Source organism: Nocardia sp. NPDC060249 (genome assembly GCF_042728755.1).
Lineage (GTDB): Bacteria > Actinomycetota > Actinomycetes > Mycobacteriales > Mycobacteriaceae > Nocardia.
In genome coordinates this window covers 59,516-173,327 of sequence record NZ_JBHXAQ010000005.1, presented here as the reverse complement: position 1 = coordinate 173,327, position 113,812 = coordinate 59,516, and the positions used below count along the sequence as shown (strand labels likewise).

Below are 113,812 nucleotides of genomic sequence, written 5' to 3'. Positions count from 1 at the left end.
AGGCGACCGGATCGTCGTCGACCACCTCACCAAATCTTTCCCCCAGCCCGGTCGTCGCAGCCCCGACCTCGCGGTGCTGGGCGGAGTGTCGTTCACGGTCCGATCGGGCGAGTTCGTCACGGTCATCGGGCCCAGCGGGTGCGGCAAGAGCACCGTGTTCAACATGCTGGCCGGACTCGAATCCCCCGACTCCGGCAGCGTCGGCTTCCGCGCGGCCGACGGCGAGGACACCGCGTCGCACTGCGCCTACATGCCGCAGAAGGACCTGCTGTTCCCGTGGCGAACCATCCTCGACAACACCATCCTCGGTTTGCGCGTCCAGGGTGTCCCCACAACAGAGGCCAGACGCCGCGCCCGCGAACTGTTCCCGGTATTCGGCCTGTCCGGTTTCGAGAACGCCCGCCCGTCGCAGTTGTCGGGCGGGATGCGACAGCGGGCGGCACTGCTGCGCACGGTCGTCCAGGAGCGCGAACTGCTGCTGCTCGACGAACCCTTCGGCGCGCTCGACTCGCTGACTCGCACCGAGATGCAGTCGTGGTTGCAAGAGGTCTGGCAGCGCTACCGGTGGATGGTCCTGATGATCACCCACGATGTCCGGGAGGCGGTGTACCTGTCGGACCGTGTGATCGTCCTGTCGGCGCGCCCGGCCACCGTGCGCCGCGAACTGCGCATCGATCTGCCGCGCCCGCGCGGTCTGTCCCTGATCACCGCCCCCGAATTCGTGGCGCTGGAAGAAGAACTGCTCGCGATCCTGCACGAGGAGTCGCGTCGCTCACGCGAGCAGTCGCTTGGTCGAGCGACGAAACGCCCAGACGACGACCACTAGCGCCAGCGCCAGCAGTGGGGTTCCCATGACGATCTTGGCGGTGGCCAGCCACCCGGCGGCGTCGATGTCGTAGAGCCAGTCCTGGACGAAGTAGCGTGCGGCGAACACCGCGGCAAGGGCGAGGGTGGCGATGTCGTGCCCGCGCAGTGACGGGCGGTCCTGCCGCCAGGCGAACTCGTTGCCGTGCAGCATGTTCCACAGCACCCCGGTCAGCGGTCGACGGGCCAGCAGCGAGATGAGCGCGACCAGGGCGCCGGCCAGACTTGCCCAGATGCCGACCAGGAAGAATCCGCCCGCCGAGCCGGTCCACGCGGCGACGCCACCGGCGACGACGACCCCGACGAGCCCGCCGCTCGCTTGGACGGCCGGCTCACCGCGAACGATCCGAAATCCCATGATCGCTACCGCCACGGCGACGGCGGACCCGATGGCAATCGGCAGTGCCACCAGCGCATTCGCCACGACGAAGGCGATGATCGGTATCGCCGTGTAGATCATTCCCGTGGTGCCGCCGAGTTGGTCGACCAGTCTCTGTGTGGGATCGGTCTTCGATGCCCGCGAGGCGGCGGACTCGTCGACATCGCGGTGGGATCCAGGCTGCATCATCGATCTCTCCAAGCTGTTGCGCGAAAAGGTGTCGTGCGAGGAACAGCTCTCACGTTCGTCGCCGCGAGCGCCGGAAACCAGTGCGCGCCAACACCTTTTCGAATGACAACCTCACGGATGAGACATGACATCTGTCACGACGGGGGTTTCATCAGACTCAGCAACCCGAGGTCCTCGGCCAGCGCACCGTCCTGGCCGAGCGCGGTGAAGTCGGCCTCGACCTCGGACAGGGCGAGCTTGCCCGCGCGGACGGCTCGATATCGCACATACGACCAGAGGAAGACGTCGATGTTGTCGAAGCGGGTGCCGCCCTCGAGGACCTCTTCCTCGTGAAACCAGACCGCGACCTGACCGGTGGTGAGCACCACGTAGAGGTTGCCACCGCCGTCGGCTCCGAGAGAGAATACGTCGTCGTCGGTCAGTTCGGTCGTGTAGTCGGCATCGAGAATCCCGCAGTCGTTGCCGGCGAAGTCGAAAGCGTAGGACCAGTCGAAGATGTCGAGGAACTGCGGCAGCCGACCGGAACGGACCCGGCGGTCGAAGGCCGCGAGTGCGGCGGCGCCGGCAGCGGGCAGTCGTGCGAGAAACGGTGCCACCGAACGAGTTTCGGCGCAAACTTCGACAGGTTCGCCGTCACCGAACCAGCGGGCGAGATCGGCATCGAGGCCACGGTCGGTGTAGCCGACGAGGTCGGCGAGGGTGAGCGTCACGCCGAAAGTGTAGAAACGACCTCCGACATGTGCGCGTGTTCCTCCGCGCCGTCGCATGTCGCGGTCCGGATGCCGGGTGACTCGGTGTATTTTCGGGACTCGAGCAAGGAGCCCATCGGCGAGCGCGACCCATTCAGCGAAAGTAAGGGTGAACCGATCATGTCCTCGTCAACCAACGTTTCGAGTCCGCGCCGACGCCGGTTGCTGAGCGTCGTAGCAGCGGCGGTTGTCGCGCTCGGCCCGTTCGTCCCCGTACTCGCGACTGCCGACGCGGGCGAACCCACGCTGGTGCTGGTGCACGGCGCCTTCGCCGACGCCACCAGCTGGGATGGCGTCGCCGCCGAGCTGCGCGGACGCGGCTATCGTGTTGTCGCGGTGGACAACCCGCTGCGCGGACCCCGCAACGACGCGCAGGCGCTGCAGGGCGTGCTCGATTCCATCGACGGTCCGGTTGTCCTCGTCGGGCACTCCTACGGCGGGTCGGTCATCACCAACACCCACGACCCCAAGGTCAAAGCCAACGTCTACATCGCGGCATTCGCCCCGGCGCAGGGCGAGTTCGTGCTGGGACTGCTCGATCCGATCCGGTTCCCCGGCAGCCAACTGCTCCCGCCCGCGCTGCAGGTGCGGGTCGTGGACGACGCCACCGGCATCGCCGGCAAGAATGTCGACGGCTACATCGCGGCACCGTACTTTCACAGTATCTTCGCCCAGGACGTCAGCACCGACACCGCCGCGAACATGTACGCCCACCAGCACTCGGCGGCGCTGAACGCCAATCTGGAACCCTCCGGCGCACCCTCGTGGGCGAGCACACCCAACTGGTACCTGGTCTCGGGTGAGGACCGCGTCATTCCCGCAACCGCGCAACGGTTCATGGCCGGACGCGCCGCGGCCACCACCCGCGAGATCAGCTCCTCGCATGCCTCGTTGGTCTCCCAGCCGATCGCCGTCGCCGACACCATCGCCGAGGCCGCGGACTCGGTTCGATAGCCGAGCCGGCCTCGGCGCCGTCGAGCGTTATTTGCGGGCGCGACGGGTGGTGAGAACTCCGGTGATCCAGCCGACGATGAACATCGCCAACAGGATCAGCCACATCGGGGAACTGACCGTGATCAACAGGATTTCGACAGAGACCTTTCCTCTGTTCTCCAGCACGAACACGACGGCCAAGATGCTCAACGCGATGGCGACCCATTGGGTCGGTGAGACGCGCCTCAGCAGCGACCGCTTACCGGCGGAATCGTTCATCAGAGTCCTCCTTTCGACGGGGTGGCGTTCACTCGGCGCCACGCAGGATCTCTCGTAAACGCTCGGTGTCGGCGACGGTCCAGTCGGCCGGTGACAGGATCGCGGCCCAGGCGTCGGCGATGTCGGCCTGGAAAGTGTGGCCGTGCCCGTCCGGCACATCGACCGCGACAGCCATGTCCGCCGAGACCTGCAGAAACGTCACCACCGGAATCCAGCGGGTGCTCGGCAAGACATCGCGACCGCGTTCCTCGGTGAGCCAGTCGGGTTTCTGGAACAGCAGTCGCGGTGTCCACCAGGTGATCGGGTCGGAGGCGTGCTGCAGATACACCACTTTGGGCGCCACCCACACGGCCTCGGGGCGGGCGAGATCCGGTGTGTCGGCGACGAAACGCACCGTGCGCCCGTCACGGTAGATCGGCAGCCACTGCGGCGAACCCGGGTCGCGTCGTGCGGTGGCATCGCGCCACACCGGATTGGTGGCGGTGGGGCCGACGAACAGGACGCCGTCGGTACGGGCCGCCATGTCCTGGATGCCGGAGAACGCCGCCTCACCACCGAAGGATCCGAGGCTCTCCCCGAACACCACCAGCTTCGGCCGACGATCGACCGGCAGGAGGTCCCACTCGGCATGCACCGCCTCGAACAATGCTTGACCGGCCTGTCGAGCGCGTTCCTGGTCGACGACAAAAGACAGCCAACTCGGCAGGTACGAGTACTGCATACTCACCAGCGCACTGTCACCGCCGGCCAGATACTCCAGCGCCGAGGCAGTCGACTCGTTGATCCACCCGGTTCCGGTGGTGGTCGCGATCCCGAGGACCGCTCGTTCGAATCCACCGGCCCGCCGCAATTCGGCCACCGCGAGATCGGCTTCGGCTCTGATGGACTCCGCGGAGTCGAGGCCGGTGTAGACGCGAATCGGCTCGCGTGCGGGCTCACCGCTGAATGCGGTCAATTCGCTCGCGGTGGGACCATTGGACACGAAGATTCGCCCCTGCCTGCCCAGGGAGTCCCAGCTCACCAGCGAGCCGGGACCACCGGAACGCTCGGCGAGAACGGGCTCCTCGGTATCAGGTGAGCTCTCGTCGTTCACGGCCTTGAATGTCTCGTTGAGCATCGACATCGCCACGTCCGCGACCACCCCGTTGACCGCGGCGACAGCCACGACGACCACCACCACACCGCCGAGCACCGCCGCGACGCGCGGCGGCATCACCCGCGCCAAGAGCCCACCGACCCCTCGCGCCAGCGCCCAGCACAACCGCGATACCGCGATCAACACCGCGAACACGACGGCGGCGATCGCCACGATGATCGGATAGGCGTGCCAGGGAAGTCCGCTCACCCCCATGAGCGAACGCAGATCGCTCTGCCAGTCGCCATACCAAGCCAGCACGGCGACCGATCCGAGGCAGGCCACGACCCCCAGCGCCCACCATGCCACCGCCGGCGCAGGCCCGCGCCTGCGGTGCAACATCCACCGCACCAGGGCGGCGACTGCGATGCCGAGGCCGTATCCGAAGGCAGCGGCGGCACCGGCGACGATTCCCTGGAACAGCGGTCCTCTGGGCAGCAGTGAGGGCGTCAGCGACAACCACACCAACACCAATGCCCCCACCGCGCCGCCGAAATGGAATCCCCGGCCGTCCGGCATCGCGGCATCGTTGTGCTGCTCACCGGCCGACTCGACGTCGGAAATGTCTACGCGTGGATTCATTTGTTCCCCTGTGATTCGGCCAACGATCCACCGGTGCGCGCAATACACTGCCGAACCCGGCGCAGCCCTGTCGTGTGCTCAGGCCGACACAAGGCCTGGTCCGGGATTCGTTCAGTGGTCTGAACTATACGACCCGGTGATACCACGAAACGGAATTCGGGCAATCGACACCGACATGTGAGCTGAACACGGGTCAACCGTGCTGGCCCCGTTCGGTACAACCACTGGACAGAGCACAATCACAAGAATGCGCGAGCATGTCAGGTCGCTACATGATCGTCATCCGTGCCACGGGATCGTCGCGGCGAGTCCCGACAAAGGCGCGTAACCAGCCCGGATAATCCACGACATCGACGTCGAACACCTGCACGGTGAGACCGACCGGTCGTGCCGCGTCGGACTCGCGGAGTCGGATCGGCGGCAGCTCCGAGGTAAAAGTCACTTCTCCGGCGTTCCATATCGAGCAGAATTCGGGGTAGACACCGAGCTCGTCGAGAAGCTGTTCGGGCCAGTCGGCGTGGCCGAAGGTGCCGATTCGGCCACGCAATCCGCTCACCGTCGCGCGTGCGATGTCATCCCAGTCGACGAAGACCTGCCGGGCAGTCTCGCTCCCGAACAGCCAATGCAGACCGTTTTCCCCGACGCTCAGGCCGGGCAACATCGATTGTGCGGCGTTGTTGAGCGCCAGGATATTGCCGCGGGCGTCGAAATAACCCGCCACACCTCCACGATGTGCATCGAGTATGCGCAGCGCGTCATCGCTGATACCGGCGCGCAATTGGTCAACCGTGGGGGTCGACGTGATCGGCAGTCCGGCCAGGTCGAACAGGTGCCGTCGCTCGGTCGTCGTCAACGCGCGGACTCGGTCCAGGCAGTCGACCAGGGATTCGACGACCGCACGCGCGGGATGATCCCGATCGCCCCACTCCAGGTGAGTGACATAGCTGGCGCTGACGCCTGCCGACACGGCCAATCGTTCGCGCGACATTCGGCGATCGTCACGCAACCACCGTAAGAAGCTGCCGAATGTCGGCAGCGTCAACAGCTCCGAATCGCGCGACCTGGTCAGTTGGTTCACGGCACTCACTCCCGTTCGAGCCTTGCCTACGCCCTGCACGATAGCGACCACAGCACGCTACCGGCCCGGAACACGCAGGTTCGGACCCCGGCAAAGGCGCCTTCCGGTGCGTCACCAGCGCACGATATGCGGATCGCGCAGCAGCAGCCGGATCCAGGCATCGACCAGCCAGTCGCGGAAACGCGCTGCCGTCCACGCTGCCTTCGCGGGTACTCGTCCAGGAGAGCCGACGATTCAGCACCTGGATGTCGTCCACGCGGCGGGCTCGCTTCTGTCCGCGAAGAACATGTGACCATCGCCGGTTTCGGCGGCCTTTCTGCTGCCTGTGCGCTGGCACTGGGCGCGCTCGACACCCATTCGGCTATTACGATCCGTGGACACCTCCGCACCCGAATGAAAAGGATTCCCATGGCGCGCAAAGTCATTGTCAGCCTTATCGACGACTTCGACGGCACTTCCGAAGCCGACGAGACCGTCACGTTCGCCATCGACGGAGTCGCCTACGAAATCGACCTGTCCGACACCAACGCCACCAAACTGCGTGACACGTTCGACCAGTGGCTGCCCTACGCCCGCCGAATCGGCCGCGCCAAGACTTCCACCGGTCGACTCGCCGCGAAAACTTCTGCGAGCGCACCGATTCGACGCAACGATCTCACGGCCATTCGGGCTTGGGCCGCCGCCGAGGGCCACCCGGTGTCGACCCGCGGACGGATCTCCGCGGAGATTATCGCCGCATATGACGCAGCCTCTGCATAAAGCAGGACCGATACCCCGCAGTGTTCGGAGCCCGATCTGATTCTCGGGGCCGAGGTGACCCGGGCACAGTCCAGCGTCCGGGTCACACACCATCCCCCGCTCAGATCGCGGCGAGGACCGCGGCATCCACATACCGTGGATCACGGGCGATCGCGGCGAATCTCGACCCACCGTCGGCGCCGACCGATTCCTGCACCTCGGCCAACCGGACGAGCAATTCGAAGTAACTCGCCTCGGCCGGGCGCAACTCCGCGATTGTCGCCGTGAGATCGACATCGGCGGCGAACCGCGCCCGGTCGACACCCACCTGCAGCGTCGCCAGCCATCCATCCGAATTCGGCGCGAACATCGACCCGCTGGTCTCGGCCCAGAACAACACCACGCTCGGCACCGCCTCGCAGCTCAACCGCCCCGCGGCGGCGAGCATCACCAGCGCGGTATAGATGTTCGACTCGCAGAACCCGAAGTGCATCAAATACGCCTCGAGCGCACCCTCCCGGTACCTCAGCACATAGGTCAGCCCACCGGTGTCCTCGCCGAAACAGTCGGCGAAATACTCCCGAGGCGTCACCCCATTCTCAGCTTGCCGCCAATCCGGCGCCTTGCCGTCCCAGAACCACCCGTCATACATCGCGCCGTGATTCTCGATGGTCTCCGGCCCTGGCGCCGGCGTCGCCAGCCACTGCTCGAATGCCTCTCGCCCCATGGGAATTCGAGCAGCAACGACAAACGTGTCCGACACAACCGGCTCCTCATCGATCTCGTCCGAGCCCACCATCGCGGGCCCACGCGCCATCCTAAGATCTCGCCGCCGCCAACTCGGTGGCCCGATCATCGAACGCCCCGCGCAGCCCGGTCCGCGCGACGGGACAGCGTCGCGAAGGCATCGCGCAGCGCTGGGGGGCCGATGACCTCGATATCGGTGTCGAAACGCGTCACTGCCGCGGCGAGCGCCACCCATGACCACGAACCGATCAACAGCCTGGTTCGCCCGTCGCCCAGCGCTTCCACGACCGCGTCACCGGTGAACGGCGCGACCTGGGCGGCGGGAACATCGAGGATTACCTCGCCGTTGCACGGCCAGACATCTGCACTCGCAGAGCCTTTGAAACGCGCGGAGAGAAAAGCGACGACGTCTCCACCCGGCACTTCCCGAGCTGCGAAGCGTGGGCCGTTGGGGACGCGCAGACTCATCCGATCGACGCGAAAGCTGCGCCAGTCCTCGCGGTCGGGGTCCCAGCCGATCAGGTACCACCGTCCGTTCCGGACCACGAGGTGATGGGGTTGGACGCGGCGCGGCGCGCGCGATTCGGGCCCGTGCGCCGACCCCTGATAGTCGAACCGCACCTCCTGCGCGGACCGAACAGCGGTGCTCAGTTCCACCAGAACTCGCGTGTCGACTTGGATGTCGGCACCGCTCGCGGCGAGCTCCAGCGCGTCGACTCGCGCCCGCAATCGCGACGGGAGCACCTGTCGCACGGTCGCGAGGGCTCGCGCGGCGCTTTCCTCGATGCCCGCTCCCGTCCCGACCGCGATTCGCAACGCCACGGCGAGCGCGACCGCCTGCTCGTCGTCGAACAACAGCGGCGGCAGTTCACTGCCTGCCTCCAGCCGGTAGCCGCCCTCGGGGCCCTTGATCGCCTGGATGGGATAGCCGAGCTCGCGCAGGCGATCGACGTCGCGGCGCACCGTGCGTCCGCTGACAGCAAGCCGCTCGGCCAGTAGACCTCCTGGCCAGTCCCTGCGGACCTGCAGCAGGGACAGCAGCGAGAGCAGGCGCCGGGAGGTCGCCGTCGAAGTCGATGTCGGCATGGTTCCAGACTGCCAGGAGTAGAGGACATTCTCTGTCCTCTACCGGTGAGAGTGTGGAATTCGTCGCCCGCCGGCGGCACACACCACTCGAAAGGACATCGATCAGACATGACGGTCAACACTGTTGCCCACCTGAATTTCCACGGCCAGGCCCGTGCGGCACTGGAGTTCTACCAGTCCGTGTTCGGAGGCCAACTGACCCTCGCCACCTACGCAGACTTCGGCATGCCGACCGAACTGCCCGGCGCCGCCAAGGTGGTCTTCGGGCAGGTCATCGCCGACAACGGGTTCCGCGTCATGGCCTACGACGTGCCGGGCCAGGACTCCCCTGCCGCGGTGGCCGCGCCCACGACCCACCGTGCCAACGGCACCACCATCACCGAGGAGCGGTTCTTCCTTTCGGTGCGCGGCGAGACCGTCGACGAGGTCGGCGCGCTGTGGGAACGCCTCGCCGAGGGCGCGACGGTGATCGAGGCATTCGGCCCGGCTCAGTGGGCGCCCGCTTTCGGGATGTTGAGTGATCGCTTCGGTATCACCTGGATTCTCGACGTGGCGGCCGAGTACGCCCCGGCCTGAGCCGTGGCCCGGGGTCCGGCCCGATCCGGTCGGGCCGGACCCCGCCAACTCCAGCTCGCAATCCTGTCGTCGCGACAAAGTTCTCCGGCGGAAATTCTCCGGAGGATGCAGTGACAGGGCCTGTTCGCCACATCGATACTTGCTTCCGACCCGGGTCGCGGGATGGCACCGGCGCCGCCCCTATCTGCCCGAGCCGTGGCGGTGGTGGTGATGACCGTCGCGATGAAGACGGCGCCGGAGTTCACGTGCGGTGCCCGCGATGAGATGAGGGACAGTGCGAGTACTCGCGCGGATGGCTGTTGGTCGACCCAAAACCGTGATCGCGGTGATCGCGCTGGTACTCCTTCTCGCGGGCGCGGGTGGCGCCTCGCTGCAACAGCGATTGTCCGGCGGCGGGTTCTGGAACGCGGACGCCGAATCCGCGCGCGCCGCCCGGGTCCTGGCGGAGAAGTACACCACCGGAACACCGAATGTCATTGTGCTGGTAGACGTTCCGTCAGATGTAGGCACCGTCGATTCGCCCGGGATCGCGACCACCGGACTACGGCTGACCACCGAACTGGCCGCGGTGGCCGGCGTGCGTTCGGTGAGCTCGTACTGGTCCACCGGATCACCGGAGTTCCTTCGCACCACCGATCGCGGCAAGGCGTTGATCGCCGTAGATGTTCCCGGTGACGAGATCGTGGTGGACACCGTGGTGTCCCGCTTGATCGACAGCTACCGGGATCGAGACTACGGCGAGCTCCGTCTGCGGCTGGGTGGCGCTGCGGTGAGCTATCACGATGTCACCGAACAACTGACACACGACATGAAAGTCAGTGAGGCGGTGACGATTCCGATCCTGTTGGTGCTGCTGGTGCTGATCTTCGGCAGTCTGGTCGCCGCGGGTCTGCCACTGGTACTCGGCGTGGTCTCGATCATCGGAACGTTCGGAATCCTGCGTCTGCTCACCGAGTTCACCCAGGTTTCCAGCTATGCGCTGAATCTGACCACGGTCCTCGGGCTCGGTCTCGGCATCGACTACAGCCTGTTTCTGGTCAGCCGATTCAGGGAAGAACGCCACGGCGGCCGCGACGTGGCGGCCGCGGTGCGGGTCACCGTGCTGACCGCCGGACGCACCGTGCTGTTCTCCGCCGCGACGATCGTCGTCGCGATGCTGGCGATGCTGCTGTTCCCGATGCCGTTCCTGCGTTCACTGGCCGCGGCCTGCCTGTCGGTGGCACTCTTGGCCGCGCTCGCCACGGTGACATTGCTGCCGGCGCTACTCATGCTGTTCGGGCATCGCATCGACACTCTCGACCTGCGTCGAGGCCTACGACGGCTGCGCGGGCGCCCTGACCCGGCACCCGCGCCGCCGGAAGACGGATTCTGGTATCGCATCGCACGGCGAGTCACCGCGCGCCCCTGGGTATTCGGTGGTGCCGCGTTGCTGGTGGTGATCCTGCTGGGCGTGCCGTTCGCCGGGTTGCGATTGGGACTGACCGACGATCGGGCATTGCCGGTGACAGTGGAAAGCCGTCAGGTCGGTGACGTTCTCCGCGCCGAATTCCCGGCGACCTCGGCAGGCCGGTTCGATGTGGTCGTCGACGGGCCGATCAGCACGACCGAGCTGACCGAGCTGACCCAGCGCATACAACACCTGACGCATGTGCGGCTGGTGAGCAGCCTGCCCGGTCCCGAGGGCGCGCATCTGACGGTGGTCCCCGATGTCGACCCGTATTCGCAGGCCGCCGAAACCTTGCTCGACGACATCCGCCGGACCGACACGCCCTCGCCGCTGCTGGTCGGCGGCGCCACGGCCGAGAACACCGATACCAAATCCGGATTGGCGGGACGCCTGCCCTTGGTCGTCGCACTCATCGCGGCCGCGATGCTCATGTTGCTGTTCGCGTTCACCGGCAGCGTGGTGATCCCGCTGAAGGCGGTGCTGCTCAACACGTTGAGCTTGTCGGCGACCTTCGGCGCGATGGTCTACATCTTCCAGGACGGGCATCTGAAATGGCTGGTCGGTGATTTCACCGAGATCGGCCATCTGGCTGCCCCGGTGCCGGTGCTCGTCTTCTGCTTGGCCTTCGGGTTGTCGATGGACTACGAGGTGTTCCTGCTGTCACGGATCGCCGAGGAGTACCGGACGCGCGGTGTGACGGCTGACGCGGTCGCCTACGGACTGGAGCGCACCGGCCGCATCGTCACCGCGGCGGCCGCGCTGATGGCGATTGTCTGTGTGGGGCTCGCGTTTTCACAGGTCGCGTTCACCAAGCTGATGGGTGTGGGCTTGACGCTGGCGGTGTTGATGGACGCGACCGTGGTCCGGGGTGTGTTGGTACCCGCCTTCATGCGCCTGCTGGGCGCCGCGAACTGGTGGGCACCGCCTTTTCTGCGAAGAGTCCACCGTCACATCGCGGTGCGTGAGCACTGACCGATAGCCTGCGCGACGGTTTGGCTCCCGGTGCAATTCTTCGTCTCCGCATTCGTCTCACAGGACCAAATATCCGGACAATTCGGCATTACGTCGGCCTATTTGCGATGTAAGTGACTTCTGTTACGGCACAACAACATTGGCTATCGCCCAGCCCGAATGACACAGTGAAACGAGCGCCGTTTGGGCGCACGGACCACTCGTGAAATCGCCCGATCAGCCGGGCGACGACCGCCACCGGACGGAATTCGGATCGCAGCAGCGCCGCGCGATCGAGCACATTTCAGCTCTTCACCTCAGGGGTATATCCATGTCCGTTTCCATGCGCCATCCACTGACTGCCTATCAGCGCGACATCTGGACGATCGTGGAACATTTTCCCGGTCTGCCCAGCTATCTCTCCACCGTGGTCGGCCGCTTCTCCCTCGCCGTCGATGTCGCCGCGATGGTCGCCGCGATCGAGCGGACCTGGGCACGCAACGACGGCCTGCGGCTGCGCTACCGCGTCCTCGACGGTGTTCCCTACCAGGAGCTCTCGTCGGACCCGATGCCGCCGGTGCAGGTGATCGATGTCGGCGCCGCCCCCGATCCGCAGGCCGAAGCGCAGCGCCGGATCGAAGTGCTGACCGGTTCGGCGATCGACCTCACCGGGGCGGTGCCCTTCCGGGCCCACATCATCCGCGCCGGCGCGCAGTCCTCCTACCTGGTCTTGACCACCCATCACGTCGCCGCCGACGCGACCGGGCTGTTCCACATCGGCGCCCAGGTCCTCACCGACTACGCCACGACGATGGCGGGAAATCCGATCGAGCTGCCGGGGTCGTCGTTTCTGGAGTGCCTGCCGTTCGAGCGTGACTATCGGGCCGGCGATCAGTACCTGCTCGACCGCGACGCTCTGGTCGCCGGGCTGACCACCAGCACTCCCGCACTGTTCGACAGGCCCCGCGCCACCGAGGGGCTGGCACCGGTCACGGCCTACGAGTTCACACTGGATCGCCTGCTGGTCAACCGGATTCGCGATGCGGGGCTGTCGCTGTACCCGTATTTCTGTGCGATGCTCGGCCTCTACCTGTCGCGCGTCCTGCGCACCGACGAGGTCGCCATCGGCATCCCTTTCGGCAATCGCGGCAACCCCACCGAGCAGGCCACCATCGGCCACTTCGCCAACACGCTGCCGCTGCCCATCCGGACAGCGGGCACTCGCACTGTGCGCGAATTGGTGTCCACGGTGAAAGCCGATGTGCGACGGATGAAGCAGCACGAGCGTTATCCGCTCGGCGACCTCATGGGTGAGTTGCGCCGCCTCGGCAACCCCGCGAGACAGCTGTTCGACGTGACGGTCGCCTATCCGCGCCTGCCCTCGGCCGCCGGCCTGATCGACGGGCTGGAGGAGGTGCAGCAACCCTCGCAGGGGTACAGCCCGCTGGCCATGGCCTGGACGATCTCGGAGATCGATGACAACGGTCCGCTGCTGATCCGCCTCGATCACGCCGCCGATATCTTCGATGCCGACTACCCGATCGAGTCCGTCGCCGATCACCTGATCGCGTTGCTGCATGCCGGAATCGACGCCATCGACACCGATCCGTCGCTGCTGCCGATGTTGTCCTCGACCGAGCACGACCTGCTCGTCGATCGCGCTCGCGCGACGGCGCGTCCCGCTGCGGACCAGACCACCGTCATCGCCCGCATCATGGCCCAGGCCGAGCGCACGCCGGAGGCGGTCGCCGTCCACACCGCGACCGGCGACTCGATCACCTACCGCGAGCTCACCGACCGCGCCGCCGCCCTGTCCGGTGTGCTCCGCGATTCCGGGGTCGAGGCGGGCGATCTGGTCGCGGTGCTGCTCGAGCGCGGCCCGGACATGCTCGTCGCGATCCTGGCCGCCCTGCACGCCGGAGCCGCCTATGTCCCGATCGACCCTGGCTACCCCGCCGACCGAATCGCCTACCTGCTGGCCGACAGCGCCGCCGAGGTGGTGCTGACCGACACCGAGATATCCGGCGCAGTCGTGCTCTCGCCCGAGAACTGGTCGACGAACGCACCGGCACGGGCTCCGCTCCCGACCGGCACCGACCCGGCCTACGTGATCTACACGTCCGGCTCCACCGGCCGCCCCAAAGGCGTTGTGGTCGAGCATCATTCGGTGCTCAACCGGATCGACTGGATGCAGCGGCGGTATCCGCTGGACCCCACCGATGTGATCCTGCAGAAGACGCCGTCCTCGTTCGACGTGTCGGTGTGGGAGCTGTTCTGGTGGGCGCTCGAGGGCGCCCAGGTGGCACTGCTGCGGCCGGGTGGGGAGAAGGATCCCCGCGAACTGCTCGCCGCCGTCGCCGATTTCGGCGTCACGGTCATGCATTTCGTGCCGTCGATGCTGACGCCCTTCCTGGATCTGCTCGAGTCCGACCCGACCGCCGTGAACAAGGCCGCCGGCCTGCGGACGGTGTTCTGCAGTGGAGAAGCGCTGCTGCCGCATCAGGTCAATCGGTGGAATCAGACCTTCGCCGGGCTCAGCGCCGCCGCGCCACGTCTGGTCAACCTGTACGGCCCGACCGAGGCCACCGTGGACGTGTCCTACTACGACTGCCCGGTCGACCCCGCCCAGACGGTGACCCGGGTGCCGATCGGCCGACCGATCGACAACACCCGCCTGTACGTGCTCGGCCCCGCCGACCAGCCCCAACCGATCGGCGTCGCGGGCGAATTGTGCATTGCCGGAGCCGGTCTGGCGCGCGGCTACCGCGACCGCCCGGAATTGACCGCGGAGAAATTCGTCGCCGACCCGTTCCATCCGGGCGAGCGGATGTATCGCACCGGTGATCTGGCTCGCCGCCTCGCCGACGGCGAACTGGAGTATCTGGGACGCATCGACCGGCAGGTGAAGATCCGGGGCAACCGGGTCGAACTGGGCGAGGTGGAGAACGCGCTGGCCGCACTGCCCGGCATCACCGCCGCCACGGTCATCGACCGGACCGCGCCCGACCGCGCCACCTATCTGGCCGCCTACTGCGTGGCGGCCTCCGCACCGGAGCCCGCCGCACTGCGTGCCGCGTTGTCGAAGACGTTGCCGGAGTTCATGATTCCGTCGCTGTTCGTTCGCGTCGACGCGATTCCGCTGACCCCGAGCGGAAAGGCCGACCGCGCCGCGCTCGCCGCGATCACCGCCGAGAATCCGACCGTCGGGCACACCGCACCCCGCACGCCGGTCGAGGCGCAGTTGGCGCTCATCTGGCGTGAGGTGCTCGACCGCGAGTCGGTGTCGGTCTTCGACAACTTCTACGACCTCGGTGGCGACTCGATTCTGCTGCTGCGGGTGCGAGCCAGGGCAGAGGCCAGGGGCCTGGTGATCAGTGCTCGTGACATCGCCGAATGCCCCACCATCGCCGAACTGGCCGAGCGGGCCGGTACCGGTGCTGTCGTCGCTGTCGCCCTCGCACCCTTCGAGCTGGTGGCCGGGATCGACCGGGCGCGCCTTCGCCATGTGGTGGACGCGTACCCCTTGACCAGGTTGCAGCTCGGCATGCTGTTCCACAGCCGCGAACGTGCCGAATCCTCGCTCTACCACGATGTTTTCCGGTACTCACTGCGGATGCCCTGGGATGAGGCCGCACTCCGCGCCGCGACGATGCGATCGATCGCCCGGCACCCGATGCTGCGTACCTCCTTCGAGCTCGCCGGCTATTCCGAGCCGCTGCAACTCGTGCACGCCCACCTCGATCCCCCACTGACGATCATCGACCTGCGTACCACTGGAGCCGACGAGGCCGGCGCCGTGATCGGCGACCATATCGAGCAACGACGCCTGCGCCGGTACGTCTTCGAGCAGCCGGGCCTTTTCGATCTCGCGGTGTTCCGGCTCGCCGACCGGATCGAGCTGGTGCTGTCGTTCCACCACGCCATCCTCGACGGCTGGAGCGTGGCGACACTGATCTCGGAACTGCTGGCGGACTACCGGGGCGCGGGCGAGTCCCCCACCGCGCTCCCCTCCTTCGCCGAATATGTTCGTGCCGAGCGTGATTCGCTCGATGACCCGGCCGATCGGGACTACTGGGTCAGGGAATTGGACGGTGCGGAGACGATCCGCATCCCCGGACTGCGCCCCCATGTTCCCGCCGATCCGACACCGATCGCCGGTCCACCGCAGGCGCGTGTCTCGGTCTCGGTACCGGTCGGCGCCGAGCTGCTGGCCCGCGCCGACGAAGTGGCCACCGCCACGCATATCCCGGTCAAAGCAGTCCTGCTGGCCGCACACCTGGGCACCATCGGCCTGCTGTCCGGGCGCACGGATGTGACCACCGGCGTCGTCACCCACGGGCGGCCCGAGCGCATCGACGCCGAGCGCATGGCCGGACTGTTCCTGAACACGATGCCACTGCGGCTGAACTTCAGCGGCCGCAGTGGGCGCGAGGTTCTCACAGGTGTCTTCGAGCGGGAGCGCAACAGCGCCCAGCACAAGCGGTTCCCGCTCACCGACATCCAGCGCGAAGTGGGCGTGGTTCTCGACACCGCGTTCAACTATGTGCACTTCCATGCCGCGGGAGCGGCCATGGAAGCACTGGACGTGACCCTGCTCGGCATCGACATTCGCGAGGACACCAACTTCGCGCTGCTGGTCAACGCGATCCGCAACCCGCTCGACGGAACGCTGGCACTGCGCGTCGACGGGGACCCCACGACGTACACCCGCGACCAGCTGGTCACCATCGGCGAAACCTACCTGCGGGTCCTCGACCTGCTCACCGGCGATCCCTCGGCCACGGTGGACTTCGGCTCGCTGGCCCCCGCCGCGCAACCACTGGTCGCCGCGCCGGCATCCGGCACGGTGATCGACCTCTTCGATGCCCGCGCGGCCCGCACACCTGATGCGGTGGCCATCGAATTCGGCAGCCGCGCAGTGACTTACGCGGAATTGCTCGCGCTGTCCAACCGCGTCGCGGCGGCACTGGTGACACGCGGGGCACGCCAGGGCGACCGCATCGCGGTGGCCCTGGACCGATCACCCGAACAGATCGCGACCGTCCTGGCAATCGCCAAGGCGGGCGCGGCCTGCGTGCCGCTCGATGTCACCTATCCGGCCTCGCGTCTGCACGCGATGCTCGAACAGGCACAGCCGTTCGCGGTGATCACCGGTGCCGGCCACGAGACTCTGGTGCCTCCCCGGTATTCGCGACTCACCCTCGATGAACTGATCACTTCGGAAACCACTGCCGTACTGCCTGCGGGCGATCTCGCGGCCACCGCGTACGTGTTGTTCACGTCGGGCTCCACCGGGACGCCGAAGGGTGTGGCCATGCCGCATCGTGCGCTGGCCAATCTGATCCGCTGGCAACTCTCGGCCACCGGCGGACTACTGCCCGGTGTCGAACGTGCCCCGGCGACAACACAATTCGCCCCGTTGTCGTTCGATGTGTCGTTCCAGGAAATCTATTCGACGCTGTGCGGCGGAGGTCGGCTCATCCTGCTGAGCGAGGAGCAGCGCCGCGATCTGCCCGCCCTGGCCCGCGTGCTCACGAGCACCGGCGCCGAACGGATCTTCCTGCCCTATGTGGCCTTGCAGCAACTGGCCGAGGCCGCGATCCGGCTCGGCACAGCACCGGCCGGGCTGCGGGTGATCATCTCCTCCGGCGAGCAACTCCGCGTCACCGACGAGATCCGGGCGCTGTGCGCGGCGGGCACCGAGGTGTTGCTGGAGAACCAGTACGGTCCCACCGAAACCCATGTCGCCACCCGATACACCATGACCGGCGACCCCGCGCTGTTCCCGGTGCTGCCACCGATCGGCACCGCCATCGACGGCGTGGAGATCCTCGTCCTCGACGACCGGCTGCGCCCGGTACCCGACCACGTGCCCGGCGAGATCTACCTCGGCGGCGCCGCCCTCGCCGACGGCTACGAGCACCGGCCCGAGCTCACCGAAGCGGCCTTCGTTCCGCACCCGTTCGCACCGCGGCGCCGGCTGTACCGAACCGGCGATATCGGACGCCGGCTCCCCGGTGGCGAGGTGGTCAGCGACGGACGACGCGGCGGACAGGTCAAGATCCGTGGCCACCGAGTGGAGCCGATGGAAGTCGAGCTGGCGCTGCACCGCGTCACCGCGGAGTTGCCCGGCGTCAGCGAAGTCGCCGTGGTGGCGCACACCAGGGCGGCGGGGGCTTCCAGCGCCCACACCGTACTGGTGGCGTTCCTGGTCGGCTCCCGGGCCGAGGTCGACGAGGCGCAGATCGCCGCCGCACTGCGGGAGTGGTTGCCGGACTACATGATTCCCAGTCGTCTGGTCTGGCTCGACGCGATGCCGTTGACCCCGAGCGGCAAGCGGGCCGACGCCGTCCTGGCCGGGATGGCACTGCCCGCCGCCACCTCGGCGGGCCGGGTTCGCCCGCGCACCCCCGTGGAATCAGGGCTGGCGGCGCTGATGGCCGAGGCACTCGGCTTGCCCGAGATCGGCGTGCACGACGACTTCTTCGCTCTCGGCGGTACTTCCCTCACCGCGATGCGGCTGATCGTGTCCATCGAACAGCGCTACGGGGTGTCGCTGCCGGTCTCCGCCCTGGCCACCGGCCCCACGGTCGCCGCCCTGGCCGCGCGGCTCGACGAACGTGCCGAGGCGGGTTTCGATCCGCTGGTGCTCCTGCGACCGGGTACCGGGACACCACTGTTCCTCGTGCACCCGATCGGCGGAAATGTGCTCTGCTACCTCGAATTGAGCCAGTACCTGCCCGATGGGCAGCCGCTGTACGGACTCCAAGCCGCGGGACTCGAGACAGGCACCACGCCGGCCGGGTCCATCCCGGAGATGGCGAGCAACTACATCACCGCGCTGCGCCGCGTCCAACCGTCGGGGCCCTATCATCTGGGCGGCTGGTCACTGGGCGGGATGGTCGCCTTCGAGATGGCGCGCCAACTGTCCGAAGCCGGTCACGAGGTGGGCACCCTGGCTCTGATCGACACAATGACGGTGCGCCACGGCGACGGCATGCCGGTGGCCGAACACGCCCTCTACGAGTTCTTCCTGTGGGAACTGCTGTGGCTGGCGCGTGGCGCCGACACCGCGGTGATCGAGATCCCGCAGGAGCTGGACACCGACGACGCCGTCTTCGACTTCATCCTCGCCACCGCGATCGAGGCGGGCGTGCTGCCGCCGACCGGTTCCCGTGCGCTGGTGCGGCGGTTGTTCGAGGTGTTCGTGGCAGGGTGGCGTGCGATCGATGCCTACCGGCCCCAGGCCTACGACGGCGACATCACCCTGTTGCGCGCGGCACTGCCGCTGCCGCAAGTGCTTCGTCCCGCCCATGACCGGGCCGGCACCCTGCACCGAGACCCGACCAACGGCTGGGACGCCTACGCGGCAGGACATCTCGAAGTCGTCGAGGTACCGGGCGACCACCTCACCTTGATCCAGGCCCCGCATGTCGGCGAAGTGGCCGCCCGACTCGCTCGATTGCTCGAACAAGCGGCCGCGACCGCATCATGACTCTGTCGAATCCCGCTACACAGCAAGGAAATTCAGTGAACTCTCCCGTCAAGTCGGCACTGGTGGTCGGCGCAGGTATCGGCGGTCTCACCGCTGCGGCGGCCCTGCGCCGGGCCGGAATCGATGTCGTGCTGTGCGAGCGCGGCCCCGAACTGCGCGCGGCCGGATTCGGTCTGTCGGTGCAGTCGAACGCGATGAACGCCCTGCGCACGCTCGATCTCGGCATCGACGAGGAGCTGCTCCGAGCGGGCGCCCGAGCTCGCTCGTTCACCTTCCGCCGGCCCGGCGGTTCGGACATGCGGCGGGTCGACGTGTCCGGGATCGACGCCGAATTGGGCGCTCCCGCGGTCGCACTCGCGCGCAAAGACCTCCACGACGTACTGCTGGCAGCCTGCGGCGACGATCTGCGGGTCGAACTCGGCGCCGAGGCGGTCGCGTTCGCCGAGACCGCCGACGCGGTGCGGGTCGAGTTCGCCGACGGCCGCACCCTGAGCGCCGATGTGCTGATCGGCGCGGACGGTATCAACTCCGCGATTCGCGCCCAGCTGCACGGCACCGAGGCGCCGCGACCGGGCAAGTTCGTGTGCTGGCTGGCGTTGGTGCCGTTCGCGCACCCGGCGATCGAGCCCGGCGCCTCGATCCACTACTGGGGCCGGGGCATGCGCTTCGGCATCCACGACATCGGGCACGGCAATGTCTACTGGTGGGCCACCCTGACCACCACCGCCGAACAGGCCGCGGACTGGCCACACGGCAAAGACGATCTGCTCAGCAGATTCGCGAGCTGGGCGCCCGAGATCACCGACATCATCACCGCCACCCCGGAATCGGATATTCTCGCGCTGCCCGCGCAGGACCGGCCGCCGCTGACCGAGTGGGGCAGCGGCCGGGTGACCCTGCTCGGCGACGCCGCCCACCCGATGCTGCCCAGCCTGGGCCAAGGCGCGAACTCGGCGATCGAGGACGCGGTGGTGCTCGCGCACGCGCTGGCCACCCACGACGACGCCGTGACCGCGCTGCGGGTCTACGAACAGCGCCGGATTCCGCGCACCACGATGCTCGTGGACGGATCCCGCAAGCTGGGCCGCCTCGAACAGACCCGCAATCGTGCGCTGATCGTCGTCCGCGACGGTTTCATCGCCAAGGGCAGCGAGGCGAAACTGCAGGCCAGTCTGGCCGAACCGATGACGTGGCCCGGGCTGGGAGATCTCGAGCCGCTCGCCGCGCTGCCGCGGCCGTTGTCCACGCTGGAACGCTGGCACTGGACCGTGGATCAGGTCGCGCCGCTGCACATCGTGTCGCGCGTGCGCGTCACCGGCGATCTCGGCGCCGATACGGTCCGTGCCGGTCTGGCCGCGCTGACTCGGCGGCATCCGATGCTGCATGCCGAGGTGCGCAGCGACAACGGCCGCGATCCACGCTTCGTTCCGGTCGCGATGGCGCCGATTCCGTTGCGCGAGGTGACATCCGAGGACTGGACCGCCGAGATCGACACCGAATTGCGGACACGATTCGATGCCGGGGCACCGCTGCTGCGCGCCACCTTGATCACCGCCGCACCGGGCGTCCACGACCTCGTGCTGACCTCCACCTACACCATCGCCGACGCGGTGACGGTGCTGTCGTTCGCCCGGCAGGTGCTCGAACTCGCCGCCGAGACCGGCGGCTGGGTGGCCGAGGTGCCCGCGCCACCCGCGCCGGAAGCGTTGTTCCCCCGGCCTTTCCAGGGCTGGCGGGGCAAGCGGAAGGCCATCGCCCGGCTGGCGGCCGATGGGGTGCGCGATCTGCGGGTCAAGCCGGTGCGAGTCAGTGCGGGCAGCGACGTCGCGCCCGCGCGGCGTTTCACCAAGCTGACGCGGCGGGTCGTGGACGGTACCGAGTATCGAGGGCTCCTCGCCGCCTGCGCCGAACACGGCGTACCGCTGTCGAGTGTGGTCGCCGCCGCCCTGGCCCGCGCGGCCGGAAACGATGCCGGCGCACCGGGGGCCCACTTCCCGGTCGGTGTCTCGGTACTGTTCCGCGAGCAGCTCGAGCGACCGCTCGACGCCACCCACACCGGCGCCTACCAGGCGATGATCGCCCTCCCGACACCGGCGGGACAGCCGCTGTGGCAGACGGCAACCGCGTTCGCCACCGACTTCGCGAGCCGAATCGAACAGCGCCAGCACCTGGCCAACCTGGGTGGAATCGGTTTCATGCTGCCCAAGACACCGGCACAACCGGACAAGGTGGTCGGCCTGCTGGACGCCCGAGGGCCGGGAAATCTGTGCATGACCGTCGTGGACACGCGCGACTTCCCCGCCCGTATCGGCGACTGGGAGGTCGCCGGCGCCGAAGTCGTCTCCGGCATGTCGATCAGCGGCCTGATGATGCTGACCGTCGGCCACGGTACCGACGCGTTGTCGTTGAACCTCGGCTACATCGACGGACTACTGTCGCCCGAACGCGCCGACACGTTGATCGACACCCTGGTCGACGCTCTGCTCAGCCTGGTTTCCGCGCCGGAAGTCGCTGCCGTGCACTGAGTTCAGTCCCGACAGCGCCGATCCGAATCGCGGCCCGGCCGACCACGACGGCACTTCGGTATCGATCTCGACACCGAAGTGCCGTGCTCGCCGGATCGACGCGAGGGCAGTTGGACCGTCTGCATGCCCTCTGGCGAGATCCACGTGATCAGTTCGTGCTTCGGCCCGTCGCGGTCGATCTCGACGAACAGTTCGTCCACCGCGGCGGCAACGCACAAGTCCGCGGCATCGACCAACCCAACCCGCCCGCCCCAGTCTGCGCGCCACCTGATGTCCGACCATTTCGCAGGGGTCAGCGAGGGTTATGGTCGGCGTTCGAGGGCGCTCAGAAAGCTGTCGGCGGCATCCTGAACCCGGTTACGGTCGCCGGTGGTGAGAAGGTCGAGCAGCAGTCCACGAATCGTCGCGATCACCAATGTGGCTGTCCGGGTAGCGTTCTCCGGGTCGGTGTCCGGCATCTGAGCGTCGCGCAACGAGGACATCCAATCGGTGACGACATGGTCGAGAAAGTCCGCGAACTGCTGGGGGGCTTGCAGGGCGCGTCCGTAGGCGGCGAAGAACAACCGGAACTCCGCCTGCATGCGCGGGTCGGAGGTTCGCGTCCAGACCGCGCGCGCTGCCGTCGCCAGGTCGGGATGCGGACCCGTCGCATCGCTGGTGGCGGCGAACATGCGCCGCCGTAACCGCTCGAGGACGACCTGAAGCATCTGCTCCTTGGTCCCGAAGTGGTGCACCAGCGTGGTCGGCGAGACGCCGAGGCCGGCGGCGACCGGCCGCCACGACAGCTCGGAGAGCCCGTGCTCGACCATGTAATCCACTACCGCGTCGAGCAATTCGTCTCTGCGCTGATAGTCGACCGGACGTCCTGCCATCACTTGCCTCCCGATACGCCCCGATTGACATTCCTAGAACGACTGTACTATCTATATTAATAGAACGACTGTACGAGAAATAGATGAGCGGTCAGGAGCCCCCCATGTCACGAGTCGTCGTCTTCGATGAGACCGGCGCCCCCGAAGTCCTGCATATCGTCGACGAACCGGTCGGCGCCCCCGGCCCCGGCGAGGTGCGGATCAAGGTCGAAGCCGTCGGTATCAATCGGCTCGATCAGATGATCCGCGTGGGCATGTCACCGCGACCGATCCGCCTGCCACACGCCCGCCTCGGCATCGAAGCCACCGGCACGATCGATGCCCTCGGCTCCGGAGTCGACGGATGGGCCACCGGTGACGCGATCATCGTCACGGCCGTGCCCGACATGGACACCAACGGCACCTACACGGAACACCTTGTCCTGCCCGCCGATCGGGTCGTCGCCAGGCCCGCCGGCCTGGACGCCACCAGCGCAGCGGCGTTGTGGGTGGCGTACTCCACCACCTACGGCGCGCTCGTCGAAAAGGCCGCGATGCTGCCCGGCGACCATGTCCTGATCACCGCCGCCTCCAGCGGTGTCGGCCTGGCCGCGATCCAGATCGCCAACCAGATCGGCGCCATCCCCCTCGCCGTCACCCGGAGCGCCACGAAGGAACACGCCCTGCTGGCAGCCGGTGCCGCCGCTGTCATCGTCACCGACCGCGACGATGTCGTCGAGGCCACGCACCGATACACCAACGGCACCGGCGCCGACATCGTCCTGGACTCGGTCATGGGTCCCGGTCTGGCCGAACTCGCCAACGCGGCCAAACGATTCAGCGGCAGGCTGATCACCGTCGGCTGGCTCGACCCCCGGCCCGCACCCTATCCGGCAAGCCCGATCACCATGATCCGGTACATGAGCTTCGAACACACCCTCGACCCGGCGGCCGTGCACCGCATCACCGCATTCCTGACCGCCGGCATCCACACCGGCGCACTGCGCCCCATCATCGACACCGTGTTCACCCTCGACGACATCGTCGCCGCCCACCACTACCTGGAACAGGGCCACCACACCGGCAAAATCGTCGCCACCGTGTGAGGCCGACGTGTGTCTGGCGACCGGCTACCCGGTCAAGCGGGGCGCGGCGCGTACATGATGATCGCGACACCGACCAGGCAGATCACCGCGCCGATCACGTCCCACCGGTCAGGGCGGAACCCGTCCAGCGCCATCCCCCACACCAGCGATCCGGCGACGAACACACCACCGTAGGCGGCGAGGATGCGCCCGAAGTTGGCGTCGGGCTGCAACGTCGCGACAAATCCATAGATCCCCAGCGCGATGACCCCGGCGCCGATCCAGGCCCAGCCGCGGTGCTCACGCACTCCCTGCCAAACCAGCCAGGCCCCACCGATCTCGGCGATCGCAGCGAGAACGAACAGCAGGATCGAGCGCACCACGGTCATGAGCAGAGCCTAAATCTCCAGTCCAAGCTGCCATGACCGCGGTGGCACCCGCACGCCGACCGCCGACCACACCGACTCCGATCGTGCGAAACCGCTCGGCTCGGGGCACGACAAGTCGGCCGGCATGGTTCCGCCACCGAGGATTCCGGCTGTGATCAGGATCGGTGCCAGACCGCCATCGACAGGGACTAGGTGTGTCGGTCACCGAACCACTCGGCGGTGAATCCAGCGTCCTGGCTGTCGCCCGTCGAGACCGAGGTCGGTGTGGTTCACGGTGCGATGTTCTCGGCCGCGCGGCACCCGTCAGTCTCGGCGGACTCAGCCGGTAGTGCCGCTGCCACGATGCTGTCCAGGACAGAGCGTGCGGCCAGCAGATCGGCTACCGCCTCGGCGATCCGTTTCTGCTGACGATGAAGGTCGGGAAGCATTTCCTGGCACCCGGGGGCCAGGCCTCGTTCGTCGTCGACCATGCAGGGCAGCATCTCGGCGATCGTGTGGGTGCTGAGGCCTGCCGCCAGCAGCGTACGGATGTTGCGTACCGTCCCGACGTCGTCTTCGCGGTACTCGCGATACCCGCTGGGCTCGCGCGCGGGCTGTAACAGGCCTTGCTCCTCGTAATAACGCAACAGGCGAATGCTGACGCCGGTTCGGCGAGAAAGCGCTCCGATGCGCATTTCCGGATCACCACCCAGTTCCGAGTTGACTCTCACATTGATGTGAGACTTTAACCTACCCGGCATGACACATTCCTCGAACACCGTGCAGGACAACCGCGTCAGCCTCGTCGGGCTGGGCCCCATGGGTCTGGCGCTGGGCGGAGCATTGTTGAAGCAGAGGCATTGCCTCACCGTCTGGAACCGCACACCCGACAAGGCCGACGAACTGGTCGCGCAGGGCGCGCAGCAGGCGCGAACCGTGGCCGAGGCGGCGACCGCGAGCACGATCACCATCGTGTGCCTCAACGACTACACGACCATGTATCGGTTCCTGGACCGCGCTGCCGCGGAGCTCGAAGGCAAGGTCCTGGTGAACCTCAGCTCCGGCACGCCGTCCGAAGCGCGTGCGGCCCTCGCCTGGTCGGCCGAGCGCGGCATCGACTATCTCGAGGGCGCCATCATGGTCCCGCCACCACTGGTGGGCGAACCCGGCGCGGTGATTCTGTACAGCGGCGACCAAGGCGTCTTCGATCGGCACCGAACGACGTTGGCAGGCATGGGCGACCCGCGCTATCTCGGTGCCGATATCGGGCTGGCGGTGCTCTACAACACCGCCCTGCTCGAAATGATGTACGCGACCATCAACGGCTGGCTCCATGCCACCGCTTTACTCGATTCCGCGAACGTCTCGGCGCAGAAGTTCGCCGAGCTCGCCCTCGGCTGGTTCATGCCGACCGTGGTCGATTACGCATCCCTGGCCGAGCAGGCGCCCGATCTGGACGCCGCCGACTACCCAGGTGACCTGGGTACCCTGGCGATGAATCTGAATGCGCTGGAACACATCACCCGCGCCAGCGAAGAACAGGGCGTCCACTCCGACCATCCGCGGCTGATGAAGGAACTCGCCGTCACCGAGGGGCATGGCAGCCACAACTACTTCGCCATCTACGAGCTGCTCAAGAAGGCAAGGCCCCGTTCGTGACCGTACACGGAACCTACGCGCTGGCCGCCAATCCCTTGGGCCGGGCCCTGCACTCGGAGCTTCGCTGTCGGGGCGCCGCGCGACGAGGCCGACCATCGTCGTGGCGAAGTCGTCGTTTCGCGAGGACACTGAGGACGTAGCACCCAACTCGTCCCCAGGAGCAGAGCGATGGCTACCAATGAACCTTTCGGCATCGATCCGCAAGATTTCGAACGCGCACTGCGCGAGGCAGGGACCGAACTTCGCGACCTGCTCGGAAAAGCCGGTGATTATCTGAACCGCGTAGATCGTGCCGATGTCGGTTCGCTGACGTCGCTGTTCGGTCAGTTCTTCCAGCCGGAGCGGCCCCGTCCACCGATGCCCGAGGGCGAGACCACCGGTGACACCGGCAGCGGGGTGTGGGCGATCTTCAGCATCGACGACACCGGCCAGGCCAGCGTCGACCAGGTTTTTCCCACCGAACTCGAGGCATTGCGCGCGCATCGCGACAACACCGACGATCGCCGACGGGTGCGGTTTCTGCCCTATGGGGTCCCGGCAAGTGTGTTGGATGCGCCCTGACGGAGCGGACAGCTCCACGGCGTCGAGTAACGCCGTGGATGCCGAATCGCGTGGCTTGCGCCGAGGTCACTGCCCCGATTCGCAGTCGATCCACTCCAGGTAGCCACTTCCCGTGACCGAGCGATGGCCCTGCCACGTTCCTCGATAGGTATAGGCGCCGACGTAGCCGCGGCCGTGTCCGTAGCGGAGCGGGCTGTCGACTTCGGCATCGAATGTCAGGATCTGCGCACCCGCCGCATCGCGCACCCGCCAGCGCAGTTGTTGCGGGACCCGCATCGGGCGGCCGCGAGGATCGACCAGCGGTTCCGGCTGATAGGACAGGACCGTCATGGAGACGTCGTCGTACACGCGCGTTGTCCCGTCGAGGCACCGCACATGTGCCAGTAGGCATGCGACCGCGCCGGCGGCGCGAACCTCGGTCAGCAGCACCTGCGTCGAGCTGTCGAGGTTGACGATCTGGTAGGTGAAGAAGTCGACGGGAAGCTTGCGCTGTGTCGGGAGCGCCTGTGCCGTCATCGCTTGCGGTGACATACAACGGGCGTATTCGAACGTGCACAGCGTCTGATCGATGGCAACAGTCCCGGTCTTGTCGGTCAGGGTTCCGGTGGCGGTCGCGAACAGGCTGAGGTGGTCGTAGAAGGGTGTGCGGACGAACCACGAAACCTGGTCCGTCGCTCGGATATCGAGGCTCACATCGAAATCGTCGTACTGACCGCGGACGTGGAAGTGTGGATAGGCCCCGGTGATGCTGAGGTCGCGGCCCCAGTCGAGGCGGGAGCCGTCGTCGGCGAAAGAGCAGTCGCGTCCGGTGTCGTAGGCGCGGTAGTGGTGATGCCCCTCGGCGGCAGTGGACGACAGTACGGTGGCCGTGTCGCGGGCGTCATCGGCGGCGAGATAGTCGTTGTCGAAAGCCAGTGCACCGGTCGCGCCGATGAAGGTCATCGTGTTCAGGTATCGGTGGGGGCCGGGTAGCGCAGGGAGGAACACCCCGTAGTGCGTCCATGCCCATCGCCGGGACTCGGCATGCGGTCGCATCATCTCCGGCGCCCTGAACGGCCTGGTCGAGTCGACGACGCGCGAGTCGATACGCGGCAGGACTGCTTCCACGATCGGGCGTGCGAGGCGATCGAGTATGCGCGATCGGCGGTCGGTTGCCTGAGGAAGTGCCGTGGGGTGTTCCATGAGCGCCATTGCTCCTTCGCTGGACGGCCGGACTCGCGCCTGCCGATGGAGGCCACTTGTGTGTAACCGTTAGTCACGGGTAGAAGTGACTGATTGGTAAATTACGCGCGGGACTACGGGCCGTCAAGAGCGTCCGAACGTTATCCCTCACCCTCCCCGACCCGGGCTACCGCGATGGGATGGCTCCACGGGCGCTCCAGTTTGCACGTGGACGGCGCCGACTGCGGACCACTCGAACCCGCGCCCGTCCCATCCCAGCGACAAGCGCAGAACCCGAACAAACAGCAGGTCAGCTAGGCGATTTGGTTTCCGACGGCGCGTCGGATAATCTTTTGGCACACCAGCAAGTCCGGGTGGCGGAATGGCAGACGCGCTAGCTTGAGGTGCTAGTGCCCGTATTAGGGCGTGGGGGTTCAAGTCCCCCTCCGGACACAGTAAAATAGCAGGTCAGGGGCGCAATCGAGAGATTGCGCCCCTTCTGCGTGCACATTGCGATCCACAAACTAAGGAATCTGAGGGGATTCGGCCTTAGTAGAAGGACCACGCCGATGGCACGCCTCGCAAGACCACTCCCCGCATTCGCGTTCGCGAGGACGGCTCGACCGTGAGCCAAGTGCGCTACCGGATCCCCGCCCAGGACTCCCCGAGCCGGTCGCAACCTCCCAGAGTTTCGACGACCATGCCGCCGCGATCCGCTGGGCCAAGCTGCTCGACCGCGTCGGCCCCGTCGAGGCCGAGCGCGTACTCGCCGCCCAGCTCGCCGCGGCGCCGGACGTGATCATGCTGACGCCGTGGCTTCGCCGTCACGTCGACTTGCTCGGCGAAAGCGTCGAGGAGGAGACCAAGCGCAAATACCGGCGCATGATCGACCACGATATAACCCCGTTCTTCAACGGCGAGCACCTGCCGGTCGACGCGGTCACGCCCGACATGGATGTCGCATGGGTCGAGTGGCTCGCGAACGAGCTCGGCAACGCCCCGAAGACGATCGCCAATATACACGGCTTGTTGTGCGAGGCGACAGGCTCCGCGGCCCGTCATCGTCCGGCGCCGTTGATCCCGTGGAACCCTTGCGCGGAAACCAAGTTGCCCAAGCGGATCGCACGCGAGGTTGATCACCTCAACAAGGACGAGTTCGAGCTCGTCGACGCACTGCTCACGGAGTTCTGGCGAACATGGTGGGAGTTCGGCGTGATGTCGATGGCCCGACTGGGCGAGCAAGGCGCGCGAGGTCGGCGACATCAATCGGCACACGGGCGCGGTGTCCATCACGAAGGCGTGGAAGTGGGCGAACGGCAAGCTCAAGCTCGGTGATCCGAAGTCGGCGCGCGGTATCCGCACGACGTTCATTCCGTTGGAAACGATCGCGCGTCTCGACCTCGATCGCGACGTCAGCGAGCAGCTGTTCGTGTCACACACCGGGCGGCCTGTGACCTCGATTCGGTTCTGGGATGAAGGGTGGGCGCCGATGATGGTGAGGTTGCGCGCTCGCCGCTGGCGATCCGACTCCGTTCACCGGCCGATCCAGCTGGGACGAGCTGTCTTTCGACATCCTGCGGGCCCGGTACGGGGACCTGGCGAAGCGCTTGGCGGGCAAGAAGCTGACGCCGTACACGAGCCGCCACACGGGGATTTCGTGGCGCCTACAGGACGGCGAGCCGATCTGGGTGGTGTCACGCGATGCGGGGCACTCGTCGATCGCGATCACCGACGCACGCTACGGGCACATCTCGGCAGCGGCGAGCGCGGCGAGCGCCGAGGCTATCGCGGGCAGGTTGCCGCGGTTGCGTGCCCACGTCCTCGACTTGGAACAGGCGCGGCGCCGACGGCTCGTTCGGCTCGGGAAACTCGGCGAGATCGAGCGCGTACCCGGCGGTTTCGAGGCGATCTGGATGGACGCGCGCGGGCTCGTGGACTCGCAGGTGTTCGACACCTACGACATCGCGGTCAACCACATCGCCCAGCACGAGGCCGGCGCGCTGCTCTCCGACGCTGCGTGACCGCGATTTCACTTCGTATCAGGTGCAATGAAATGGAGTTCACCGCAGGTCACTGCCGGTTTCCGATCGGCCCGGATTCAGTGTGCGGTACGGCGATTCCGCCGCGCACAGGACCAGGTCAGACACAACGCGCCGTCACTGCTAACAGTGGCGTCGCGACCGACCTGTTCGAGTTCCGCCGGAACGGGAATGTGTTCACACTGTTACGAAACGGGGTGTCTTTCCTGACCTGGACCGACACCTGCAATCTGGTCTCGACCGGCTCGACGAACCGTCGGTGGGGCTTCCTCGTCGAGGGCAACTACCCGATATTCAACGCCGAATTTCGGTCACCCGCCGTCAACTCGATCGAGGCATTCGATCTGTAGGCCGACCGAAACACGAACGCGCCCCGCCAATCCGGCGGGGCGCGTTTCGTCGTTTGGCCTACTTGTACTCGGGGCAGTACGCGGACTGTGCCGCGCCGACGATGTATCCAGAATCGGCGGCAGAGTACCCGCCCTTTTCCGCGATCGTCAGCGCGATTGCCGTTGCGCTCACGCCCTTCTCGCGGCCGTCACACACCGTGTGCCCGAGGTTGATCGCGGCCTCCTTCGACGAGTACCGAATGTTCTGCTTGTCAAGCGCCATCGTGAACGCGAGATCTGAGATCTCCTCGTCGGTGAAAACGTTCGGTGTCGTCGTGGCCGGGCGCACGGTCGTAGCGCGCGCGGTTACCGGCGGCGGCGCGGCGACCGCGGCCGTTGTCCTGGTCGTCGAGTCTCGATCGTCGGACGCGCCGAGCATCGTCACGGCGCAGCTTCCGCAGAGCAGCAGCACGAGCCCGAGCAGGATGAGAAGTATCCATGTGCCCGTGTTGCTTTTCTTAGGCGGCCGAGGGGGATACACCGGGTACGGCTGACCCGGTCCGGGCCGGTAAGGCGGCGGTGGCGGCTGGTTCAAGGTTTCCCCCTCGATCGGCGTGGGTACACCGTTCGATCGGTCGGTGATGCCCGGCCGTTAGCGTATGACGCGCGAGGACCTCACCGAATCCCCAACGGCGAGGCCCTCAATCGTCAGGACTTCATCACGAAAGACACGGCGAACTTCACTTCGCCGGGCCCCTCGGCCGTGCCGAACGCACACATTGCACGCCACGTGTACGGCGTATCGAGTGCGAGATCCTTCACCGTGCTGTGCCATTTGTAATCGGCTGGCACTGGCGAGTGATTGTCGTGATAGTTCGATACCCCGTCGACGCTTGCAGTGCAGGCCATCGTGTTTCCGGTGATGATCGCTTGCACTTCGGGAGCGAGGACGAGCGTCCAGAACATCCGGTTACTGAATCCGGTGTCGGACGCGTAAGCAACGTCCCCGGTCCAAGTGCCGTGCTTCTTGAAAGTGGCGGACTGATTGCTGTGGGTGAAGGTGACGATCTCCGGAACCTGCGCGCTTGACGTGCCAGTGAGGAGGAGTGTCGCGACTAGTGCTGTGAGAGCTGTGACGATGGGCGTACGTGTGCTGCTCGACATTCGAATTTGTCCTGTGGTGTCTCGTCGATCACGACGTCGACCCTCAGACCCTCGTGCACATCGCGGAAAGCGAGGCCGTCGAGATCGCTGACGTGAAACCACACGTACCGGCCGCTGTCGGTTTCGAGTACGCCGGTGCCGTTGGTCGGATTCCAGCGCCACACTGTCGCGGCTTCCATGGGTCTCCCTCGGCGGTTGGACTGGTGAGTGAGTCAATGATCGCGCGGGGCGGAGCTGATTGGCTACTGCCTGCGGTCGCCGGGCGATTCACCTCCTCGGCGAGCGGCCGGGTTGACGGTCGGGTGATCGAGCGCGCGACGTAGGTCGGCGAGCTCGACTTGCTGTCGCCCGTCGTCGCGAGCGATACGCTCGGCGATCTCGAGGGCGTGGCGGGCGGCGAGGCTGTACAGCGGCGGCGGTGGCACGGCGGACAGCGCGGCGTTCACTTCGGCCTCGAGTGCGTCGAGCTCGGCGCGATGGGCGCTCACAGTTTGCCCTCGATCCGAGGATCGGGCACGAGCTTCTTTGCGTCGGCGAGCACTCGCATTGCCACCCGTTTGCACGCGCATGCGTCGAGGTCGCACGACCTGTGTCGCTGCCAGGCGCGATGCGCGCCCGCGAGAGTGAATGGGGAGGCGGGCTCGGTGTGATCCTCGACCAGGACCTCGCGGTCGAGGAAGGCCTCGACGGCGACGAGGTGCTGCGCGAGTTCATGCGAGATCATGCCTATGCTCCGAGAGCTGATCGTCCGATGCTCGTTTGCGCCCACCCGCGGGCCTGCCCGGTCATTCCCCACAGGCGCGGCCGTGCAGTGGTCCCGGCGACCATTCCGTCGGCGGCGAGATGACGTAGATGCTCGCCGACCTGTGTGTGCGACACCCCGGTGCGCTCGGAGATCTGCGCGGCAGTGAGCGCGCCATCGGCGAGCGCGGAAAGCGTGCGGGCGTGAGCCTCAATCATGGATGCTCCCAGTAGGCGAAGTGATTCGCCCCGGCGCCAGCGAGTCGGTGCTCGGAACTGGCGCCGCGGCGTAGGTGAATCGTGCGCGTCGGCGAACGTCGCAGCGGGTGGCCGCGCCCCACCTTGCAGGTAGGGAGAATCTCCCCACCTCGACGATTGCCACATCCCCACGGGCACAACGCATCTATCCTGGGGGAACCTCTTCGCGGAGGACATCGCCCCCGGCCGACGGGCCGGGGGTATCCGCGAAGGAGTCGACCCCGCGAAGGCAGGCAGATATGCCGACCCCAGACGAGCTCGCTGTGAAGGCGATCGGCGAGCGCATCCAGAACATCCGCGAGCGCACGGGCAAGTCCCGCGAAGTCGTGGCCGGTCTCGTCGGCCGGTCTGCCGACTGGCTACGCGACGTAGAAAAGGGCAGGCTCAAGAACCCGCCGCCGCTCGACATGCTGCTACGCGTCGGGCAAGCTCTCGGCGTGCGCGACCTGACCGAGATCACCGGCGATCACGAGCTGCTCGTCGGCGTTGCTCGCCGTGCCGGGCACCCCGTTGTCCCGGCGATCCGCGAAGCGATCGAAACCGTCTACCTCACCCCGACGCAGTCGCCGGTCACCCCGGCCGAGCTGCGCGCGCGTGTCGAGCGCGCCTGGCGACTGTGGCACACCTCGACTACGCCGCGCGCTGATGCCGGCTCGATGCTGCCCGCGCTCATCCGCGACGGCCGCCGCGCGGTGCGCACCCTCGACGGGCAGGAGCGTCGCGCCGCCGCTGCCGCACTGTCGGGCGCCTACGCGCTGTCCGAGCAGGTGCTCGCGTGGGTCGCTGACGCGCCGCTGCTGTGGCTCGCCGCGGACCGATGCATGTCGGCGGCCGAGGACGCAGACGACCCCGTGACGCTCGCCGCGGCGAGCTGGGTGCTCGGCAACGTCTGGCGCGCGACCGACCGCGAGGACGACGCATACCGGCTCGCAACCGATGCCGTCGCGCTGCTCGAGCCACGCCTCGACGGCGACCAGGAGGCGCAAGCATTGTGGGGCGCGTGCCACCTGCACGGCGCGATCACCGCGGCGAAGCTCGGCCGAGAAGGTGACGCGCTGCGCGGGATCGACCAGGCGATGGGGATGGCGCGCGCGCTGCCCGCTGGGTCGGCGCACCCGTGGACGTTGTTCGGCATCGCGAACACGGAGATCTCTGCGGTGTCGGTGCAAGTCGAGTTGCGCAAGTCGGGCGGTGCACTCGACGCGGCGAGCATCGTTGACCCCGACGCGGTGCCGAGCGTCGACCGACGAGCACGGCTGTGGCTCGAGCTGTCCCGGGCATACGCGCAGCAGCGCGATTGGTTCGGCACGCTCGGCGCACTGCGCACTGGTGCCTCGGTGTCCGAGGAGTCGATGCGGTGCCATCCGCTCGCGCGGTCCATCGCGGGGGAGCTCGTCACGCACGGCGGGAAGATGGTCGAGCGGGACTCGCGGGCGCTGGCGAATCTGCTCGGCGTCACCGCGTAGAGCTGGATTCCGGCTGTGGACGCGGTCCACAAACGGGGCTATCCTCGGCCCTAACAATCCCAAGGAATCCCGAACTCCCCCAAGGAATCCCAAGGTGGCGGGCCGTGAGCAGGGCGAACGTAGCGGTTCAAGTCGCTCTCCGGACACGCAAAGAAGGCCCCGATCATCAGATCGGGGCCTTCTTCGTCTGCAAGATGTACCAGCGAGAGGCCACGCGGATCGGTTGTGCGAGACACCCAACCAGCTGCCCGTCGACAACCAACGGATCGCAGCCGGCGAGTCTCCCGCTTCTCGTCGCCGATGCACTGCCCGCAACCGCACAGATCTTCGTCGCCACCCCGCGCGAGGAATCGCCGACCTCACCCCGGCAGGTTCAGACCGATGGCGAACAGCAGCGTGCAGTACAGCACAGTGGTAGACAACAGCCCTGACCCTGACAGAAGTGTTGGCCTATCAGACTCACAGGATTTGAACCTGCGACAACCTGGCCCGGGTTCCAGTTGTCCAGACCATTCCCATAAGTGCTCAATAATGCTCAGCACCAAGGTCTTTCGAGAAACTACTCTTCTCAACGTTTCGCATGAATTCACGTCGATTCCCGTCAAAACTGCGGGGTTTCTGTGGGGTGATTTCTAGTGCCGCGTCAAGCAACGTTGGGTAATCAGTCCGGAGGCCGGATCTTCGGGCCGACCGCGAAGTCGCGGACAGGTCCGGCGTGCTGGTTACGCCAGCGGATGTAGTCACCGATCGCAGCGTCCTGCCCGGCGTGGCTGCGGTGGTCGGTCCCGTTCAGCGCGAAGTACCGCAGCGCGGGGAACTCGCACTCGATGCGGTTCAGCCACGACGAATACGTCGGCAGGAACACCAAATCGACGTCGTTGTCGCGCGCACCACGCCTGGACCTCGGCTCGCTTGCGGACCGAGTAGTTGTCGCAGATCAGATACACTTGCTCGCCCGGCCAGCGGGCCCGCAACGACTTCAGAAACGACAGGAACTCCATCCATCGTTTCCGGTCCCGGATCCGGTAGTACAACTGGCCACTACGCAGGTCCAGGGCACCGAACATGTGCCGGACACCCTGGGTGCGGTGGAAGGTCGCCCGCAAGCGTTTCGGCCGACCAGCGGCGAACCAGCCACGCCCGGCTCGGGGCAGCAGATTCAACGGCCCGAACTCGTCTACGCAGATCACCCGCCCGTCTTCGTACGGATTGTCGTAGAGGTCCAGCACCCGGCTCATCTTGGCGACGAATTCCGGGTCGTTGCTGGACTTCCACGTTTTCGTGGACTGCCACGACACCCCGCCAGCCTTCAGGATCACGCGCAGCGTCTCCCGGCTGATATCAGCGATCCCGTTGAGTCGCAACACTTCCACCAGCTTCGACAGGCTCCACGCACTGAACGGCCAGCCCAGGTCACAGAGGCAGCACCGGGCGATCTGAGTGATCCGATCACGTGTCGCTTCATCGGTCGTCGCCGGCCTGCCCCCGCCGCATTTTGGGTCGAGTGCCTCGAATCCATGGGCGTTGAAGTCGTGGATCACTTGCCGCACATACGATTCCGACACCTGCATCAGCTTCGCGTTCAACCCGACAAGCTCAGGACCAGCGAGGTTTCAAATCCACCGGGAGACTATGCCATCTGCCACATCGATTGATGCGGCTCGTGAGCGGGATACGAGTTATGAGGACACAGCTCCCGGACGGGCCGCGACCATCAGCGTGGTGTTCAAATGTTCGGTGAGAACTGCGTCCGCACCGAACTCCTGCTCCAGCGCGGCTCTAAGGTCGGCTTCGAACGCTGTATACCGGTCTGCACTGCCGAAAAGCGTGGGCGCGCTATAAGAGAACGACAGCTGCAGCCCAATAATCGAGTCGATGGTTCGCTGCACCGACCATCTCCAGGACTGGGTCTCGATAGCGGAGAACGCCGAGTCGGCCAAGACTTCGGTGTGGTCGCGTTCGGGGTGCCGATAGGTGCCGGAACCGGCGCGGCGGGCAGCACCGAGATACCTGGTGCGTACCTCGGTGACGACGTCGTCCCACGGCGGCGGTGGCGTCGTGCCGGGTCGTCCGCCGCCGGCGATCACCACCACACCGGTGCGCGGCAATATCTCGCCGAGAGTGCCCAGCAGTGCTTCACGGTCGGTCCAGTGAAAACTCGAGCCCATAGTGACCACATCCAGGAGCGGAAGGCCGAGGTCGTGCACGCGGGTGGAATCGCCATCTCGCCAGCTGATATTGGCGATTCCGGCCGCGCGTGTGGCACCTTCGACAAGCATGTCCGGGTCTGGGTCGACGGCATGAACATGGGCGACCCTCGGCGCCAAAGGAATCGCGATCTGGCCGGTGCCGCATCCGAGGTCGAGAACCTGCTGGGTGTTGTCGAGCCCGAGGCGCTGCTCCAGGGTGGAAAACATCTGGCGCGGGTAACCAGGCCGATATTCCGCGTAATAGGCTGCGGTGCCGGTGAAAAGGCCGCGAGGGTTGTAGGGCATGTCAGCGGACTCCTTGTCTGTCGTAGTGGTCGAGAAGTTTGCGCGCGGTGCGGCCCAGCGAAGCTGCAGCCACACCGGTGTGTTCAAGAAGCTCAGTAGGATTCATCGGGTACGGCGGATCCACCCAGCCGCGCACCGTTATCGTGCGGGACGCACCGCGCTCACCGAAAAGGGCGTGCACCGGCGCCGAGCGGCAGATAGCAGCCACCAGAATCGGAGTGTCGGTCGGGAACACCAGATCGAAGGTGTCGGCGTCGATGGCAGCGTCACGCTGTCCGGGCGCACCCAGGCAGCTCAAGTCGTGTACGTGCACATAGCGTACGCGCGCGCCGGGGCGTTCGACGAGCAGCTCGGCCGCAACCAGACACAGTTCGCGAGCCGCGAGGTCCCCGATGGAAACCAGCACGAGGTCTGGGTGCGGGTCGTCGGCAATGTGCGGCCAGATCGCGTATCCATCGGCCAGTTCAGCGTCGAGGGTTTCGCGCGGCTGCTCTGGCATAGGGTGTTTCGAGGCGATGATCAGGCTCGCGCGACCGAGTTTGCGGACCGCGAAGGTACACGCGGCCGCTGCGCGTGGTGCGTCGGCGGGCATGTACACATGGACGGTGGGGTCGGCGAGCCCGATCGCGACGTCGACCATGCTGGGGTTGGCGTGGCTGATTGTGTTGTGCCAGCCCAAGCTTGTCAGAAGGTAGGTAGGGCCAGGAGTCGGCTGGTGCCCTGCCGCAACGGCAAGCCGATGCGTGATCATTTGTTGGGCCAACAGCGAGGCGGTGATCGGGGCGAAAGCCTCATACCCGGCGACCAACGCGCGGTGGCCGACCATCTGATAGCCCTGTGCCCAGGCATGGCATAGCTCCTCGTTGAGCACCTCGACGATCCATTCGGCGTCGGAGGGCGAGGCCAAGTCGAGCCGGTTGGAAGTCAGCTCATCGGGAGAGAACACGCGCAACCCATACGCGGAGTTCAGATCCCGCAGGGTGCGGGTGATTCCGGCCCCGAAATCCTGTCCGGCAACCCGTTCGGCGGCCGTCCGAGAGGCGGCTAGACAGCGCCGTGGCGCGGTAACCGCCGTCGGCGCGGCGCGCCGGGCCGGGGTCAGAATCTTGGCGACGGCGTAGCTCGGCGCCGCGTCGGCGGTGAACAAATCGCCGGGCCGGTACCCGGCAAGCCACTGCTGCAACGCGGCGAACTCCGCGGCGTTGCCTGCCGGGTCGCGCAGCGGGACCTTGTGTACCCGCGGTGTCTTGGCGACTGGCGTCCCGCCGACGGTTTCGGGGACTCCGTGCCCCTTGTCGACGGTGACAACCAGCACTGTCGAAGGGCCGTGCTGCAGCGGGGCGAGACCAGCCAGAGCAGAGGCCATGGCCGTGATGATCTCACCGCTGTCCTGGCCCGCGGTGATCACCCGATAACCCAGCGCACCGAGATACTGTTCGAGTGCCTCGGCGCCGAGTCCCGCCAGTAGCGAGGTGCCTCCCATCCGCAGGCCGTTGGCCAGCACCACCGGAAGGACCCGACCATGCCCCCCGGTACCGATCAGCGCGTGAGCACCAAGCCAGGCAGCTGCGGTAGCACCGGTTTCGCATTCACCATCGCCGATCAGCGTCACTACTAGCCGGTCCGGGCTGTCGAGGGCCATCCCGTGCGAGATCGCCAAGGCGGGTCCGAGTTGTCCGCCGACGTGATCATGACCAGGGATCAGCGGGGTGATTTCCGACCCGAACCGGGTGCGCGGGAACTGCGCACACAGTCGGCGCAGCCCATCTGCGCTGTGGCCGAAACCATCCGGACCGGTGTCGAGTAAACCGGCAATCCACGCCTGCGCCAACGCGGATGGACCCGCGTGCCCGCCGCCGTGCACCACCCGCACGTCGGTGCCGGACAGCTGCCGGTAGGGACCCAGCGCGGCAAGGACGGCGTTTACCGGGGGGCACACACCCCAGTGCCCGGCCGGTGAGGCTTTGACGTGCTCGGGTGATAGCGCGTCGGAGAGAGTGATGTTGTCGGCAAGATATAGCTGCGCTAGGCATAGATAGTCCAGTGCGCGGCGCGCAACGTCGACCTCGTCGGTGGCCACCGCGGCTGCGATATCGGCGATGCGGTGTGCCCAGTCGCTCATCGGTGCGCTTCCGTGGGGTCGATGGCCGCGGCGATCGCAGCGACCACCGCTTCGACACGCGCTGATCGCACAGCAGGAACACGGGCTTCCACGATCATCTCCACCATCTGCTCGAGTTCTGGTCCGCTGAGGTGGTCAGTGCTCAGCTGGGCGATCTGCAGCGCAGCGGTCAGGTCTGCGGGCATCCGGTGTGTGCTCCGGGTGGGCAAAGCCCGCAACCGCAATCTCACTTCCCCTCGCTGCGGGGACCACGGCGGTGGCCGCAAGGCAGCGCGGCCACCGAGATTGAGCACCACACGGGTGCATCCGTTGGAGGCTCCGGATTCAGTATCGACAGGGTCGACGCGATACCGACTTCCACGACGAGGTCCCCGGGGAGCCGCATAGTCGAGTACCACCACGGTTCGGCCATGACTCTCACATACGACCCCGACTGTGGTGATCGAGCCGGTGGGCAGCTCAGGCAGCATCACAGACCACCTCGTTCGAGTCCACCTGTACCACACTGCCGCCCGGCCCGCCGACCGCGTGCCGGGCGGCCTTCGCGTCGAACAGAGCCCTATCGAGCCGGGCCAAAAGCAGTTTGCCCTGTCTGACCGGATCCCTGGTGGGCCACAGCAGATCCGGCTCCACCACGGCGGTCGCGAACGACACGGTGCACGGCAGTTCTGCGGTACAGCGGTCACGTAGGTCGTTGATCGCGTCGGTGAACCGTTGGTGGGTGAGGCCGGTGGCGACCACGATGACTTCGTCTCCGCCGAAGGTCGCCACACATCCGGACGGGACAGCTTCGGCAAACCAGGCACGAGCTACCTGCCCGAGCTGGGCCATGACCGTAGCGCCCGCCAGATGGCCGAAGCTGTCGGGGTCACTCGCGTTTACCCGTTCCATGTGCACGCTGAGGTCATCGACGTCACCGATGGCCACGCCCAGCGCCTTGCTCGTGGCGGCTGCGGTGTGGAGGGCCTCGGCCAGAGCGACCGGGTACAGGTCGGGGAACGCGACTAACCCGGTCGCCGGGTCGTACCGGGTTACGGTCAACCAATCGGCCCGGCACGGCACTTCGTCGAAAGGCATCACAGGCATGGCACTTCCTCGTTGGTGAGAAGGGGGATCAGGTCGATCAGCGCACCGATCCTGGGCACGCCGGAGTGGGCTGGGGCTGCGGGATCGCGCACGAGGTGAATCGCCGACCAACCCGCCGACAGTGCACCATCGATATCGAATCGGGCGCTGTCGCCGACCATGACCAGCTCCGACGGTGCGAGATCCATCGCCTTCTCTACCGCGAGGAATGCCGCGTGCGCGGGCTTGCACGCACCGATCTGCCAGCTCTGCAGGACCTGCTCGACGTGCTTGACGGCGCCCCAGGTCGGCGTCGGAGCATCCGGGTCGGGGCCGATCGCGTTGGACAGCAGGCAGATCCGATACCCGCGGTTCGCGACGGCGGTGAGGGTGGGCAACGCGTCCGGAAACAGTGGAGGGCTGGCCATGTCGGCCAGCCGCTGCCGCAGCACCGCTTGTACTGTTGCCGTGGCCTCGGGAGCCGAGCTGCCCTCTGTCAGGATCTGCGCGAGGCGGGGCACCGACGTGCGGCGCTTTTTACCGTGCTCGATCAGCAGATCGCGGATGCGCTCGAGGTCGCTGCCCAGCAGCGCAGCAAGCTCTGTGGCGAGTGCGCCGCGTGGCAGCCGCACGAGCACCCCCCCGATGTCGAAACATACGGCGCGGACCTGCTCATACATTGGCACCGACCTCGGTCGCAGTGAACCGGTACCCGCCGGTCAGGCCCGGTGCTGTGCGAGGTACCAGCGCACCGGACACCGGAATCAGCGGATCGAGATGAATTGCCTGACGAAGCGGCTCGAGCGTCAGGTGGTATTCGATCGCAGGGACTAGCTGCGCGGTGGTGGCCTCGGCGACGGCGAGCGCGACCGCCGTTCCGGCACCGTGAGGCAGGGTGCGGATACCTTGCAGCCCAGCTAATTCCACCATCGACAGCGTGTGTGCGAGGCCGCCACACCAAGTGGGGTCCGGTTGCCATATCTGCACCTCGCCCGATAGCGCACGCAGTTGATCGACTGGGTCGTAATCGTGCTCGCCGCCTGCCCGTGCCACACCGTGGGCCGCGAGCTCCGAGGTCGGGATGTCGCCGGGCTCCTCCACCCAGCTCACGCCGACCTCGGCCAACACCGGCAGCATCTGCCGTGCGTAGTCTCGCGGCCACCGTCCGCCGACATCCACACACAGCCGTGGACGTTCACCGACAGCCTCGCGCAACCGGCGCAATCGCTGAGCGTCCGCCTGCGGCGGCTCATCTCGATCCACGCCGGGCAGCGACCATTTCGATGCCCAGAATCCGGTGTCGGCGACCCAGCGGGCGATATCCGGTGCCAGCGGGTGATCGATGTCGATGCCCAGCGCCGATGCGTAGACCGGGACGAGAGCTCGGCGCTGTCCGCCGACGAGCGCCCCGACGGCGATACCGGTGCGGCGGCTGCGCAGGTCCCACGTCGCCAGCTCGACCGCCGACACCGCCAGTCGCACCAGCGCACCACTGACGTGCCGCCCGGACAGCACCGGCGATGCCAGCACCCGCCAAGCGTCGGCGTCACAGCCGTGGACGGCGGGGGCGACCTGATCACGCACCACGGTCGCGACGCTGGCGGACACGGGCCCGAACCACCCGGTCGCGCCACTGGTATCGACCACTTCGACCGCGTACCGCACCATGTGCTCCGGCCATGTTCGTCCGGCCGGTGATCGTCGTGCCGGTGTGGCCCAGTCGGGCAGCACATCGTATTCGGAAGCCTGCTCCGGTCCCGGTGGGAGCGACCGCGTGGTCACCGTGGCGATCGTCGGGCCGCCCATCAGATCCGCTCCCCGACCAACGGCTCGTCGGCGAAGCTGAGATACCACAGCGGCCGGTAGTTCTCCCACGGCAACGGTCGCAGTCCGGTCGGTCCGAACAGTTCCTCGATCGTGCGCCGCGCTGCCAGGTAGTACTCGATGTCGCGTGCGCCATCGGCAACGTAGACGTCCATCAGCGCCGTATGGGCCTGAAATACCTGGAAATTCGGGAACTCCGTGCACACGGGCACGAATTCGCGCAGCCAGCGTTCCATCACGTCCAGCGGATCCAGGCCCACGATGTAGGTGAAGTCGGTGCGCAGCCCCGCCGTCACTCCGTCACCGAGCGCGCGCACCATGTCTGCGGGCAACACCGAGGCTTTCGAATCCTTCAGGATCAGATTGCGCTTCGTGAACGCCTCAGCGGTGATCGTCAGCTGGAATGGGCCGAGTCGCGCGGCCTCGGCGATGCCCGCGCTGCTTGTCAGCACACTCGACAGAAAATGCAGATCACCGCCGCAGTTGTGCGCGCTCATCGCCTCGCGTACCTGCCTCAGATGCTTCAGTGCGATGTCCTCATACCGGAAGCAGCCGGTACACACGGTGATCTTCTCGACGCCGGCCAGGTCAGGCTCTCCACGCTCGGCGGCCAGCGTCGCGAAGTAGGTGGCCAGATCATCGAACCCCAGTGGCGGGTCGTTGGCTTCCTCGAGCGTGTTCGGGCAGAACACGCACCCAGTACAGGCGCTCCGCGCGTTCGAGTTCAGCGTGAGAACGCGACCGGCGTTGCGCCAGTATCCCAACACGGCGTCGTCGGCTTCGTCGGCGTCGATATCGGCTATGGGGTCGCCGTCTAGAAGTATCCGCTTGCCATCCAGGCGAAATGGCGATCGGCGACGCCCCAGCGAGAGAATCATGTACAGCTGTACGTCCGGCCGCGACCGCAGCCGCAGCCGGAACCTCAACCGCGACACGTCGATATCGGCATCGAGCCCGCACGCGTTCAACGCGATCAGCACGATGTCCTCGGCACCGATTCCCCACTCGCTGGCTAACCGATCCGCGTGGGCTGTACTCTTCAGCATAGCTACCCCTCCTTCATTTCCGTTGCATTGCTATGTATTTCGCAGCCGCTCCGAGAACTTCGGCGCCCACGATTCGACGGCTGTCTGTAATACGTGCACTCAGCAAGACAGTCGGTGCGGCCCGTGCGACTGTTCAACCCCAACACCTGACCGAAGCAGTCACGTTTCGAACGGTCGGTCGGCTACGTACAGAGCAGGCGATAACCGAGGTCGAGATCCCTGAGACCGAGTAGGTTCCGCTGGTCCTCGGTCCATCGTCCGCTGCGAAGATCGTCATCCAACTTTTCGACGCCTGCGGCGATAACACCGCCGTCCAGCGCGTGAAAGATCGATATCGATCTCCTGACACTGTCGTCCAGATACGCGCGGGGACGTCGCCAGTACGCACCGAGAAAACCGTCTGTGCAGTTCGAGGGAACCGGGACAACGGTGGATCGAACATCGGCCCCCATATTATTTAGCGCCGATTCTATGAACGATGACGCCGCCAGCCCGCTTTCGCGCACAGCGATATCAGGAAAATAGTCACGGACAAGCCAGAATCGGTTCATGACCGACTGATCCCAAGTCAGAACGACCTGACGGTTCGACACCCTGCGCAGCTCGGCGAGCCCTCGCTCCGCGTCGCCCCAGAGATGAACCGTCATCGTCGCCATCGCAACGTCGAATGCCTTGTCCGGTATCGGCAAGTCCTCTGCGCGAGCGCGTACCACCGATGCCGACAACGGAGACCGCTGCCGGATCATCGTCAACGAAGGCTCTACTGCCACCACCACGCGGTCGGACGGCTCATAGGATCCTGAGCCGGCACCGACGTTGACGACGGTGCGCGCATCGCCCAGCGCACGCCTCACCAGACGTTCGACCGTTGGATCGGGTGCGCGGTGCACGGTGTATCCCGATCCGCGCGTCGCGTACATGTCGCCACCCGGCGTTGGGCCTGTCCGATCCCCCGAATGTCGTCGCCACCCCTCAGGTGGCGCGGCTCCCCTCCCTTGCCTCATCACTGTTTCGCGCTCAGCTCCGTCAGAACCCTCCAGATGGAGGCCGGCGTTCTGAAGCTCAGCGGATCCAGCGAGGTGATAGGAAATCGCACCGCATACGCGGACTCCAGCGTAACTAGTAGGTTGACGATATCGAGCGAATTCAAGCCAAGAGCGAAGAGATCGGTCTCGGAGTCCAGGTTCTCACCCAGTCCGAACCGCTGAAGCGATTCCTGCAGAATTGTCTCGAAGTTCTGGTCGTGTGTCATCAATGACTCCTGAGATGGCGTTGAGGCCCAGCCGGTTTCACAACGCTCGGTCGACGTCGTTCACTATCCGAACCGTCTCGGTCAGGACTTCCGTCGCAGCAGCGTTCTCGAGTAGGTCTGCGCGCCAGCTGATGTCGAGCACGACCCGCTCACGCCAGTGCTTTACCTTCAGCATGAACGACCGCCCCTGAGAATGTCCGGGGCGATAATGCACACGATCCAGTGGAATTTCACCTGATCCGGACAGCTGCCCCGATGGAATTTCATCGGTCCCGAAGACAGTGGCGTTCTGGAAGTTGAACCAGGCCTCGGATAGAACGAGTGAGTGTTCATCGGAGAGCTCGATCTCTCGAACTCGTTCGAGGGCACCGCGTTCGAGATTCGAGTAGTTGCTTCCGCGGATCTGCTGCGCAAAGGCTGCGGCCGCGACATCCCGGAATCGGGAGAGGGGAGCATCTTTCACGACCACGGGAGCACGCATGAACATGTTGCTCGCAGAGGCTTGTTGAGGTCCACGAAGTCGATTGACAACATGAGCGTGCACTCCCACTGCTGCCGATGCCGTCACCCTGGACACGGCGATCGCGAATGCCGCGAGGAACACCGACGATACGGGCACCCGCAGTGCGGCGGCGACTCGCTCTGCGGTATCGGGCAGCCGAGCCGACGCGATAAACGCCGAAAGGAACGGACGCGAATCGAGCTGGCGCGATGATGGGGCGACGAGTTGTCGTGGCACACCGAGAGCATCGTTCAACTGCCGCAGCTGGCCAGTCCAGTACTGGAGCGCTTGCTCGAGGTGACGACCCCCGGCATCCGACTGTTGCCAGGCCACCTCGTCCAGGGGTTGACTTACTTGCGATGCCAACTTGTCTACGCTGCCGTACTGCGTGATCAGCTCGAGATCCTCACGGGCGACCTTGACACCCCAGTCGTCCAGAGCGGCGTGATCGGCCACCAGTCCGATTTCGCGAACACTACCGTTGGCTTCTGAGAAGATCGCCTTGAACGGCCAATGCCTGTCAAGATCGAAGACTGTGCGCTTCGCTTCCGCGAAATCTGCCGCAGCACGCGCGGGGGTAGTCACCTCGATCACTTTTTCCAGCTCAGCAGGCGTACTCGGTGCCGCATCTACATGCTGTTCTACAGTATCGGCTCCGGACAATGCGAAGCGGGTTCGCAATGCCTCGTGTCTGCTGACAAGCAGACGGAGGGACTCGACCGCGCCGTCGATAGTCAGGCCGTGAGTCGCCACGGTTGTGTTCACATTGATACCGGCGCCCGTTACTCCAGCTGGCTGACGAAGTCGCCATGTCGAGAAATAATCACTCTGCGGCCAACTCAACGGGCCGTATCGAGGACCATGTGTCATGGTGCAGTTATAGACACAGCTGGTCAGCGCATCGAATGGTTGAAATCATCGCGCGCGCAAACGTTGCAGCTTCAAGCAACCTCCTCTTAGGATCGCATCCGCCTGGAAGAGAATGTGAGAGCCGAATGGGGGACGACGTGCCTGCGGATATTCAGTACCTACTCAAGAAGATTCCGGATGCCCTGCGGCGGTTCACAGTGGATGCCGAAACGCTCTCCGCGCAGTCGAGAATTCCGCTCGACCTACTAGATGACCTCATCTCCGCAGGACTGCCTTCGGACTACCGAGAGGGAAATCGCTACTTCGATGAAATCGATATCGCAAATATCAGCCTGTATCAACGATTGCCGACACCCGTCACCCTCGGAATGCGCTGCCGTGCAATGGCTTTGATGGAGTCATCGTCAGCGGGCGAGTTCGAGGTCGAAATCGTACCGTCATGTCCCGACCTCGGCCATCCAGGACCGTGCCATTTCGACACATGGGGTGCGGCCGGGTGGACGCAAGCAGGAACAGGCTCAGATGCACGGTGGCTTCACTCGAGCATTCCGCCCGATACGGAGTTGCCGGAGAATATTATTCGGATCGTTTCGGGGGTAGCCAACGAATTAACATTCTTCCATCTTCCGGAGATACTGAGGGGGGATATATCCTTCGCCGTATCGTCCGGGGTTGCAGATTGCCGGGCCGCAGCCGCTGTTCTCGTAGGCCGCGCACAAGAGAGCGACATCCCGGCACGTCCGGCGTTCGGATTTCTTTTATCGCCACCATTTTCAAGTCCGCACCAATGGGTCGAGTTTCTTGTCGATGGTAGATGGATTGCCGTCGACCCGATACTGCTGCGGGCACTTGCGGAATGGAATATGCTGGATGGTGCCGAATGGCCACCGCATCGATCACCGTCACAAATCTTGAAACGCATAGGTTCGGATTACGCCCCATTGGCTCGGCATAACGGCGCCGTGACCACCGCATCCCTTCCGACACGATGGCGCGCCGATATCTCCGGCGAATCGCAGGCACGAGAGTCTCGATGACATCAAAAGAACGCTCCGATGCACACGAAGAGGTCGGGAGATTCATCCATGATGTCTATTCTTCGGCATTGCGCTCGAATGTCGACCCTGCTCTTGACCTACAGGAACTCGGTGGCGATTCCATCGCCGCGATGAATATTATGTTCCTGATTCAGGAACGATTCCCGGGGACACGCAATATTCCGGCGTTGCGAACAATCATGGGCGGGATGCCATCGGTCGAGGAGTTGACACGGGAGATCGAATCGATCCTGGCCGCGGACACAGTGACGCTGGAAGAAGAACTCACCGGAATCGACGTCGCCCCAAGGACACTGGCTGATCAGGAGTGGTTTCTCCAGGATGCCATACCTCAGCTAGCGCGGCCCCAAGCATGGGGGGTGATGACAAGGATCGTGGCCGTCCCCCATGATTGGACAACCGCTGCCACCGTTGCCGCCGCCCACGATCTCTACACGCGACATCCGGCACTGCGCGCACGCTTCGCAGTGCGCGGCACTCAGTGGCACCAATACCTGCTGGCGGCCGATGACATGGCGGTGACACTCGACCGATGCGTCGACGAATCCGACAGCCACACACTCCAACGCGTCGTAGGCGAAGCGGAGGAGACGCTGGACATTCACGACGGCCCATTGGCGAGCCTAGTGATCGTCACCGACAGGTCCGGGCACACACCACGGTACGTGGTGCTTACAACGCACCATCTGGTCTGTGATCTTCTGTCACTGCAAGTGATCTGGGCAGATCTCGTGCACTTTCAACAATTGCGCGCCCAAAGCGTCGGTGACGGCCCGAAGCCGGACACCACGCTCGCTGCCTACAGCACCGCGTTGCGCGCCTACGCGGCGTCGGAAGCGACGCGAGCACGTGTCGACGCATGGATGGGATGGGATTGGACATCCCTCGGCTTGCTACCCGAGCGGGCCGGCACACCGGACACCGAACGTGCGGTGCACCGACGCCGAATTCCTTTGTCGATCAAGGACGTGGCGCGAAAACAAGGGGTCGACGGTGGGGGCCACGCGCTCCTGCTGGCAGCTACGGGGTACTCCCTCACCGCCCTGACGGGCACACCCAACGTGGCAAAGGTCGTCCACCACGGACGGCTGGCGGTGCCCACCGGCGACCTCGATGCGACACGCACGGTGGGGCGTCTGGCCACGAGCGGAATTGCGCTGTTCCCGAAGAACTCCCGCACCCGAACCCCGCGCCGCTACCTGTCGGAATTCGGGGGTCACAATCCCCCGTCCGCACTGTCCGGTCCGGAATACAGCATTGCCCGATGGCTGGGACCGGATACGGAACGCCTCGCCGCTCTCGAGACACGATCGTGGCCCGACCAGGTACTCATCAACCATGTGAGCGATCATTCGGCACTCCCGGGAGTACTTTTGCCGGTCGATCACCCCAGCGAGCCGAACACGACTGCACCTCGATTCACCGCGCTCGATGTGACCATCGCTACCAGCCCAACGGAAGTACACCTGACGCTGTCGGCAGACCCCAGAAAGCTGGACCCGGACGCACTAGCCGACTTCGGCGCAACATTCGGTCGGTTCTTGGCAGGACTCGACAATGAGTAGACATGACAATGCCGCTGTTTTGTCGGTCATCATTCCGACGTACAACCGGGCAGCTCTACTGGCCCGGACGCTCGACTCGCTGAACTGCCAGCATTCGCCCGTCCCGTTCGAGGTGATCGTCAGCGACGACGGATCAACCGATGACACACGAGCAATCGTCAGCCGGTACGCCGAGCAACTCGCACTCACCTACCACTTCCAGCCTGATCTCGGGTTCCGGGCTAGCGCCGCGCGCAACGCGGGTGCCGCGCTAGCTTCGGCGCCTCTCCTCTGTTTTCTCGACGCAGGCACCTTCGCCGGGCCGTCCTTCGTCGCGTCACATCATGCCTCTCATCGAGTGGCAAATGATGTCGCGACCATCGGATACATCCACGGCTATCAGCCTTTCAAGGAACAACCGCACGTGAGTGAGCTCATCACCACTCTCGGGCCCAGCGCCGCCGGGAACCTCATGGCACGGCAGTCGTGGGCGACCGATATGCGCCATCCCACTTTCGCGGCGGCGGGGTGGGCGATCGACACGCTGATCGCCCCGTGGTCGCTGTTCTTCTCGGCCAACATCTCGCTGTCCGCCGAATCTTTCTGGCGCGTAGGCGGATTCGATGAAGATTTCACCAGCTGGGGGGCGGAGGACATCGAGCTCGGTTACCGGCTACATCGAGCAGGAACCACATTCACGGTATCCCGCGACAGCTGGTCGGTCGAACTGCCGCACCGACGCACCACCGACGCCAACGTTGCAAGCCACAACCGGAATATGGAGATCTTTCTGCGAAAGCACCCGCATCCACATGTCGAACTTTTCGCGGCGACGGGACCCAATCGCGTCAACGACGCATGCGCGCGGGTACTCGACTGGCAACACGCGGTCACCGGATTCGACGTTCGCCGAGAACTGGACGCCGTGGACGGCTTAGCCTCCGCCGAGTCTGTTGTCGTCATCGGCTCCGGAACCGACCTGCCGGGGTATCTCACGGCGGCGTCGGCTATCGACTTCGATGCTGCTGTCGTCGCAGCTCTGAGTCAGCGCAGATCGGTACCGACCCTGCATTCCCTCGGATTGCACACCGGTTTACCGGATCGCTGCGTCACAGATGTCGTTCTGACAACCCGTGTCCTGGGCCTATGGACAGAGTGGGAACGCGAGCTCGTGCGAGAGGCCCGCCGCATCGGCCGTCGCGTCCGGTACACCTTCGACACGATCAACAGGAGTGATCCGCTTGCCACTGCCTGACATCACCCTGTGTGTGATGACCAAGAACGAAGAATCGTTCCTCGAGGAATGCATCCAATCTGCCTTACCGTTCTGTGACGAGTTGATCGTGGTCGATACCGGATCGACCGACGCCACGATCGATATCGCTGCGCGGTATACCGACAAGATCTTCCACACGAGGATCGACGATGACTTCTCCGGGCCGCGCAACGTGGCGCTGGACCACGTACGCACCCCTTGGGTGCTCTACCTCGACGCCGACGAAAGATTGTCCCAGGCCACAGGCCCAGCGCTGACAGCTGTACTCGGCGCGGCCGGTGCACACGTGGAGGCATTGAGCACACTGCGATACAACTTCATCTCGAGCGGGAGTTTCTACGCGGACAACGTCGTTCGAATATTCAGGAACCGAGAACACATCCGCTACCGAAACCGCGTCGCCGAATCGGTAGTCCCCGCTGTCACAGAGGCCGGGAGCGAAATCACGCGTTCCGCCACTGTGATCAACCACATCGGGAACTGGCGTTCCCCGGCTGTTCGTCGCATGAAGTCCGATTGGTACGTCGAGTTGCTGACCGCTCGTCTGGCCGAAGATCCGGGCAGCTCGGAGTTACGTTGGCGTTTAGCTTTGACTCTGAAGAAGGTGGGGCGAATGGCCGAGGCAGACGAGCTGAGCTACGAGGCATTGGAATTGTCCCCCGACTCAGCTGATGCCCAGTCCGCGCGAGCGCACGTGCTGCGCATGCTCGACCAGCCCGGCGAGGCGCTCGAACTCTATCGCCGAGTCGTCGCGAGTAGCCCGGACAACGCCCAAGCATGGAATATGGTCGGTATCGCGGAGTTGTCGATCGGCAACCTTCCTTCCGCTCGGAAGGCTCTCGAACACGCTCGTCTTCTCGACGAACGCCTCACCCATACCCTGATCAACCAGGGCCTGGTAGCACAGGCCGCCGGCGAATATCACGCTGCGGTCGAGCTGTACGAATCCGCGGCAAGGGAGAATCCCGCGTTCCTGGACGAGCATTGGCTCGGTGTGCTGGAAGCCGACCCGTTCCAGCATTTGGCAAACGACAGTGTGATGCGGTTCGCGGGCCTGGCCTACCACCTCGCCTACTGCCGCTGGAAACTGGACCGTGCTGCCGATCCAGCTCGCCTGGGTGTCGGAGAATGAGGCGAGTCGAGTTGTCCCTCGTCGCTGAGGATCCGTCGCGATACGCGGCATGTGTGGAGGCGCTCGACAACGGCAAGATCATCATCGTTCCCACCGAACGGTGGTACATGCTGTGCGCAGACTCCACCGACGGCGCGGCCTGTAGCGCGCTGTTCGTCGGTAAAGGGCGAGACGCCGCAAAGCCGCTCGCCCTGGTGATGCCGACGAACCAATCCGTCGAAGCGCGTTTCTATCTGTCCGAACCGGCCCGTCGACTCAGCGAGAGGTTGTGGCCTGGCAACATGGCGCTCCTCCTCTCATGGCGGAACCACCGAGAAGCCAGCGGGCGATGGTGGCTGGGCTCCCATCACGCGATGGTCACCCGCGACCCTGGGATCCTGGGCAGGCTGGCTGCCGACACTCGAAATACGATTGCCACCACAGTGGTCAGCCGAAGCACCGCGCCGACCTCGACTGACCGGCAGCCGGCGCTGAGTGCCGACGATGTAGAACGTTTCATAGCCCTGACATCGCTGTCGGTGGAACTCTTTATCGACGGCGGTGATTGCCCTGTGAACCAGGGCCTGACAGTGGTGGACTGCACGTCGGTGCCGATGATCGTCAGGGAGGGCGCCGTCGCGTCCGAGACGATCAACGATCTCCTCGCACGTTCCGGCCGCACAGGTGCGGTGGAGGGGCGCACGCTTTCGACCTCCGGATCCGCCCTGGATTCGTCGGGCATCGCCGGTGTGGATATCGATGTCAGATCTTTGAACCCGCGAGACGAGAACCGGCAAGAAGCGTGAGACCCAACAACGTCGGTGCCTCGTTTCTGGACGGGTTGCGAGCGCGCCTGCAGTTACTGCGGTTGCTGCGTGTGGCGAGTCCATCATCGGTCAGCGTGCTGATCGTCGTCTGTCTCGTACAAGCAGCGCTACCCGCCGCGACCGGTATCGCTACCGGTTGGATGGTCTCCGGGTTGGCCTCCCGACCGGACAGCACAGCGGTTGCTGTGAGTGTGCTGCTGGTCGGGGTGCTGATGTGGGCATCCGAGGTAAGCGAGTCCATTGTGTCTGCCGAACGGCACTCCGTGTCTCGTCAGATCGACGCATGGCATCGCGATCATCTGGCCTGGCTGGTGTCTCGCCCGGTCGGCATCGATGTGCTCGAGCGGCCCGATGTCCAGGATGAGCTTGCCATCGGGCTGATGAAGGGACTACCCGGCTGGATCAGCTATACCCTGGGAAGTGGTGTTGTCGGCCAGCTCGTGATCGTCGGGCGCATAATCGGGGCGATCCTGGCAGCGATCGTACTGGCCTGTTTCTCCTGGCCTGTGGCGGTCGGCGCACTCGTCTGCGCACAAGTTCTGCGCATACTGACTCAGCGCGCCTGGCTGGTGCAGCACGCCATTGTGCGTGAGCTGGCGCCGGTTGCCCGCCACGCGGACTATTGGGCCGATATCGCCACCTCGCAGTGGGCGGCGAAGGAACTGCGGCTATTCGGTTTGATCGACTGGGTCGTGACGCGATATCGCGGCGTCGTGGGATCGCGAACCGATCGACTCGCTCAGGTGCGGTTGCTGATCTTACATCGCCTGGTGGCGATCTCTGTCGCGCTGATCGTCACGGCGGCAACGGGAATGTCGCTGCTGGCCCACGCGATCCTGACCGGTCGTGTTGATGCCGGCGTGCTGGCCATCTGCCTGGCAACCTTCTTGGTAGTGCTGGCTAGTAGTCGCCGGGACAACGAATCCTTCGACGTCGAATTCGCCGGGATTCCAGCCCTTGCCTCCATGGAAAGGCTGACCAGGCACACCTCGGTAGTGCCGACACACACACCGAAAGCAACGACGCTGCCGTCAGCTCCACCGCGTGTGCGCTTCGAATCGGTCGGTTTCACCTACCCGACTGCAACGCGTCCAGCGCTGCGCGATGTCGACCTAGAGATCGGTCCGGGCAAACTCGTCGCGCTGGTGGGGATCAACGGAGCCGGTAAGACCACACTCACGAAACTGCTCGGCAGCCTGTACGAGCCGACGCGGGGCCGAATCACCGTCGACGGTGTCGATCTTCGATCGCTGGATCCCGCCTACTGGCGTCACATGATCAGTGTGGTGTTCCAGGAATTCAACCGATACGAACTGCCACTGTGCGACAACATCGCACTGGGAGCAGGCCACGCGACGCCCGACCCGCACGAACTCGCCCAGGTAGCTGCGGAGGCCGGCATCGAAGACCTCGTAGCCAGGGGTTGGGACACAACTCTAGCCAGCACCTACCACGGCGGAGTGGAATTGTCGGGCGGCCAATGGCAGCGCATCGCCCTGGCCCGCGCGGCATACGCGGTGGCCGCCGGTGCTCGGCTGCTCGTATTGGACGAACCGACAGCCCATCTCGATGTCGCCGCCGAACGGGATGTCCTCGACCGCGTCCTGCGAACAGCGCGCGGTGCAGGCGTCCTGCTGATCTCGCACCGGCTCGCCACCGTCCGACACGCTGACCGGATCGTCGTATTGGACGACGGACGTATCACCGAAGCCGGTACGCATCAGCAGCTGATGGAAGCCGAGGGCACCTACGCGCACATGTACCGGCTGCAGGCCGATCGTTTCACCGACACCGAGGAGGTATTGTGAGTCGGCTGTCCACGCTGCGAACGTTCTACCGGATCGGCTACCGTAAACGGCCCATCGCCGCGTCGTCCTATGTGGGGTTGATCGCGTTGGATGTCGCGAGCATCGCAGCGTTCGGCCTGGCTCTACGCACATTCATCGACAGCGGATTACATCACCACACCGCAGCGGCAGCGGTAGCTGCCGTGACAGCGGGGGCTTGTTGGGCGGTCGCGTCCGCGAGTACGTTGCTACGCGCTAATCTCGGCTTTCTGCTCGCTGAGACTGTGAGCATCGATCTCAACAGCGAGATCCTGCACCTCGTCGGCGGAGTCGACGACCTCACGATTCTGGAAGACCCGGACTACGCCAACCGAGTCGATGTACTGCGGCGCGGCGGGGACGCGCTAGGACGTTCGGCGTGGCAGGTGCTCGAGAGTGTCGCGATCGCCTTACGGATGGTGGTGATCGTGACCGTACTCGCGCTGGTGGCCGTGTGGCTCGCAGCGCTGCTGGTGCCGTTGGCTGTCGCTATATGGTGCCAGCGCCGCGGCCAGACACATATCCGGAAGTCGACAATGGACACTGCCCAGGACACCCGGCTGGCAGAGCATCTGTTCACGATGCTCACCCAGCCGTCGTCGGGCATGGAAGTCCGGATCGCTGGTGCCGGTGACGCGCTCCGGGAGCGACAGCGGCAAACGTGGGCGCGCGCCACGCAGATCCAGACCCGGGCGCATCGACTCGCTGCGCGAATCACAACAGTCGGATGGACGGTGTTCGCAGTGGGCTACACCTTTGTCCTGCTTCGGGTGGTCACCACCACGGGAGTGGGCGATGCCATGTTGACAGTCACCCTGTTGACAATCTTGCGCAAGGACGCCGAGATCACAGTGTGGAGGATCCGCAGCATCGTCGAATCGAACCATCTGATCGATGTCTACCTGTGGCTGATCCGCCGCGAAACGGTCCAGCCAGACATCAACGGGCACTTGACGGACCGATTGCGGCGCGGAATCCTGCTGCAGGGGGTTGGATTTCGCTATCGAGGCGCCGAATCTGTGGTATTCTCGTCGATCGACCTAGCGATCCCAGCCGGAACGACACTGGCGATCGTCGGCGAACACGGCGTCGGGAAAACCACGTTGGTCAAGCTGCTCTGTGGCCTGTACGAGCCAATCCACGGCGTGATCACCGTCGACGACGTGGCACTGCACGAGAAATCCCGCCGAGCTTGGCGCGAGCGGGTCACCGGAGGGTTCCAGGACTTCGCGCGCTTTGCGTTCACGGTCAGAGAGTCCGTCGGGGTCGGCGATCTACCGAACCTGCACGACGACAAGCGCATTGAACTAGCACTGGAATATGGTGATGCCGCTGCCGTCGTCCGGACGCTACCTGAGAAACTGGACACCCAGCTAGGGACCGAGTTCGGCGGAGCCGACCTTTCGCGCGGCCAGTGGCAGCGCCTAGCGCTGAGTCGCGCGTACATGCGGACCGACCCGCTCCTGTGTGTTCTCGACGAACCGACCGCATCGCTCGACGCCCGCAGCGAACACCTCGTCTATGAACGCCAGCTCGGATTGGCCCGGGAACTATCTCACCGATCGGGGACGGTGACAGTCCTAGTGTCACACCGATTTTCCACCGTACGCGCAGCCGATCAGATCATTGTCTTGGCGGATGGCGGCATCACCGAGCGCGGAACCCACGACGAACTGCTTGCACGCGACGGACACTACGCGCGGATGTACCGGCTGCAGGCAGACAGCTATGCCGACCGTGTCTAAGGGAACTTCCGTAAGCCGTTGAGCGGCAACGGGTATCGTGTCGTCAGTGGTGATCTCGGCGGCTGACCCGGTGATGGCGGAGTTGTTCTCCGGGCTGCGGCCACCCACGTTCGCCCGTCTGATCACACAGTTGCGGCGCGCGGGCGCTGATCGGCCGCTACGCAGCCGACCCTGGGGATTGCGTTTCGAAGACCGGGTGTTGCTGGTGGCCACCTACTGACGGGCCAACCACACGATGGGTCAACTCGCGGCTGTGTTCGGGGTGCCGAAGTCGGCCGCGGCCCGGGTGATCGAGGACCTGGGACCGGTGTTGGCGCTACGCCCTCGGGCGCGGTTCCCTCGGGGTGCGGTGTTGATCGTGGACCGAACCCTGGTCCCGACTCACGATCACACGCTCGCCGTTCCGAGTAACAACTACCGGTACTCCACCAACCACCAGGTCGTCATCGACGCCGACACCGACACCGACACCGAACTCATCGTCGCGCTCGGAAAACCGTTGCCGGGCAACCGTAACGACTGCCGAGCATGGGCTGAGTCCGGTGCCGCCGATTCCTGCCGCAACGCGGTGGTGATCGCTGATGGCGGCTACCAGGGCACCGGTCTGATCAGCCCGCACCGTCGGTCACCTGGCGTCGAGCTGCCGGAATGGAAACAGGCCCACAACAAGTTTCACCGCAAGGTCGGTGCCCGTGTCGAACACGCTTTCGCCCGGATGAAGACCCGGAAGATCCTGCGCGAGGGCCGTCTACGCGGTGATGGGGTGAGTGTCGCGATGGCTGGGGTGGCGACTCTGGCCAACCTTGCCCACGTCTACTGATTCCTGGCTGGCGGACCGCTCGCCGTCACCGCCCCAGACTTTCGGGACATCCCTTACGCCACCGCGGTGCGCAGGCCGTCCTTGGACTTGAGAAGTGGTGCTGAACCAGCCCGACAGTCACCCCCCGCTGCAGGGCTCAGCGTCACGCAGGAACTCATTGCGTTCGCACGAAACTATGTGGCGCCGAACATGTCCGAATGAACCTGCACCGGGAACAATGAAGTATGCGGTCACCACTGATGGTATGGAGACCGCACGCGCTCACTCCGCCTAACGAAGGTTTGTGAATCCACCGATGTCGACACCGATGCATGACGAGATCCTGCCCCACGGCGAACGAGACGGATTCAGGCTACGGGTCGGTGCGATCATCGACCGCGGCGGAGAGATATTGCTACTGGAAGCGAACAGAACCGGGCAGGTGCGGCTTACCCGCAAGCTCCCCGGCGCCACCGTGGAACCCGGAGAATCGGTTGCCGCGGCTCTGACGCGGGGCGTCCGCGCGGAAACCGGCCTGCCCATGATCGGCATCCAGCATAACGTCGGCGACTTCGCGACTACCCGACCCCTGCCGGAAAGCCGTTGAGACGCTTGCACTTTCACCGTGCCTCACGCAGTCCGTTTGGAGCCCTGGCGCCGCCACCACAGTCGGCCTGCGAGCCCCGTCACACGGTGCTGACGATCGTCACCATAAGCGCCCGCATTCGCGCGCGGTCGAACCCAGCAATCATAAACTCCCCTGAACCCATGCGTATCCGCTGAGGGTCACAGAATTGAGCGACAACCCGATCCAGAGGCACGTTCGCACTGATAATCGCCGAGACTTCGGAAGTGCTCACTCGACTCCGCATAGCCGCCCGCAAGGAGTTCTTATCGGGGGCCGTGTCGACTGCTGACACTAATGCGCATTCGATCTACCAAGGCTCCTCCTGACCTGATATCGCCCCACTCAACGTCGAAAGCCCCTCGCTCGTAACGAGTTCGGGGGACAGCCGGAAAAGGAGACGAGCCCACTGCTCAGCCTCTGGCGCAGTGGGGGCTCGACACTCAGCGCTTACGCAGGTCGACCACTGTGGATAGCGAATGTATCCCCCTCCGGACACGCAAAGAAGGCTCCGATCATTTGATCGGAGCCTTCTTCGTCTGCAAAATGCATCGGCGAGAGGCCGCGCGGATCTCGGTTGTGCGAGACGCCCGACCGCCGACAACGACCGGACCGCTCGAACCCCAGCCGACAAGTCCCCCGCTTCTGGGCGCCGATGCACTGCCCGCAACCGCACAGATCTTCGTCGCCCACCCGCGCGAGGCATCGCCGACCTCACACCAGCAGGTTCGAACTGGTGACGCTCAGCAGCGTTGCAGAACTGGACAACAGCCCGGACCCAGACAGAAGTGCTGGCCTACCAGACTCACAGGATTTGAACCTGCGACCACCTGGGGCGAGTTCCAGTTGTCCAGAACCTACTCATCAGTTCCGAATAGTGCCCAGTACCAAGGGTTTCCGAGAAACGACTCTTCTCAACGAATCGCATGAATTCCCATTAATTCCGGTCAAACTGTGGGGTTTCTGTGGAGGCAGCCGCTGAACGTCCGGTCGACGGGCTCATCCCCGCTCGCGCGGGGAGCACGGTGAGCAGGCCGGGGCAGACGAGCAGGGCGGTGCTCAGCGCGCCGATGAGTGTGTGTCGCAGCTGACTTCCTTGTCAGGTCAGAGAGCAGGGTCGGCGTCGCGGCGTACGCGGGCGTCGTAGTCGGCACGGGCGCCGGTGCCGAGGCTGTGCAGCACCCGGTCACGGGTGAGGTGACCGCGCACGACCGCCGCAACCCGGTCGAGCAAGACCGCGGCGGCCAATTCGTAGACGCGCATCCAACCCGGCACCGCGACCAGGGTGCGCCGGTGGCGACAAGACGCGACCATGGCTTCGACGACGCGTTCGGGCTTACGGTTGGCAGCACCCCGCCGAGCTGCACACCGGCGACCAGATCGATGCGCACGACCGAGGGCAGGACCGCGGTCACGGTCACACCGGTGCCCGTGAGTTCGTCACGCACCGATTCGGTGAACCCGATGACCGCGTGTTTGGAGGCGCCAGCTCAACGGGCGACCACGCAAAACGCTCAGCTGGAAAACCCCAGCCGAGCGTTTGCATAAACTACTCGCGGCCTGAACAACTGACCACGTGTTGCGACGACCCCTAGATGTTGCGGGTCAGGACGTTGTTGACATCTGTTGATCTCGCCCTGCCATCGGTGGCAGGATGCTGACACGGGTGTTCGTGTCCCTGCCATATGCAGTGAGTCCGAGTTTGAGGGCGGACGAGGAACCAGACACCCGCCGCGCGAGATCGATACCTCAGGCCTACCTTTGTCCGCTGAGGAAGTCGACGGCGTTGTCGCCCTGCTCTCATTCGCCGCTGGTACGCGTCGGCCAACCCAACCGCAGCCTGACATCAGGCTGGTCACGGGCTTGGCGGTGTGATGTCCAGCGCGAGCGGACAAAGGATCTTCCATGCACGAATCCGAGTCATCCTCAGCTGTCCACGACTTCCAACATCGCGTCATCGATGAGTTCCGTTCGAACGCCGGCGTCGTTGGTGGTCCCTTTCAAGGCTCGCCTCTGCTTCTGCTGACTACTGTCGGCGCACGTTCCCGTCGCCGCCACACCACTCCACTGGGCTACCTCGACATCGACGGCAAACGCCTGGTCGTCGCCTCTGCCGGCGGTGCAGACCGTAATCCAGCCTGGCTGCACAATCTTCGGACCCATCCAGTGGTGAGGGTCGAGGTCGGTTCCGAAACCTACCCAGCGACCACCTCCGAATTGACTGGTGCGGTGCGTGACCGCTTCTGGGAGGCGGTAGTGCGCAAGCATGGCGGTTACGGCACCTACCAGCAGATGACAGCTCGGGTCATCCCCCTGGTGGAGATCCTTCCCCTCCCGTCTCGTCAGGGACTCGACCGCGTGCGCGGGATGGGCGACTTCATGCACGAGGTACACCAATGGCTGTCCGCCGAAATAGATCTCGTCATCGCCCAGGTCGACGCGATAATCGCAACTGCCGACGTCGTCACACCAATGACGTTGCCGCCGAGAACGTTGCATGCCGAGATGCTCGAGCGTTGCGTTACCTTATGCGGTGCGCTCGAACGACACCACATGGGAGAGGACTTCGGCGCATTTCCGATGGTGGCGGAAGCCTTTCCGGCACTGGCACCGACGCTGGAAAAACTCAGGGCCGAGCATGTCGTGGTAGCCGAGATCAACGCGTTGATCCGTGAGCTGCTCGCGGGCTATACGCCCGGAACCAGTGACCCGCGGGAGCTGCGAGTCGAGCTACACGGCCTCGACGCCCGCCTGCGCGAACACTTCGCGTTCGAGGAGCACACGATCCTCGATGCCCTCAATGCCGTTGCTGACGCACCACCTTCGCCCAACCCGCCGGCGCCTGACGCCGACTCGGGGCAGTGACGAGATGACACATCGCAACGCGCCGCTATCGGTCGAGGGCCGTCGGCGTCTGGTCCAACGCTGCCAGAACCGCCCGATCGCGCACGTCGCGGCAGAGATGGGGATCTCGCGCGCCTGTGCTTCGAAGTGGGTCAACCGCCACCGGCGGCATGGCGATCTCGGCCTGTTCGATCGGTCTTCGACTCCCCATCGGCAGCCCACAGCCACCGATGCTGCGGTCGTCGTCAGGATCGAGGATCTCCGCCGCACATTCAAGTGGGCGGCCGCCAGGATCGCTTTCGAGCTACAGGTCGAAGGCATCGCTATAAGTCGCCGGACAGTGTCGCGGCACCTTGCCGCCTTGGGCCTGAATCGCCGACGGTTCATCGATCCCGATGGCGCGGCTAACCGGCAACCCCGCAGGATCGTTGCCCGACGCCCCGGCCACATGATCCACGTCGACGTGAAGAAGGTGGGGCGAATCCGCGACGGCGGAGGTTGGCGAGCCCATGGGCGCGGCAGCGAAGAGGCGAAAGATGCCAACCGGCACAAGCGAACGAAAGGTCGGGGTGGCTACGTCTATCTCCACTCCGCCGTAGATGGACACACCCGCCTCGCCTACACCGAAGCACTCGACAACGAGAAAGCGGTCACGGCGGTTGCGTTCCTTCATCGGGCACGAATCTGGTTCGCCGCACACGGAATCACACGAATCGAGCGCGTCGTCACCGACAACGGAGCGTGCTACCGCGCAGGCGCCTTCGCCCGTGCACTTCTCGGATCACGGCACCAGCGAATCGCGCCCTATACGCCGCGCCATAACGGCAAGGTCGAGAGATACAACAGGATCATCTCTGAAGAGTTCCTCTACGCCCGCACCTGGACATCAGAGAAGCAACGCGCCGACGCCCTGGCAGTGTGGAATATCCACTACAACTACCACCGGCCCCACGGTGCCGTTGGCGGCCAGCCCCCGGCGGCCAGTGTCCAGCATGGCGTCACCAACGTCACGGCCTCATACACCTAGAAATCGCCGTTGCGGCGCGCCACACAGGCGCGCGGACGGCCTCGCGTAGATCAGGATGTGTCCTGTGGCCTCACCCGAGTTCGAGGGAAGTGACACCGAAAACCCTGTCCTGGAGATGGTTTCGGACGCCACCGGTGTACATGCGCGCAGTCTCGAACGTGGGTGTCAGGCCTGCCGTCTCGGCCAGTAGCACCGCCGGTTCGTTACCCAGTGGCACATCAACCGCCAGTGACGCGCCATCCGAGGCTCGCGCGCACGCAGCGAGCAATTGCCGCGCGTCGTCGACCGTGTCGGCGAACAGCGGGCCGACCCGCCAACCGTCGCGGGCGGGGCGGACAGTGCAGAATCCAGTGAGGGTCGCGTCGACGATCCGCAGGAAGGTGCGGTGTGTCGGCTCGGTCAGCCAACGCGCCAGAAACATGGGCCGGGCCGCGGGAACGCAACGCGCATCGTAGGCCAGCACATCACCCACCTCATCGGGGAGCAGGACGCGAACGGCCCCGTCCGGTGCGGGCAAGGTCGCGACACCGCCGAAACGCGCACTACGATAGGCGAGTTCGAATCCGCTGCGGCGATAGTTGTTCTGCTGGTCCACGACCCCGTCGAGCCCGACCACACGGCCACCCGCGTGGGTGAGCCCCTTTCGCCACGTGGCAATCCCGAAGCCACGTCCGCGCAGATCGGGTCGGACCAGGTAGAAGCCGAGGAAGGCATAGGTGTCGCCGTAGTTCACCACCGAGATCGCCGTGGCGGGCTCCCCGTCCACCCGCCCGAGGAAGAATCCGTGCGGATCCTGGGCGAAGAACGCGCCGCGATCAGCCTCCCCCGGATTCCATCCTTCGGCCGCGGCCCACTCGACGACGGTGGCCCACTCGTCCGGCGTGGCCCGGGTGATGACGAGATCTGCGGGGTGCACAGGAGTTGGCATAGCCTCCACGGTAGCTGCGGGCTCGCCGCGTATCGGCGGGAGCGCCACCACCGGAGGCGCTCCCGACAGGCAACATCATGGATTCTGTATTCACTTTCGAGACATCCCCGAGCAACATCGGGAACGCGGCTTCCCGATCGAGAAGCCACATCCAAGTCGCCGTTTCGGACCCGGGTTCAGGGCGAACCAGCCACCGCAGGCCGGTGCGGGAGCATGCCCTGGTGTGGTCGAGTGGCAGGCCGCAACGCGTGCGCACCTGGAGCGGCTCGACGGGTTGGTCGGGCAGTATCGCGAGCGGCGTGTGGCGGGCACCGCCCATCCGGTGACGGATTTTCTGTTCACCTAATGGCGTACGGAGTGCCCGCGGTCCGAAGCCTGCGCGGTCAACACGACCAACACCCGATCCCAGGTGCCGTCGGCGGCATAACGGCGGCGCCGACGCCGACAGCAGCGCCGGGGTGTTCGGCATTGATCTGCTCCGACACCGCCAGCGCGGCGGGTTCGTCGAGGTCGGACACCACTACCTCGGCGCCCGCCGCGGCGAGTGGAGGGTTGAGCCTCGACGACCTCGACACTCCATGGATCGCCTCCCCCGCAGCCTCGACAATCTTCGCGGTTTCGTCCACATTCAACCGCAAGAGCGTGCGCGTCGAGTTCGTCGAAAGCAGCACCCAGTTGGCCATCTCCTCGAGAGCGGGTCGGTTGCGTCCTTGTCGGAAGCCTTGCCGGTGAAGATGTGTTCGACGTCGATCTCGTCGAGTCGACGAATAATGTTCTGGTCCACGGTCGAGACCCTGATGTAGACGATGCGCACCCCGCCGCTGACCGCTGTGCGTCACGTCCCACGCCTGCTGCCCGTTCCACCTGCGACCGCAATATGGCTCGGTCCGCCAGCGGGCAGTTACCCGCCGACGGACCGCGCCACAACCGCGGTCAGACGTAGGTGAAGGGCAGTGCGTTGCTGGTACCGTTCAGCTCCACTTTGACGGTGACATCCACCGTGCCTGTACCCGTCGGGGAGATGGCCGTGATCTGGGTGTCGGAGTCGATGGTGAATGTGGTCGCCGTCGTACCGAACCGAACAGTCAGAGGACCGACATTGGCGAACCCGGATCCGGTGATCACCACAGTACTGAAAGTCGTCGCTGGGCCGGTATTGGGTGTGAGGGTGGTGAGTACTGCTGCCATGTTTCGACTCCAAGTCGAAGAGAGTGAAAAGGGTTGTCCTGCAACGGATATCGATCTTGTGATGACAGCCGTCCCACTCAGTAGGCCTCCGGCGGCAGTGCTTCGTCAAGCGATCCGGAGTGCATTTTTGGTACGGTTTCGTCACGGTTTCGACCTGGTGATTCGCGGCATGTTCGCGGGCATCCACACACGACGAGCCGGGGCCCGACACCTGCTCGCGCGGAAGATCTCGACCGGCCTCCAACACCAGTGCAGTGGCCGGAACGAATTGCCTGACTCGACGTGCGTTCCGAGTTCGGCTATATCGGTGACCTACTTTCACGTGCGTTCTCCAGGTACTGCATCACCCAGCCTGCGCTGGCGCCGTGGACGATCACGGACAGAACGATCGTGAACGCTGCGATCGCCCAGAGCGCACCAGCTTCCGAGCGGAGGTCCGCCTGGGTCAGGCCGTAGGCGAGATAGTAGATCGAACCGATTCCACGGACGCCGAACAAGGCCGTGATGACGCGCTCCCTGGGCCTCATCTCGGCACATCGCTGCAGTGCAAGCCACCCTGCGACAGGCCGAACAACGAAGACCAGGAGCATACCGACCGCGGCTCCCTGCCATGAAAGAGCGGCGAGCAGGCCCGTGGTGAGTGCTGCTCCGAGCAGCAGTAGTACGACCAGGGTGAGAACGTGTTCCAACTGTTCGACCAGACTGTGCATCTGTTCGTGGTATTCGCTGCCGCGCTCGATACGTCGAATAGCGATCGCGCACGCGAACACCGCGAGAAATCCATAGCCGCCGACGAGTTCGGTGAGCCCGTAGACGGCGAACACCGCGGCCAAGGCGACGATCGGTTCCCCGCGATCGGCGAGGCGTGCGTCCTTGATGGGGAATCGGAACAAACCACGACCGAGCAAACTTCCGACGATTCCGCCGACGAGGGCACCGACGGCGATCTTACCGATGAGTTCCCAGGTGAACCAGCCGACGATCCAGGTCTGGACCGAGCCTTTGGTCGCGAGAAATATCGCCAGATAAACGAACGGGAAGGCCAGGGCGTCATTGATGCCCGCTTCCGAAGTGAGCGCGAAACGGACTTCGTCGTCCTCCTCGGCTGAGTCGGCACCGCCGGGCGTCGGGCCCTCGACCTGCAGATCCGAGGCAAGCACCGGGTCTGTGGGTGCCAGCGCAGCTGCCAGCAGAGCTGCCGCGGCAGGAGTCAGCGCTGCCGCCCACCATCCGAACACCGCAACCGCTGCGATGCACAACGGCATGGTGATCAGCAGCAGGCGCCAGGTCGAGCCCCAGGTGCGCCACTGTAGGGGCCGGTCGATCGCGAGCCCGACTCCCATCAAGGCCACGATCACACACAGCTCCGCGAGATGCTCGATCACGGCGGGATGAGACAAGGGCGACACCGCTCGCAGGCCGCTGGGTCCGATCACGAGTCCACCGATAGCTCCGACTCCCAACATGAGCATCGGCGCCGTGATTGCCCGATCTTTGAAGAGGCGAGGAAGCGTCGCAGCCAACAGCAGTGCGATTCCGGCTGCAAGGTATAGGCGTTCGATATTGAAAGTGGTCATCGTTGTAGCTGCATCATCACGCAAGTTACCTATTATTCGGAGATAACCCGGATCTACCCGGTCGACGCGGTCCGAAACGACATCGAGGTTCTCTCCCGCAACCAACGCCGCGGTGCGTTGTCCTCAGCGGCTCGGACCGACCTGCCGACACCGAGCCCGAAGTGCAGGACCACGATCACAGAGTGAGGTGGCCACCCCTGGTACTGACTGGCTTCGCGAGCAGGCTGATCGTGTTGCCTGCCGACAGCGCGTACACCACGGCGGGTGAACAGGGTGCAGGGACGATCTATCGCACAAGCCAGCAACACCGTTTCGGATTCTCACACCGCTGAGTTGGTCTCGATCTGGCGAGTCGGCAGACACACTCAACCTGCAGGGTGCCCTCGTTGATCACCCTGCAGGTCGTGATCCGCGTACCGCTAGTACCAATACTTCCGGCCGCCGACCATACGCCCGGTTCTACCGAGCACGAAGAGGATCACTCCGATGACGATAAGGACGATTCCGATCGTCCAGAGGATCGAGATCCCGGTCAGGAAGCCGATTAACAACAATATCAATCCGAGCACGATCATGGTCGTACCTCATTTCACAGAACCTGGAGCGAGAACGCTGCCAGGTAACTCCATTAAACACGCATACCCCAACGTTCGGAAGACGACGCTTTGCGACCGACGCTGCGCCGTGCAGTGGTCGGCGAACTGCTTCGAGCTCGTATTGGGCGGATAATCAGTTCACCGCGTATCGGCACGGCCACCGTCATGGGAACCGACCGTGTCAGGCCTCCCCCACCGGATGCGTCACCTCACCACCAAACGTCTGCTGGGTTAGTTGGTGTGCGTAATGGTCGAATCGCCCTTCGGATACCAGTGCTATCCCCACATAGGGATGCACTAACAGTTGCATGATGCTCCAGGCGCGCAAAGCGCACATGGAGTTCAAACGCGTTATAGCGCTCTATCTTGTGATCTGGTGCACCTGCAGCGAGGATCGCGCGGACGTCGGCCAAGGACTCGATTAGTTTGCGGAGTTCAATGTCGGTCAGCCTCTCGATCTTCGGAAGGTTGTTCAGCTCAACCTCCGCGGCCGCCTTTTCCGCCTGAGCCGAATTCAGCACCTCAACGACCGCCTGAGGATCGACCCCGACTTCGATCGCCGCGAGATGACGCCCGATCTTCATCTGCGCATGTCCGATGCGTTGGCGCTGACGGCGAGTATCGATGCCGTCGTCGTTCGGAGCATCCACGAATACCGCAACGGTAGTGTCCAGATTCTTCCGATCGAACAGGGTCGCGAGCCAGCCGTCGAGAGGTTCGAAGGGGTGCGACTCACGCAGATTCACCGTCCGGGAATGCTCGTGCTGAGTCGCACTGCCAGGAGCCGAACTCCGTGCGCGGCAACGATAGTAGACGGCTCCCCGCAGCACTTCGGCCTGCATCTTGCGGCCGCAGGCACTGCAGTAGATCCGCCCGCGCAACAGGTAGATACCACCGGAACGAATTGGCCTGGCCCGCTCGAGCTGGCTGCGGGCACGGTTACTCATCCCTGCCCGCTTGCGGCGCAGAAGCGTTGCCTCAGTGAGGGTCTCGACCGAGACGATCGCCGGATGAGCGGGACCTGACGATGCGTTCGGAGGGCGAGCGTTTGAACCGGACGGCATGCCCTGCGGCGACGTCGTCGGGATCCAACAACTCTTCGCGTTTGCTCCAACGCCCGAAGATCGCGCAGCCCGTGCAGCGCGGATTCTGCAGAATCGCTGCAACCGTAGAGCCCTTTCCGTCGAGGTCGAGAACGCCGTGGCCAAACACCCGGCCGTCGCCCAGGTCGCCGTGATCGGCATTCCGACCACGACTGGGACGAACGCGTGCACGCGGTGGTCGTCCTGGCGCCCGGACAGACCGCGGCCGAGGCGGACATCCGCGAGTTCTTCGAGGTCAGCCGGGGCGATCACCTGCCTCGGCTGACCTCGCAGAGCTACGATGACGACCGCAGACCTGTGACTCGACATCTGCCGAGGGAACGCACGCTCGGTCCGCCGGGGCGACAAGTCGGCACAGCTCAGGAGGTACTTATGCGTGCGACGGTGGTCAGCAAGGGCGAATTCCGGGTCGAGGACCTGCCCGCGCCGGAACCCGGGCCGGGGCAGGTGCTCGTCTCCGTGACCCGCTGCGGCATCTGTGGCTCGGATCTGCACGCGCGGTTGCACTGCGACGAACTCGCCGACCTGGCCGGCGCCACCGGCTACAGCGGCTTCATGCGTTCGGACCAGCGGATCGTCCTCGGGCACGAATTCACCGGCGAGATCGCCGAGTACGGCCCGCGCACCCACCGGCGCTGGAAGCCGGGCACACCGGTGGTCGCGATGCCGATTCTGCGCAAGGATCGCGAACCAGAGCTCACAGGGCTGTCCGCGAACGCCCCCGGCGGGTACGCAGAGCAGGTGCTGACGCAGGAGTCGGTGACCTTCGAGGTCCCCAACGGACTCGCGCCGGAGCTCGCCGCACTCACCGAACCGATGGCAGTCGGGTGGCACGCCGTCCGCAAGAGCCGGATCGACAAGGGACAGACCGCGTTCGTCATCGGCTGCGGGCCCATCGGGCTGGCCGTCATCACCATGCTGAAGGCCGCGGCTGTGCGCACCGTGGTCGCGAGCGATTTCTCGCCGCGCCGCCGGGAACTGGCCCGCGCATGCGGCGCCGACGTCGTGGTCGACCCGACCACCCAATCCGCCTGGGACGCGGCGCCGAGGCCGCCCCGCATCACCGGCGCCGCAGATTTGCTGAACCTGGGCTTCGACGTCATGGAACGCGTGCGCCGCATCCCCAAAGTCCCGTGGTGGTACCTGTTTCGCGCCGCACACACGCTCGATCGTGGCCCGGCCGGCCCGGTCGTCTTCGAATGCGTCGGAGTACCCGGCATCATCGACCAGATCCTCACCGCGGCACCGCCGTCGACCCGTGTCGTGGTCGTGGGGGTGTGCATGCAGCAGGACGTGTTCCACCCCGCCAACGCCATCAACAAGGAGATCGAGCTGCGGTTCGTCCTCGGCTACGACCCCGGCGAATTCCGCGACACCCTGCACATGATCGCCGACGGCACCGTCGATCCCAGCCCGCTGATCACCGGAACGGTCGGGCTCAACGGCGTCGACGCGGCCTTCGCCGCGCTGGGGTCCCCGGACCACCACGCCAAGATCCTGATCGATCCGCGCAGCGACAAAGTTACGCCCTGAGGCGCGTCGGCGGGGTTTGCATCGTCTGCGAGATGGCCTATCGGCAGTTCGATTGTGCTGCAAGCCCGGCGAAACGGTCCGTGAGCCATCGCACCCTGTCCGGGTCGATTGAACGACCGGCGCAGCCAGACAAGGACCGCATGGGATCGCACGGATGCCCGCGCGCGGACGCCGCGTCGGGTCGTGCCCCCGTCTGATCAGTTAGTTATCGTCACTCCGGCGACGCGGACGTGACCGGCAGGTTCAGGAATCGGACGATCGGGGGCATACCCCCGCCGCGGCACTGTCGGCACTATGGTGAAAGGCAACCATTCGATGGATCGGCGGGCGCTGCGCAAGGCCCGGCAGGACCTCGACAAACGATAGGTCCGGGCCGAGCAGTGGCGAATGCAGTCGTCGCCGTCAGCCACGAGTCCGGCGGTCGGGCAGCACCTCCCGCGCGATGCGTTCGAACTCGTCGAGTTGTGAACGGACCGGCCAGTCCAGGACGAAATCTGTCATCCCTACCGCGCCGAAACGGTCGAAGATCTCCTCGTAGGTGTGTCGACCCCAGCGCGGATCCCACGGCCCGAAAATCGTGTATGACCGGCGGATCATCGCCGGATCGCGGCCGGCTGCTTCGGCGAGGTGGTCGATTCTGTGGGTCTGCTCCGCCGTAGCCTGCAGGGTCTGGATATCGGAGGCGCCGGGCGGACCATGGGTGTTCCACACGTCCGCGGTCGCTGCTGCCACCCGGAGCACCGTGGGTGACTGACCTCCCACGATGAGCGGCAACCGCGGTGACTGCCACGAACCAGGAGCTGTGGGGACCTCTTGTGCCCAGAGCTCGTCTCCGGTGTAGCTGAACGTCTCCTCGCGCGCGTACAGCAGGCCGTCGACGATCGCCACATAGTCGGTGAACCGGCGCATCCGCTACCCGGGCGGCCAAGGATGTTCGCCCACGCTGTGGTGGTCCCACGCGAACAGCCCAGCGCCGACCCCTAGTTCGAAGCGACCGTGGGAGGCGTGGTCGATCGTGATGGCTTGTTGGGCCAGTTGTGACGGTGGGCGCAGGATCTGGTTCGCGACAAGCATCCCGAGGCGGATTCGCCGGGTGCTCACCGCTGCGGCAGCCAGCACCGCCCAGCTGTCGAACCACCGTCCCCGGCGATCCCGTAGATCGCCGCTGTGGTCGGGCAGGAAGACCTGATCGAATCCCAACTCTTCGAGCCAGCGGATCCGTTCGAGCAGAACGGGAAAAGTCTCGTCCGGATACAGCATGACTCCGAACCGGGACTCGTGCTGGGACGGGCCGACTGTCACTGGCAGTCCAACCGCCGTCCATCACCAGCACCGAGCCGGTGAAGAATCCCGCTTCCTTTGTCGCGAGGTAGGCGACCGAGGAGGCCGCTTCCTCGGCAGTGGCGATACGGCCCAGTGGATGTAGTGAACGGAACATCGCCGCAGTGTCCTCGTCCGCTCCGACCGAGGACCGGTACATCGGCGTATCCACCGACGCGAACGCCACCGCGTTGATCCGGATATTCTGCGTGGCATATTCGAGAGCCGCGGCCTTCGTCAGCCCGATCACGCCGTGTTTGCCCGCGACGTAGGCGCTGATACCTGCGCCGAATCCCACGACGCCCAGCTGTGAGGCGTTATTGATGATGACGCCGCCGCCACGTCGCTGCATGGCGATGATCTCGTGGCGCATCGACAGGAAGGTGCTGGTCAGCACGGTGTTGACGTCGGCAGTCCATGTGCTGGGGTTCTGCTCGGCGACAAATCCCATCGTGCCGAGTGCCCCCGCGTTGTTGAACGCGATATCCAGCCCGCCGAACTGGTCTACCGCAGTGGCGACAGCATTTTCCAGATCGCTGTCCACTGTGACGTCGGTAGCGATGCTGACAGCCTTACCGCCGAGTTCGGCGATTTCGGCACAAACCCTGTCCAGCTGGTCGATTCGCCGGGCCGCCAGCACGACGCCGGCTCCGCGCGCGGCGAGGATATTCGCCGCAGCTTCACCGATACCCGAGTTGGCTCCGGTCACCAGAGCGACCTTGCCGTGGAGATTGCCTACGGTCATTGGCTTCCTTTCTGTATCGGGCGCTCGACCGGAACGCCGAGCAACGATCCGTACTCGGCCCACGATCCGTCGTAGTTCTTGATGTTGTCGTGGCCGAGCAATTCCCGGAGTACGAACCAGGTGTGGGCTGAGCGAGCACCGACCCAGCAGTAGGTGATCACGCCGGCCTCGACGTCGAGCGCGGCGAACTGCGCGGCCAGTTCGTCGTCGGATTTGAAGGTGTCGTCGGGATTCACGACCATGTCCCATGGCAGATTGATCGCTCCCGGAATATGTCCCGACCGTTGGGCGACCTCGTGCGGGCTGTTGCCCGGGGCGAAGGCAGGTCCGGCGAAGGCGGGCGCGAACAGCAGGCCGCTGTACTCGTCCGGTGTTCGGACGTCGACGATGCTCGTCGCACCGATCGCGGCGAGGACGTCGTCGCGTCCGGCACGCACAGACGAGTCCGGCGTCGGCACCTGATAGACCGCTGGGTGAGGTGCGAACGTGTCCGTGGCCAGCGGGCGTTTCTCCAACTCCCACTTGCGGCGACCGCCGTCGAGGAGCTTCACCGACCGGTGTCGGTAGTGGGTGAAGTACCAATAGACCAGCGCCGCCAGCAGATTGGAGGCCACGGAATAGATGACAACGGTGTCGTCGTTGCTGATCCCTTTCGCGGACAGCAAGTCAGCGAATTCGCGCGGGCCGATCAGGCCCAGCGTCAGATCATCCTGAAACTCTGACCAACCGATCCATACCGCCCCCGGCACGTGGCCGTGCAGATAGTCAGCCTGCTCGTTGCCGGTTTCGATGAACACCAGACCGGGTGTGCCGAGATTGTCCTCGGCCCAGGCGCCACTCACCAGCACGGTTGCGCGCCCACTGACCTTCGATGATCCGCTCATGCCACAGCCACTTTCGAGTCGTCGACGTCGGTGGCCAGGCGATCGCGGTACCACGCCACTCCGCTCAGGGCGATTCCGGCGACGGTGACGGCCGCTGCGACCAGATACACCGATCGAAGACCGCTGCTGTCGATGACCCGCCCGCCGAGCCAGCCCGCGAAGGCGGCCGCGAGCTGGTAGGCCGACGCGTTCACCGCCATGGCCAGGGTCGGCGCCGCCGCCGCGGTGCTCAGCACCCGTGACTGCATCCCGGGAATCACCGAGAAGCCCAGAGCGCCGAGGACGAACACCATCACCGCGATGAGCACAACGTTGGTGCTGACCAGCCACATGAGAACGAGCGCTGCGGTCAACAGGGTCAGCAACCCGATCTGCGACGGCATCAGGGCCCGGTCCGACAGGCGGCCGCCGATGAGATTGCCCACGGTCGCGCCGACACCGTAGACCAGCAGCCAGCCGGCGACCGAGCCACCGGTGAAGCCGCTGACATCGGTCAGCAGCGGCGAGAAATAGGTGAACACCATCAGCACTCCGGCATTGGCGATCGCGGTGATCGCGATCGCCAATTGCACATCACGACTGCGGAATACCCGCATCTCGGCCACTGCGGACTCGCCTGCGTTCGCCACCGCGGGGACCAGCCGGACCACCAGCAGTAATCCGAGCGCGCAGACCGCGGCGACCGCGGCGAAGGTGGCACGCCATCCGTACTGGGATCCGATGAAAGTGCCCAGTGGCGCGCCAAGGATCATCGCCATGTTCATGCCGAAGACCAGCTTCGACACCGTCGAGGCCTGCTTGCCTTCCGGCGCTGTCGACACCGCGGTGACGATCGCGTTGGCGAAGAAGGTCGATGTCACCAGCGCGGTGAGGATCCGGGCTGCGAACAGGGCCTCGTAGGCGGGTGCGAGCGCGGAGGCGATATTGCCCACCACGGCGACCACCAGCAGTGTCACCATCAGGGGCTTGCGGGGAAACCGCGTGGTGAGCGCGGTCAGCGTCGGCCCACCGATGATCATTCCGATGGCGTAGGCCGTGACAAGGAGTCCCGCGGCCGGGATGGACACGTCCAGATCGGAGGCGACATCGGGCAGGATCCCCGCGATGACGAACTCACCGGTGGTGATGCCGAAGACGCACAATACAAGTGATGCGAGACTCAACCGCATGATTCTCTTCTCTGTCCGAGTAGGAATTGGTCGATGGACAACGACCCGGCGCTAGGGCATCGGCGCTGGGATGGGCGCCACCCGGAACGGCGAACGCGCCGGATCACGGGGAAACACCTGCTGCAGCTCACCGCGCCCCGCCGCGACGATCAGCAGGTCGTGGTTCGCGGCGAGGTCGGCGAGATCGCGGCCGTCGGCCGGTCGGCTCTGCATCACGGTCCGGCCGCGCCCGATCACCGATTCGAGCAGCCCGGCCAGATACATCCGGAAGTCGACGGAGCTGGCCGGTCGCGGCAACGCGCCCCGAAGGGCAAGTGATTGTTCAGCGTCGATTCGCATGTGCATCCACGCGTTGTCGAATTCGCTCGACGACCAATCAGTGATGCCGAGCGAATTTTCCCGTTCCCTGGTGGATCCGAAGCGGGTGACGAAATTCAGCGGCGGGCCGCTTCGGATCTCGTCCGGATTCTGGCGTGCATACAGGGTCGCTTCGATTTCGAGTTGTTGCAGCCTGAGCATGAGATGCAGACCGGATATGCCTGCCCCGACAATTCCGATCGACCTACCCATATCAGATCACTTCGACACGTTGCAGGTGCCGATTCGTCGGCCCACTGAACGCGTTTCGTCCGTGCACGAGCGAGAAGTTGTCGGCGATGAGGATATCGCCTTTCTGCCAGGCGTGGTCGTAGCAGTATTCGCGGCGGTGCAAGCGCTCGGACAGCTCCTTCACGAAGAGCTCCTGCGCATCATTCTCGACACCGTCCACGGTGACCGAGACTGGGTTCTTATAGACGTTCCCATCCAGCGGTTCAGCGAAACGAAGCACCGGAAGGCCGGTCGCCGGATGCTGCGAGACAAGGTGCTCGGTGACCTCGCCCCCGTAATGTGCCAGCTTCTCTGTCGAGTAGGTCAGGCTGATCTTCGACCACACGTTTCGAGTCGCATCGTCGACATCTCGATACACGGCGGTGGTGTCGCAGAATACGGTTTCACCACCGGCATCTGGAGTCGCATCCAGACACTGGAAGAAGAACCATCGTGGATCCGATTCCACGAAGGCGCCGTCCCAATGGAACGGCACATCGCCGCTTGCGAAGAGATAGTTCTTCGGGTCGTCCTGAACGACGAGGTCGACGACTTCGCCGACCTCCCATTCGAGCACATCGCCCCAACGTCGGAAGTAGTCGGCGAATTCCTGTGTTTCCAGCAACGAGAAGCCGCGTAGCACCAGCACACGCGACTCCACGGCCCATCGGGCCAAGGTCTCGACCGGAATGTCGGAGATCTGCGCGTCACCGGATGCCTCGATCACGCGACCGAATGGTCGCAGAGGGTTGTGTGAGACCTTCATGCCGAAAGTTCCTCCTTGGGATCCGCAGCGATCTGCGGTGCGACGAAATGACTCGGGCGGTTGTGCCGCGAGACCATGGTCGCCCCGAGTTCTTCTGCTTTCCAACGCTTTACGAGTCAGCGGTGGACGCCGTCATCGAGCACGACACCGTGCCACGGGGTGAGCCAACTGTCGCTTGTTCCCACCAGGTGCAGCCCGAACTTCTCCGAATGCGGCGGCTGCGGGTGAATCGACAACCGGAGCGCATCGGGGAAGTGTTCCGACACCACGCGACTCCATGCATTACTACGCCGAATGGTCTGATAGGCACTTGCCTTCGATTGATTGCGAATCTTCGTTTTCGAGACATCGCCCTCGCACGCACTCATCGCATCCTCGAACATGAAGCGATGAATACCATCGAAGAGTGCGCGCGTAGCAGCGTCGGTGCGAATGCTTTCCTTCAATTCTTCGAGCGAGTCGGAGTAGTCACACTCGAGCACGTCGCGCAGCTTCGGGTAGTCCTGGCTACCAAAAGCATCGTCCAATCCGAACATATCCAGCGACATCCACCCCGCAGTGGCGACAAGCTTCTCGATTTCATCGCGATATTCGGTCACAAGAATGTCGGATACACCGACCACGTCGCCGAATACATGACCGTCCGAACAAATAGTGATACGTGCTCCCGGCGAATAGAAGTGGCCGACGTAGTCACACAGCGACTGTAAGAATCCGAGTGCTATGTTCTCCCCCAGATCCGGAGTCGACCCCAGCACCTTACTCCGATTCGGCGACTTCGCCGGAAACGCTGGTATCACAAAATGAATGGGCTCGTTGCGCGAAATGTCGGTCTCCACAGACATGGCAGCAGCCACTCTCCAAACTCAAAATCCCCCCCAGTACGCCGGGAGATACCTGTGATTCTCGGTCCCCGTTGACCCGATTCGAACCGCTTACCGCACAGCCTGCGTTCGATCCGGTGGTCGGCATCTCATGATGTCCGACCTTCCGTATCAACAGCCTGCCAGGCGGGCACACCGACCAGCAATGGCGCAACGATTAGAATCGGTGTAATTTGATAATGTGTCGATTATTGATCAATCCGAGCTCCGTCTGGCCAGCATCGACGATCCGACCGCTCATCAGCTGCGACTGCTGCTGACCCTTGCCGAGGAACTTCACTTCGGTCGCGCCGCGCGTCGGCTGTATCTGACCCAACCCGCCCTCAGTCAGCAGATCCGCTCCCTCGAGGAGCGCCTCGGCGTCGCACTGTTCCATCGTTCCAGCCGCCGGGTCGAACTGACCGCCGCTGGGCGCGCTGTGTTGCCCGCGGCCCGCAGCGCGGTGGATGCCGCCGATGAGCTGCGCAATATCGCACGTCGCATGACCTCTGGCTCCGAACGTCTTCGGCTCGGGGTGTGCGAGAGCTTCACCGCGCTGGATTCGACCCGCAGCATCATCGCGGCGCTGACCGAACTGCACCCCGATCTCGGTCCGGACGTTCGAGTGCTGGATCGATTCAGCGATCAACTCCTGGCCTTGCAATCGGGTGAGATCGACGCGGCCTTCGCTCATTTTCCGGTGCCCAACGACCTGCACTGCGAACCACTTGCTGTCGAACCACGTCTGGCGTGCATCGCGAGCTCCGATCCGCTGACCGAGCGTTCGTCACTAGAGCTGACCGATCTCGCCGAGCATCGGGTGATCAGCCTGGTATCACCGACGTTCCGAGCAGGCCACGACTTCTGGTCGGTGAATCCGCGCCCGGACGGCTCCCAGGTCCGCTATGCCGCACACCCGGGCTCGAGCTTCGAGTCGCTGCTGTCCACCGTCTCGCTCGGCGGCACGGTCGCCTTCGTTCCAGCAGTCGCCGCCGATCTCTACCCCCGACCCGACCTGCGCTACCTCGATGTCGAAGACCTCACCGAATGCACCTTCGGCATCGCCTGGCACCCGGGCAATCCGGTGCCGACGAAGTTGGCCATCCTGAAAGAGGTCGTCAACAATTATCGGCAGGGTCGCGCCACCCGAGCGGATGCAACCGAGCAGGCGAAGGTAGCTGCGGACGCCACGTAATGTGTTGAGGTACAAGGGTTTTGATTGGGGGTCCATGCCACAAGAGCAGCAGCCGGCCTGGACGAGACTGCCGTTGGCGCAGCGCTTCGCGAGCGCGCTGATCGATCTCGACGGAGTCGTCTATCACGGCACAACGCCCGTGGCCGGCGCCGTGGCCTGTATATGTTGGGGCTCAGCACGATTGGATAAAAGTCGGTCGCACATGATTGCCATCTATGCGGATCCGACCGGCGCCACCGGAGGCCGCGGCAAGGCACTCCCACCATCGGCGCCCAGTCATTTGCCCCACGAATCCGGATACGGCCAACGTCCACCCGACAACAAGCTCGCCGAAGCCATGCGCGACATCGCCGTCCTACCCAACGTCCTCGACACCAACCCGGTCAACAACGTCGCTTGCGGCAATCGATCGACCGCGGCACTCTTCCTGCGCCTCGGGGGCTGCGCGTCGGCGTGTCCCGGATCCGTGCAGGACCGAGCCGTCGGCACATCTCGCACGTGCGCGCCTGTGCTGCCTACCGGAGCAGCGGGCGTGCACCACCGGCGCCGGCGGGCTCCGAAGGCGATCTGTCATCAAGCAAGGTGAGAGGTAAGAACACGAGCGCTGTGACTCCGCCGTTGTCCGACTCGGTGAGTCGAACCTTGATCTCGTTGCGGCCGGCGAGGATCGAGACCACGATCAACCCCATGCGCGCATCGCTGGAAAGGTGCATGATGCCGAAATCCGGTGCGCTGTCGAGAATTCGATTGATTCGGTTCAGTTCCCGCCGGGACAGTCCCCGCCCTTGGTCGGCGACCTCGACGACGGCGCCACCTTCGACAAGTCCGCCCGAGACCGTGACGGGTGCGGTCGTGGATGAGAAGTAGGTGGCGTTCTCGACCAGCTCGGCAAGCAAGTGGATGATGTCGGCGACGACGCCGCCGTTGACCGAGACATCAGGGAAACGGTTGACTGTGACGCGCGTGTAGTCCTTGGACTCGGTGATCGCCCCCTGCACGACGTCGCTGAGCGGCACCGGATATCGCCACTGCCGTCCGGGACGTTCACCGCCGAGAATGATCAGGTTCTCGGCGTTGCGGCGTTCGCGAGTGGCCAGATGGTCGAGTTTGAACAGCAGCTCCATCTTGTCCGGGTCCTCCTCGTGAGCTTCCGCGGCGTCCAGAACTTCCAGCTGGCGAGACGCCATGGCTTGGCTGCGGTGTGCGAGGTTCAAGAAGATCGCGTTCACCGCGCCGCGGGTCCGGGCTTCGGCCATCGCCGCGGACACCGCCGCGCGCTGTGCGGTGTCGAAAGCCTGTGCCAACTGCCCGATTTCATCGTCACCGAAGTCGGATAGAGGTAGAGCCGAGGTCAGATCGATCGCCTCACCAGCACTGATCCGGGACATGATCGCAGGCAGCTCGGTGTCCGCGACGGCCAACGTGTGCAGTCGTAGGCGTCGGAGTCGTCGAACGAGTCCGCTCGCCAACCATGAGGTCAGAACGAAAGTCACGGCGGCGATGATCAGCGCTGCGAGCACGGTCAGGGCGGAGGTGCGCACGGCGTTGTCCGCGATGTCTGTCGCTCGCTGTTGGACACCGGCGAAGTTGGTGCGCCACAGCGTCAACAGGCCGTTCACCATCAGTCCCAGAATCTGCTGTGCCACCGCGGAATCGGTGGGCAGCGGTTCGGTGGGGTCGTCGCGGTCCGACGGGGCGGGGGCAGCGCCTCTGGCCACGACGGCGTTCTCGAATTCGACCAATTGTCTCCACTGTGGGCTGGAGGTCAGTTGCACGAGCCTCTGCCGGATGGTGGGATCGTCCTTGTGTGCCAGTGAGTCCAGGTCGGCGTGGTAGGCGCCGACCCTGGTGGCGAATGCTTGCAAGGCGGCCTGATCGAGTGCGGTCTCCGCGTCTGCGGCCGCGACGAGTGCGTGCACCGCGGAGATGGCGTCAGCTGTGCGCAGCAATGTCGCGGTCGTGGTCAAAGCGATAGCGCTGTTTACGTCGGGAGCTCTGGGGACCAACGCCTCGACCGCGAGCGTCCCGGTCGCGGTGAGCAGGCTGTATGCCTGGTACACCTCGTCGACTGTCGAGGTACCGCTGACGGTGCGCGCGCGCACGGCGCCGAGTCGGCGGACCGTGTCACGCAGCTGGTGAGCGGAATCGTCGAACGCTCCGGTGGTGAGTTCGCTGAGTGATGATGCGGCCTCCAGTAGTGCCGTGCCGGCGGCGTCGACGCGAAGGCGCTGGGCGTTGAGCTCGTCGGAGCCGAGTTCCGGCTGTGCGACGCGAACCATCGCGAATCGACGTTCCTGCAGCATGGCTTCACTGAAGTCCACCGCATGCGGCGCCACTAGGAGGATGAGTTCGGCCCACGCCCGGTTCTGTCGGTTCTCCTCGACGAGGTGCACGCCTACCGCGATCACCGCAGTAGCGAACACGATGCTCGGGATGAGCACGATGGCCATCACCCGTGCGCGAATTCCTGTCAGCGGATTCGATTTCGCCGGGCGCGCGGGAGGGTCGTGGCGGATCGGAGTGTGGGTCCGACCACCCCGTGTGCGTCGGAAGCGGGCGGCGCTAGCTCGTCGCGCGTTGGATTCCTTCCGTTCCAGCTGGTCTTTCATTGCCCACTCCCATCAGTTGATGAGAGAATCACATGCGATGCAAACATCAGTCAAGTGGCGTCGTGAGAGTGTCATGCCTGCGTCCCGGGTCGCAGGTCCGTGGGTTGGTCGGAGATCTCAGCTCCGTCGGCACCTCGGGGATCGGGGCAGGCGAGGACGACGGCGAGCCGTAGGCCGCCGAGTGGGCTCGTGATCAGTTCCGCCCGTCCGCCGTGTAGTTCGGCCTGCTGCGCGACCAGGGCGAGGCCGAGCCCCGATCCTTCGCGGGCCGCGCCGGAGCCCCGCCGGAATCGACCGAACACCACGTCGCGTTCGTTCTCGGGCAACCCGGTGCCGTTGTCGTCGACCGCCAGCAGGAATCCGTCACCGGTTCGGTGGACGGAGATCTCGATTCGGGTGGCGCGGCCGTGGCGGACCGCGTTCGTGATCGCGTTGTCGAGAATCAGGCGGATCCCGGCCGGGGAACAGTGGCAGTCCGCTCGTTGCTCGCCGGAGACGACCAGGTGGAGTTCCGGATGGGTCCGTGCCGCGTCCGCGACGGCCGAGTAGGCCAGCTCGACCAAGTCGGACGGTTCACTGATGTGGCGCGATGTCAGTTCACCGGCGGCGAGCAGTTCCAGCGCCACGAGCGTCGATTCGACCCGGCCGTGTTTTCGCAGCGCGTCGTCGAGGATCTGCGCGCGCTCGGTGGGCACCAGTTCGACATCCCGCGCGATCTCGATGTCCATGCGGATGGCGGTTAGCGGGGTTCGGAGCTCATGGGCGGCCGTGTTCGCGAACGTGCGCGCCGTCTCGAGAGCCGAGATCGTGCGCTGCTGCGCGGAGTCGATCCGCGCGAGCATCGACCGGACCGAGCCGGCGAGTCGATCGGCTTCCCGCACACGGAACCATCCTCTCGCCTCAGGCAATTCGTCACCGGCATCGATCCGGCGGGTCAGGTCGATGAGTGGCCGGATCGCCCGGCCGCCGAGTAGCCAGCCCAATCCCGATGCCACCGCGATCGCCGCCGCCCCGGCGAGCAGGACGTGCTGCCGCTGCTCCCGGGTCACCGATTCCGCCGCGGACAGTGGCGCGGCAACGGACACGAGGTGCGGGCCGATCGGCGACTGCTCCACCGTCATGGTCTTGACGCGGTAACCGGCATCGTCGAGCACCAGGGTCTGGTGCCCCTCGGGCAGCTCCGGCAGTCGCGTGGACGTGCTGGCGAGAACGGCGCCGTCCTGGTGCAAGGTGATGGCGGCGAAGCCGCCGTCGCGCACGCTGCCGATGAACAGTTGCGCGGTACCGACATTCGCTTCGACCAGGCCGGTGATGATGTCCAGTTGCTCGTCGACGTGCCTGATGTTGTTCCGCTCGATCGCGACGAACAGGAAGACGGCGAGCGCGCCGACGACGAGCGTCGTTCCCGTCGCCGCCGCCACCGCGACCCGCGTTCGCAGCGAGAGATTCCCCCTCACGGCCCTTCCTCCCGGAGGACGAAGCCGACCGCGCGCACCGTGTGCAGGAGGCGGGGCACGCCGTCGTCTTCGAGTTTGCGGCGAATGTGCCCCACGACGACATCCACGACATTGGTCTGCGGCCGAAAGTCGTAGCCCCACACCGTCTCCAGCAGCCGGTCGCGGGTCACGACCTCCCCGTGATGGGTGGCCAGGACACTGATCAGCTCGAATTCCCGCCGTGTCAGCGGAATCTCGCGGCCACGGACCGTCACCCGCAGCGCCGCGAACTCGACCCGCAACACCCCGATGGTCACCGAGTCCTGCGCGGTGCTCCAGCCACTGCCGCGGCGGCGCAGCAGCGCTCGCAACCGCGCGGTCAATTCGACGAAGTCGAACGGCTTGGTCAGGTAGTCGTCGGCGCCCAGCTCGAGCCCTTCGATCCGGTCCGATACCCGCGTGCGAGCGCTCACCACACAGATGGGCACGCCGTTGCCGAGTGCTCGCAGCGCGGTGATGAAGGCCAACCCGTCCAGTCCCGGCATCTCGATATCGAGCACCACCACGTCGGGCGTCTGCTCGCGGGTCACCGCCAGCGCGGCCGCGCCGTCGGCCGCGGTACACACCGCGAAGCCGTTGAGACGCAGACCACGTTCCAGCGATTCACGAACGTCGGCGTCGTCGTCGACGACTAGCACCAGCCCGCTCGCACCCGGGGCGGCGGAACCCTCGCGGGCGTCCACGGCGCGCGGCCGCACCGTTCGCGCCGTGGTTGCTACGTGCACCTGAATTCACTTCCTCTGCCGGTCGAAACGCTTCCTGTCGGAGGTTTACCGATTGCTTGAGAGTTCTCTGTCGACGATTGACTGATCAGTTGATCATCTGTGACGTTTTATACCACCAGGGCGCAGTTCCGCCGATGACGCCGGTCACGCTCCTGCCGACCTCCCAGAGACGAACGGAGCTAGACCGGTGCGGACGAACATGCATACCGCGGCCATCGCGTTGGCGGCCGGTGCGGCCATCGCGCTCACGACCGTGCCCGGCACGGTGCCGGGCAGCGCCGCCGCGGATCCGGGCTGCCCCGGTCTCACGGTCATCGCGATCCCTGGCACCTGGGAAACCGGCGAAGCCCGGCACACCCCAGGCCCCGGCATGCTCGCCGGCGTCACCGATGGCCTCCCCGCGAGCCAACAGGTCGCCTATGTCGACTATCCCGCGACGGCCTTCCCCTGGGAGGGCAAGGTCTACGGCGCCTCGCAGCGGGTCGCCGTCGACACCGCGCGCGAGATGATGCGTACCATCGCCGACCGCTGCTCCGGCACCGATTTCGCTCTGGTCGGCTACAGCCAGGGTGCCGACGCCGCCGGTGATCTGGCGGCGGAGATCGGCAGGGGCGGCGGGGTCGTGTCACCGGATCGCGTGCGAGCCGTCGGCCTGCTCTCCGATCCCCAGCGGTCGCGGACCGATGCCCAGGTCGGCCCGCCCGCCCGCGGCGTCGGCGTCCGGGGGCCACGTCCCGACGGGTTCGGCTCGATCACGGCTCGAGTCCGCACGATCTGCGCCGTCGGCGATCTGTACTGCTCGACCGACGACGAGGACTTCGTCATCGCCATCGCCGGCGCCCTGGCCGGAGTCTCCGCCGACCACCCCGACGATCTGCCCCGCTACCGCAGCAGAGCAGCGGAAATGCTGACCGCCCTGCGATCCGCCGACGACCAGGGCGAGCTCACCGAACAGGCCCGCGACGAACGCGCGCGTCAACTCGCGCACTTCTACGGATCCGGAACGCACATGTCCTACGGCAGCTACCCCGTCGACGGCCGGCACACCGCCGTCACCTGGCTGCACGACTGGCTGTCCGCGCTCGGCTGATCCGACACACAAGACCCTCCCCGGGAAATCTCCGCCACGAAGAAGGAACACAAATGCGCATCGAACACCTCACCGCCGTATCAGCGATCCTGATCGGCGCGCTGGCCGCCGGCACCGGGACGGCCTACGCCGGCCCGGCCGACGACCTGGGCGTCGTGAACTACACGACGACCACGACCGACACGTCCACGCTCGTCCAGATCGACGCGGGTTCGCTGGTCGTCGAGGACGGCGCCCTGAAGGTGAAGGCCCCGGACGGCAAGGTCCTCGCCGGAACCGAACTGAAGTTCCGCGTCGACGAATTCGTCTTCCCCATCGGAGCTGAGATCAACGAGCGGACTGCGACGCTCACTCCGCAGTTCACCCTGGACAAGGCCCACTATGAGCCGGTCGCCCTGCCCTACGAGGAGCAGGCCACCTGGAAGAACGACTACGACCGTGAGCGGGACGCCTGGGCCCGCATGACGAGCACGATCGGACTCGGCGCCTCGATCGGCGCCATGGTCGGCGGAATCGGCGGCGCGGCGGTCGGTTGCGTCATCGGCGGCGCGACCGGCGCGACACTGACCGGCGCGCTCGCGACCATGTTCAGTGGACTCCCGTCCGAGGTGCAGGGCTGCATCGCGGGTGTGGCGGCCGGTGGTTTCCTCGGCGTGCTGGCGGGGCAGTTGCTCATCGCCGCACCCGTGGCGATCTACGCCGCGGCCCAGTACTACACCACGATCAACCAGCCATCGGTGCAGAGCCAGCAGCAGGCGAAGTAGCGGTCGGAAAGCCGGGCGCGCGGTGGGCCCCGCGCGCCCGTGGCCTTCCACTTCGAGCTGAGCCTCCGCCCGGTGACCAGTATCGAACTGCCTCCGACAACCCATGAAAAGAGATGAAGCGTTGATAGCGCTCTCCCGAATGACATTGTGGCTTGCCCTGTTCTCCTTGCTCGCGTTTCTGCTCGTAGCGACACCTCGGTCGAACGCCGCGTTCGATCCGGCCGGCGTCGACTTCTGGGTCGACTCCGATATGGGCCGCGTCAAAACCCGCGTATTCCGCGCGGCCGACGGAAACACCCAGCGCGTGGTCTACGCCCTCGACGGAATGTGGGCACGTGAGGACCTCAACGGCTGGGAGATCGAAACCGAGGTCGCCAGGACACTGACCGAGAACAACATCAATGTCGTGCTGCCGGTCGGCGGACAATCCAGTTTCTATATGGATTGGGACCGCCCGTCGTACCTTCCGGAGGGCGCCGTATCCGAAATCGCTGGTGATTCCGCACCCGACGCCGGGCCGGGAAAGTCCTACACCTACACCTGGGAGACACTGTTGACCCGGATCCTGCCCGCCGCCCTGCACGAACGGCTCGGCCTGTCCCCGACCCGCAACGGTGTCATCGGACTCTCGATGGGTGGTAGCGCCGCGTTCGCGCTCGCCGCTCATCATCCCGCCCAGTTCAGCTATGCCGCGTCCCTGTCCGGATATCTGAACCCGTCGGCTCCGGGCATGCGCGCAGCGATCTCGGCCGCCATGGTCAAGGCTGGTGGGTACAACATCTCGTGCATGATCAGCTCGCCGACCTCCGACAAATGGCAGTGGATGGATCCCATGTTCCTCGCCCCCGCTCTCATCCGGAACGGGACCGAGCTGTGGGTGTCGGCCGCCAACGGCGTGCCGTCCGAGGCCGGGGAGCCCAGCAAGCAGGCCGCGGAAGGCTCGGCACTCGAGACGCTGTCCCTGACCAACTCGCGGTCGTTCCAGACACGCATGAAATCACTGGGCGCCACCACCGTGACCTACGACTTCCCCTCCTCGGGTATCCACGCCTGGACGTATTGGGAAGCCCAGGTCGTGAAGATGCTGCCCGTCCTGTCCGGCGCCATCGGCTGAGCCGGCCCTTCGCGCCGCCACCCCACGCCACGAGCCGTACAAGCATCGGTACTGAATATCCGATCAGTTATGATTGCCGCGGCAACTCGAGGTGGAGGGCAGATGACAGCCGAGCAGACCACACCCACGCGGACCGATCGTCGCCGGGAACGCACGCGCAATGCGCTGCTCGGCGCTGCGCGGAAGTTCTTGTCCGAGGGCAAGTCATCGGTCAGCATCAAGGAGATCACCGACGCCGCGGACGTCGGTTTCGGCTCCTTCTACAACCACTTCGACTCCAAAGAACAGCTCTTCGACGAGGCCGTGCGGTCCGCGCTGAACGTCTACAGCACGTTGCGCGACCAGGTCGTGGCTCGCTACGACGACCCGGCCGAGGTCTTCGCGGTCAGCTTCCGGCTGACCGGACGGCTACAGCGCCGGCTTCCCGAGATGGTGCGCGTCGTCCTGCATTCCGGCATGGGGGTCATGCTGCGCGACGAGGGGCTCGCGCCCCGTGCCCGTCAGGACATCGTGGCCGCGCAGGAGGCGGGGCGCTTCGAACCGATGGATCCCGATCTGGCCGTCATGGCAGCGGGCGGAACGTTGCTGGGACTGCTGCAACTGCTCGACGCCGATCCGGATGTGGACGCGGCGGCACTCGCCGACGACATGGCGTATCGAGCCCTGCGCATGTTCGGCGTGAACAAGCGAACCGCGCAGCGCCTCAGCTCCGGACCACTCCCCCAGCTGCCCGCCGACCCCGATCTGCCCCTCGGGGCAGGCGAGTAGACCCACACCTGGCTGGGACGGATACGGACAGGTGTCACCGGTTCGGGTCGAACTCTTCGGTTCCGAGCACGAGGCGCAGTCCGGAAATCCCGGAATGCGCTCGCGCATAAGCGAGCTCGCGGTTGATGTCGCCGACATTGTTGATGATGGGCAACCCGAGCCCCAATGTCGAGAGCGTGCCCACCGCCCGTCCTTCGGCGTCGAGGAACGCGCTTCCGCTGTCACCCGGGATGCCGGGGGTCGGCGATTTCAGGGCGTGAGTCCAACCGTCGAGTGAGCTGTCATCGGCCAAGCTCTCCCCTCGCTGCGGCGACAGGCCGGGGAGGCCACCCCGGAGTCTCGAGTTGCCATAGCTGTAGACGTGTTCCCCCTCGGGTGTGCCGGTGGCGTTGAGACCGGTGGGACCGCCCCAGTACGGCACGCTCGGATTGACCTGATCGACGAGGCCGGGGTCGATCTCGATCAGCGCGAAGTCGTTGTACGCGCAGGCATTCGGGTCCGCTTCGCCGAGTTGCCGCATCGTCAGCCAGCTGCTGTAGGCCAGCCGACCGGTGCCGATGGTGGTGCCCTCGGACCGGAGTGAGCCACGGCGGGTGAATTCGACCGCGGTGCCCAGCGGCTGACTGGTGGCCGTACATCCGTCGGTTTCGGTGGATCCGCCCGTTCCGGCGCAGTGCGCGGACTGGCCGAGATAGACCCGGCCGCTGTCGTCGACGAACACGTAGTTCGTCGTGCACTGCCCGCCTCCGTGCGTGTTCGCTTGGATCCCGGGGGTCAGGACAGCCGAACCGGCGGCCGCCCACCGATGACCGGCATCGTCCGGGGTGACCACCTCCGCCGCGATGGGACTCGTCGTCCGGGGCGACGTCGCGACCGTGGAGCTCGCACCGGACTCCTGCGATCCTCCCGGTACGCCGATTCCACACCCGGAGATCAACAGTGACGCGTAGCACATGACTCCGATCACAGGCAGGGCGCTACGCGCTGCAGGTTCGACATCTCGACCCGGTCCCTTCTGCCCGGTGCGGGACATGGAGCAGCGCGCCGACCGGGCGATAGCTTATGACTGTTTCATCAATAATGATGGTCAGTTCTATAAACTGCAACGACGCCGCACCGAGAGTGACGGGAGTCATCCCGATCCGAGCCCGACGCTCCGGGTGTATTTGATGATTTCATCACCAGATTATTGCGATGCTTCTATCATTTGTGATCGCATCATCATTTCTCGTAGCGCGAAGGGACCCGTTCATGCTGGGCAGAAAGAAGGCCGGGTTCCACTGGCTGTGCGTCGCGGGCGGAGCAGCCGCCCTCACCCTCGGCGGTTGCTCCGCCCTGCCGACATCGACGCCTCCCACCAAGATCACCGCGGATTTCGAGAACATCGCGGGCATGTACGAGGGCAACGAGATCATGGTCCTCGGCCTCGCGGTCGGCAAGGTTGACAAGATCGTCCCCAAGGGCACCTACGTCGAGGTCCACATGACCGTTGACGCAGGCATCGAGATCCCGAAAGACGCCATCGCGGCGATCATCTCGCCATCGATCGTCACCGACCGCCACATCGAGATCACCCCGCCCTACACCGGCGGCGACACCCTCGAATCCGGCGATCACCTGCCGCTCGCGCGGACCAGGACCCCGGTCGAGCTGGACACGATGATCAAGACCATCGACCAGTTCGCAGCCTCGCTCGAGCCCGAGGAAGGCCAGGAGGGTCTCGGCCCGCTCTCAGGCCGGGCGCTCTACCCGGTGCTCAACGGCAACGGCCAGAAGATCCGCGAAACCCTCGACGCGCTCTCAGGTGCTTTGAAGGTCGGTGTCGACAACAAGGACGCCATCGCCAACATCATCATCAAGCTCAACGAGCTCACGACGATGCTGGCCGACAACGACCAGTCGGTGCGCGACTTCAGCGACCGGATGACCGCCATGTCGGGGCTACTAGCCGAGCAGGCGCCCGGCCTGCAGGCAACACTGGACCAGCTCAACGCCTTCCTGGCCAACACCAGCATCGCATTCGCCGGGCACCAGGACGAGCTCGCCGCCTCACTCGCCGGTTTGACCAATGTCACCAACCAACTACGCGCGAACTCCGGCGCGCTCACCGAGATCGTTGACCTCACTCCGCTGCTCATGGAGAACATCGACCGCACGATGGACAAAGACGGAAGGTACTTCCGCCAGAACGTGCTGATCGGAACCGCCCTGTCGGGCGAGATCATCAGCGTCTTCTGCGAGCGGATCCAGATGCGCGCGGACGGCTGCCGCACCGGCAACATGCAGGACTTCGGTCCCGACTACGGACTCACGGCCGCCCTGCTGGGGCTGACGAAGTAGCCCGCACCCGGCGCGAAGCTGCTGACATTTTCATCACTATAGATAGAATGTCGTCGTAACTGATACTATCATCACATAAGTGCCGATGGTGTGGCCGCAGATCTCTCCACCATGAACGGAAGGACCCGATGAACGCGGACCGAATCGACGTGCATCAGCACATGATCCCGCCGGTCTATCGCGACGCGCTGCGCCGCCACGGCATCACCGCCCCGGGTGGCCGGGATCTGCCGGACTGGTCGCCGGACTCGGCTCTGAGCCTGATGACGACTGCGAGGATCGGCTCGGCGATTCTGTCGGTGTCGACACCCGGAACCACCTTCCTTACCGATCCCGCCGAGGCTACGACGCTCGCCCAGGCCCTCAACGACTACTCCTCCGAGATCTCGGCCGCCCACCCGGGACAGCTCGGATTCATGGCCACCTTGCCCATGCCCGACGTGCGAGCGTCCCGGCTGGAAGCCGAACGAGCCCTCGATGCTCTCGGCGCCGACGGAGTGGTGCTGCTCGGGAACTCCGCCGGGGTTTATCTCGGCGCCGAGGGCCAGGACGAACTCTTCCGCGCGCTCGACGACCGTTGCGCGGTCGTTCTGGTACACCCGGCGGATCTTCCCGGCGAGTCGGTTCCCGGAATCCTGCCCTTTGCCGCGGACTTCCTCCTCGACACGACCCGGGCCGCCTACCTGTTGGTGCGCAACGGGATTCGACGTCGGTACCCGAACATCAAGTTCATCCTGTCGCACGGTGGTGGTTTCGTGCCCTACGCGGCCCACCGTCTGGCGCTCACCATTTTCAGCGAAACCGGCGTGAGCCCGGCCGACCCGATCGACGAGTTCGCCGGGTTCCACTTCGACACCGCGTTGTCCTCGAGCGCGTCGGCGCTGCCGAGCCTGCTGTCGTTCGCCCGGCCGGGCCACGTCCTCTACGGCAGCGACTGGCCGTTCGCCCCTGATCCGGCGGTGCTCTACTTCGGCGGCGGCCTCGACGCCTACGCGGGTCTCGACGACACCCAGCGCCGTGCCGTCGAGCGCGTCAACGCACTCACCCTGTTCCCCCGTTTCGGTGCCGCCCCGGCCATCGCACCGTCGACGCCGGTGCTGAACCGGATTCGGAGCACGATTCGGCGCCAAGCCTTCCGTGGCATCGCACGGGCGATCGGTCCACGAGCGTAGCCCGGAGGAAGGTTCGATGACAGCCGAACCCACTACCCGGAATCGGGTCGACCGTCGACGGGCACGCACGCGCAACGCGCTGCTGGCCGCGGCGACCGCACTGCTGGCCGGGGGGCGGACCGCTGTCAGCATCCAGGAGATCACCGATGCCGCCGATGTCGGATTCGGGTCGTTCTACAACCATTTCTCCTCGAAGGACGAGCTGTTCGAGGAAGCCGTCCGCGCGGTGCTGAATACCTACGGCGTGCTGCGCGATGGCGTGGTCGCGGCATACGCGGATCCGGCGGAGGTGTTCGCGGTGAGTTTCCGGATGACGGGCCGCATGCAGCGCGACTTTCCCGAAGGCGTCCGCGTGATCCTGCACTCGGGCACATCGATCCTCGTTCGCGACGAGGGCCTCGCTCCCCGGGCGCGACGCGATATCGCGGCCGCGCAGCAGGCGGGCAGGTTCGACCCGATGGATATCGAGATGGCCATGATGGCTGCTGGTGGGGCGCTCCTCGGGCTACTCCAGCTACTGGATCGCACGCCCGACGCCGATGCCGGGGAGCTGACCGATCAGGTGACCAGCCGGGTGCTGCGCATGTTCGGGATGTCCAAGGAGGCCGCCGAGAGGCTGGCTACGAATCCGCTGCCCCGTGATCTGCCGAAGCCCCTCGGGTAACCACCAGCATTGCCATGTTCGTCAGGAGCTCGATCAGGCTCGACGGCGGCAGCTCGGGGACGCACGACAGGCCTTCGCGCGCGACAGCGTTGACCGTCGCGGTCAGCAGCCCGACGGTGTCGTCGGCCGGATGTGAACCTCTCGCCGTCAGGAAACTCCCGATGTGTCCCGCCCATCGGTGGGCGTGCGCGCGGCACTGCTGTTGCGCGAGTTCACCGACACCACTCACCTCGAGCAGGGCGAACCTGGCGCCGTACGGCTCACTCTCGATCGCGGCGAAATAGGCGATCAGAGCGGCGCGCAGTGCGACGACCGGTTCGACGGGTCCGGTCTGGTCCGCGAGCGCGCGTGCCACCGCGACGGCCGCCCTGTCCTGGATCTGGGCATAGGCCGCGACGAGCACCTCGTCGAGAGTGTGGAATTCCTCGTAGAACTGCCGCTTCGACAGCGACGCCGACGCACAGATATCGCTGAGCGAGCAGCCGAAACAGCCGCGCTCCGCGCAGACGCGGGTGGCCGCGTCGAGGAACTGACGCCGTCGTCGCGCCTTGCGCGTCGCGATGGTCTGGCCGCCGTACCGCCTGACATCGGCGGCGGTCGTGGCACACCCGTGTTCCGACTCGTGGGGACGGCGGTCCCGGCCTCCTGTGACAAAGGCCGGGACCGCGTCACCTTCCGGTCCGCGCGAGCCGGAAGTCTCAGTGATCACCGACCAGGTCGAGCGCGATATCGGCGATCATGTCTTCCTGTCCGCCGACAAGCCCTCGCCGACCGGCGACGGTGAGCAGCGTGCGCACGTCCACGCCGTAGGTGGCCGAGGCGTTCTCCGCGTGGCGCAGGAAGCTCGAGTAGACACCCGCGTAGCCGAGCGTCAGCGTCTCGCGGTCGACCTGGACGGGCCGATCCATCAGCGGACGCACCAAGTCGTCGGCCGCGTCGGTCAGCTGATCGAGATTCGCGCCGTGTTCCCAGCCGGTCAGGTCGGCGACCGCGACGAACGCTTCGAGCGGAGTGTTGCCCGCCCCGGCGCCGAGTCCGGCCAGGGACGCGTCGACACGGGTCACCCCCTCCTCCACGGCGACGACACTGTTCGCCACCGACAGCGAGAGGTTCTGGTGGGCGTGGATGCCGATCTCGGTGCCGGTTTCGAGCACGTTCCGATAGGCCCGGACGCGGTCGCGGACACCATTCATGGTGAGCCGCCCGCCGGAGTCGGTGACGTAGACGCAGTGCGCGCCATAGGTTTCCATGAGTTTCGCCTGGTCGGCCAAACCCTCCGGGCTGTTCATGTGACTCATCATCAAGAAGCCGGACACGTCCATGCCGAGTTCGCGCGCGTAGGCGATGTGCTGGGCGGAGATGTCGGCCTCGGTGCAGTGGGTGGCCACCCGGACCGAGCGCACGCCGAGATCGAACGCTCGGCGCAGGTCCTCGATGGTGCCGATGCCGGGCAGGAGCAGGGTCGTCAGCCGGGCGTACTGCACCGCGCCCGCGGCGGCTTCGAGCCATTCCCAGTCGGTGTGGCTGCCCGGCCCGTAGTTGAGGCTGCCGCCGTGCAGCCCGTCACCGTGGGCGACCTCGATCGCGTCCACGCCCGCGGCATCGAGCGCGGCGGCGATCCGGGCCACCGTGGCGGGATCGATGCGGTGCCGCAGTGCGTGCATCCCATCGCGCAGGGTGACGTCCTGCAGGAAGATTTCGGGGCTCATCGGACGCTCTCCTTCGTGGATGCCGCGATCCGCTCCGCGACGCGCACGGCGGCCGAGGTCATGATGTCGAGATTTCCGGCATAGGCCGGCAGGTAGTGCGCGGCACCCTCGACCTCGAGGAAGACGCTGACCTGGTGGGTGACCGGAGTGTCTCCGACGAGGGTGCGCAGGGACGCTCCGGCTTCGACGGGCGTGATCTGCACACCCTGCTTCAACCGGTAGCCCGGCACATACGCGGCGACGTCGGCCACCATGGCCAGGATCGACTCCTTGATCTGCGCGTGGACCTCAGTGTCGGCGGTGTCGATGAGCGCCAACACGGTGTCGCGCATGATCAGCGGCGGTTCCGCGGGGTTGAGCACGATGATCGCGCGTCCGCGCTGGGCGCCGCCCACCGCGGCGATCGCGGTCGAGGTGGTCTCGGTGAACTCGTCGATATTGGCTCGGGTACCGGGGCCGGCTGACTTCGACGCGATCGAGGCGACGATCTCGGCGTAGGGCACCGCGGTGACCCGGGCGATGGCCGCGACCACCGGAATGGTGGCCTGACCACCGCAGGTGACCATGTTGACGTTGTCGGCCGTCACGTGCTCGTCGAGGTTCACCGCCGGAACGACGAACGGGCCGATCGCGGCGGGAGTCAGATCGATCAGGCGTTTGCCGAAGGAGGCGAGGGCGGCGGCGTTGGCCTTGTGCGCGCCCGCCGAGGTGGCGTCGAAAACGATCTCGATGTCATCGAAATCCGGTAGCCCGATCAGACCCTCGACACCATCGTAGGTGGTCTGCACACCCAACCGGCCGGCGCGGGCGAGCCCGTCGGAGTCCGGGTCGATGCCGACCATGGCGGCCATCTCGAGTGTTTCGGACAGGCGCAAGACTTTGATCATCAGGTCGGTGCCGATATTGCCCGATCCGATGACGGCGACTTTGGTGCGGCTCATCGCTGTTCCTCCAGGGTGAAGTCGACGGTGCCGAGCGGCCCCGAACGCTGTGTCAGTTCGGCGTGGACCCGCGCGCCGGGCACCAGCGGCGCCATCGGACCCAGCGCGCCGGACAGCACGATCTCGCCCGCGCGCAGCGGATCTCCCAGCGCCTGGGCGGTGCGCGCGAGCCAAGCCAGCGCCAGCAGGGGGTCGCCGAGGCAGTCCGCGCCTTTTCCGCGCGAGACGATCTCGCCATCGATGCGCATGGCCATCGTGATCTCACGCGGTTCGAAGTCATCGAGACAGAGCCGCTGTTCGCCCAGCACGAACCAGCCGCTCGAGGCGTTGTCGGCCACGGTGTCACCGAAGGTGATGTCCCAGCCAGCGATCCGGCTGTCCACGATCTCGAGTGCGGGTGCGGCGTAGTCGACCGCGCCGCGCACCGAGATGGGATCGAGGTCGTCACCGGTCAGGTCGGCGCCGAGGACGAAGGCGAGTTCGGCCTCGATCTTGGGCTGCAGCAGTCTCGGCCGCTGCGACAGTGGCGTCGTGCCCGCGTCCATGTCGTGGAAGAGCACGCCGAAGTCGGGCTGGTCGACACCGAGCTGACGTTGCACCGCCGTGGAGGTCAATCCGATCTTGTGCCCGACGACGCGGGCGCCCTCGTCGATCCGTCGGCGAGTGCCCAGCCTCTGCACCGCGTAGGCCAGGTCCACGTCGTCGGCGCCGATCAGGTCGCGCACCGCGGCCACGGGCACGCCCAGCTGCGTCGCGGTCGCCAGTCGTTCGGCGGCGGCGAGGACGGCGGGCAGTTCGCTGATGGTCGTGGTCATCGGGCTTGCTCCAGGGGGCTCGGCGCGGCGGACGCCACGATGCGCAGGGGGCTGTGGTTCGCGGTCAACATCGCGGGCGTGACGGCGAGGCGGGCCAGCAGTGCGGTGACCAGCTCGCTCGCGTCGGATTTCGCGCTGATCCCGAACACGTATCGGTCCGGGCGGAGCAGGACCGTGCCACCCTGGGCGACAACGGCTTTGGCGAACCACCGGGCCATGTCCCCGGTGTAATCCTCGACGTCGGCGTAGTCGGTGGCGGCGACCCGGGCGTCGCCTGGCTCGCCCTGCGGACGGCCACCGGTCGCGTACACGGTCACGAACTGCGTGCCGAGTATCTGCAAGGCATTGCGCTGGGCGACACTGAGTCCCTCGCGCGGATCGACACCGTAGCCGACGACGGCGAAGCCGAGGCCGAGCGCTTCGTCGAGGCGCTGGTGGCGGCCGTCGAAGGTGCGGATCTCCGGCTGTGGTGCCAGCGTGCCTTCGACGCCGCGCGCCCACTTGCGCGGGAGCCCGAAGTAGGCACCGCGCTTGAACCGCGGGGACGGCTTCATCTTCGCCTCCCGGATCCAGGTGTTGAGTCCGGGGACCTTCAGCGCGGTGGCCAGGGCGACATCGCGGGCACCCGCGGCGAGCTTGTTGTCGATCGAGACGAGGCTCTTGTTCAGCACCGACAGATCGATCATCGCCTTGGCGTGGGGCCGCCGCTCGGTCTCGTAGGTGTCGAGGAGATCGAGACTCGCACCGTGCTGGATGATGGCGCCGAGCTTCCAGGACAGGTTGTCGGCGTCGCGGACACCGGCGTTCATGCCCTGGCCGATGAATTGGGGCGTCATGTGCGCGGCGTCGCCGGCGAGCAGGACGCGTCCCTCACGCCACTGGTCGGCGACCACGGCGTTGAAGGTGTAGACCAGTTTGCGCAGAACCTGCACTTCGTCGGGATCGACGTAGTGGGCAATGAGACTGCGGACCCGTTCGGGGTCCTCCATCTCCTCTTTGCTCTGCTCATCGTCGAGCATGAACTCGAATCGGTGGTGTCCACCGGGTTGCGGACACGACACCGTCGGCAGCTCGGGGTCACAGACGAAATTGAAGTACGGCAGATGCCGGAACGCGTCGACACCGTCGTTGGCGAGCAGATCGATCACGAGCCAGCGTTCGGGGAAGCTCGTTCCGGTCATATCGATTCCCAGTTGCGTGCGTACTACACTGCGGCCGCCGTCGCAGCCGACGAGGAACTTCGCCCGTACCTCTTCCGAGGTGGCCGCATCGGTGTCCGCGGCGTGTTTGCCGTACCCGGTGCCCCGGCATTCGGCATGCCGCACGAGCACACCGTCGGCGTCCTGATCGAAGCCGAGGACCTCCCGGCCGCGACGAACCGTCACGTGCGGGTAGCGGTCGAGGGCGTTCTCGAGCGTGTTCTCCAGGTAGGGCTGGTACAGGAAGTTGGCCACCGGCCAGCCCAGCGGGCGCGAGGCCTGGTTGAACTGGGCGAGCACCGAGCCGTCGCGGCGCACCCACTGCACGGTGCAGTCGAGGTTCATCTGCGCCGAGGCTTCGTCGGCGACACCGGCGGTCTGGAAGATCCGCATGCCTTCGTCGTCGGTGTACACCGCCCGCGCCAAGCCGTAGAACTCCGGCTCGCGCTCGAGTACCAGGACCCGCACGCCGCGACGGCCTAGCAGGTTCGCCAGGGTCAGCCCGGTGGGCCCCAGTCCGACGACTACCACGTCGTAGTCGAACGATGTCATCGCGCCATGCCTCCGGTGAGTTGGGGAACAGTGATCTCAGGGGTTCGCAGGGTCCGAACGACCTGCCGGAACTGCGTGAACTTGTCCAGCACGGTCTCGCCGACCGGGGTGTGACCCCAGATGCTGATGCCCTGGTAGCTGGTCGGCTCCCACGTCGATTCGCGTTCGGGGCCGAACACGATCGGATTCCAGCCGACCTCGAGTTCGAATCCGGACGGGGTGACGCAGTAGAAGGACAGCTCACGATCATTGGTGTGCTGGCCGACCGACCAGGCCATCCGGAAGCCGAGATCGGTGACCCGCCCGTAGGCGGCCAGCACGTCATCGAGCGAGCCCGACTGAATATTGATGTGCTGCACCCGAGTTCGGACCGGGTCGATCTTCACGCCGCGGATGTTGGCGATCGCGATCGAGTGGTGCCGCTCGTTCACCCGCAGGAACCGGATCTTGAGCTTGAGGCCGGAGACGTTCTCGTCGATGTAGTCGCTGAGCCGGGAGTCGAAGACCGTCTCGTAGTAGCCCCGCAGTGATTCCGGTTCCCTCGACACGATCGCGACATGTCCCATGCCGGCTTCGCCGGTCACCCACCCGGAGCTGAGCATGCGCAGCGGCTCGGGCGTGGTCACCGGGACGGTGAAGATCTCCTGCCGGATCCCCTTGGGGCCGGGGAACCGCCACAGACGCTCCACACCGCGGCGGGCCGCGTCCTCGGCACTGCCTTCGGAGATCGGCACGCCGCGATCGGACACCCGCGCGATGATCCGGTCGAAGGTTTCGTGATCGTCGACCTGCCAGCCGACGGCCGTCACGTCCTCCTGCGGACCCTGCTCCACCAGGAACCGGCACGCGTGATCGTCGAGGCGGAACCGCAGCGTGGAGCTGTCGACGTCGTCAGCGTGCATGCCGATCGCGTCGACGCCGAAGCGACGCCACTCGCCCAGCCGCGCCGACTCCACGACGACGTAGCCCAGGTGCACCGCCCCGAAGACCGACCCGTCGCCGGGTACGAGGCCGCTCATCGCTCGGCCCTCAGGTACGCGATCGCGAGGGTGTTGAACAGTTCGGCCCGCTCCCACTGCGCCCAGTGCCCGGTGCGCGCGACCAGGTAGAGGTCGCAGTTGGGCATGGTCTCGGCGAGCATCCTGCCCCCGGACGGCCGGTTGACCTTGTCGTCCTCGCCCCACACCACCAGCGTGGGGTGCGCCACCTCGCTCAGGCGCGCATCCCGGGTGAAGTCCATCCGCCAGAGCGTGCGCAGGGCGAACAGGCCCGAGGGCCGGCGCAGCGGCGGGCTGGCGACGACCTCGGGGTCGATGCTGGCCCGGTAGCGCTCCTCGATCACTTCGTCCGGCACCGTCGCACCGTCGTACACCAGGAACTCACGGATGAAGCGGATGATCTTCTCGCGGCTCGGGCCACTGCCGGGGTAATACGCGAGGAGCTCCTGCAGCCCCTTGGTCGGCAGGGCACGCGTGGAACCGACGCCGCCGGGTCCCATCAGGATCAGGCGGCCGACCTTGTCGGGGCGGTCCATCGCCAGCCGCAGTGCCGCCGCCCCGCCGTAGGAGTTGCCGATCAGGTGTGCCGAATCGATCTGCAAGGCGTCGAGGAACTCGCCGAGCACGCGTGCCAGGTAGCCGAAGGGATCGGATTGGTCGATGTACTTCGACGACCGGCCGTAGCCCGGCATGTCCAGCACGAGCACCCGGAAATGCTCCGCCAGCGCCTCGATGTTGCGCGAGTAGTTCGACAGCCCGGTCGCGCCGGGGCCACCGCCGTGCAGCAGCACGACCGCGGGGCCGGACCCGAACTCGGTGAAGTAGATCTCGCGGTTGCCGACCTGGACCGTGCGCCCGGTGTCGACTCCCTTGTCGATGCTTGTCACGATGTACCTCCCAGTGAAGTTGATAATATCATCACCTTCGATCGAATCCACGTCAAGTGTTTCTGATGAAATACTCAGAACTGGTGGTTTGACCGGTTCTCATCCGAGCAGCAGGACACGGTTCGCGGTCTGACGATCCATCTCGTCCTGCATCACCCGACGCACCCGGTCGGCGAACTCCCCCGGCGACTCCCTACCTTCCGGCCCCATCGCAGGCAGCACCGCGGTCCGGACCTTGGTCGGCAGCGGGATGCAGGGGAACAACCCCGCGATTCCGACGGTGAGCCCCCACGGCAACGACAGCGTGATCGGGAGCCGCTTGAGTCGCAGCGCCTTGTCGAGGCGAAGCAAGCGCGCCAGCGCACGACCATCGGACAGGCAGATCAGCGACTCCCCCGCTCCCGACGTGACCACCGGAACGATCGGCACCCCCGCCTGGATCGCCAGCCGCGCGAAGCCGGTCCGCCCGTCGAAGATGATCCGGTTGCGCTCGCTCCACGACTTGAACGCGTCGACATCACCCCCGGGAAACACGAGGACATGCTCGCCGCGTGCGAGGGCCGCCAGGGCGTTCTCACCGGTCGCGGGCTCGGCCCCCATCTTGGCGAGCAACGGGCCGAGCCCCATCGCCCAGGCCATGTGATGCGTCAGGACGACCGCCCGTCGCGGATCCCCGATGCGGACATACGCCGATCGCGCGGCCAGTACATTCAGATCGAAGACACCGCCGAAGCCGTGGTTGGCCACGAACAACGACGGCCCCGGCGCCGGTTCGAGCACGCCCCCCACTTCGTGGCGGTGATACCACCGGAACGCCCCGAGCAGAATCCTCACGACAGCTGGCGCCCGCGCGGATTCGACCCCCTTCCCACCCTGCGGCGCGTCGTCGAACGGCTCATCGTGAAGCGGCTGAACACCACTGTCAGGCACTACTTCTCACTTTCCGCGCTTGTCGCCGCGCTGTGACACGAACACCGGACAGCACTCCTATCAATGATCGCAACATTGATGATTTGATCATATTTGATCGACTCATTCATACGACTGTGAGTTCACCCACTGGGGCCCGTCGCGCACGCCATCGGACGACGAGGCCATGCAGTGGCCACCCCCGACGGCGCAGCCCCCGGTACGCGAGACTGGGGGACGATGAGCACCAGCACCCCGGGCGACCACGCGATTCGCCGACGTCCACGCGACCGCCGCGCCACCATCCTCACCGCGGCCGCCGACGCCTTCGCGCGGGCGGGTTACCACGGCACGTCCATGGCCGAGATCGCCACCGCCGTCGGGATCTCCTCGGCGGCGTTGTACCGCCATTTCCGCAACAAGCAGGAGTTGCTCGGCCACTGCCTGATGTCCGGCATGGACGCGACGGTGTCCCGGCTCGAGGCCGCCGCGGTCCAGGACGCGGGCGGGCATCGGGTCTTCGAGGAACTCGTCGCCATCGCGCTCGAGCTGCGTGGGCTGCCGAGGCTGTGGCAGCTCGAGTTCCGCAACCTCACCGCCACGCACCGCTCTTCGGTGTTGATCCGGGCGGTTCGATTGACCGGCTACCTGCGCCGGGCGGTGCGCATGCGGCGCCCAGAGCTATCCGACCATGATGTCGAGCTGCTGAGCTGGTGCGTTCTCTCGGTGGCGGTCAGCCCGTCGTACCACCGCCAGCAGCTGCCGCCGACGACCTTCACCTCGGTGCTCGACGCCGCGATCGTGCGGCTCCTCGCCACCGAATTGCCTCCGGGCGGGACCTCGCCCCGCACGTCGCGTCCGGCGGCGCCACCGCTGTCCCCCGAGTTCGAACGAATCGCCCGGCCCGAGCGCCTCATCGGCGCGGCGGCGCGCCTGTTCAACACGCGCGGCTATGCCGCGGTCGGCATCGAAGACATCGGCGCCGCCGTCGGCGTGAGCGGACCCGCGCTGTATCACCACTTCGCGAGCAAGGCCGACCTGCTCAACGAGATCATCGTGCGCAACGAACAGTGGATCGGCCTCTACACCTCCCGCGCGCTGGCCGAGGGCCGGGACGCGCGCGAGGCGGTACATCTGCTGATGGAATCGTTCGTGGGATTCGCGCTCCAGCAGCCGGACCTGCTCGGTACCACCGTCAGCGAGGTCGGACATCTGCCGGAACCGCAGGCCACGCGCTACCGCCGGATCCATCGCGACGGCATCCTGAACTGGGCCCGGCTGTTGCAGACGGCCCATGCCGAACTGCCACTCCCGGAGGCCCGCATCCTCGTCCAGGCGATCGGCACTGTCGTGATCGACGCCGTGCGCAACCCGCGCGCCCTCGGCCACCGGAATCTCCCGGGAGCGTTGATCGCCATCGGTGACAGGATCGCGCTGCACGACTGACTCGCTCATAAGGTTAGCAGCGGTCAACTTAATGCGAGAACGACGATCTAATGGTCTGGTACCAGCGGCTCTCAGATTGAATCTACTTAGCCGAAAATAACTTACGGTTGCGTAGCGCTTCGGCGCGTACCCACAATGGCCCACGGCGCGCATCGGATTCGCGCATTCCACCTCACTCCCGGTCGTCTCGACCGGCCTGTCGAAGGGACTCGGCCGTGGGCCACTACAAGAGCAATGTCCGGGATCTCGAGTTCAATCTGCTCGAGGTCTTCGACTTGGAGGGCGTGCTGGGCAGCGGCACGTTCAGCGACCTCGACGGCGACACCGTGCGCACGATGCTGGTCGAAGCAGCGCGGATCGCCGAGGGGCCGGTCGCGGAATCGTTCGCCGACACCGACCGCAACCCGCCGGAATTCGATCCCGCGACCCACACCGTGCGACTACCCGAGGCGTTCAAGCGCTCGGTCCGGGCGTGGCAGGACGGTGAATGGTGGCGCATCGCGAAATCCGAGGCCATCGGTGGTATTCCGGCGCCTCGCATGCTCGCCTGGGCGATCAGCGAGCTCATTCTGGGCGCCCAGCCGGCGGCGTACATGTACCTGACCGGGCCCGGTATGTCGGATATCATCGACCGCATCGGCACCGAGGACCAGCGCCGCTGGGCCAGGATCGCCGTCGAGAAGAGCTGGGGCGCGACCATGGTCCTGACGGAGCCCGACGCGGGCTCCGACGTCGGCGCGGGCCGCACCAAGGCGGTCCAGCAGGAGGACGGCTCCTGGCATATCGAGGGCGTCAAGAGGTTCATCACCGCGGCCGATGCCGACGATCTGTCCGACAACATCATCCACCAGGTCCTGGCCCGCCCCGAGGGCGCGGGCCCCGGCACCAAGGGGTTGAGCCTGTTCCTGGTGCCGAAGTTCCACTTCGACTCCGAGACCGGCGAACTCGGTGACCGCAACGGTGTGTTCGTCACCAATGTCGAGCACAAGATGGGGCTCAAGGCCTCGGCCACCTGTGAACTCACCTTCGGCGGCCACGGCGTGCCCGCCAAGGGCTGGCTCGTCGGCGACGTCCACAACGGCATCGCCCAGATGTTCCGGGTCATCGAGGAAGCGCGGATGATGGTCGGCACCAAGGCCATCGCGACCCTGTCGACCGGCTACCTGAACGCGCTGGAGTACGCCAAGACCCGCGTCCAGGGCACCGACCTGACGAAGATCGCCGACAAGACCGCACCGAAGGTGACCATCAGCCACCACCCGGATGTTCGGCGGTCGCTGATGATGCAGAAGGCCTACGCGGAGGGCCTGCGCGCGATCTACCTCTACACCGCCGCCCTCCAGGATCCCGCAGTCGCCCAGCATGTCTCGGGCGCGGATGCCGAGCTGGCCGCGCGGGTCAACGATCTGCTGCTGCCGATCGTCAAGGGTGTCGGCTCCGAACGCGCCTACCAGTACCTGACCGATTCGCTGCAGACCTTCGGAGGCTCCGGCTTCCTGCAGGACTACCCGATCGAGCAGTACATACGCGACGCCAAGATCGACTCCCTCTACGAGGGCACCACCGCTATCCAGGCGCAGGACTTCTTCTTCCGCAAGATCGCCCGCGACCGCGGCGTGGCCCTGGCCCACATCGCCGACCAGGTCCGGGCGACCGCCCAGCCCGAATCCGGCACACCCGAGTTCAAGGTCGAACGCGCACTCCTGCTGACCGCGCTCGACGACGTGCAGGCCATGACCGCCACCCTGACCCAGCACCTGCTCGCGGCCGCGAACGACAGTCGGGAGCTGTACAAGGTCGGGCTCGAATCGGTCCGTTTCCTGCTGGCGGTCGGCGATCTGCTGATCGGGTGGCGACTGCTGGTAGCCGCGGAAATCGCCTCGGCCGCACTGCCGTCCGCCGGCTCGGACCGCGACTTCTACGCGGGCAAGATCGCGGTGGCGTCCTTCTTCCTCCGCACCGTGCTGCCCCGACTCAGTACCGATCGTGCCGTGATCGCGGATATCGATTCCGCGATCATGGACCTCGACGAGGCCGCCTTCTGAACGCGGGACCGGCGCCCACCATGTCCTGGTCGGCGCCGGTCCGCGCAGAACTCACTGCTTTCCGGCCGCTGGGACAGCTCGGCGTTCCAGCCCCTTCCGGTCGTAGAAGATCGTCGCGGCCAGGCCGATGACCAGTCCGATCAGCAGACCGAGCAGCGCCATCCCGACCCCGTGCGCCAGGCCCGAACTCGCCCGGGCGTCGTAGTAGAGGATCGCTCGCACCGCGATGAAGATCTGGTGCATCGGTTCGAACGTCGACAGCCACGCCATGGCCTGCGGCGTCGCCTCGATCGGGACTGTTCCGCCCGCGGAGGGCAGGCCGAGGACGATGAACACGATGAGATTCACGAGCAAACCGGCCGCACCGAAGATCGCCAGGATGGACAGCGCGGTGACCCCGACCGCCACGATCGCGAGCACCCCGTAGAGGAACAGCATCGGAGCTCGCTCGATCGACATCCCCAGCAGTGTCGCGACGGCCAGGTAGATCCCGGACACCACCGGCGCGACGACCACCAGAATGCCCCATTTGAGCAGCAGCGTCCGCACACGCGAGATCGGTGTCGCCGGGTAGTGGACGTACCAGGGCCCGTATTCGGTCGGCGCGAAGCCCAGTGCCGAGTCCACCATCGCGTGGATGATCATCGCGCCGGTGAACCCGGCCAGCAGCAACAACAGTGTGTAGAAGAACGCCGACAGTCCTCCACCGGCGCCGTCGGGGAGCTCACGGAACGGCACGACCACCACCGAGACGGGCTCGGCCAGGGCGAGGCGGCTCACGCCGGAGAGCTCGGTAGCGGGTGCGTCCGATGTCGGCTGGAGCTGGTTCTGTACCCGCTCGAGCAGTTGCGCGCCCACCGCCTTGTTCGCCGCGTCTGTCGCCTGGGTGGTGATGCGCAGCATGATCTGCGTGGCGTACGCACCCGCTGCCGGATTTGTTTCGACGGTGATGACGGGCCAATCGACATCGCCGGGCACGACACCGGCCGCGCCCAGGATCGACACCCGCTTGGTGAAGTCGCTCGGGATGACGATCGCCCCGTAGATCTCGCCGTTGAGCATGGCCCGATGCAGCTCCGGCAGGCCCAGCTCACGCAGCTCGACCTTGTCGGCGGGGATCTGCGCAACCATCGAGGCCGCGATCTGATCGCCGACGTTGACCTGCTCACCTCCGATGGTGTCGCCGACATCGAGGTTGACCAGTCCGATCGGGAAGTCGTGCATGTTCTTCTCCGGGTCGACGATGTATCCCAGATACATGGTCGCCAGCAGTGCCGCGAGCACCGCGACAACAGCACCGGGGCGCAGCCATTTCGCCAGATTCCTACCGGTGATCGCCATGGAACCACTCCTTTTCCGCCAGCCCGGCAATTTCGTCGCTACCCACCACGTCGATCATCGAGGACCGACTCTTAGCAGGTCAAGCTATTCTTGATGAAAGAATCAGCATGTGTTGCCGGATGCCGGGAGATCGACACTGCCACCACGGAGTTCGACCTGAAGTCCCGAATCGGTCACGGTCACGGAGTCCGGCCGAAGACCCAGCGGATAGTCACGCAGACTCTGCGTCAGTAGGCCCGCGATCTCGTCCGCCAGTTGTGGCGGAACCCCGCGAGACGAGAGGATCTCGACGCGAATCACCCCGTCTTCGACGTAGGGGCGCAGCCGCACCGACACCACGCCGATGACCCCGGTGACATCGACCGTGCCGTCGGCGGCCGACATTCGCACATCACCGGCCAGACCGTGCAGCGTTCGCTCGATCGCGTCGGTGCTCCAGTCGACGCGCGCCTCGGAGCTACCCACGGTGGCCGAACCCCCACCCTCCGCCATCGAGACCTGATGCAGCGTGGCATGGACCGCCATGCCCGCCGCCGGACCGAACTGCGCGTCGTCGCCATGCACGGTCAGCTCGGAGATCTGCCGGTCGATCAGACTGAACACGACAGGTCGCGGACCGAGATCCACGTCCACCGAGGAGCCGAGGTCGTCTCGCAGACCGGCGGCGAGGCAGCCCTCGATTCGGTTCCTCAGATACAGCTCGGCGGACACGATCCCGAGCGTCGCAAGCACGAGCGCGACAACGAGTCCGAGAGTGACACCGCGCGCGATTCGTCGCCGCACCCGCCGACCGGGCACGGTGCCATCGTCGACGGGATCCAGCTCTTGAAGCTTCATAGGTTCTCCTCCAGATCCCCCCTGACGGACCCGGGAGATGCTCCGGGGCACGATGTGCTGCACTCACACACTGATAGTGACGAAATAATCATATCTGATCTAAGCGTCTACTATGCGTGACGTCGCCCACGCGTTTCCTGTTGGAGGTCTGGGGATCGCCTGAGAGTTCTCTGGCAGCAATTGACTGATCAAGCCGTCATACATGACGGTCTATACCAGCAGTGAGCGCTTCCGCCGATGATGTCGGTCGCGCTCCTGCCCAGGCCATCCGGCATGACGACCTCGGTTCAGGAACACCCGGTTCAGCCAACTATCAGATCGCATCTGATACTTTCATCAGCGATTCGCGCATCGCTTCGCTCGATCAGTTCGATCGAGCACTCTCCACCCCCGCAGCCCCTCCCCGTTCGAGCGGACTCCGACCGCGCCGACCGGGCTTTCGCGATGCAACTGAAACAACCGAAGGAAAGGACATCTCGTGAACGAATCCGATACTCCGTCGCGCGCCGGTGTGAGCCGCCGCCGCATGCTGGGAGGAGCTGTCGCAGGCACGCTCGGTGTCGCCGCGGCCACAGCTCTCCCCCTCGGTAGCTCGACCCGGGTCGGCGCGGCCGGAACCGCCCGCGCCGAGTACGCCGCGCCCACCGGCACATACCGCATCGACCTGCACACGCACGTGCTGCCGCCGGATTACCGCGCGGCGCTGCTGTCGCACGGGCACTACACCGTCGGCGGCTACCCCACACCCGAGTGGTCGCCCGAGTCCGCGATGGAGTTCATGGACTACTACGGCATCCAGGCCCAGGCTCTGTCGGTCTCTGACCCTGGTGTCGGGTTTCTCGCCCCGGGCAAGGAAGCCAACGACATGGCTCGCTACTGCAACGAGTACGTCGCCGGGCTCACCAGGCAGTACCCCACGCGCTTCGGCTCGTTCGCGGTGCTGCCCATGCCCGACATCGCCGCCTCGGTCGCCGAGGCGATCTACGCCCTGGACGTCCTGCATGCCGACGGCATCGTGCTGTTGTCCGCCTACCAGGGCGTCTACCTGGGCGACCCACGCTACGAGCCGTTGATGATGGCGCTAAACCAGCGCAACGCCTACGTCTTCGTGCACCCCGCCGCGATCGCGGACGACGCCAAGCCCAGCCTGCCGCTGCCCGACTTCCTCATCGAGTACACCTTCGACACGACCCGGGCCGCGACGATGATGATGCTGACCGGTGTCACCAAGCGCTACCCCAACATCCGGTTCCAGCTCTCCCACGCGGGCGGCACCCTGCCGTTCCTGTCCTGGCGCGTCGGCGTCGCCTCCGAGACCGCAGTCGGCGAGAACTGGCCCGAAGGCCTGGACAAGCCGTCCCTGCTCGACGCGAAGACGCAGATCTCGCGCTTCTTCTACGACACCGCGCTGAGCGGATCCAGCGCCGCGATGTCGGCGGTGTCGGCCGTGACGAGCCGAGACCACATCGTCTTCGGTTCGGACTGGCCCTTCAGCGCGACCACTCTGCCGCAGTCCGGCACCCACGACCCCGCCCCGGGACTCAGCGAGATCTTCGACGCCGAACAGCGCATGGAAGTCGAGCACCACGCCCCGCTGCGCCAGCTCCCCCGCCTGGCCGCGGCGATCAACGCGGGCTGATCTCCACCGTCCGGCCGGGCGCGGTGACTCCCCACGCGCCCGGCCCGACCCGAACGTCAGATCTCCGGCAACGCACGTCGACTGATGTCATGGGCCTCTTCCGCGCCGAGTCCGAGCATGCGCAGGAGGTCTTCGGTCACCTGGTCGACGGCCGCGGCGTCGTCGCGGTTCATCTGTTCGTGCAACAACTGACCCAGGCGCAGCGCGGCGCCCGACACGATCACCAGCGCGAGTTCGACATCGCGCACCCGGAACCGGCCGGCGCGCATACCCATCTCGATATCCCGGCGTGCTCGTGCGGCCACGCCCCTGTCCGACCCGGCGTAGACCAGTCCCTCCGCGAGCAGAACCTTGCTGGCGGTGGGTTCACGCCGATGCACCCTACCCACCAAACGGAAGCTCTGCGCGAAGACGTGCGCCGGGTCATCGATGTCCGCCGTCAGTTCGTCCAGCGCACCACCGAGCCGGTCGAGCACCTCCCCGACGGCCACCTGCAGGAGTTGCTCCCGGCTCGAGAAATGGTTGTAGAACGACCCCATTCCGACGTCCGCGGCCTGGGTGATCTCCAGAATGGGCACGTTGAGCCTGCCCTGCGCGATGAAGACCTGCGCCGCCGCGACGAGCGCTGCCCGAGTCCGGGCTTTCCGCCGCTCCAGCCGATTGGTGCCGCCAGTGTCATCCATCGTGCCCTCCACACCGAGCCAGTCGATTCCCGATCGCACAAATGACCACTATCTCATAGTTGATGTTATCCTCCAGATGATCCCAACTGATGCATACGTCTCAAGTGATGATATCGTCAGTATATGAGCAGCTGATCGGCAGAAGGAAGTAGCGTTCATGGCACACACCGTTCTCCGCGCGATCGACGGCTGGTGGCTGCTGACCTCCGCGGGCGCGGCCCGGATCGCGACCGACGCCACCACGACCGCCGCCCTCCTCGCGGACCGCTCCGCGATCACCCGGGCGGCGCGAAACACCGATCTGGTCCCGGTGCACGAACTCTCGTTGCTCTCCCCGGTCACGGCCCCGTGCCGGGTGGTCGCCCAGATGACGAACTTCGCTTCCCATGTGAAGGATTCCGGCGGAGATCCCGGATCGGTCCCGCTCACCTTCTTCAGGAAGGCATCGGGATCGATCAGTGGCCCCCACGACGAGGTCGTCCGTCCGAGCCACGTGCGACTCCTGGACTACGAAGTCGAAATCGGGTTGGTGTTCGGCAGGGAAATGCCCGTCGGTACCGAGATCGACTCCGGCAATCTCGGCGACTACATCGCGGGACTCGTCGTCACCAACGACATCTCCGCGCGCGACGTACAATTGCCGCAGACCCAGTACTACGAGGGCAAGTCGTACCCGACCTTCACCCCGACGGGACCGGCGCTGGTTCTCCTGGAAGCGGGCGAACTCGACCGGTTCGTCGACCTGCGGCTACGGCTGTGGGTCAATGGCGAGAAGCGCCAGGACATGACCGTGGCGGACATGATCTACCAACCGCTCGAGACCGTGCGGGCGCTGTCCCGGTTCCAGCGGATGGAGGCCGGCGATCTGCTGCTCACCGGAACTCCGGTGGGAACCGCGATCAGCGCCCCACCCAAGCCGGTGGAGATCATCGGCGCGATGCTGCCACCCGAGATCAAGTGGAAGCTGTTCTTCGACCGCCAGACCAAGAACCCGAAGTACCTGCGCGACGGTGACGTCATCGAAGCGACAGTCGCCACCGATGACGGCGCCATCGATCTCGGAAGGCAACGCACGACCGTGCGGGACGCGTAGCGATCGCCTCGGGCAAGCACTGCCTACCGGATCGTCCGCATCGCTGTCGTCGAGGAGGAATGATGAGAACCGTCCAGCGCGGTCGCCCACGTGAAAGATGCTTGTTACCAGCAGATTCGGGAAGCATCGGGCACGGTTCAGACGATCGGAACCGTCGGCGCGGATTCCAGTTGTCCAGACGCTCCCCGAAATGGCCCAGTAGTGCTCAGTACCGGGCTCTTTCACGAAACGAGCGTTCTCAACGATTCCCATGGATTCGCGTTGATTCCGGTCAAAGGTGTGGGGTTTCTGTGGGCGCTTTCAGAGCGCGCCCATGGCGTGGCATGGACTCGTCGGTGTTCAGGCGTGCGCTGGGGCCGCCTAGATCGGTCTTCACCCAGCCCGGTGCGACGAGCAGCAACGTGCGCGGGTCGTCGCCGTGACGCGCGGCGAAGCTGAGCATCAGCTGGTTCAGGGCGGACTTGCCGGCCCGGTGCTCCCTGGTCGGGAAGGCCACCACGGAAGATCTGGCGGGGCGGCCGGCGAGGGGCTCGAGCCGAACGGGTTCTTCGCGGTACTCGTGCTGCGGCGGTTCGACGACCCCACTCTGCCGGTACCACCCCGAATCACGGACCCGCGGTGAGGCTTTCGGGGACCGGCCTTCCGATCGCCAGCGGTGACATCTCGACGATCGCGCGCCGACAACTGTGTCGCCCGCTCGGATCGGGGTATTCCACGGAGTGAAGGGCGGTGACGCCGGGTCGCTGTGCACCGTGGTATCACGATCGTCGGTCCGCTCATCGGCACGACTCGCACGCAGCCGGCGGGCGGGCGGCACCACATGTATACCGGTGTAACCGGATTCGGAGACTGTCATGATTGTTTTCGTCGGCCTGGTCCTGCTCATCGCCGCGGTGGTGATCGGCACGGCGGGTGTGCTGAGCAACAGCGGACCCGCCCACACGCTCAGCAACGACTTCAGCCTGCTCGGCTACCACATCACCGCAACGTCGGGCACGTTGTTCCTGTGGGCAGTCGTGCTCGGAGCCCTCGGCATGCTCGGCCTGGTCCTGCTCACCGCCGGCGCGCACCGTTCGTCGCTGCGCCTGCGTCAGACCAAGGCCGATCTTCGGCTCGCCCGTCGCACCGGCACGAGCGGGCGGACCTTCCGTCCTTCGGTCGAACCGAAGGAGAAGGGGACCGTGCTCGCGAAGACACCGCGTAGTGCGAGCGCACGCCGCACCTGGCGACACCCCTTCGGTGACCGCTCCGCCGACGCCGTGACACACTGACCCGACCGCACGGAATCGTCATCGGCACCCACCGACACATTGCCTGCGTGGCCAACCGCGAGACCGGTAGCGTCCACGCGATCGACATCCGTTCCCGGACACTGACAGCCACCGTGAAGGTCGTACTCGCGGGGCGCCGGTAACTGCGGTGCCCCGCGAGCCGTCTCTTGGGGATGGGAGTCCAGTATGCCCCGATTGGGATGCTCCGTGCTGGCTACACCGCGCACGCACGACCGCGAGCTACGTCTGTGCAGCGGCCAGCAACCCCTGATCACTCTCGGCGCCTACGTACTGTGAATCCTCGAGTAGCACAGCACATGGGCGGTCGAATTGAGTTGGTGCTCTGGCGATTCCATACTCGATGGACCAACATGGCTCGAAACCAGATCGTTCAGTTTTCCGATAGGCATCGGCCACCGCTCGACTAGCGGTATCGGACACCCCGCCACTGCGCCTACCGCGACCGCCGCAGCCACGACTCCAGGCACCGACCCCCAGACTCGCCACCCCCATGACCGGCGCAGCTCTGACATTCTGACCCCGAATGAGGCTGCTAGCGTAGACCATTCGGGAAGATGAATGCCCCGTCACTACTCTCGACAGGACACGCATACAAGAGTGGGAGGGACTCGGACGAATTCGTCCGAGCCCCTCCCACCGTGTCAGCAGCCCAAATCAGCGGTCGCGCTGATGCGCTGCTTGGCGCGCCTCATCGATGTCGGCTTCAGCACGTGCTTTCTCCGCAGCGGCTTCCTTGCCGGCAGCCTCGCGCTGGGACTCGGCCTTGTCCTGCTGGGCCTGACCCTCTTCTTTGAGGTTGTCGTCGCCGGTGAGCGCACCGGCGGCTTCTTTGGCCTTGCCTTTGACGTCTTCGACGACGCCTTCGACGCCTTCGCGAACTCCGTTACCGTGCTCGGGCATAGTTTGACCTCTCGTCGCAAGGATGAACTGTCGCTTCCGGCATACCCCGACTCCTCCGAACCAACCAGGGTCGAATTCGGCCGCACGCTTCGCGTGATGGGCGCCGTCGGTTACCCCGCGGTCGCGCCTTCTCGATGTCCGGTCATGCGCGCGGGCGGCTACTGCGTATCCGAGGAGCGCTGAGCATGCGGCGTCGCAGAGGTCGAGGGGCGTGGACCGATCGAGCCTACGGGGCCGTAGCCTGGCTCGGGCCCCGCCACCGACGTCAACAGCGTCGAGGTCAACGCCGCCGAAGTAGCTGACTGCGGCCCGGCACGGTGGCGACCTCTCTCCAATTTTCAGCGTCGGCTTCGGCCACCGGACTCTGCTCTACCCGCGCTGCCAAGTAGAGCTTCTCGACCGCCGGCGTAGACGAAGCTGTGGGCGAATCGGCTCAGCACTACCATTTGTTGACGTGCAGTACTGTGTCGAGCGGGGCGCGTTTGGCAAGCTTGAAGTCGGTGCCCTTCGTGTAGGCAACAGGCAAGAGCACGCCCTGCCGAATACTCGGGGGAACTCCCAGCGCCTCGGCGACCTCTCGTTCGTACTCCAGATGCAGTGAGGTCCACGCAGACCCGAGGCCGCGCTCACGCAGTGCGAGCGCGAAGCTCCAGGCGGCGGGGAGCAGCGAACCCCACAGACCGGCCTGGTTTCCCTCCGGCAGCTGCCCACCCGGAACGTGGATCGCACCGATCACCAGCACCGGTACCTGCTCCATCACCTCCGCCAGATAGGTCGCACTCGAAGCTACCTTCTCCGCGGTATCGGCGTCCTTCGGCGGCTTCGCCTGCCGCACGGCCGCACCCGCCGCAGCGTAGGCGGTGTAGGACTTGCGGTAGTACTCCGCCACGATCTTCTTGGGCTCGGGATCGGTCAGCACGATCCAATGCCAGCCTTGCAGGTTACTGCCCGACGGCGCCTGGAGCGCCACCTCCAATGCGTCGGTGACCACCTCCAGCGGCACCGGCCGATCCAGGTCGAGACGTTTGCGCACCGACCGGGTCGTGGTCAGTACCTCGTCAGCGGACAGGTCGAGATGCGGGAACTCGACAGTCATAGGTTCTCCCATCTTGCGCTCGGTCTCAGGATCGCCCCGTCATGTAGTCGACGGTGCGCATCTCAAAGTACCCACGACCGCGGGGATCGCGGGGATCGCGCCAGTGATTTCTCGATTGATTGCGACCGCCTGTAACGGGAAACCGTGAACAACAACGATTTCCGGCAACCGGAGTTCACTGGTGGCCTGTCGCGGTTCTCGCTGGTCGGCGACGCCGCATGATCGCAGGAGGTGTTGCATTGTCTGTCGACCAACGCGACGGGGATGTCGCGACGGGCGCTGACAGCTCCGTCGTCGCGCATCACAGCGAGGCCGAGGCCGCCGAACGATTCGCTGTCCGCAGTGCCGCGGCGTTACTCGGCGCTATGGGCATCGGTATCGGGTTCGGGGTGCTCACCGCACTGGTCCGGACGCGGTGGGAACCGATGCAGACCGCAGATCAAACGGTCACCGACCACCTGGTCGCCGTGGTGGCGGATAACAAGGCCCTGCAAAACATAGTCACCGGCATCACCAAACTCGGAGCGACCAGCACGCTGGTTGTGGTGCTGACCGTCGCCACGATCTGGCTGCTGCTGCGTCGTCTCCCCCGACTCGCCGTCTACGTGGTGCTCACCGCCGCGGGCGGCCTGATCCTCAACCCGGTCGTCAAAGAGCTCGTCGCACGGTTACGTCCGGTGGTGGACGAGCCCGTCTACACCACGGACGGTTGGAGCTTTCCCAGCGGACACGCGATGAGTTCACTGGTGTGTTACGGCGTTGTGCTGTTGGTCTTCACGCCTACCTGGCAGGCGGGCGCACGCCGCGCGGCGACCGTGTTCGCGGTGGGGATCGTGATCGCCATCGGGGTGAGCCGGATAGCGCTCGGCGTGCACTACCTCACCGATGTCCTCGGCGGCTGGTTGCTCGGCACATTGTGGCTCGTACTGGCAACTGCCGCCTTTCACCGATGGCGTCGCGACGCCCGGATCGACAGCACAGGCCCCCTACCCGGCGACGTCGCCCCGGCCGAGGAAGACGACTTGCGACCGGTCCCGGTTCAGCATCCGCCCACGCTGCCGCACCCATGGCAAGGGATCGGCGAGCTCGCGGTCGCGTGGGTGCTGCTCGTCGGTGGGCTGGTGGGAATCGGCATACTGGTGCGCACCCTGGCCACCGACACCGCTGTCCTGGGGTGGGATCACCGCGTCGTGGCGATGCTCGCCGAGCACCGTAATCCCACGCTCACGTCGATCCTCGATGTGTTCGGCGAGATCGGGAATACCATCGCGATCATCACGGTCGCTCTGATCGTCGCCGCACTCGCGGTGGGCATCGCGCGCAGCTGGCGACCGGTGTTGTTCCTCGGCACCGCGCTACTGGGCGAGATCACGCTATTCCTCACCACCGCTGCGATCGTCGATCGGGACCGGCCCCGGGTCGCACACCTCAATCCCGACCTTCCCCCCACGGCCAGTTTCCCTTCCGGGCACGTCGCCGCCGCACTGACGCTCTACGCCGGCACCGCCGCGCTGGTGTGGGCCACCACACGCCGATGGCAGTACCGGGTCTTCGCCGCCGCGGCACTCCTGATTCCGGCGCTGGTAGCGGCGCAGCGACTCTATACCGGAGCCCACCACCCCACCGACATCATCGGCTCGATCCTGCTGTCCTCAATATGGACCGCGATCGTCTGGTGGGTCGTGCGACCCGTCTCGACCGGCGATCGGTCGGCGCTCCCTTGTGTGCGACACCGCTGCGACGGTGCAGATTTCAGTGGTTGTGATCAAGCCGGTCAGGTGCAAATCGATGGTGGGGCAACTTCGACGCGGTCGCCGCGGCTGGCCGAGCCGAACCCGCACAGCCGGAGCCATTGAGCCGAGAATTCGCCATGCGGGCGCGGCGCGCACGAGTACTCGCTTCATGGCTCGGAGTAAGCGGGGCGAAACCGGCTGTAGTACTCCACCGCTCCACGAACAGATCCGCGCGGTGGCTTAATCTCGTCGGTGAACCACCGCGCGGACGCGAAGAAAACCAACACCCCGTTGCCCCTCTCGAGGAGAAACTCAATGCGCGCACCTCGCTTGTCTCGTCGTTTCCTGACCGCGGCGGCCGCGGTCCTGCTCACGGTGACCGGGTGTGTCTTTACGGCGTCGGCATCGCCGGTAACCGGAGACCGGCGGCCGAACGTGGTGATGATCCTGGCCGACGACCTGGACGCGGCAACCACCCCGGTGTGGCAGGCGATGCCGCGCACCGCGGCACTGATCCGTGACCGCGGTGTGGAGTTCACCGACAGCTTCGCACCGATGCCGATCTGCTGCGCGGCCCGCGCGTCCATCCTCACCGGCGAATACGGGCACAACACCGGTGTCCTCACCAACGCCGGCGAGGTCGGTGGCTTCGACACCTTCCGCGCGCGCGGCAACGAATCCCACACCATCGCCACCACCCTGCACGACGCCGGATACCGCACCGGCATGGCAGGGAAGTACCTCAACGGCCTCGAACACGACCCCGGCCACATCCCACCCGGCTGGGACGACTGGAACGCCGGAGTCGACAACTTCCTGTACTCCGGCTACAACTACACCCTCAACGAAAACGGGACCCGCGTGAAATACGGTGTGGCACCGGCCGATTACCAAACCGACGTGATCCGCGCCAAGTCCGAGCGGTTCCTCACCGACGCCGCCGCCTCCGGGCAGCCGTTCTTCTGGTACGCCGCCTCCACCTCCCCCCACTTCCCCATCCCGCCCGCACCCCGCCACCTGCCCAGCACCCAACCCACCCTCGCCCCGCGGTCACCGAACTATCAAGAACCCGACGTGTCCGACAAACCCACATGGCTGATCGACACCGCCGACGCGAGGTCCGCGACCATCGCCGCGACCAACGACATCGACTACACCAACCGCCTCGGCGCTCTCAAATCACTCGACGACATGGTCGCCGGAATCGTCGAAACCCTCGAACGAACCGGCGAACTCGACAACACCTACCTGATCTTCACCTCCGATAACGGCTACAGCCTCGGCGCCCACCGCCTCACCCAGAAAATGGCCCCCTACGAAGAATCCCTGCGAGTGCCCCTCGCGATCAGCGGCCCCGGCATCCGGCCCGGACGCAGCGACGCCATGGCTTTGTCGATCGACCTCGCACCCACCCTCTACGACTGGGCGGACATCCCCATCGCTGACCAGATCGACGGCCGGTCCCTGACCCCCGTACTGTCCGGCGACACCCTCGGCTGGCGCACCGATTTCGCCGCCGAATACGGCGGCAACGGCGACAACGGCCGCAACGGAATCGCCCAGGAACAAATCCCCGGCACCGACACCCCCGTCATGTACGTACTCGACATGCCGTCCTGGAGCGCCGTGCGCAACCGCCGGTACCTCTACGTACGCTGGTACGACCGAGAACGCCCCCTCGACCAGCGCGAATACGAACTCTACGACCTGCAGGCCGACCCCTACCAACTCACCAACCTCATCAAAACCCCCCAAGGCCGCGCGGCCCACGCCGACATCGTCACCGACCTCGACCACCGCCTCGGTGAACTGACCACCTGCACCGGACCCTCCTGCCGGTGACGACCTCACCTCCACAGACCCCACCGCCGTTGCGCCGGGTCGCCCGGTGCGCCTCGGCAGCGGAACAGGCCGGCGCCATCCCCGAGGGGGTTCAGTAGGCCCGGGAGAAGATCACCCGTTTGCCGTAGGAAGCCGGTGCGTCACAACGAACGCACTGGCCGCTTTCGGCGTCTCCGGCCAGCGGCACACACCGCGGCGTCGCCGCCGTGAGAGCCTTGATGTCAAGCTCACACTGTGGTTTACCGCAGTGCAGGGTCAACGCCCAACCCGTCGCGACGGCCGCCTCGAACGCCGCCCAATCGTCGACAGCGCTGGTGTTCTCCTCGCGGAACGCGGTCGCGCGAGCGAGTAGATACGCCTGGAAATCGTCGAGGATCCCGGGCATGAGGTCGGGCAGGGTCGCCATGTCGACTGTCTGCTTGCCCTCCTCCCCCAAGCGCCGAACCATGACCGCTGTCCCGGGAGCGAGGTCGCGCGGCCCGAGCTCGACGCGCACAGGGACACCGCGCATCTCCCACTCGTTGAACTTCCAGCCCGGCGTCTGGTCCCGATCGTCGACGTACACGCGGACTCCGGTGGACCGGAGTTTGCCTGCCAGTTCATCGGCGGCCGCGACGACGGCGGCCGCGGTATCGCCGCGCATGATCGGCACGATGACGACCTGGTGCGGCGCCAGGCGCGGCGGCAGCACCAGGCCGCGGTCATCGCCATGGGTCATCACGACGCCGCCGAGCATCCGGGTGCTCATTCCCCAGGATGTCGTGTGGCAGAAGGTGTCTCGCCCATCGGAGGCGGCGTACCGGATTCCGAATGCTTGCGCGAAGTTGGTGCCCATGTAGTGCGAGGTCCCGGCCTGCAACGCTTTGCCGTCCCGCATCATCGACTCGATCGTGATCGTCTCGAGAGCGCCCGCGAAGCGTTCACCGGGGGTCTTCTCACCCGGCACGACCGGCATCGCCGCCAGCTCCCGGGCGACGGTCTCGTAGATCTCGAGCGCCAACTCCATCTCGGCACGAGCCTCCGCCTCGTCAGCGTGCGCGGTATGGCCTTCCTGCCACAGGAATTCCGTGGTGCGCAAGAACATTCGCGGGCGCATCTCCCATCGAACAACATTGGCCCACTGATTGAGCAACATCGGCAGATCGCGATGGGAGCTGATCCACTTCGCCATCATCTCGCCGATGATCGTCTCGCTGGTGGGCCGCACGACGAGCGGTTCTTCGAGCTCCTTACCGCCCGCGTGCGTGACCACCGCGAGCTCAGGCGAGAACCCCTCGACATGGTCGGCTTCGCGTTCGAGGTAGGACTGGGGAATCAGGAGCGGAAAGTAGGCGTTCTCGTGACCGGTCTCCTTGACACGCCGATCGAGCTCGGCCTGTAACAGCTCCCAGATCCTGTACCCGTACGGTCGAATGACCATGGTGCCTTTGGCCGGTCCGCGGTCGACGAGGGCAGCCTTCAAGACAACCTCGTTGTACCAGCTGGAGAAATCTTCGCTCTGGGCGGTAACTCCGCGCTCATCCCGTGCCATGACAACAAGGCTAACGCCCCCCACCAGCGAATTTGCTGGTCCCGGTTCACCTGCGGACCTGCGGTTTTCCCGCAGTGGCACTTGGGCGAGCAGCGGCAGTTCGGTGAGTTGGTCAGCGTTTCCGTCGTGGATGAGCACCCAGTACCCGGGCAGGTGCTGTGCGCTGCCGATGACAGCCCACCCACTGCGCAGCCGGCCGATCACGGTCGGATTGGTGCCTCGACGGGCGGCACCGATCGGATCCTCGACGGGCCGACCGCGTCACGTTCGTGCACGACATGGTCCTGCTCGGCGAAGCGGTCGAACGCGCATGCCGTGCCGCGGACCCGGAATTTCTGCGCATCAACTACGAGGTGCTGGGCAACTTGTGGCCGCACCTGCACGGCCACGTCATCCCCCGCTACCGGTGGGAACCCGACCACCTCCGAGTAGGACAGGTCGCCCTCTACGGTTCTGACCGAGACGCTCCCGAACACCGGCTAGGTGCCCGGCACGACCCGTTGCGGGCCGCCATTTCGGCTGCACCGCAGGAAGTTGTCGCTGAGGACTGAAAAGGTCAGCGGCGCTTGCCAACACCGCGCCCCATTACCGCTCGGGCAAACGCCTGGAGCGGCGTCACGACCTCCGCGCTCCGACCATGCGGAGGGCGAGTTCGACATATCCCGCAGCGATGACATCCGCGTCGGAGTAGGTCTTGGAAGGAAACCATCGGCTGACATCGACCCCGAGTGAGGTGATTGCCAACGTTGCAACCCCGACATCGACGGGATCGAACTCGCCTGCCGCAGCGCCGGTTTCGATGATCTCTGAGAATATTCGAGACGTCGACCGGCGGATTTCAGCGATGACGGTGAAGTGCTCGGGCGACAGCGAGCGTAGTTCGTATTGTGCAACGCGCGCGCCGGTGTGGTTGTCGGCGTGCCACATGACGTAGGCGTTCACCGTCGATATCAGCCGATCGGTTGCTGAAGCCCCGGCGTGGTCGGCGGCAGTGACCGCCTCCAGGACAGAACTGTGCCCTTCCAGGCTGATGGCGTAGAGAAGCGCTTCTTTGGTCTTGTAGTGCGGGTATACCGCGCCGGGACTCATGCCGATACTGGCGGCGATCTCGCGGGTACCGGCCGCACCGTATCCCTTGGCAGCGAAGACCTCGATGGCCGCGGCGCGTATCCGCGCAGCCGCCTTGGAGGTACCTAGTTCATCGCGAACCGCCGATCGTGATACGTCCACAGGACTCCTCCTCTCGGTCCATGGGGTTGACATGTCACCCTCCTCCACGCAGGATATGCGATCGTATAGAAACTATGCAATCGCATAGCCGATCGTTTGCTTCATCGCACAGCACCGCGACTAGGTGACCTCACCCTGTCCCGTCCGGCACACCCTGAGGAAATGTCATGTCCACACCTATGTCCCGCCGCGATCTGGAGTTCCTGCTCTACGAGTGGCTCGAGGTCGACGCACTGACCAGTCGCGAACGCTTCGCCGACCACTCACGCGAGACGTTCGACGCGGTACTGGATTTGAGCGCGAACATCGCCCAGAAATGCTTCGCGCCGGTCAACAAGAAGGGCGACAGGAACGCGCCGTACATCGGTGCAGCGGGCCAGGTGGTACTGCCGAGCGAGATCAGCGACGGCCTCGAGCAGTTCCGCAGCGCAGGGCTCATTGCGGGGTCGTTCGACGAAGCTTTGGGCGGCATGCAGTTGCCGACTGTCGTCAACCGCGCGGCGATGACCTGGTTCCAAGCCGCCAACGCGGCGATGTCCTCCTACTATTTCCTCACTGCCGGCAATGCCGGTCTGCTGGCGGAGTACGGGACCGCCGAGCAAAT

The 113,812-nt window shown here is 65.6% G+C and carries 104 protein-coding genes, 1 tRNA gene and 4 pseudogenes (2 of these 109 cut by a window edge); 46 read left to right on the top strand and 63 right to left on the bottom strand.

All coding sequences use genetic code 11. From position 1 onward, the window contains the following. Positions 1-826: the 3' portion of an ABC transporter ATP-binding protein gene (locus tag ACFWFP_RS20165; RefSeq protein ID WP_379297151.1), read on the top strand. It extends 14 nt beyond the left edge of the window; only the last 826 of its 840 coding nucleotides appear in the window; the start codon falls outside the window, past its left edge; the stop codon is at positions 824-826. On the opposite strand, the gene ACFWFP_RS20160 is transcribed toward ACFWFP_RS20165, so the two are convergent. Both ACFWFP_RS20160 and ACFWFP_RS20155 read right to left on the bottom strand, forming a co-directional pair. Next, positions 773-1,432, bottom strand: a complete 660-nt coding sequence (locus tag ACFWFP_RS20160; RefSeq protein ID WP_379297149.1) for a DUF3159 domain-containing protein — start codon at positions 1,430-1,432, stop codon at positions 773-775. The genes ACFWFP_RS20165 and ACFWFP_RS20160 overlap by 54 nt on opposite strands. Positions 1,433-1,566: 134 nt before the next feature. Further along, a complete protein-coding gene (locus ACFWFP_RS20155) occupies positions 1,567-2,142 on the bottom strand; it encodes a hypothetical protein (protein WP_379297147.1) in 576 nt (191 codons plus the stop codon). 159 nt (positions 2,143-2,301) lie between these two features. On the opposite strand from ACFWFP_RS20155, the gene ACFWFP_RS20150 reads away from it, so the two are divergent. Then, the gene (locus ACFWFP_RS20150; protein ID WP_379297145.1) at positions 2,302-3,135 is read left to right on the top strand and encodes an alpha/beta hydrolase; all 834 of its coding nucleotides are present in this window, start codon (positions 2,302-2,304) and stop codon (positions 3,133-3,135) included. 27 nt (positions 3,136-3,162) lie between these two features. Here ACFWFP_RS20150 and ACFWFP_RS20145 read toward each other — a convergent pair whose 3' ends face one another. The 3 genes from ACFWFP_RS20145 to ACFWFP_RS20135 form a co-directional block, all read right to left on the bottom strand. Further along, positions 3,163-3,393: a hypothetical protein gene (locus ACFWFP_RS20145; protein ID WP_379297143.1), complete on the bottom strand. Its 231-nt coding sequence runs from the start codon at positions 3,391-3,393 to the stop codon at positions 3,163-3,165. Positions 3,394-3,421: 28 nt separating this feature from the next. Continuing rightward, on the bottom strand, positions 3,422-5,110 hold the full coding sequence (locus ACFWFP_RS20140; RefSeq protein ID WP_379297141.1) for an alpha/beta hydrolase: 1,689 nt from the start codon (positions 5,108-5,110) through the stop codon (positions 3,422-3,424). A 268-nt stretch (positions 5,111-5,378) separates the two neighbouring features. After that, on the bottom strand, positions 5,379-6,188 hold the full coding sequence (locus ACFWFP_RS20135; protein WP_379297691.1) for a helix-turn-helix domain-containing protein: 810 nt from the start codon (positions 6,186-6,188) through the stop codon (positions 5,379-5,381). Between the two features lie 408 nt (positions 6,189-6,596). On the opposite strand from ACFWFP_RS20135, the gene ACFWFP_RS20130 reads away from it, so the two are divergent. Continuing rightward, entirely contained in the window at positions 6,597-6,947 is a 351-nt protein-coding gene (locus ACFWFP_RS20130) for an Lsr2 family protein (protein ID WP_379297689.1), read from the top strand. A gap of 100 nt (positions 6,948-7,047) precedes the next feature. Here ACFWFP_RS20130 and ACFWFP_RS20125 read toward each other — a convergent pair whose 3' ends face one another. Together ACFWFP_RS20125 and ACFWFP_RS20120 are read right to left on the bottom strand one after the other, a co-directional pair. Further along, positions 7,048-7,782 carry a hypothetical protein gene (locus ACFWFP_RS20125; protein ID WP_379297139.1) on the bottom strand — a complete coding sequence of 245 codons (735 nt, stop codon included), beginning with the start codon at positions 7,780-7,782 and terminating at the stop codon, positions 7,048-7,050. Next, complete coding sequence (locus ACFWFP_RS20120) at positions 7,779-8,759, bottom strand: helix-turn-helix transcriptional regulator (RefSeq protein WP_379297137.1); 981 nt, start codon at positions 8,757-8,759, stop codon at positions 7,779-7,781. Before ACFWFP_RS20120 ends, ACFWFP_RS20125 begins: the two co-directional genes overlap by 4 nt. A gap of 108 nt (positions 8,760-8,867) precedes the next feature. On the opposite strand from ACFWFP_RS20120, the gene ACFWFP_RS20115 reads away from it, so the two are divergent. From ACFWFP_RS20115 to ACFWFP_RS20100, 4 genes are all read left to right on the top strand, one after another. Continuing rightward, positions 8,868-9,335 (top strand): VOC family protein, encoded by a 468-nt coding sequence (locus tag ACFWFP_RS20115; RefSeq protein ID WP_379297135.1) that lies wholly within the window; start codon positions 8,868-8,870, stop codon positions 9,333-9,335. A gap of 292 nt (positions 9,336-9,627) precedes the next feature. Next, positions 9,628-11,754 carry an MMPL family transporter gene (locus ACFWFP_RS20110; protein ID WP_379297133.1) on the top strand — a complete coding sequence of 709 codons (2,127 nt, stop codon included), beginning with the start codon at positions 9,628-9,630 and terminating at the stop codon, positions 11,752-11,754. A gap of 310 nt (positions 11,755-12,064) precedes the next feature. Next, on the top strand, positions 12,065-19,228 hold the full coding sequence (locus tag ACFWFP_RS20105; protein ID WP_379297131.1) for an amino acid adenylation domain-containing protein: 7,164 nt from the start codon (positions 12,065-12,067) through the stop codon (positions 19,226-19,228). A 35-nt stretch (positions 19,229-19,263) separates the two neighbouring features. Continuing rightward, a complete protein-coding gene (locus ACFWFP_RS20100) occupies positions 19,264-21,753 on the top strand; it encodes an FAD-dependent monooxygenase (RefSeq protein WP_379297129.1) in 2,490 nt (829 codons plus the stop codon). Positions 21,754-22,055: 302 nt separating this feature from the next. On the opposite strand, the gene ACFWFP_RS20095 is transcribed toward ACFWFP_RS20100, so the two are convergent. Continuing rightward, the gene (locus ACFWFP_RS20095) at positions 22,056-22,625 is read right to left on the bottom strand and encodes a TetR/AcrR family transcriptional regulator (protein WP_379297127.1); all 570 of its coding nucleotides are present in this window, start codon (positions 22,623-22,625) and stop codon (positions 22,056-22,058) included. Positions 22,626-22,729: 104 nt separating this feature from the next. Here ACFWFP_RS20095 and ACFWFP_RS20090 point away from each other — a divergent pair, with 104 nt between their 5' ends. After that, positions 22,730-23,710: a zinc-dependent alcohol dehydrogenase family protein gene (locus ACFWFP_RS20090; RefSeq protein ID WP_379297125.1), complete on the top strand. Its 981-nt coding sequence runs from the start codon at positions 22,730-22,732 to the stop codon at positions 23,708-23,710. Positions 23,711-23,742: 32 nt separating this feature from the next. Here ACFWFP_RS20090 and ACFWFP_RS20085 read toward each other — a convergent pair whose 3' ends face one another. Both ACFWFP_RS20085 and ACFWFP_RS20080 read right to left on the bottom strand, forming a co-directional pair. After that, complete coding sequence (locus ACFWFP_RS20085) at positions 23,743-24,078, bottom strand: YnfA family protein (protein ID WP_379297123.1); 336 nt, start codon at positions 24,076-24,078, stop codon at positions 23,743-23,745. Positions 24,079-24,347: 269 nt separating this feature from the next. Beyond that, on the bottom strand, positions 24,348-24,752 hold the full coding sequence (locus ACFWFP_RS20080) for a MerR family transcriptional regulator (RefSeq protein ID WP_379297121.1): 405 nt from the start codon (positions 24,750-24,752) through the stop codon (positions 24,348-24,350). Positions 24,753-24,816: 64 nt separating this feature from the next. On the opposite strand from ACFWFP_RS20080, the gene ACFWFP_RS20075 reads away from it, so the two are divergent. Both ACFWFP_RS20075 and ACFWFP_RS20070 read left to right on the top strand, forming a co-directional pair. Next, positions 24,817-25,716, top strand: a complete 900-nt coding sequence (locus ACFWFP_RS20075) for an NAD(P)-dependent oxidoreductase (protein WP_379297119.1) — start codon at positions 24,817-24,819, stop codon at positions 25,714-25,716. A 168-nt stretch (positions 25,717-25,884) separates the two neighbouring features. Continuing rightward, the gene (locus ACFWFP_RS20070; RefSeq protein WP_379297117.1) at positions 25,885-26,277 is read left to right on the top strand and encodes a hypothetical protein; all 393 of its coding nucleotides are present in this window, start codon (positions 25,885-25,887) and stop codon (positions 26,275-26,277) included. A gap of 66 nt (positions 26,278-26,343) precedes the next feature. Here ACFWFP_RS20070 and ACFWFP_RS20065 read toward each other — a convergent pair whose 3' ends face one another. Then, the gene (locus tag ACFWFP_RS20065) at positions 26,344-27,459 is read right to left on the bottom strand and encodes a DUF6670 family protein (protein ID WP_379297115.1); all 1,116 of its coding nucleotides are present in this window, start codon (positions 27,457-27,459) and stop codon (positions 26,344-26,346) included. A gap of 347 nt (positions 27,460-27,806) precedes the next feature. Here ACFWFP_RS20065 and ACFWFP_RS20060 point away from each other — a divergent pair. From ACFWFP_RS20060 to ACFWFP_RS20045, 4 genes are all read left to right on the top strand, one after another. Continuing rightward, positions 27,807-27,891, top strand: a tRNA-Leu gene (locus ACFWFP_RS20060). Between the two features lie 342 nt (positions 27,892-28,233). Further along, entirely contained in the window at positions 28,234-28,773 is a 540-nt protein-coding gene (locus tag ACFWFP_RS20055) for a hypothetical protein (protein ID WP_379297113.1), read from the top strand. Between the two features lie 272 nt (positions 28,774-29,045). Further along, complete coding sequence (locus tag ACFWFP_RS20050; RefSeq protein WP_379297111.1) at positions 29,046-29,459, top strand: hypothetical protein; 414 nt, start codon at positions 29,046-29,048, stop codon at positions 29,457-29,459. Beyond that, on the top strand, positions 29,456-29,827 hold the full coding sequence (locus tag ACFWFP_RS20045) for a hypothetical protein (RefSeq protein WP_379297109.1): 372 nt from the start codon (positions 29,456-29,458) through the stop codon (positions 29,825-29,827). The genes ACFWFP_RS20050 and ACFWFP_RS20045 overlap by 4 nt, the downstream gene beginning before the upstream one ends. Before the next feature lie 58 nt (positions 29,828-29,885). On the opposite strand, the gene ACFWFP_RS20040 is transcribed toward ACFWFP_RS20045, so the two are convergent. The 6 genes from ACFWFP_RS20040 to ACFWFP_RS20015 form a co-directional block, all read right to left on the bottom strand. Further along, on the bottom strand, positions 29,886-30,245 hold the full coding sequence (locus tag ACFWFP_RS20040) for a DUF732 domain-containing protein (protein WP_379297687.1): 360 nt from the start codon (positions 30,243-30,245) through the stop codon (positions 29,886-29,888). 269 nt (positions 30,246-30,514) lie between these two features. Beyond that, the gene (locus tag ACFWFP_RS20035) at positions 30,515-30,970 is read right to left on the bottom strand and encodes a hypothetical protein (RefSeq protein ID WP_379297107.1); all 456 of its coding nucleotides are present in this window, start codon (positions 30,968-30,970) and stop codon (positions 30,515-30,517) included. Continuing rightward, positions 30,922-31,149 (bottom strand): hypothetical protein, encoded by a 228-nt coding sequence (locus tag ACFWFP_RS20030; protein WP_379297105.1) that lies wholly within the window; start codon positions 31,147-31,149, stop codon positions 30,922-30,924. The genes ACFWFP_RS20035 and ACFWFP_RS20030 overlap by 49 nt, the downstream gene beginning before the upstream one ends. Before the next feature lie 63 nt (positions 31,150-31,212). Beyond that, positions 31,213-31,458, bottom strand: a complete 246-nt coding sequence (locus tag ACFWFP_RS20025) for a hypothetical protein (RefSeq protein ID WP_379297103.1) — start codon at positions 31,456-31,458, stop codon at positions 31,213-31,215. After that, a complete protein-coding gene (locus tag ACFWFP_RS20020) occupies positions 31,455-31,694 on the bottom strand; it encodes a hypothetical protein (protein ID WP_379297101.1) in 240 nt (79 codons plus the stop codon). The genes ACFWFP_RS20025 and ACFWFP_RS20020 overlap by 4 nt, the downstream gene beginning before the upstream one ends. A gap of 2 nt (positions 31,695-31,696) precedes the next feature. After that, the gene (locus ACFWFP_RS20015; protein WP_379297099.1) at positions 31,697-31,930 is read right to left on the bottom strand and encodes a winged helix-turn-helix domain-containing protein; all 234 of its coding nucleotides are present in this window, start codon (positions 31,928-31,930) and stop codon (positions 31,697-31,699) included. 278 nt (positions 31,931-32,208) lie between these two features. On the opposite strand from ACFWFP_RS20015, the gene ACFWFP_RS20010 reads away from it, so the two are divergent. Beyond that, a complete protein-coding gene (locus tag ACFWFP_RS20010; RefSeq protein ID WP_379297097.1) occupies positions 32,209-33,435 on the top strand; it encodes a helix-turn-helix domain-containing protein in 1,227 nt (408 codons plus the stop codon). Between the two features lie 740 nt (positions 33,436-34,175). On the opposite strand, the gene ACFWFP_RS20005 is transcribed toward ACFWFP_RS20010, so the two are convergent. From ACFWFP_RS20005 to ACFWFP_RS19955, 11 genes are all read right to left on the bottom strand, one after another. Continuing rightward, entirely contained in the window at positions 34,176-35,021 is an 846-nt protein-coding gene (locus ACFWFP_RS20005) for an IS630 family transposase (protein WP_379297095.1), read from the bottom strand. 93 nt (positions 35,022-35,114) lie between these two features. Next, the gene (locus ACFWFP_RS20000; RefSeq protein WP_379297093.1) at positions 35,115-35,930 is read right to left on the bottom strand and encodes a class I SAM-dependent methyltransferase; all 816 of its coding nucleotides are present in this window, start codon (positions 35,928-35,930) and stop codon (positions 35,115-35,117) included. A 1-nt stretch (position 35,931) separates the two neighbouring features. Further along, the gene (locus ACFWFP_RS19995; RefSeq protein WP_379297091.1) at positions 35,932-38,052 is read right to left on the bottom strand and encodes a phosphoketolase; all 2,121 of its coding nucleotides are present in this window, start codon (positions 38,050-38,052) and stop codon (positions 35,932-35,934) included. Then, a complete protein-coding gene (locus tag ACFWFP_RS19990) occupies positions 38,049-38,237 on the bottom strand; it encodes a hypothetical protein (protein WP_379297089.1) in 189 nt (62 codons plus the stop codon). The genes ACFWFP_RS19995 and ACFWFP_RS19990 overlap by 4 nt, the downstream gene beginning before the upstream one ends. Before the next feature lie 274 nt (positions 38,238-38,511). Further along, positions 38,512-39,138 carry a GGDEF domain-containing protein gene (locus tag ACFWFP_RS19985; RefSeq protein WP_379297087.1) on the bottom strand — a complete coding sequence of 209 codons (627 nt, stop codon included), beginning with the start codon at positions 39,136-39,138 and terminating at the stop codon, positions 38,512-38,514. Beyond that, positions 39,129-39,797 (bottom strand): HAD family hydrolase, encoded by a 669-nt coding sequence (locus ACFWFP_RS19980; RefSeq protein WP_379297085.1) that lies wholly within the window; start codon positions 39,795-39,797, stop codon positions 39,129-39,131. Before ACFWFP_RS19980 ends, ACFWFP_RS19985 begins: the two co-directional genes overlap by 10 nt. Continuing rightward, complete coding sequence (locus tag ACFWFP_RS19975; protein WP_379297083.1) at positions 39,790-40,923, bottom strand: mandelate racemase/muconate lactonizing enzyme family protein; 1,134 nt, start codon at positions 40,921-40,923, stop codon at positions 39,790-39,792. The genes ACFWFP_RS19980 and ACFWFP_RS19975 overlap by 8 nt, the downstream gene beginning before the upstream one ends. Next, a complete protein-coding gene (locus ACFWFP_RS19970) occupies positions 40,923-41,987 on the bottom strand; it encodes a radical SAM protein (protein ID WP_379297081.1) in 1,065 nt (354 codons plus the stop codon). The genes ACFWFP_RS19975 and ACFWFP_RS19970 overlap by 1 nt, the downstream gene beginning before the upstream one ends. 182 nt (positions 41,988-42,169) lie before the next feature. Then, positions 42,170-42,907, bottom strand: coding sequence for a class I SAM-dependent methyltransferase (locus ACFWFP_RS19965; protein WP_379297079.1), 738 nt, complete (start codon positions 42,905-42,907; stop codon positions 42,170-42,172). Between the two features lie 83 nt (positions 42,908-42,990). Continuing rightward, complete coding sequence (locus ACFWFP_RS19960; protein WP_379297077.1) at positions 42,991-43,239, bottom strand: phosphopantetheine-binding protein; 249 nt, start codon at positions 43,237-43,239, stop codon at positions 42,991-42,993. A 37-nt stretch (positions 43,240-43,276) separates the two neighbouring features. Continuing rightward, entirely contained in the window at positions 43,277-44,506 is a 1,230-nt protein-coding gene (locus ACFWFP_RS19955) for a condensation domain-containing protein (RefSeq protein WP_379297076.1), read from the bottom strand. Positions 44,507-44,736: 230 nt separating this feature from the next. Here ACFWFP_RS19955 and ACFWFP_RS19950 point away from each other — a divergent pair, with 230 nt between their 5' ends. The 9 genes and pseudogenes from ACFWFP_RS19950 to ACFWFP_RS19910 all read left to right on the top strand — a co-directional run bounded on the left by ACFWFP_RS19950 (position 44,737) and on the right by ACFWFP_RS19910 (position 55,404). Continuing rightward, a complete protein-coding gene (locus ACFWFP_RS19950) occupies positions 44,737-45,648 on the top strand; it encodes a transglutaminase domain-containing protein (protein WP_379297074.1) in 912 nt (303 codons plus the stop codon). Beyond that, a complete protein-coding gene (locus tag ACFWFP_RS19945; protein ID WP_379297072.1) occupies positions 45,645-47,234 on the top strand; it encodes a condensation domain-containing protein in 1,590 nt (529 codons plus the stop codon). The genes ACFWFP_RS19950 and ACFWFP_RS19945 overlap by 4 nt, the downstream gene beginning before the upstream one ends. Further along, the gene (locus tag ACFWFP_RS19940; protein WP_379297070.1) at positions 47,227-48,468 is read left to right on the top strand and encodes a glycosyltransferase; all 1,242 of its coding nucleotides are present in this window, start codon (positions 47,227-47,229) and stop codon (positions 48,466-48,468) included. Before ACFWFP_RS19945 ends, ACFWFP_RS19940 begins: the two co-directional genes overlap by 8 nt. Positions 48,469-48,484: 16 nt before the next feature. After that, the gene (locus ACFWFP_RS19935; RefSeq protein WP_379297685.1) at positions 48,485-49,621 is read left to right on the top strand and encodes a glycosyltransferase; all 1,137 of its coding nucleotides are present in this window, start codon (positions 48,485-48,487) and stop codon (positions 49,619-49,621) included. Positions 49,622-49,674: 53 nt separating this feature from the next. Continuing rightward, on the top strand, positions 49,675-50,406 hold the full coding sequence (locus ACFWFP_RS19930; RefSeq protein WP_379297068.1) for an L-threonylcarbamoyladenylate synthase: 732 nt from the start codon (positions 49,675-49,677) through the stop codon (positions 50,404-50,406). Then, complete coding sequence (locus ACFWFP_RS19925) at positions 50,403-52,235, top strand: ABC transporter ATP-binding protein (RefSeq protein ID WP_379297066.1); 1,833 nt, start codon at positions 50,403-50,405, stop codon at positions 52,233-52,235. The genes ACFWFP_RS19930 and ACFWFP_RS19925 overlap by 4 nt, the downstream gene beginning before the upstream one ends. Next, a complete protein-coding gene (locus tag ACFWFP_RS19920) occupies positions 52,232-53,998 on the top strand; it encodes an ATP-binding cassette domain-containing protein (protein WP_379297064.1) in 1,767 nt (588 codons plus the stop codon). The genes ACFWFP_RS19925 and ACFWFP_RS19920 overlap by 4 nt, the downstream gene beginning before the upstream one ends. A gap of 73 nt (positions 53,999-54,071) precedes the next feature. Further along, positions 54,072-54,818, top strand: a pseudogene (locus tag ACFWFP_RS19915) (transposase). A 295-nt stretch (positions 54,819-55,113) separates the two neighbouring features. After that, positions 55,114-55,404: an NUDIX domain-containing protein gene (locus ACFWFP_RS19910; protein WP_379297063.1), complete on the top strand. Its 291-nt coding sequence runs from the start codon at positions 55,114-55,116 to the stop codon at positions 55,402-55,404. A gap of 1,122 nt (positions 55,405-56,526) precedes the next feature. On the opposite strand, the gene ACFWFP_RS19905 is transcribed toward ACFWFP_RS19910, so the two are convergent. Beyond that, positions 56,527-56,736, bottom strand: a complete 210-nt coding sequence (locus tag ACFWFP_RS19905) for a hypothetical protein (RefSeq protein WP_379297061.1) — start codon at positions 56,734-56,736, stop codon at positions 56,527-56,529. 71 nt (positions 56,737-56,807) lie between these two features. Then, positions 56,808-56,897 (bottom strand): annotated as a pseudogene (locus ACFWFP_RS19900) (short-chain dehydrogenase); the annotation flags it as partial. Positions 56,898-57,327: 430 nt separating this feature from the next. Between ACFWFP_RS19900 and ACFWFP_RS19895 the strand changes: the two are divergent. Beyond that, positions 57,328-58,287, top strand: coding sequence for a nitroreductase/quinone reductase family protein (locus tag ACFWFP_RS19895; RefSeq protein WP_379297059.1), 960 nt, complete (start codon positions 57,328-57,330; stop codon positions 58,285-58,287). Positions 58,288-58,291: 4 nt separating this feature from the next. Continuing rightward, a complete protein-coding gene (locus tag ACFWFP_RS19890) occupies positions 58,292-59,293 on the top strand; it encodes an IS481 family transposase (RefSeq protein WP_379297057.1) in 1,002 nt (333 codons plus the stop codon). A 70-nt stretch (positions 59,294-59,363) separates the two neighbouring features. Here the strand turns inward: ACFWFP_RS19890 and ACFWFP_RS19885 are convergent, their stop codons facing one another. Beyond that, positions 59,364-60,221, bottom strand: coding sequence for a GNAT family N-acetyltransferase (locus ACFWFP_RS19885; protein ID WP_379297055.1), 858 nt, complete (start codon positions 60,219-60,221; stop codon positions 59,364-59,366). 223 nt (positions 60,222-60,444) lie between these two features. Between ACFWFP_RS19885 and ACFWFP_RS19880 the strand changes: the two genes are divergently transcribed. Further along, entirely contained in the window at positions 60,445-60,567 is a 123-nt protein-coding gene (locus tag ACFWFP_RS19880; RefSeq protein ID WP_379297053.1) for a hypothetical protein, read from the top strand. Positions 60,568-60,604: 37 nt separating this feature from the next. Here the strand turns inward: ACFWFP_RS19880 and ACFWFP_RS19875 are convergent, their stop codons facing one another. The 5 genes from ACFWFP_RS19875 to ACFWFP_RS19855 form a co-directional block, all read right to left on the bottom strand. After that, positions 60,605-60,853, bottom strand: a complete 249-nt coding sequence (locus ACFWFP_RS19875) for a hypothetical protein (RefSeq protein ID WP_379297051.1) — start codon at positions 60,851-60,853, stop codon at positions 60,605-60,607. 301 nt (positions 60,854-61,154) lie between these two features. Further along, complete coding sequence (locus ACFWFP_RS19870) at positions 61,155-61,409, bottom strand: IPT/TIG domain-containing protein (RefSeq protein WP_379297049.1); 255 nt, start codon at positions 61,407-61,409, stop codon at positions 61,155-61,157. Between the two features lie 299 nt (positions 61,410-61,708). Next, positions 61,709-62,986, bottom strand: a complete 1,278-nt coding sequence (locus ACFWFP_RS19865; RefSeq protein ID WP_379297047.1) for a cation:proton antiporter — start codon at positions 62,984-62,986, stop codon at positions 61,709-61,711. Positions 62,987-63,405: 419 nt separating this feature from the next. Next, positions 63,406-63,561 carry a hypothetical protein gene (locus ACFWFP_RS19860; RefSeq protein ID WP_379297045.1) on the bottom strand — a complete coding sequence of 52 codons (156 nt, stop codon included), beginning with the start codon at positions 63,559-63,561 and terminating at the stop codon, positions 63,406-63,408. Positions 63,562-63,791: 230 nt separating this feature from the next. After that, entirely contained in the window at positions 63,792-64,529 is a 738-nt protein-coding gene (locus tag ACFWFP_RS19855) for a zinc ribbon domain-containing protein (protein WP_379297043.1), read from the bottom strand. A 115-nt stretch (positions 64,530-64,644) separates the two neighbouring features. Between ACFWFP_RS19855 and ACFWFP_RS19850 the strand changes: the two genes are divergently transcribed. Beyond that, on the top strand, positions 64,645-64,950 hold the full coding sequence (locus tag ACFWFP_RS19850; protein WP_379297041.1) for a hypothetical protein: 306 nt from the start codon (positions 64,645-64,647) through the stop codon (positions 64,948-64,950). Positions 64,951-65,057: 107 nt separating this feature from the next. Continuing rightward, the gene (locus tag ACFWFP_RS19845; RefSeq protein WP_379297039.1) at positions 65,058-66,218 is read left to right on the top strand and encodes a zinc-binding dehydrogenase; all 1,161 of its coding nucleotides are present in this window, start codon (positions 65,058-65,060) and stop codon (positions 66,216-66,218) included. Between the two features lie 402 nt (positions 66,219-66,620). On the opposite strand, the pseudogene ACFWFP_RS19840 reads toward ACFWFP_RS19845, so the two are convergent. From ACFWFP_RS19840 to ACFWFP_RS19810, 7 genes and pseudogenes are all read right to left on the bottom strand, one after another. Beyond that, a pseudogene (locus ACFWFP_RS19840) lies at positions 66,621-67,478 on the bottom strand (LLM class flavin-dependent oxidoreductase). 106 nt (positions 67,479-67,584) lie between these two features. Beyond that, positions 67,585-68,283, bottom strand: a pseudogene (locus ACFWFP_RS19835) (SDR family NAD(P)-dependent oxidoreductase); the annotation flags it as partial. Beyond that, entirely contained in the window at positions 68,280-69,167 is an 888-nt protein-coding gene (locus ACFWFP_RS19830; RefSeq protein ID WP_379297037.1) for a sulfurtransferase, read from the bottom strand. The pseudogene ACFWFP_RS19835 and the gene ACFWFP_RS19830, both read right to left, overlap by 4 nt. Then, entirely contained in the window at positions 69,164-70,336 is a 1,173-nt protein-coding gene (locus tag ACFWFP_RS19825; protein WP_379297035.1) for an MFS transporter, read from the bottom strand. Before ACFWFP_RS19825 ends, ACFWFP_RS19830 begins: the two co-directional genes overlap by 4 nt. 51 nt (positions 70,337-70,387) lie before the next feature. Then, positions 70,388-70,855 carry a hypothetical protein gene (locus ACFWFP_RS19820; RefSeq protein WP_379297033.1) on the bottom strand — a complete coding sequence of 156 codons (468 nt, stop codon included), beginning with the start codon at positions 70,853-70,855 and terminating at the stop codon, positions 70,388-70,390. 52 nt (positions 70,856-70,907) lie between these two features. Then, positions 70,908-71,690 (bottom strand): TauD/TfdA dioxygenase family protein, encoded by a 783-nt coding sequence (locus ACFWFP_RS19815; RefSeq protein WP_379297031.1) that lies wholly within the window; start codon positions 71,688-71,690, stop codon positions 70,908-70,910. 116 nt (positions 71,691-71,806) lie between these two features. Further along, positions 71,807-72,547, bottom strand: coding sequence for an L-tyrosine/L-tryptophan isonitrile synthase family protein (locus ACFWFP_RS19810; protein ID WP_379297029.1), 741 nt, complete (start codon positions 72,545-72,547; stop codon positions 71,807-71,809). Positions 72,548-72,755: 208 nt separating this feature from the next. Here ACFWFP_RS19810 and ACFWFP_RS19805 point away from each other — a divergent pair, with 208 nt between their 5' ends. Next, positions 72,756-73,748 carry a LysR family transcriptional regulator gene (locus ACFWFP_RS19805; protein ID WP_379297027.1) on the top strand — a complete coding sequence of 331 codons (993 nt, stop codon included), beginning with the start codon at positions 72,756-72,758 and terminating at the stop codon, positions 73,746-73,748. A 515-nt stretch (positions 73,749-74,263) separates the two neighbouring features. Here the strand turns inward: ACFWFP_RS19805 and ACFWFP_RS19800 are convergent. The 3 genes from ACFWFP_RS19800 to ACFWFP_RS19790 form a co-directional block, all read right to left on the bottom strand. Then, complete coding sequence (locus ACFWFP_RS19800; protein ID WP_379297025.1) at positions 74,264-76,198, bottom strand: nitrate- and nitrite sensing domain-containing protein; 1,935 nt, start codon at positions 76,196-76,198, stop codon at positions 74,264-74,266. Between the two features lie 230 nt (positions 76,199-76,428). After that, complete coding sequence (locus ACFWFP_RS19795; RefSeq protein WP_379297023.1) at positions 76,429-77,814, bottom strand: sensor histidine kinase; 1,386 nt, start codon at positions 77,812-77,814, stop codon at positions 76,429-76,431. After that, positions 77,811-78,536: a response regulator transcription factor gene (locus ACFWFP_RS19790; protein ID WP_378868188.1), complete on the bottom strand. Its 726-nt coding sequence runs from the start codon at positions 78,534-78,536 to the stop codon at positions 77,811-77,813. Before ACFWFP_RS19790 ends, ACFWFP_RS19795 begins: the two co-directional genes overlap by 4 nt. Positions 78,537-78,765: 229 nt before the next feature. On the opposite strand from ACFWFP_RS19790, the gene ACFWFP_RS19785 reads away from it, so the two are divergent. From ACFWFP_RS19785 to ACFWFP_RS19770, 4 genes are all read left to right on the top strand, one after another. Further along, a complete protein-coding gene (locus ACFWFP_RS19785; RefSeq protein ID WP_379297021.1) occupies positions 78,766-79,668 on the top strand; it encodes a cutinase family protein in 903 nt (300 codons plus the stop codon). A 53-nt stretch (positions 79,669-79,721) separates the two neighbouring features. Then, positions 79,722-80,432, top strand: a complete 711-nt coding sequence (locus ACFWFP_RS19780; RefSeq protein ID WP_379297019.1) for a hypothetical protein — start codon at positions 79,722-79,724, stop codon at positions 80,430-80,432. Positions 80,433-80,571: 139 nt separating this feature from the next. Next, on the top strand, positions 80,572-81,546 hold the full coding sequence (locus ACFWFP_RS19775) for an alpha/beta hydrolase (RefSeq protein WP_379297017.1): 975 nt from the start codon (positions 80,572-80,574) through the stop codon (positions 81,544-81,546). A 102-nt stretch (positions 81,547-81,648) separates the two neighbouring features. Then, on the top strand, positions 81,649-82,314 hold the full coding sequence (locus tag ACFWFP_RS19770; protein WP_379297015.1) for a TetR/AcrR family transcriptional regulator: 666 nt from the start codon (positions 81,649-81,651) through the stop codon (positions 82,312-82,314). A 34-nt stretch (positions 82,315-82,348) separates the two neighbouring features. Here ACFWFP_RS19770 and ACFWFP_RS19765 read toward each other — a convergent pair whose 3' ends face one another. After that, complete coding sequence (locus ACFWFP_RS19765; protein WP_379297013.1) at positions 82,349-83,269, bottom strand: hypothetical protein; 921 nt, start codon at positions 83,267-83,269, stop codon at positions 82,349-82,351. A 296-nt stretch (positions 83,270-83,565) separates the two neighbouring features. Between ACFWFP_RS19765 and ACFWFP_RS19760 the strand changes: the two genes are divergently transcribed. From ACFWFP_RS19760 to ACFWFP_RS19750, 3 genes are all read left to right on the top strand, one after another. After that, positions 83,566-84,654 (top strand): MCE family protein, encoded by a 1,089-nt coding sequence (locus tag ACFWFP_RS19760; protein ID WP_379297011.1) that lies wholly within the window; start codon positions 83,566-83,568, stop codon positions 84,652-84,654. Positions 84,655-84,782: 128 nt separating this feature from the next. Beyond that, positions 84,783-85,826, top strand: coding sequence for an amidohydrolase family protein (locus ACFWFP_RS19755; protein WP_379297009.1), 1,044 nt, complete (start codon positions 84,783-84,785; stop codon positions 85,824-85,826). Between the two features lie 16 nt (positions 85,827-85,842). Then, positions 85,843-86,490, top strand: coding sequence for a TetR/AcrR family transcriptional regulator (locus tag ACFWFP_RS19750; protein WP_379297007.1), 648 nt, complete (start codon positions 85,843-85,845; stop codon positions 86,488-86,490). Here the strand turns inward: ACFWFP_RS19750 and ACFWFP_RS19745 are convergent. The 8 genes from ACFWFP_RS19745 to ACFWFP_RS19710 all read right to left on the bottom strand — a co-directional run bounded on the left by ACFWFP_RS19745 (position 86,447) and on the right by ACFWFP_RS19710 (position 94,371). After that, positions 86,447-87,199, bottom strand: coding sequence for a TetR/AcrR family transcriptional regulator (locus ACFWFP_RS19745; protein WP_379297005.1), 753 nt, complete (start codon positions 87,197-87,199; stop codon positions 86,447-86,449). The genes ACFWFP_RS19750 and ACFWFP_RS19745 overlap by 44 nt on opposite strands. Next, positions 87,189-88,199: a 4-hydroxy-2-oxovalerate aldolase gene (gene dmpG, locus ACFWFP_RS19740; protein WP_379297004.1), complete on the bottom strand. Its 1,011-nt coding sequence runs from the start codon at positions 88,197-88,199 to the stop codon at positions 87,189-87,191. The genes ACFWFP_RS19745 and dmpG overlap by 11 nt, the downstream gene beginning before the upstream one ends. Further along, positions 88,196-89,140, bottom strand: coding sequence for an acetaldehyde dehydrogenase (acetylating) (locus ACFWFP_RS19735; RefSeq protein ID WP_379297002.1), 945 nt, complete (start codon positions 89,138-89,140; stop codon positions 88,196-88,198). Before ACFWFP_RS19735 ends, dmpG begins: the two co-directional genes overlap by 4 nt. Next, the gene (locus ACFWFP_RS19730; protein WP_379297001.1) at positions 89,137-89,955 is read right to left on the bottom strand and encodes a 2-keto-4-pentenoate hydratase; all 819 of its coding nucleotides are present in this window, start codon (positions 89,953-89,955) and stop codon (positions 89,137-89,139) included. The genes ACFWFP_RS19735 and ACFWFP_RS19730 overlap by 4 nt, the downstream gene beginning before the upstream one ends. Next, the gene (locus tag ACFWFP_RS19725) at positions 89,952-91,706 is read right to left on the bottom strand and encodes a bifunctional 3-(3-hydroxy-phenyl)propionate/3-hydroxycinnamic acid hydroxylase (protein WP_379296999.1); all 1,755 of its coding nucleotides are present in this window, start codon (positions 91,704-91,706) and stop codon (positions 89,952-89,954) included. The genes ACFWFP_RS19730 and ACFWFP_RS19725 overlap by 4 nt, the downstream gene beginning before the upstream one ends. After that, positions 91,703-92,725, bottom strand: a complete 1,023-nt coding sequence (locus tag ACFWFP_RS19720; RefSeq protein WP_379296998.1) for a VOC family protein — start codon at positions 92,723-92,725, stop codon at positions 91,703-91,705. The genes ACFWFP_RS19725 and ACFWFP_RS19720 overlap by 4 nt, the downstream gene beginning before the upstream one ends. Next, positions 92,722-93,582: an alpha/beta fold hydrolase gene (locus ACFWFP_RS19715; RefSeq protein WP_379297683.1), complete on the bottom strand. Its 861-nt coding sequence runs from the start codon at positions 93,580-93,582 to the stop codon at positions 92,722-92,724. Before ACFWFP_RS19715 ends, ACFWFP_RS19720 begins: the two co-directional genes overlap by 4 nt. A 108-nt stretch (positions 93,583-93,690) precedes the next feature. Continuing rightward, on the bottom strand, positions 93,691-94,371 hold the full coding sequence (locus ACFWFP_RS19710; protein WP_379296996.1) for a lysophospholipid acyltransferase family protein: 681 nt from the start codon (positions 94,369-94,371) through the stop codon (positions 93,691-93,693). Positions 94,372-94,740: 369 nt separating this feature from the next. Here ACFWFP_RS19710 and ACFWFP_RS19705 point away from each other — a divergent pair, with 369 nt between their 5' ends. After that, positions 94,741-95,946 carry a TetR/AcrR family transcriptional regulator gene (locus tag ACFWFP_RS19705; RefSeq protein WP_379296995.1) on the top strand — a complete coding sequence of 402 codons (1,206 nt, stop codon included), beginning with the start codon at positions 94,741-94,743 and terminating at the stop codon, positions 95,944-95,946. Positions 95,947-96,161: 215 nt separating this feature from the next. After that, entirely contained in the window at positions 96,162-97,991 is a 1,830-nt protein-coding gene (locus ACFWFP_RS19700; RefSeq protein WP_379296993.1) for an acyl-CoA dehydrogenase, read from the top strand. Between the two features lie 51 nt (positions 97,992-98,042). On the opposite strand, the gene ACFWFP_RS19695 is transcribed toward ACFWFP_RS19700, so the two are convergent. Together ACFWFP_RS19695 and ACFWFP_RS19690 are read right to left on the bottom strand one after the other, a co-directional pair. Continuing rightward, positions 98,043-99,332, bottom strand: coding sequence for a YhgE/Pip domain-containing protein (locus ACFWFP_RS19695; RefSeq protein ID WP_379296991.1), 1,290 nt, complete (start codon positions 99,330-99,332; stop codon positions 98,043-98,045). Positions 99,333-99,434: 102 nt separating this feature from the next. Beyond that, a complete protein-coding gene (locus ACFWFP_RS19690; RefSeq protein ID WP_379296989.1) occupies positions 99,435-100,169 on the bottom strand; it encodes a DUF2993 domain-containing protein in 735 nt (244 codons plus the stop codon). Positions 100,170-100,647: 478 nt separating this feature from the next. Between ACFWFP_RS19690 and ACFWFP_RS19685 the strand changes: the two genes are divergently transcribed. Then, positions 100,648-101,808 (top strand): amidohydrolase family protein, encoded by a 1,161-nt coding sequence (locus ACFWFP_RS19685; protein ID WP_379296987.1) that lies wholly within the window; start codon positions 100,648-100,650, stop codon positions 101,806-101,808. 56 nt (positions 101,809-101,864) lie between these two features. On the opposite strand, the gene ACFWFP_RS19680 is transcribed toward ACFWFP_RS19685, so the two are convergent. Further along, a complete protein-coding gene (locus tag ACFWFP_RS19680) occupies positions 101,865-102,491 on the bottom strand; it encodes a TetR/AcrR family transcriptional regulator (RefSeq protein WP_379296985.1) in 627 nt (208 codons plus the stop codon). 157 nt (positions 102,492-102,648) lie between these two features. Here ACFWFP_RS19680 and ACFWFP_RS19675 point away from each other — a divergent pair, with 157 nt between their 5' ends. Continuing rightward, a complete protein-coding gene (locus ACFWFP_RS19675; protein ID WP_379296983.1) occupies positions 102,649-103,584 on the top strand; it encodes a fumarylacetoacetate hydrolase family protein in 936 nt (311 codons plus the stop codon). Between the two features lie 271 nt (positions 103,585-103,855). Here ACFWFP_RS19675 and ACFWFP_RS19670 read toward each other — a convergent pair whose 3' ends face one another. After that, a complete protein-coding gene (locus tag ACFWFP_RS19670) occupies positions 103,856-104,440 on the bottom strand; it encodes a hypothetical protein (RefSeq protein ID WP_379296982.1) in 585 nt (194 codons plus the stop codon). Between ACFWFP_RS19670 and ACFWFP_RS19665 the strand changes: the two genes are divergently transcribed. Next, on the top strand, positions 104,439-104,855 hold the full coding sequence (locus tag ACFWFP_RS19665; RefSeq protein ID WP_379296980.1) for a hypothetical protein: 417 nt from the start codon (positions 104,439-104,441) through the stop codon (positions 104,853-104,855). The two genes, ACFWFP_RS19670 and ACFWFP_RS19665, sit on opposite strands and share 2 nt — an antisense overlap. Positions 104,856-105,530: 675 nt before the next feature. Here the strand turns inward: ACFWFP_RS19665 and ACFWFP_RS19660 are convergent. Beyond that, the gene (locus ACFWFP_RS19660; RefSeq protein ID WP_379296978.1) at positions 105,531-105,776 is read right to left on the bottom strand and encodes a CsbD family protein; all 246 of its coding nucleotides are present in this window, start codon (positions 105,774-105,776) and stop codon (positions 105,531-105,533) included. A 439-nt stretch (positions 105,777-106,215) separates the two neighbouring features. Beyond that, entirely contained in the window at positions 106,216-106,872 is a 657-nt protein-coding gene (locus ACFWFP_RS19655) for a nitroreductase family protein (protein ID WP_379296976.1), read from the bottom strand. A gap of 239 nt (positions 106,873-107,111) precedes the next feature. Here ACFWFP_RS19655 and ACFWFP_RS19650 point away from each other — a divergent pair, with 239 nt between their 5' ends. Beyond that, complete coding sequence (locus tag ACFWFP_RS19650; RefSeq protein ID WP_379296974.1) at positions 107,112-108,728, top strand: phosphatase PAP2 family protein; 1,617 nt, start codon at positions 107,112-107,114, stop codon at positions 108,726-108,728. A 192-nt stretch (positions 108,729-108,920) separates the two neighbouring features. Next, positions 108,921-110,447 (top strand): sulfatase, encoded by a 1,527-nt coding sequence (locus ACFWFP_RS19645; protein ID WP_379296972.1) that lies wholly within the window; start codon positions 108,921-108,923, stop codon positions 110,445-110,447. 91 nt (positions 110,448-110,538) lie between these two features. Here the strand turns inward: ACFWFP_RS19645 and proS are convergent, their stop codons facing one another. Next, positions 110,539-111,978, bottom strand: a complete 1,440-nt coding sequence (gene proS / locus ACFWFP_RS19640) for a proline--tRNA ligase (protein ID WP_379296970.1) — start codon at positions 111,976-111,978, stop codon at positions 110,539-110,541. Positions 111,979-112,247: 269 nt separating this feature from the next. On the opposite strand from proS, the gene ACFWFP_RS19635 reads away from it, so the two are divergent. Then, entirely contained in the window at positions 112,248-112,529 is a 282-nt protein-coding gene (locus ACFWFP_RS19635) for a hypothetical protein (protein WP_379296968.1), read from the top strand. Positions 112,530-112,593: 64 nt separating this feature from the next. Here the strand turns inward: ACFWFP_RS19635 and ACFWFP_RS19630 are convergent, their stop codons facing one another. Beyond that, a complete protein-coding gene (locus tag ACFWFP_RS19630) occupies positions 112,594-113,208 on the bottom strand; it encodes a TetR family transcriptional regulator (protein WP_379296966.1) in 615 nt (204 codons plus the stop codon). 167 nt (positions 113,209-113,375) lie between these two features. Here ACFWFP_RS19630 and ACFWFP_RS19625 point away from each other — a divergent pair, with 167 nt between their 5' ends. Then, positions 113,376-113,812 carry the beginning of an acyl-CoA dehydrogenase gene (locus ACFWFP_RS19625; RefSeq protein WP_379296964.1) on the top strand. The gene runs 1,345 nt beyond the window's last position, so 437 of the gene's 1,782 nt are visible here — the first part of the coding sequence; its start codon is at positions 113,376-113,378; its stop codon lies off the right edge, out of view.

What these genes read in the sequence shown, in the direction of transcription:
- ACFWFP_RS20160 (WP_379297149.1), bottom strand. Translation starts at nt 1,432, where the DNA reads ATGATGCAGCCTGGATCCCACCGCGATGTCGACGAGTCCGCCGCCTCG.
- ACFWFP_RS20150 (WP_379297145.1), top strand. Translation starts at nt 2,302, where the DNA reads ATGTCCTCGTCAACCAACGTTTCGAGTCCGCGCCGACGCCGGTTGCTG.
- ACFWFP_RS20145 (WP_379297143.1), bottom strand. Translation starts at nt 3,393, where the DNA reads ATGAACGATTCCGCCGGTAAGCGGTCGCTGCTGAGGCGCGTCTCACCG.
- ACFWFP_RS20140 (WP_379297141.1), bottom strand. Translation starts at nt 5,110, where the DNA reads ATGAATCCACGCGTAGACATTTCCGACGTCGAGTCGGCCGGTGAGCAG.
- ACFWFP_RS20130 (WP_379297689.1), top strand. Translation starts at nt 6,597, where the DNA reads ATGGCGCGCAAAGTCATTGTCAGCCTTATCGACGACTTCGACGGCACT.
- ACFWFP_RS20125 (WP_379297139.1), bottom strand. Translation starts at nt 7,782, where the DNA reads ATGATCGGGCCACCGAGTTGGCGGCGGCGAGATCTTAGGATGGCGCGT.
- ACFWFP_RS20120 (WP_379297137.1), bottom strand. Translation starts at nt 8,759, where the DNA reads ATGCCGACATCGACTTCGACGGCGACCTCCCGGCGCCTGCTCTCGCTG.
- ACFWFP_RS20115 (WP_379297135.1), top strand. Translation starts at nt 8,868, where the DNA reads ATGACGGTCAACACTGTTGCCCACCTGAATTTCCACGGCCAGGCCCGT.
- ACFWFP_RS20110 (WP_379297133.1), top strand. Translation starts at nt 9,628, where the DNA reads ATGGCTGTTGGTCGACCCAAAACCGTGATCGCGGTGATCGCGCTGGTA.
- ACFWFP_RS20105 (WP_379297131.1), top strand. Translation starts at nt 12,065, where the DNA reads ATGTCCGTTTCCATGCGCCATCCACTGACTGCCTATCAGCGCGACATC.
- ACFWFP_RS20095 (WP_379297127.1), bottom strand. Translation starts at nt 22,625, where the DNA reads ATGGCAGGACGTCCGGTCGACTATCAGCGCAGAGACGAATTGCTCGAC.
- ACFWFP_RS20090 (WP_379297125.1), top strand. Translation starts at nt 22,730, where the DNA reads ATGTCACGAGTCGTCGTCTTCGATGAGACCGGCGCCCCCGAAGTCCTG.
- ACFWFP_RS20085 (WP_379297123.1), bottom strand. Translation starts at nt 24,078, where the DNA reads ATGACCGTGGTGCGCTCGATCCTGCTGTTCGTTCTCGCTGCGATCGCC.
- ACFWFP_RS20080 (WP_379297121.1), bottom strand. Translation starts at nt 24,752, where the DNA reads ATGCGCATCGGAGCGCTTTCTCGCCGAACCGGCGTCAGCATTCGCCTG.
- ACFWFP_RS20075 (WP_379297119.1), top strand. Translation starts at nt 24,817, where the DNA reads ATGACACATTCCTCGAACACCGTGCAGGACAACCGCGTCAGCCTCGTC.
- ACFWFP_RS20070 (WP_379297117.1), top strand. Translation starts at nt 25,885, where the DNA reads ATGGCTACCAATGAACCTTTCGGCATCGATCCGCAAGATTTCGAACGC.
- ACFWFP_RS20065 (WP_379297115.1), bottom strand. Translation starts at nt 27,459, where the DNA reads ATGGAACACCCCACGGCACTTCCTCAGGCAACCGACCGCCGATCGCGC.
- ACFWFP_RS20040 (WP_379297687.1), bottom strand. Translation starts at nt 30,245, where the DNA reads ATGCTCGGCGCGTCCGACGATCGAGACTCGACGACCAGGACAACGGCC.
- ACFWFP_RS20035 (WP_379297107.1), bottom strand. Translation starts at nt 30,970, where the DNA reads ATGTCGAGCAGCACACGTACGCCCATCGTCACAGCTCTCACAGCACTA.
- ACFWFP_RS20030 (WP_379297105.1), bottom strand. Translation starts at nt 31,149, where the DNA reads ATGGAAGCCGCGACAGTGTGGCGCTGGAATCCGACCAACGGCACCGGC.
- ACFWFP_RS20020 (WP_379297101.1), bottom strand. Translation starts at nt 31,694, where the DNA reads ATGATCTCGCATGAACTCGCGCAGCACCTCGTCGCCGTCGAGGCCTTC.
- ACFWFP_RS20015 (WP_379297099.1), bottom strand. Translation starts at nt 31,930, where the DNA reads ATGATTGAGGCTCACGCCCGCACGCTTTCCGCGCTCGCCGATGGCGCG.
- ACFWFP_RS20010 (WP_379297097.1), top strand. Translation starts at nt 32,209, where the DNA reads ATGCCGACCCCAGACGAGCTCGCTGTGAAGGCGATCGGCGAGCGCATC.
- ACFWFP_RS20000 (WP_379297093.1), bottom strand. Translation starts at nt 35,930, where the DNA reads ATGCCCTACAACCCTCGCGGCCTTTTCACCGGCACCGCAGCCTATTAC.
- ACFWFP_RS19995 (WP_379297091.1), bottom strand. Translation starts at nt 38,052, where the DNA reads ATGAGCGACTGGGCACACCGCATCGCCGATATCGCAGCCGCGGTGGCC.
- ACFWFP_RS19990 (WP_379297089.1), bottom strand. Translation starts at nt 38,237, where the DNA reads ATGCCCGCAGACCTGACCGCTGCGCTGCAGATCGCCCAGCTGAGCACT.
- ACFWFP_RS19985 (WP_379297087.1), bottom strand. Translation starts at nt 39,138, where the DNA reads ATGCCTGTGATGCCTTTCGACGAAGTGCCGTGCCGGGCCGATTGGTTG.
- ACFWFP_RS19980 (WP_379297085.1), bottom strand. Translation starts at nt 39,797, where the DNA reads ATGTATGAGCAGGTCCGCGCCGTATGTTTCGACATCGGGGGGGTGCTC.
- ACFWFP_RS19975 (WP_379297083.1), bottom strand. Translation starts at nt 40,923, where the DNA reads ATGGGCGGCCCGACGATCGCCACGGTGACCACGCGGTCGCTCCCACCG.
- ACFWFP_RS19970 (WP_379297081.1), bottom strand. Translation starts at nt 41,987, where the DNA reads ATGCTGAAGAGTACAGCCCACGCGGATCGGTTAGCCAGCGAGTGGGGA.
- ACFWFP_RS19965 (WP_379297079.1), bottom strand. Translation starts at nt 42,907, where the DNA reads ATGTACGCGACGCGCGGATCGGGATACACCGTGCACCGCGCACCCGAT.
- ACFWFP_RS19960 (WP_379297077.1), bottom strand. Translation starts at nt 43,239, where the DNA reads ATGACACACGACCAGAACTTCGAGACAATTCTGCAGGAATCGCTTCAG.
- ACFWFP_RS19950 (WP_379297074.1), top strand. Translation starts at nt 44,737, where the DNA reads ATGGGGGACGACGTGCCTGCGGATATTCAGTACCTACTCAAGAAGATT.
- ACFWFP_RS19945 (WP_379297072.1), top strand. Translation starts at nt 45,645, where the DNA reads ATGACATCAAAAGAACGCTCCGATGCACACGAAGAGGTCGGGAGATTC.
- ACFWFP_RS19940 (WP_379297070.1), top strand. Translation starts at nt 47,227, where the DNA reads ATGAGTAGACATGACAATGCCGCTGTTTTGTCGGTCATCATTCCGACG.
- ACFWFP_RS19935 (WP_379297685.1), top strand. Translation starts at nt 48,485, where the DNA reads ATGACCAAGAACGAAGAATCGTTCCTCGAGGAATGCATCCAATCTGCC.
- ACFWFP_RS19910 (WP_379297063.1), top strand. Translation starts at nt 55,114, where the DNA reads ATGTCGACACCGATGCATGACGAGATCCTGCCCCACGGCGAACGAGAC.
- ACFWFP_RS19905 (WP_379297061.1), bottom strand. Translation starts at nt 56,736, where the DNA reads ATGGTCGCGTCTTGTCGCCACCGGCGCACCCTGGTCGCGGTGCCGGGT.
- ACFWFP_RS19895 (WP_379297059.1), top strand. Translation starts at nt 57,328, where the DNA reads ATGCACGAATCCGAGTCATCCTCAGCTGTCCACGACTTCCAACATCGC.
- ACFWFP_RS19890 (WP_379297057.1), top strand. Translation starts at nt 58,292, where the DNA reads ATGACACATCGCAACGCGCCGCTATCGGTCGAGGGCCGTCGGCGTCTG.
- ACFWFP_RS19885 (WP_379297055.1), bottom strand. Translation starts at nt 60,221, where the DNA reads ATGCCAACTCCTGTGCACCCCGCAGATCTCGTCATCACCCGGGCCACG.
- ACFWFP_RS19870 (WP_379297049.1), bottom strand. Translation starts at nt 61,409, where the DNA reads ATGGCAGCAGTACTCACCACCCTCACACCCAATACCGGCCCAGCGACG.
- ACFWFP_RS19865 (WP_379297047.1), bottom strand. Translation starts at nt 62,986, where the DNA reads ATGACCACTTTCAATATCGAACGCCTATACCTTGCAGCCGGAATCGCA.
- ACFWFP_RS19860 (WP_379297045.1), bottom strand. Translation starts at nt 63,561, where the DNA reads ATGATCGTGCTCGGATTGATATTGTTGTTAATCGGCTTCCTGACCGGG.
- ACFWFP_RS19855 (WP_379297043.1), bottom strand. Translation starts at nt 64,529, where the DNA reads ATGAGTAACCGTGCCCGCAGCCAGCTCGAGCGGGCCAGGCCAATTCGT.
- ACFWFP_RS19850 (WP_379297041.1), top strand. Translation starts at nt 64,645, where the DNA reads ATGCCCTGCGGCGACGTCGTCGGGATCCAACAACTCTTCGCGTTTGCT.
- ACFWFP_RS19845 (WP_379297039.1), top strand. Translation starts at nt 65,058, where the DNA reads ATGCGTGCGACGGTGGTCAGCAAGGGCGAATTCCGGGTCGAGGACCTG.
- ACFWFP_RS19830 (WP_379297037.1), bottom strand. Translation starts at nt 69,167, where the DNA reads ATGAGCGGATCATCGAAGGTCAGTGGGCGCGCAACCGTGCTGGTGAGT.
- ACFWFP_RS19825 (WP_379297035.1), bottom strand. Translation starts at nt 70,336, where the DNA reads ATGCGGTTGAGTCTCGCATCACTTGTATTGTGCGTCTTCGGCATCACC.
- ACFWFP_RS19820 (WP_379297033.1), bottom strand. Translation starts at nt 70,855, where the DNA reads ATGCTCAGGCTGCAACAACTCGAAATCGAAGCGACCCTGTATGCACGC.
- ACFWFP_RS19815 (WP_379297031.1), bottom strand. Translation starts at nt 71,690, where the DNA reads ATGAAGGTCTCACACAACCCTCTGCGACCATTCGGTCGCGTGATCGAG.
- ACFWFP_RS19800 (WP_379297025.1), bottom strand. Translation starts at nt 76,198, where the DNA reads ATGGCCATCGTGCTCATCCCGAGCATCGTGTTCGCTACTGCGGTGATC.
- ACFWFP_RS19780 (WP_379297019.1), top strand. Translation starts at nt 79,722, where the DNA reads ATGCGCATCGAACACCTCACCGCCGTATCAGCGATCCTGATCGGCGCG.
- ACFWFP_RS19775 (WP_379297017.1), top strand. Translation starts at nt 80,572, where the DNA reads ATGACATTGTGGCTTGCCCTGTTCTCCTTGCTCGCGTTTCTGCTCGTA.
- ACFWFP_RS19770 (WP_379297015.1), top strand. Translation starts at nt 81,649, where the DNA reads ATGACAGCCGAGCAGACCACACCCACGCGGACCGATCGTCGCCGGGAA.
- ACFWFP_RS19765 (WP_379297013.1), bottom strand. Translation starts at nt 83,269, where the DNA reads ATGTGCTACGCGTCACTGTTGATCTCCGGGTGTGGAATCGGCGTACCG.
- ACFWFP_RS19760 (WP_379297011.1), top strand. Translation starts at nt 83,566, where the DNA reads ATGCTGGGCAGAAAGAAGGCCGGGTTCCACTGGCTGTGCGTCGCGGGC.
- ACFWFP_RS19755 (WP_379297009.1), top strand. Translation starts at nt 84,783, where the DNA reads ATGAACGCGGACCGAATCGACGTGCATCAGCACATGATCCCGCCGGTC.
- ACFWFP_RS19750 (WP_379297007.1), top strand. Translation starts at nt 85,843, where the DNA reads ATGACAGCCGAACCCACTACCCGGAATCGGGTCGACCGTCGACGGGCA.
- dmpG (WP_379297004.1), bottom strand. Translation starts at nt 88,199, where the DNA reads ATGAGCCCCGAAATCTTCCTGCAGGACGTCACCCTGCGCGATGGGATG.
- ACFWFP_RS19735 (WP_379297002.1), bottom strand. Translation starts at nt 89,140, where the DNA reads ATGAGCCGCACCAAAGTCGCCGTCATCGGATCGGGCAATATCGGCACC.
- ACFWFP_RS19730 (WP_379297001.1), bottom strand. Translation starts at nt 89,955, where the DNA reads ATGACCACGACCATCAGCGAACTGCCCGCCGTCCTCGCCGCCGCCGAA.
- ACFWFP_RS19725 (WP_379296999.1), bottom strand. Translation starts at nt 91,706, where the DNA reads ATGACATCGTTCGACTACGACGTGGTAGTCGTCGGACTGGGGCCCACC.
- ACFWFP_RS19720 (WP_379296998.1), bottom strand. Translation starts at nt 92,725, where the DNA reads ATGAGCGGCCTCGTACCCGGCGACGGGTCGGTCTTCGGGGCGGTGCAC.
- ACFWFP_RS19705 (WP_379296995.1), top strand. Translation starts at nt 94,741, where the DNA reads ATGAGCACCAGCACCCCGGGCGACCACGCGATTCGCCGACGTCCACGC.
- ACFWFP_RS19695 (WP_379296991.1), bottom strand. Translation starts at nt 99,332, where the DNA reads ATGGCGATCACCGGTAGGAATCTGGCGAAATGGCTGCGCCCCGGTGCT.
- ACFWFP_RS19690 (WP_379296989.1), bottom strand. Translation starts at nt 100,169, where the DNA reads ATGAAGCTTCAAGAGCTGGATCCCGTCGACGATGGCACCGTGCCCGGT.
- ACFWFP_RS19680 (WP_379296985.1), bottom strand. Translation starts at nt 102,491, where the DNA reads ATGGATGACACTGGCGGCACCAATCGGCTGGAGCGGCGGAAAGCCCGG.
- ACFWFP_RS19675 (WP_379296983.1), top strand. Translation starts at nt 102,649, where the DNA reads ATGGCACACACCGTTCTCCGCGCGATCGACGGCTGGTGGCTGCTGACC.
- ACFWFP_RS19665 (WP_379296980.1), top strand. Translation starts at nt 104,439, where the DNA reads ATGATTGTTTTCGTCGGCCTGGTCCTGCTCATCGCCGCGGTGGTGATC.
- ACFWFP_RS19670 (WP_379296982.1), bottom strand. Translation starts at nt 104,440, where the DNA reads ATGACAGTCTCCGAATCCGGTTACACCGGTATACATGTGGTGCCGCCC.
- ACFWFP_RS19660 (WP_379296978.1), bottom strand. Translation starts at nt 105,776, where the DNA reads ATGCCCGAGCACGGTAACGGAGTTCGCGAAGGCGTCGAAGGCGTCGTC.
- ACFWFP_RS19655 (WP_379296976.1), bottom strand. Translation starts at nt 106,872, where the DNA reads ATGACTGTCGAGTTCCCGCATCTCGACCTGTCCGCTGACGAGGTACTG.
- ACFWFP_RS19645 (WP_379296972.1), top strand. Translation starts at nt 108,921, where the DNA reads ATGCGCGCACCTCGCTTGTCTCGTCGTTTCCTGACCGCGGCGGCCGCG.
- proS (WP_379296970.1), bottom strand. Translation starts at nt 111,978, where the DNA reads ATGGCACGGGATGAGCGCGGAGTTACCGCCCAGAGCGAAGATTTCTCC.